Below are 115,343 nucleotides of genomic sequence, written 5' to 3'. Positions count from 1 at the left end.
ATGTGCCATTGCCTCATTTAAAGAACCAACACTTGCAAAATGCACATTGATAGGTTTTAAATCTGACCTTAGATTGACCACACACACTACTTCCCTGTCAAACTGGCACATACAGTCTCCCATGACAGCAGCTATATCCGCCGGATTGTTAAAGGTGTGCTCCGAATAAATCGGAGCATCCTTTACAAGTCTTACCGAAACCACATCAAGCTTGAAGTCATTCTTCTTTGGCATCAGACACCGCCTCCTCTCCAGACTCGACACGGATAACAAAGTCACCTTTCTGGCTGTTTATGAGAGCAATGAGTTCTTCCATTGTAAGTTCCTGCTCCATAACTGCCTCCTATCTGGACTTTTCCTTCGCATCATATACAAGGGGAGGTTCTGCAACGATACCATCAAGTCTCTTGTTTGGTGTATCAGTTGCAAGGGTGAGTTTTCTTAAATCCTTATCATAGTGATATACCTGATTGGAAAGTCTCTCGTCCAAAGACACCTCCTGCATATTTACCTCGACTACCATCTGTGCTAGCATCTCAGGGCTTCCCATATCTGAAGATACTGCAATAACCTCATGCACGCTCGAAGGGAGAATATAAAGGTCACTCTCTAGACTCTCTGCCAGCTCATGAAGCTCATTCTCATAAAGCATGGATGCTGCGCCATTGATACCCTTTTCATTGGAAATCACCCACATCGTCTGCTCCGGTGGAATCTCAGCTATCATCATCTCTGCGATCTCCTGTGGCATCCCATCCCTTGCGAACATTTCTTTCATAATGTCATTCATGCTACGAACGACAGGTGGAAAGAGTCTTCTTGTGTTTTCCGCTGCACACTTAAAGAGCTGTTCCTCGCTCATTCCAAGTCTTTTCGCAAATTCATTTGTAATTTTTGAACTCTGTACCGCATCCTTATCTGCACTGATTATTACCTTATACACAATAGAAAGATCCTGGAACTCTCTGTGCGGCACCTGTTCCAAAAATGTTTTATTCTGCTCTGTATTGATGAGCTGGAATACAATCTTCTCGTTAGCATCCTTCATAATGCTGTCCACATCAACAACCGGAGCCTGCTCATATGCCCTTTCCATGAAGTCACATGCAGCCATAAGTGTTTCCTCAAGATCACCACAGTCCTGATACTTCTTATACATGTCATTGATATAAATCGTAGGCGAAATATTCCTGCCTTCCTCTCTTAAGATGATGCCATCAAGAGTCACATTCACCTTTTCCACGGGTTCTGCCACAAGCTCCATTCCTTTGAACTTCTCAGGCATATAATCCATAAACTTTTCTTTTACTACTTCCTTAAAAATCTCGTAATTCATCATATTACGGTTCCTCCTTAATCTAAAAAAGCGGGGAACATAAGTCACTGGCTTACATTCCCCGCAAGGTTAATTATTACTGTTTATTCTTTTTCTTTCTTCCACGAAGTCCTACTCCAACACCTGTAATAAGTGCAAGTGCACCGATTCCAAGATAAAGAAGCGGATTTGCATTGTCGCCTGTCTGTGGAAGCTTAGGCTCTGTCGGTACATTGACAAGCTTAAGAGTTGTTACAACAACATCCGGTGCATTGTCATCATATCGAAGAGTTACATCGTGAGCTGTCTCATCGAGGATATATCCGTCAGCTGCTTTTGTCTCTACTACTGTATAATGGATATCTTCCTTGAATGTTCCATCCTCGTTGTAAGTACAGATAGGAAGCTCCTTGCTCTCTGCATGACCATTCTTGTCAGTAGTGAGTGTGTCAAGCACCTTTCCGTCCTTATCTCTTACTTCAAATACAACACCCTCGATCGGCTTTCCGGTTACTTTATCAGTTTTCTCAATGACAATCTTTCCGACTGCCTGCTCGTCCTTCATGGATACCTTCTGGATTTCTGCTGTCTCCTTTACTTCAAAGGTTACATCACTTGCCATCTTATATCCATATGGTGCAGATTCCTCTCTGAGTGTGTACTTTCCGACAGGAAGTCTCTCAATCATATGCGTCTTTCCTGCCTCTGATGTCCAGCTCTCAACAAGCTTTCCATCAGCATCAATAACTGAAAGCTTTGCTCCAGGCAATTCTTTCTTGCCTGTGATATCAGTCTTTGAAATTTCTACCTTGATCGGTGCATTTTCAAATGCTGCCTCAAACTCAATAACCTTTACCTTATCTCCCTGATATGAAGCATCCACATCAAATGTCTTATCTGACTTCACATAGCCCTTTGGTGCCTCAAGTTCTTTGACATAATACTGTCCAAGTGGAAGGTCAGAAGTAAATGTTACTTTGCCATCCTTTCCAGTAACACCTCTCTCAATCTGTGTATCTGCTTTGACAATAACCTTTCCATCCTTATTTACGATATCTTCTTTCGCAAACAAACCAAATACAGCACCTTCAAGCTCTTTCTTTGTCTCTGAATCAGTTTTGGTTACAGTAATCTGCACTTTCTGACGCTCATTTGTCACATCCATTCCTGCAAATACAACCTTTGTATTCTGGTCGATATAGGAAAGGTCTGCGTCAATCGGTGTATCATCAAGTACAAATCCATCTAATGTCTTTGTCTCTACAAGATAATACTTGCCAAGAGAAAGGTCATCAATTCTGGCAATGCCCTTATCGTTTGTTACGATAGTTGCTACCTTTTCCCCAGCTTTATGGTAAATGCTTCCAAGTCCGTCTGCACTCACGATATCCTCTTTTGCATATACATCAAAGGTTACTCCTGCAAGACTGTCCTTGAAGTAATTGAAAATGAAATCATACCAGTGTCCCTTCATAAGAGTGGTATCTGTTACAAACTCGCCATCCTTATTGATAACGATGGAACCTGTAGGAACTTCATCCTTCATCTCTACATGCTGCACTTTGCCTGTGTCCTCTACTGTAAACTGGATATCTGTTGCCTTGAGATATCCGTAAGGAGCAAATTTCTCACGAAGAGTGTAAGTCTCTTCTACGACAAGTCTCTTGATCACATGTGCTTCCTTAGCATCAGATGTCCATGTGTCTACCACATTTCCATCCTTATCAAGTACAGTAAGTGTTGCACCTGTAAGCTCTGCACCGCTTGTGATATCTGTCTTTGTAAACTCAAAGGTTGTAGGAGTGTTTTTATACTCGCTGTTATATACAGCAGTCTTAACATCCTGTCCCTGATATATTGTATCAAAGTTTACTGCTTCCTCATTTGTCACATATCCGGCAGGCTTTACAAGCTCCCTTGCAACATATTTTGCAAATGGATAATCCTTAACAAAAGCAATCTTTCCATTCTCATCAGATGTTGCCTTCTCAAGAAGTGTGCCTTTCTCGATAATTACCTTGCCATCAACATTCTTGATATCCTCGTCTGCATAAAGACCAAATACTGCACCTGCAATCGGTGTGTTATCTTCTGCATCAAGCTTAGTCACTGACATATCAAGCTTCTGTCTGTCATCTGAGAAAGTAAGGCTTTCCTTGATAACAGGTGTCTTATCATCCACATATGTGAATGTCACTTTCTGCTCATTCGGATTTAATACATATCCGTATGGAGCTTCCACTTCCACAACTCTGTACTGTCCAAGAGGAAGATTCTTAGCTGTTGCCTTTCCATCCTTTCCAGTTGTAAGAGTTGTCACAAGGTCTCCCCTGCTGTAATACTTAATGCGGTTTCCGTCTGCATCCTTCTGGTTGTCTGCTGTGTAAATATCCTCGGCAGCATAAACTTTGAATTTTGCTCCGCAAAGTGAGCCTTCCTTATAAACAAACTCTTTCTCATATGAGCTTGCAAGAAGTCCACCCTTGAATACGTCAAGTACCTCTCCCTTCTTTTCTACAGTCAGCTCTCCGACTGCAGGGGCATCGGAATATTCCACAGTAATGATTGCATCATTTGTATCACCATCTGTCTCAAATGCTGTGTCAGTATCAACAGAGATGTTGACATACTTATCATTTACAACATATCCGTATGGTGCAGACACTTCCTCAATGCGATAGAAACCGATTTTAAGTACCTCCGGTAAGATTAAATCTCCGTCCTCATCAGTAAAGAATGAAGTATGCTCTACCTTTGACGGATAAGTTGTGTACTGCTTCACATATTCGTTCTTATCAATATTGAAGATCTTAAACTCTGCATTTGGTACAAGTACTGTCTGCTTTGTATCGGAATCCTTCTTGATTACACGAAGCTTTGCAGTAAACTCCCTGTCAAGGAATACTCTCCATGTCTGAGGCTTGTCAGGATGGTTCTCGCTGATTTTCACCTCAAATGGCTTGATTGTCTTCATGTTATGCGGAGTCTTTGACTCTACTACCACATAAGTTCCATAAGGAATTGCAATGGAAACTGCATGTCCCTTGTCATCGGATGTGATTGTTGTTGCTCCGTTTTCCCCGATTACCACCGGAGTAGCCTTATCAAAGTCATAACTTCCATCTGCCTTTACGGATAAAGAAGATTTTAAGTATGCTGTGAACTCTGCACCTGCCAATAAGCCTGCTTCAGTATCATCGCCATTGTCAGATACCTTGATAAGCTGGAATGGCTGCTTGATGACCTGCTCTGCTGAGGTTGTGCTTCTTGATACCTCTGCTACAAGGTCTCCCTCATAGTCGCAAACTACATCGTGCTCCTCTTCGTCTAAAAGATACCCCTCTGATGGAGTGATTTCTTTCACATAATAGTTTCCAAGGTAAAGGTTATTGACCTCTGCCTCGCCATTCTTATCTGTGGTAAGAGTTGCAACTAAGTCCCCTGCTTTAAATACAACACCCGTTGCTCCGTCCGGATGCTGGATATCGTTTCTGGCATAAAGACCATAAACTGCACCTTCAAGGCTTGCATCACCCTGGGCAACTGCCTTGCCTGATTCCTTGTCTACCTTGTAGATATGAATCTTTGCTGTGGTTCTGTCATTTACAAATGTGTGACTGAATGATGCCTTTGCCTGTGTTTCAGGTAATACATTGAAATTGAAGCTGTAAACATCTTTACTGTTTCTGATATACGCATATGGTGCCTGTGTCTCTGAGACATAATATCCGTTAGAGATTGGCAGATCCACGCTGTAGCTTGCCTTTCCGTCCTCACCTGTAGTTACTGTCTCAAGAGCTGTACCCTTTGTCACAATAACCTGTCCGGCATAGTTTTTGATGTCATTTCCGGCATAAAGTGTGTACTTACCGCCATCAAGAGGATTTTCTGTATCAGAATCTTTCTTTACGACAGATACATCCGCTTTCTGTCTGGTGTTCTCAACAGTAGTTGACTCATACTGTACTGTAACAGTCTGGTCCTTGTACTCGATCTTTACAGTCTGTGGTGTTGTATTGATGGTATATCCGTCAATGCTCTTAATCTCGGTTACCACATAGGTTCCAAGATGAAGGTCAGATAATACCACCTGTCCGTCAGTTCCTGTTGTAAGGCTTTCTGCAACTACATCTCCTGCATTGTAGACCTTAGTTCCATCTGCCTTATAGATATCCGCCCCCGCTGTCACCTTAAAGGTTGCTCCCGGAAGCTTCTTTTTCTCATAAATAAAGTTGCTTCCATTCCATGCGCTGAGCACTTCACCTTCCTTGTAGATTGTGATTGCTCCAAGCTGCTCCTTATCTGTGGCAGAAATTCCCGTTGTCTGTCCTGCTCTTACAGTGAGAGTATGAACCTTATCCGAAAGGACATATCCCTTTGGTGCGGTAATCTCTTTTACATAATAAGTGCCTGCGACAAGTGCAGCTGACTTTGCATATCCGTTTCCATCTGTTGTCATGGTCTGTATTCTGTTTGTGCATCCGCTGTCAGAATAGATTCCATAGACTGCACCGGAAAGCTTCACTCCGCTTGACTCATCTGTCTTTGTAAGCTCACCATATCCGATGTTCTCTGTCTTGACCTTAATATATGCTTTGATAGGATCTGCTGTCGGTCTTTCAGAAATAAACTCCTGATAACCGCTTTTACCTGTGAGCCAGAATACACAACTTGATGTTGTCTCTACCTTACCTGCATTGGAAGTGAATGTTCCTGTTGTAGCTGTAGTATTCACGCTCGTTGAAGAGATTGTAATACTGTTGCCATTCTTATCAACAGAATATCCGCTGATGCCAAAATCAAAATCCGATAAAACACCATTGCTGTCAGATAATGTTGTTTCAAATCTCTGACTTCCCTCATTCCACTTTAATTCATAAGTTGGTGCCTCACTGGTTCTACGTGATGCAAAACTTGGAAGCGTTGCATTGTAGGAACTGTTGATATTGTCCCTGAGTCTCTCATAATAGCTGTATGAAGAATCAGGACTTGGTGCTGTGTTACAGAGCTTTCTTGCTGCCGAATCACCACTTCCGGTTCCAAAGATATCTGCTACAATAACCCATACCATTGCCTGAGTTGCGATATACTCATCGCACTGACTGTTGCTTGGTGCCGCCTTTTGTGTACTGTTAAACCCATAATAAAGGCAGTAACTTAAAAGCTTTCTCTGCTGTGCTGACATTGATGTGCTCGCATCATCGTAGCTGTTCATAAGCTGACCGCCATCTGCTCTTAATCCGAAATTCATACAATATGCAGAATTTCCGTCAAGAATTGAATACAGAATCTTACCATGATTATATCCGGGCTTCAGCTCACTTACTTCTCCGGAATTTTTGACTGACGCATTCCAGAACGCAATATTTGCCTGCGGACTGGCTGCAAATGCTGTTGTACCATTCATAAAGAGTGTTCCAACCAGTGTGAGCATAGCCATAAATCCTGCCATAAAACGCTTTAGTTTCTGTTTCATGTGCTCTTTCCTCCTTAATTTACGCATAAAAAAAGAAAGACATAAGTTTATGGCTTACATCTTTCTTCCTTCTGCTTCTATTCGTTTTTATTTATCTGTGACATCGAAACTCGTAATAGTCTGTACCGCCTGTCGTGTAAACTCCATCATAACTAATGTAGAATACCGGATCTGTTTCCAAAAGTAACATACTTGCAATATATCCTGCGATTGCATCCTCAGATGATAACCGCTGTCCATCAATGGTACTTGCTTTGTTGAGGTCTGTCTCTACAAACACACTGTAATAAGAGCCTTCCATACCATCGTAAGGATAATACTCATTGTACTCTTCCTGCGTGATACTGCCGTCATTTAGATGGTTCTGTAAATTCTGCTGTGTGGTAATCATCCCTCCTGCCTGACACTTTGCTGTTGCAAGTGACACAACATTCTGTGGACTGTATGCCACGGATGCAGGCTGTGGATTGCTCACATTGTCTTTCGGACTGTCTGTAGTCTGACCACCATTACCTGCATTACTCTGATTTCCGCCAGCTTCCTCACTATCATTTACAGGAGCTTTCTGTTCCGGCTCGTCATTCTGCTTTGGCTTTTCTTCCTGCTTTGATGCAGTTTCATTATCAGCGGACCGGTTATCTTCCTTATCAGTCTTCTCTTCTGAATCTTTAACCTCGGCAATATCTTTCTCTGTCTCTTCACTTCCAGCTTCGGTTGTGACCTCTGTGACAGCTTCCGTTGCCATTGCTACTTCTTCAGTTGGCTTTACGCTTTCCGTCTGTTTCTCTGTCTGATTATCAGCCTTTTCCTTACCACCATTACAGGCAGCCATTGAAAAGACCAGTACTGCGGATAATAAGATAATACTTATCTTCTTCATAGTAATCACCCATCCCTTCTCCGCAAGAGGGACGGGCTATGTGTTCCGTGCCATCCACCCTTGCGGTGAACTATTTATCTGTAATGCACGGGACACATAGGACTGTCCCGTATTCTGTGCATCTTAAACTCCTTTCATTATACCAGCTCTCTTATTTTAAAGAAATACTGCATAAGTCTTCTGTTTTTCTTATAATTTAAGAATAAACACTTTACCTGCATACGCTCACCTCCTCTCAGAATGTGCCCATTCTTACGAATGAAAGAAATATCCTTGCCACCATAGCGAATAGAAGAAGAATTATTCTGGCAAGTCCTAAGACCAGCTTCAATGCTCCAAGAATTATCCTTAATATCCACTTGAGTATCTCTAAAATTACTGTTCCTACGGCTCCCATAACTCTTCTCATAATAATCAGTCTCCTTTCGACATCCATCCCATTGCAAGTCCTGCAACATCTGCATCGTCCATAACATCTTCTGTAGGTTCTTGTGCTTCACTATTGGCTGCCTGCATTATTACCGGCTGACCAACATTCATCCCGGATATCACTCCGCCTAACAGCCTTATGACCTCTTTCCTAGCCTCATTGGTTGCTGCTTCAATGACTTCTTCCTTAATGTCATCAATATCTTCTGACCGGATATATTCAGCCCTCTCTTTTTCCTTCTTCTTGATAACAAAAGTTTCTTTTCCATAATTATCAATGTAGAACTGAATCGCATCTATAATGAACTGGTTCTTAGATTTGAAAATCTTCGGATCAAGGTTCTGAATCACATCATTGATTTTCACATGCTGAGGATTGCTCATGTTGAGGCGGACAGAAGTTTTTACTTCATATTCAAGTCTTCTTCCCATCATCTGCCTCCTTATGATAATCGCTTAGTGCTTTTAAGTCCCATTGTGGCAAGCTGCTCATATCCTCTTGCATTTGCCTTTACATCAAGGTTATAGGAAATGTTCTTTGCATCGTGACTGCCAAAATTCTTCATCACAACTGCCCCGCCACCGACAAATACAATCGGTGTAGTCTTTAAGTTATACCCAAACTCACGGATTGAGTTATATACCTTATCAACAAAATCCTCTATCTCTGCCTTGATAATGGCAAAGTATTCATCATCAATATCTGACCTGCCATATCGCATGATGTTCTGGATCTCTGACTCGTCTACCTCTCCGTTAAGCTGTCTTACACACTGCTCATTGATAGAACGCATACAGGTAATAAGACCTTTTGGAATCGTCACACACTTTGATTCATCCGGTGACTTGTTGATTACCGGCATAATGTCGATTGTCCAGCTTCCAATATCTACTATCAGTGTTTTCTTTGCCATAGCAGGAATCTTGTCCACTACTGCTGCATAGCACTGAGGAAATACTGCCACATCATCAATTTCGATATGATATGACTCATTCTCATATTTGAAGCTTACACGCTTATTCTTTGTCAGGTACTTGATAAAATCATTCTTCTCTGCTCCAAATCTTGTAAGTGGAAGTCCTACAGCAAGAAATACCTTTGCCTCTGCAAGACCTCTTCTTTTAAGTTCCTTAGCAACTGCTGCAAGAGTGAGAAGATAAAAGCTGTCATCTTCGACCTTTGTATCCTTTACTTCCTGCCTCACAGTTCCAACCTTATAGAACTTTCCTTCATACTCAAGTACATCGCCGAAAAGTGCCGGAGTTGTTGTAATCTCCTTAACACCTGTGACAAATACCTGAGAGATTGTTTTCATCATTGACCATCCATGATCAATGCCGATTACTTCTAACTTGTTATTCATGTGTTTTGCACATCCTTTCTTCTTAAACAGCCACTTGAACATCTTAACCACCTACTTTCCTATCAGCTTTCGCATACAAGGAAAACAATAACCATTCCCTCGATAATATGGACATCCGACACATTCCGTCGGAAGTTTCTGTTCTTTTTTCTTAGATGGTTTACAACATGTTCCATTGGCACATCTGTTGTTATGTCCCCAAAAGAATCTACAATGCATACAATCTTTTAATTCTCTTTCAAGCTTTTCTTCTGGAGATACAAACCTGCGTTTCTTATGCTTATCTCTTTTTTCAACTGTTCCCACCAGAGCTCTCCTCCCTTCCAAGGAGTGATTGCTCTCTTATATTTTCCAATATCCTGTCCGACTCACCTGCTGTCCTTGCTAATGAATACAATACGATAAGAACAATAATTATAAATGCTATGCTAAATCCCATCATCACTTTATCCTCCTTCAAATTAGTTGCCATATAGACAAAATTTGAATTTGGAAGTGATATAGTCTACATGGCTATGCTTAATGCTAAGCATGTAGGTACACGCCAGTCTTCTAGACTCCTATATCGCCCCGTGTACAAAGAGGTGTTCTCACCTCCGGGAGTTACAGACGAGCCACAAAATGTGTTTCACGACGCCCTTCTGAATTATCAGAAGCACTATCTCCTCTTTTAGCCTTTTGAGGATAAGGACAAACTTCTCGCCCTCTGTGGTTGATTATCCTTACGCAACATGCCGAATCCTTTTTCCAGATTTCCATCCAACTTCTCACCCTTCATCTTTCGATCCATCAGGCTACTAATATGATAGCTGTGACTTTCATCTTCCAGGTACATGCCCCGTAAATTTACTACCTACAGATACTCTGCAGTGCAAACTACTTTGCAAATCTGTAACTGATTATTCAATTGTTATGTCCAATCTCTCTTGGACAATTGATATTCTACAATGCACTTTAATTTTACGGAAGTGACACCACTGGTGTATTTTTACGAATTTTCACCAGTTTTTGGTGTATTTGTCATTTTCTTTAATTTGTTCCATGTATGCTTAGGCAATTCTCGTGCCGGCTCTCTGAATAATTCAAGATATTTTTCAAATAATTCCGTATTGATTAATGCTGAATTACCGACTTTATAGACTGCTCCTGCCTCTCTCGCAATTACTATGATTCTAGATTTACTTATCCCATAAATAATCGCTCCTTCCTCTGCATTGACAAATTTTTTCATAAAATCCTTTGTATCTGAATAGCACTTATATGAGTAACTCATTCATCAGTCTCCTTTCACATTTGGCAATGGATGTTTCATTTCTGTTGGTGGTTCTCTGAATTGCTCCATATAATCATCAAAAATTTCCAAATTTATTAATATAGTATTTCCCTTAGCTGTTCCAATCTTATATACAGCACCCGCTGCTCTAGCCATTTCAATAAATCTATGATGACCTATGCTATATGTCATTGAAGCTTCCCCAATTCTTACAAACTTCTTTTCTACGATTTTGTTTGAACTAGGCACTCTTGCAAAATGTTTCATAAATTTCATCAACCTTTCCTTATGTACTAATATAATCTTTGCAAGCTGATATCTTGCTCCAGCAGCCAACGCTATATCCATTGCCTCATCTTGTGTTACATCTAATAAAGCCATTACCTCATCAATACGAATAAATCTTGGTTTTACAGTTTCTTTTCTATAGGCACAAACTGAACCACTCAATGTATTTACCATAACATCACCTACTTATAAAACTCAGAATCTGTAATATGAAAAGTTTCAAGATACTTATCCAATATTTCTGTATTAACAAGTACAAGCTGACCAATTTTATAACAAGCCTTGGCATCCTTAGCCACTTCTTGAAATTTTGTCATTCCCATACTGTACATTTTTGCACCATCTGAATATCTTACAAACTTTTTTGCATCCTCATATCTATCTTTCCTCTTTGATTCATTCATTGCTGTGCTCCTTTCACTTTGACTTCATAACAAATGACGTATTTTCTCCATAACGCAAAAAAGAGGGCATCTTCTAAATTTCTTTAGAAAATGTCCTCTTAGTAGTTCATATTTGATTGAATCTTTTTCTTTTCAGATTGTGTACTCTTTCATACTGATGTAAATGACTATGTCAAAATGCGTCTTTTAATGTGTCCTTTGACGTACTCAAATGCCTCAACCCCGCATAAACACTAGGTTTATTTATCCAAGCTCTTCATTGTCGGGAACAGTAACACATCTCTGATTGCTGCGCTGTCTGTCAACAACATACACATTCTGTCGATTCCGAATCCGATACCTCCTGTTGGCGGCATACCGATTTCAAGTGCGTTCAAGAAATCTTCGTCTGTTGTGTTCGCTTCTTCATCACCTTGTGCAAGCAATTCTTCCTGTGCTTTGAAACGTTCTCTCTGGTCGATTGGGTCATTCAGCTCTGAGTACGCATTTGCCATTTCCCATCCATTCATAAAGAACTCGAAACGTTCTGTGTATTCTGGATTCTCTGGTTTTTTCTTTGTAAGTGGAGAAATCTCGATTGGATGATCCATTACAAATGTTGGCTGAATCAAGTGCTCCTCTGCAAATTCTTCGAAGAATAACGCAAGAATATCACCTTTTTTGTGACGTTCTTCAAATTCTACGTGGTGTTCTTTTGCAGCTGCTCTTGCTTCTTCCAGTGTGTGAATCTCATCAAAATCAACACCTGCATATTTCTTTACAGCGTCTACCATTGTGATTCTCTCAAATGGTTTTCCAAGATCCATCTCTACCCCATTGTAAGTGATTGTTGTTGTTCCAAGCACTTCCTGTGCCACATAGCGGTACAAGTTCTCTGTCAGATCCATCATTCCGTTGTAATCTGTATATGCCTGATATAATTCCATCAATGTAAATTCCGGATTATGTCTTGTATCCAAACCTTCGTTACGGAATACTCGTCCAATTTCATAAACGCGTTCCAATCCGCCGACAATCAATCTCTTCAAATACAATTCCAAAGAAATACGAAGTTTGAGATCTTCATTTAAAGCATTGAAATGTGTCTCAAACGGTCTTGCTGCTGCACCACCAGCATTTGCTACCAGCATCGGTGTCTCAACTTCCATAAATCCCTGTCCGTCTAAATATCTTCTGATAGAAGCCAAAATTTTAGAACGTTTAACAAATGTATCTTTTACATCCGGATTCATGATCAAATCCACATATCTCTGACGGTAACGTAAATCCGTGTTTGTCAATCCGTGGAATTTCTCCGGAAGAATCTGCAAGCTCTTTGCAAGCAATGTTACTTCCTCTGCATGGATCGAAATCTCACCCATTTTTGTGCGGAATATCTCACCTTTGATTCCCACGATATCACCGATATCCATCTTCTTAAAGTCTTTATAAGCTTCCTCACCTACACAGTCTCTTGCAACATAAGACTGAATATTTCCCTGTAAATCCTGCACATTACAGAATGAAGCTTTTCCCATCACACGCTTAGACATAATACGTCCTGCGATAGACACTTTCTTTCCTTCCATTGTCTCAAAGTTATCTTTGATCTCCTGGCTGTGCGCATCTGCATCATATTTTGTAATCTGGAATGGATCTTTTCCATTTGTCTGCAAATCTGCAAATTTCTCACGGCGCACTTTTCTCAATTGATTAATATCTTGTTCTTGTACATTCTTTTGTTCAGCCATGTCTCTTCTCTCCTATTCTTATACGCTTCTGTCGATTTTCAGCACTTCGTACTCGATGATACCAGCCTGAGCTTCTACCTCTACTTTATCTCCCACTTTTTTTCCAATCAGTGCTTTTCCAAGCGGAGACTCATTCGAAATCTTACCTGCAAGGCTGTTTGCCTCCGTAGAACCTACGATTTTGTATTCTACTTCTTCTTCAAATTCTACGTCATATAATGAAACAGTGCAGCCTACGTTGATTTTGTCAAAGTCTACTTCATCTTCTACAACAACCTCTGCATTTTTCAAGATTTTCTCAATCTCTTCAATACGTGCTTCAATATCACGCTGTTCATCTTTTGCTGCATCGTATTCTGCGTTTTCTGATAAGTCGCCCTGCTCTCTTGCTTCTTTGATCTTTACAGCAACTTCTTTACGTCTTACCACCTTTAAATTCTCCAACTCTTCTTCCAGCGCTTTTAATCCTGCATAAGTGAGTAATGTTTTCTTTTCTGCCATTTTTATACTTCCTTTCTTACCCCTTTACGCCCCTTTTCGGAGCATATCTATTTTGAAAATTCTGCCTTAAAAATTCTGATAAATAATTTTATTTTCACAATTTCAATATTATACATGATACGTCCTCTAATGTCAAGAATTCCGCTGGTTTTCCACTCGTTTTCATACATGCGACATGGTTACTGTTCACTCTTTATCGCCGCCCACATGGCTGAACTTATACCTTTCTAATCCCCTACTCCAAAATCGGTATTCTCATAGAGCACTTCTACTGTCGGATCTTCTTCCAAATACGCATATTTTTCCAAAAACCAGCGCACCAGTTCTTCATCCCGAACGACATCCGTCGTATTGTTTGTAAACACATTGACCGTCCCCAGTCTAAAATGCTCTTTCAGCATCCGAATGTCATAATCGATCATTTCCTTTGTTTGTCCTTTGATTCCGACCATCAGACACGGCGAATCGAACAGTTCCGCCACCTCCTCCGGTGTTGTAAATCCTGCGTTTTTATTCAAATACTGCTGGCGAAATTCATTGTCAAACGTTTCCACCCCTATTTTGAACACAATAGGAATCCCCATATAATCTCGCATTTCCTGCAATTTTTTACGATACATCCAGTGGCTTTCAAAAAATAGTTTCTTAATCTTTTTTGTTTGTATTAAGATTCGGATTTCCTCCAATGTCTCTTTTGGCAGTTCAAAGCAGCTCCCCGAATTGATGACTTCCAAGACACCGAATTCTCCTGTTACCTGCGACAAAATCTCGTGGTTTAACCGAATCATCTCATCTTTTTGATTTGAATTATCCTCTATATAATCGCAAAATCTGCATTTCCCCCATATACATGGAAATGCCTTTAAAAGCACGATCTCCCTCTGATTTTTATTTGTAATTTTGCTATACCTGTCCATTCGTTTTTCCCTCTCGAATCTGCTGTTTCATCGAATTTGACAGTACTGCAAGAACCGCCACAACAATTGCAATTGAGATCAAGCGGTCTGCATAGTCTGTCACAATCTGTACGACAAACGCACTCGCAACCATATTCAATCCCAGTTTATGCAAAAGTGTCACAAGAATCGATGAACCGGAAGATGTCACTCCGCCAAACACATACGCTGTGATGCACGCACTGATAATTGTTCCCGCAATTGACACACAAAATGCCCCAAGAAAAATATTCCATTTTTTTAACAACGTTGTCCGAAAAAGAATTCCAGCTGCCACTCCGGTCACTATCTGCACCGGGATAAAATAGAGCGAATAAATATCTGTCGTGATGCCAGAAATCACACCGCTGACCACCCCGGCAAGAACTCCTCCAACTGGACCAAGCAACGCCGATGCCAGAAATGTCCCGATACTGTCCAAATAAATCGGAAGCCGCAGAACAAGCGCAAGATTTCCTCCAATAATATTAATCACCGCACTCAATGCAATAAAACAAACCTGTACCACTGTCAATTTTTTCATTTTCCTTCTCCTCCTAAGCCATAATCTGTCGCAGGATTGTTCTGATCTCCTGCTCTGATTTCCCAAAAACTCTATGTAAAAACATTACCATAAATTCCTTCTCATCCACCTCGGTGAGCACAATGCTGTTTTCCTCTTTCTTCCAGAAATTCATTGCATCCACCACAGATTGCCCGATACTGATTCCCTCTGTCTCCACAGTTGTATAGGCTTCAAAGCCACTGCACAATTCCCGATTAAGAAAATATGCAACCGCAAGCGGATCGTTGATAACACAGCCGATCACCCGCTCATATTCCCAGTGAAAATCATAATAAAACCGAGTAATATTTTTGACAAATTCACCTTTCTCTGTATCCAGAATTTGCATGTATTCCAAAATATTCGGTGTCAATACGATTTTTCTTGTCACATCTAATCCAACCATATGAATCTTCGTTCTCAGATTTTCATACACATATTTTGCAGCGTCCGGATCACACCAGTAATTGTACTCTGCCACCGGCGAACAATTTCCGTGACTTTTATAAGAGCCTCCCATCGAGACAAATTCGTCCAGTTGTTCAAATGCCTCCAGATCTTTCTGCAGTGCTTTCGCAATATTTGTCAGGGGACCAATGGCGATAATTGAAACACCTTGTTTCTCTCTTAAAGTGTCTGTAATGTAACTCACTGCATCTTTTTCTTGCGCGCTCCCCGGCACATTCTCGTATCCACTTTCCCCAAGACCATCCATTCCATGTGTATCCTGAGCGCTGATATATTCCCGCCTTAACGGTTTTTCCTCCCCTCGGTATACCGGGATGTCAAGTCGATTCATGACATTTAATACCTTTCGGATATTTTCCACACCGATATCCACCGGCACATTTCCACAGACTGCTGTGATTCCGATAACTTCCAACTCCGGTGATGCAAGTGCCAGCATCAGTGCCAAGGCATCATCAATGCCCGTGTCACAATCAATGATAATTTTTCTTTTTGCATTCATTCTCCAATCTCCTTTCGCGTAAAAAAGAGCCGCATCTCCAAGGATACGGCTCACTCTAAAAAGTCCGGCTGCCCGGACTCTTTTCCTTTTTGCTTTTCAATCCTTAGTTTTTTATTCTGGGAAGTTTTCGAACCAGTCCAGAGCAGATCACTGCTCTGATTTTATAAACGCAAAATGTATTATAGCAGATATTTGACAGCTTGAAAAGCTATACATTTACTGCCGATATTTTTACTTTTTTCAATGCCTTTGACACTGCCGGAATAGAGATTATAATAACTGTAATCACCGCCTCAGCAAATATGTAGCATCCATTATATACCAAGGAATATGGGAGCGCTCCCCATCCATCCCAGGCATATTCTCCAAAGAAAATCCATCCAGAAATGACTGCAAATACATATCTTCCAAACACACCGAGCAGATAGCCTTTTACCAGTCCATGCTTGGACTCTGCAAATACTCCGGACAATCCAAGTGCCCCGAATGCGAGCGGATAGTCAACCAATACCTGCAGTGGAAAATAAATATACGGCTCAATAATAAATTGTAGTACACCATATGCAGCTCCTGTCAAAATTCCTGTTGCCGGACCATACACATAACCTACAAAGCAGATGAACAACATGCTGAACAATGTAATAGAACCGCCAAATGGGAAAGAATAAACCTTTAACATAGATGTCACCATCGCAAGTGCCACTGCCATCGCACAGAACACAAGCTGCTTTGTCCCCATTTTCTTCTTTTCCTTTTTCTCTTTCTTTGCCAGAACTGTCGCAAGCACAATCAATGCAATTAAAATCACTGCAGCTGCAACATATCCCGCTGTGGTGAGTTGATACCCACCCTCTGTTGTTGATACAAAAAATGACATAAAAAAACCTCCTAAAATAATTTTTTACAGGAGGAACCACTTTGGTACTGCTTCCTTCCGCCGGTACTAACCGGTTCAAGTAATGAGGGTCAACACACATCTGTGTGATTCTCAGCTCATGGCTCCCCTAGCAAATTGCTATATGAAATTTGTCATTTCCAATCTATTGTATCACACTGTCATCTTTTGTCAATTTTTATCTCAACTTCAGCAAAAGGGATGTCGTCTTCGACATCCCTTTCACCTTAAATATGATCTGTTATATTTTATTTTCCAAATCTTCTGCGGATAACTTCAACCGCTGCGCCAAGGCATCCTGCCATTCCTAACATAAATGGAACTGCTGAAGCTGTATCACCTGTTTTTGCCGGCTTACTGTTATCATTGTTGTTGCTGTCATTTTTGTCATTGTTTGGTTTTGTGACATCCGGAACTCGTTTCAAACCATCCACCGCATCTTTGATTTCTACAATCGCATCTTCTACATCCTGCTCTGTAGCATCTTCATCGTCCAATACAGCTTTTGCGTTAGCCATTGCTGCCTGATATCCTTTCCAGCTGTCAGCTGTGTAATCAGCCTCTTTGTAATATGCCAAACATTCATTGTAATATTTCTCTAATGCTGATTTATCTACCTGTTCTGGTGCAACCGGAAGTTTCGGAATTTCTCTTGTCTCCTTCACATCACAGCCTTCTCGCTTACAAGTACGAACTTCCAATCCTGTTTCTGTCTCAGTTGCCTCTTTTTCTACTGTCCACTCGCCAAAATCATGTCCAAGTGCTGCAATTTCTCTTGTAGTTGTGCCATTACATTTACTACATGTTCCTGTCTCCACACCTTTTTCTGTACACGTCGGTGCTGTTGTCTCTTCCCATGTATATGAATGATCGCATTCCTGTGTACCTTTAATTGTAATTTTATAAGTTGTTCCTTCTGTAACTAAAGTTACTTCTCCAGCCGCATTTGCTGTAATCACATTTCCTTCTGATGCTTTGTAGAAATACCATGCATTGTCATCTGCGCTCCATGCAGCCACTTTATTGTTTGATCCTGACCAGTTATTCAAATAGTTAGAACCATTTGACACTGCAAATCCACCATGTTTGCTGTCTCCAATTGTAAGCACCTGCGGCGTATCTGTCAGCTCTACATTCTGTCCTGAAATGTTTACATATTTTCCATTCGCATCCTGCATTGTGTAACCATTTCCGGATTTCTTAAGCGTCCACATAGAATCTTTATATTCACCTGTGTTAAAGTTTGCAGATGACATTCCAAGACCTTTCGGATCTCCTGCCACTGTGCTTGCCGAATTTAGCATAATGTGTGTATTGCTTCCGAACAGATATGTTCCTTCTTCCACTTTTGTAATTGCCTTGTAAGGAGGCATATCACTGCGCTCTTCTTTTGTGATACCACTTACATCTCCGCTTTCTTTTACAATCTTTCCAGGAACATTGTATGTCTCACCTATTTTCAATGTCACTTCTTTTACATCATTCTCCACAAAAATGTAGTAAGTCACATCTCCGATTGTAACAGCTGTCTGGCCTTCTGCTTTTCCGGTAATCGCAATTTCTGTATTCGCAGTTGTTGTCTCACCTTCGTACATCTCGCCTGTCACTTTAGCAACATAGCTATATTTGTCATTTCCCTGTGCCGGATTTAACAGGTAATTACTTCCATTATTAGCCTTTGCCACAATCAGATATTTCCCATTATCTGTGATTTCTGTCAACTCCGTTACTTTTTCGTATCCTGCGATTCCACTGTCAGATGCATTCTCTGATTGTTTGTAAATCTCAAAGTCGCATCTGCCGTTTGCATCTACAGTACTATTTCTGTCAAAGTGTAATTTTGCTTCATTGTCTTTCCAGAAGAACAGGACTCCTCCCCTTGTTCCTCCTTCTGTCTGCGTAAATGTAAATCCTTGGCTTCCTTTCGCCACCTCAATCGCCGCACGAGTTGTTGTAAGCGGTGTTGCAGCAGAAGTTGCCATCTTCGGTGTCAAATATACTGTCTGATTGTCCGCTGTTGTAGATGAAACGATGAATTTTCCATCATCCTGTTTGTCAAATGTAAACAGACATTCGCTGATTCTCTTTTTCTCTCCGTTAAACTGTGCATCGTTTCCGAGTTGCACTGCTGCCTCCGGTTTTACTTCTACCTGCTCTTTGATTACTTTCGCTACATGGTCAAAATTATTAGAGCCAGAAGCCGGATTCACTACATAATAGCTTCCGTCGTTCGCTTTCGCTGCAATCAGATACTGTCCACCGTTTGTAATCTGAGCAATCTCTGTCACTTTCTCATATCCCGGAAGTTCTGATTCTTCACTTGCTTTGCCTGCTTTTTTCCACAGTTCTAATTGACAGTTTGCATCAGCACTGCTATTTCTGTCAAAATGCAATTTAGAATTATCTGCCTTCCAAAAATACAAATATGAACCAGTCGCTCCGGAAGATAGATCTTTCAATGCAACCGTTCCATCTGCCTTTTGTTCTAACAAAATTTCTGTTTCTGTTGTTGTACATACACACTTAGAAGGCGCTGTCTTATGATTTACATATACTTTCGCATCTCCTGCCTGTGCAGAAATTTTATATGTGTTATCTTTATTCTCAACTTTGTCAAATGTAAACAGACAGCTGTCTAATGACTTTTTCTCACCGTCAAAATTAGCCTGAGCTGTTGCAAGCTGCGCTTTCACTTGTGTCTCAACTGTCTGAGAATCTTCCCCTTTCAGTTCCACTTCTGCAATTGTCTTATCCAATCCTTCTAAACTGCTGTCAGCGTAGTTTCCAGTCTTATCTACATAAGTTTTTGTATCTCCGATTCTGAGATCCACTATCTCATAGTTTTCAGAATCTGTCACCGTCACTCTGATTTTTGTAGATGCATTGCCGGATTTCAATGTCACAACTGCTCTCTCCAGACCTTCCACTTCTTTTGAAGTCACTGTAAGTTTTCCGTCTGCATATAAAGCTTCGACAACTCCCTTGTCATCTGAAGATACAGTTACCTCTGCGCCGTCTTCCATACCGTTTACTGTAAATTCTTTGCTCTCACCGGATTTCATCGTGACATCTGCCACTGTTTTTCCCTCTCCATCTGTACACCAGATATTTCCGATTGCCGCACCCTTCGCAATATCATTGATATATAAATTCTTATATGTCAACTGTGTATCTGCATTTTCGTAGAGAAGTCCAACTGTTCCGTCCGGCAATACTGTCAGACAAGAATATGCGTAGTATGCAGATCCGTTAATGCTATAGTCATATTCCCACTTGATAGAACCGTCTTCCTGCACAAGCCCTACAAAAATCTTTCCTGCTGAACGACTTCCTGTATTAGATGGTGCCGCAAATAAAATTGCTGTCTTTCCGTCGATTTTCTCTGGATAAGTAACCGCTGTCAGCTGACAGTTCAGATTATAGGAAATACCCATCTCTTTCTTAGGAGACCACGTCTCTCCAAAATTGTCAGATACATAATATCCGCCATGACGGGTAAACATGTACAACTTATCATCAGCCTCTGTCACAACTGCCTCTGAACTCCAATCGGACACAGATGCACCTCGTTTCCATGTCTTTCCTTTGTCATCAGAATAAATAGCAGCACTATTCTTGTCACCTTTTGTAAACTCATATGCAGTAAATACGATTCTTCCTGTGGATGTAACCATTCCACGTCCCGGACCCACTAAAAGTGACTGTTCAGAGTCTTTTCTCAAATTCAAAATCGAAGGCTCAGACCATGTTTTTCCGCCATCTGCAGAAGATGTCAGATACAGATAATCAGTCGGCCATACCTGAAACGGTGACTCTGCCTCAAAAAGATTGGTATCTACACCATTCCCTTCCACATTAAAATATGCATCTACAGTATATCCATCTACAGTATTTCCGTCTGCATCTTTGATTAAATATGCAGATTCTGCATCTTTCTTTTTATTCTTTTCTAAGTGATATGTATAATTGGAAGCTTGTGTACGCTCTGTTCCCCACACATCGCTCCAGTTCTTTGCATCTGCCAAAAGAATATTTCCTTTCGCATCATGACTCTTTCCCGGAACCGGAGATGCTTTTGCACCATTTAATGCATATCCAGCTGGATAAAGATCCGCAATCATGTAGACATTTTCCCCGTCTGTTGCCATTGCCGGATCGATAAACGCTGTTGATGCATTGTTCCAAACATTGCCGTTATCCCCTAAATAGTTTGCAAATGTGTAATTCCAGTTGTCTCCTTTGTCCTTGGAATAAGATACAATTGTATCCAATCCCCCTCCATCTGCGTAAGTTGTCCATCTGGCATCACATCCTGCTACGACCGTTCCATCATTCAAAGATACCAAACAAGGAATACGGAATTTATCACTTCCCCCTGTTCCACTCCAAAACGGTTGCTCTTTTGTTGTTCCATTCGCAGGTCTTGTCTCTGATTTCGCCATGGCTATTCCCGAAAAACTGCTGAATGTCAAAGTCGCAGCGAGCAACAACGCTAAAACTCTTCTTCTCTTTTTCATATTCTTTCCTCCCAAATTTACTTTAAGCACAATACGAGCAAACAAGTTTGTATAAAATCAACAATTATCTTCTTGTTTCATACTTATTTTCTATTATAATCATCACACTAATATTTGTCTACAAGAAAAGAAACAAAAAAATATCCTGTACAAATGTTTTATTTCACATCTACAGGATATTTTATACAACTCCACTGATCAAATCTCTTCTTTCAGTCTTTCTTCCAATAATTGCTCCAATTCCTCATAACTCTCTACCCGATTAATCTCGTCTCGCAGTTTTGCTGAGTTTGGAAGTCCACTTGTATACCACGATACATGTTTTCTCATCTCGCGGATTCCGAGATATTCTCCCTTATATTGCATCTGAAGTTGTGCATGACGAATCATCATCTTCTTAATCGCTTCCACACTCGGACGTAACGGCATCTTTCCGGTTCGCTCATATTCCAAAAGTTCTGAAAAAATCCACGGATTTCCCTGTGCTCCCCTTCCGATCATCACGCCATCACAGCCTGTCTCTTTTTGAATCGCAATTGCACTTTCTCCTGAGACAACGTCTCCATTTCCGATAACCGGAATGGATACCGCCTCTTTCACCTGACGGATAATATCCCAGTCTGCTTTTCCGGAATAATACTGTTCTCTCGTTCTTCCATGAACCGCCACCGCTTTTCCTCCGGCATCCTCAATAATTTTCGCAATCTCTACCGCGTTGATGCAAGTATCATCAAATCCCTTTCGGATTTTCACTGTGACCGGCTTTTGAATTGCCCTTGCCGTCTTTCTGACAATCTCATACACCAGTTTCGGATTTTTCATCAATGCAGAACCTTCTCCATTCTTTACAATCTTCGGAACCGGACACCCCATATTGATATCCAGTATGGAAAATGGAAGTTCCTCTATTCGTTTTGCAATCTCACTGATCACATCCGGATCAGATCCAAATAACTGGAGAGATACCGGCAATTCTTCCGGATGAATCTCCAACAATGCCTTTGTATTCTTATTGTTATACTGTATCGCCTTCGCGCTTACCATCTCCATGCACAAAAGTCCCGCTCCCTGCTCTTTGCACAGCAAACGAAAAGGCAGGTCTGTCACCCCTGCCATCGGTGCTAAAATATATGGATTTTCTAATTCTACCGTTCCAATTTTTAACGTTTTCATTCTAATTTAACCCTTTGTTTTTTTCGTAAATAATGCGTAACCCTTCCAGCGTTAATTCCGGATCATAGATATCCACAACATCTGTCTCAGATACAATAATATTCCCCAGTCCGCCTGTGGCTACAACCTTTGCGTCTGCAAATCCAGCTTTTTTGATTTTGTTGACAATATATTCTGTCTGTCCGATATAGCCGAACACAAGCCCCCCCTGCATACTGGATACAGTCTCTTTTGCAAGAATAGACTCCGGCTTCTTTATCTCAATCTCCGGCAGCATAGATGCTCCGCCCCACAATGCTCTAGCCGATGTACGGATTCCCGGAGAAATCACACCACCTTCAAAGACTCCCTTTTCACTTACCACGTCATAGGTCGTCGCAGTTCCAAAATCAATGACTATGACCGGACCGCCATATTTTTCATAAGCAGCAACCGCATCTACAATTCGATCAGGTCCCGTATCCTTCGGGTTTTCTGTGTTTATCTGAAGTCCGGTCTCCAAATTTGGCGATACGATGAGTGGCTTTATATGGAAATACTTAATGATCGCGCTCCCAAGGGAGTGCATAATGTCCGGCACAACCGACGACACGATCACCGCATCAATCTCTTCGATATCAAATCCTCTGTGTTCCAGTAATGTACAGAGCTTGATTCCATATTCATCCGAAGTTCTTGGTTGTTTCGCCGTCATGCGAAATGTCGCCTCTAATTTTTCTTTTTCAAATACCCCAAGAGTGATATTTGTATTTCCCACATCAATTACCAGCAGCATTATACTTCCTCCCCTAAAAAGAAGACTCTATAGTACAACTGCAAAGACTCCAGCAGTTCTTTTTTTGTTCTCTGAAGTTCTTTAATCTTCAGATGACTTCCGATTTCATCAAAAAGCAGATCATTGTCCTCTGTCGTAACCTCAAACATAAGCTCTCCATCTTCTTCAAATACCAATGTCAGAATCCCTCCGACGTCCTCCGTGTACAATACACACATGATCTTCAGTTCATCTTTGATGCTGTCTGGAAGTGCCTCAAAATCCGGATTCAGATAAAACTTTCTATCATATGAATTCGCACCACACAGTACAATTTTTTCTTCGTACATACATTCCTCCTAAATATACCCGTAGATTCCGCGCACAGAGACTTCTCCCGCAAAAACCGTCTCCTCTTCGCCATCTTCTTTTCTCACAAGCAGTTCACCTGTCTCGTTGATGCCCAATGCATAGGCGTTATATTCGCCTCCAGGCTCCAGAACTCTCACTTCTTTTTCTTTGCTTACCAGAAGACGATTGTAATCCTCCTGCAAAAATTTTAAATTCTGTTCTTTTACAAACCGCTCATAGTTTTCTTCAAACTTTTTCATGATACATGCAATCAATGCAGAACGTTTTATCGGGCTTTCCTTTTCCACACGCAATGAGGTCGCCTTTTCACAAAGTTCTTCCGGAAAAGACTGCATATTCACATTGATTCCGACTCCGATTACAACGTAGTTGATATAATCAACCTCTGCACTCATCTCCGTTAGAATTCCACATATTTTCTTCGTTCCAATCACAAGATCATTCGGCCATTTAATCCCAACTTCAAGTCCTTCCTGCTCTCGGATCGCCATCGCCGCACTATACGCCATCACCAATGTCAGCATGGGCGCTTTCGATGGCTCCATCGTCGGTCTTAAAAGCAGAGACATATAGATATTTTCACCCAGCGGAGATTCCCAAGCTCTTCCACGCCTTCCTTTTCCGGAATTTTGACGGTCAGCGACCGCTAATGTGCCATGCTCTTTTCCCTGTTCCGCCAGATGTTTGATCCTTGTATTCGTCGAGTCTGTCTCTTCATAATAAATGACATGCCTTCCTATACACTCTGTCTGCATCAGGCTTTCTATCTCCTCTTGTGAAAGCACGTCCGGACATTCCACAATTCGATATCCTCTGTTTCTTACGGCCTCAATCTGATACCCTTCATTCTCCAGCTGCTTGATTACTTTCCACACTGCCGTTCTCGATACCTGAAGCCGTTCACACAACTGCTGACCCGACACATATTCTTTACTTTCCCGAAGCATTTTCAAAATCTCTGCTTTCACAACTCGTCCTCTTTCTCTGCTTATTCTCCAAGTGTTGCGACCATAACCGCCTTGATTGTATGAAGACGGTTCTCCGCTTCATCAAATACTACTGATGCCTTTCCTTCAAATACATCTTCCGTCACCTCTTTGCCTTTCACCGCCGGAAGACAGTGCATGAAGATTGTTCCCTCTTTGCCGGTCTTGTCCATCAGTTCCTGATTGATCTGATAAGGACTTAAAAGCGCAATTCGCTCAGCCGCTTTATCTTCCTCACCCATAGAGCACCATACATCCGTATACAACACATCCGCGCCCTCAACTGCATCGATGGAATCTGTCACACAGACTGAGGAACCGGCTTCTTTTGCGTACCCTTCACACAAAGTAACCAGTTCTTCTCCCGGCCACAGTTTTTTTGGCGCAATGATAACAAAATCAACACCTACTTTCGAACATCCGATCATAAGGCTGTTCGCCATATTGTTTCTCCCATCTCCAAGATATACGAATTTCAGCCCTTTTACATATCCAAAATGTTCTTTCATCGTCAAAAGGTCTGCAAGAATCTGTGTTGGATGATACTCATCTGTCAAACCATTCCACACCGGAACTCCACTGTATTTTGCAAGTGCTTCCACATGCTCATGTTTGAAGCCGCGGAATTCAATCCCGTCAAACATACGCCCGAGAACACGAGCTGTATCCTGAATGCTCTCCTTGTGTCCCAACTGAATATCATGCTCTGATAAATAAGTCGGAATACCGCCCTCATCACACGCACCCACGGTAAATGCACACCGAGTTCTTGTAGACGGTTTTTCAAAAATCAATGCAATGTTCTTCCCTTTCAGAGAATTTCCGGTAATTCCCTGTTTTTTCTTTTCTTTCAGATCTGCTGCCAGATCAACCAGATACATAATCTCATCTGGAGTAAAGTCTTTCAGTGTCAAAAAATTACGTCCTTTTAAATTCATTTTACTATCCTTTCTGATTTCCATGAACACATGTACAAATCTTGGTAAATTAATCTGATCTCTGAGGCGCTCATATCTTCGATATACTGCCTCTTCTAATGCCTGTACCGTATAAATCTGATACTTTGGCACATGAAGTAATTTTGCACTCGCCTCAAGCATTGCCATATAGAGTGTTTCATCGGAGAATCCATGAGACAATTTCAGCACAAACGCAATCTCTGCCTTCTCAATCTCACTCAAACCACTTAATATTTTTTCATAATACCACTCTTTTCGTGTTTGTTCAATATAGTAAATCGTTCCGGCAAGTCCATAAATCATCCGTTTCGCATCGTAATAGCCGATTTTTAGATTCTGTCTGCTGCGTTTTCCGTAAAATTCAATGATGCTTCCAAGTTTCACTCGCGGCGCAATCTCATACATCGTCGTATCCTCTGACAGCTTAACCCGCGGTTCTCTTCCCGGACCATAGATACGAATCTGTATCAGGTTCTTATATCCTCTTTTCACAAGTGAGCCTGTCGGCACATTGTTGATGACTCCGCCATCCACATACGTTCTTCCGTGCAGTTTTTCATTCTTAAATCCAATCAGGTATGCACTTGCAAGCAGAAAATCCTCCAAAAGACCTTCCGGAATATCATGAATACTAAGATCCAGCTCCTTCATATCCGATATGGAAAACGTAAGCAGACAAAATTCCATTCCAGACTCCCTTATCTTCTTCTCATCCACCATCTCATGGATCAGATTCTTAAGCGGAGTGATATCAATCCCACCGTCTGACAGTCTCTTTTTCATCTCTGAAATCACTTCACCGAGTGTATTTTCTTTGTTGAACAACCGTTCCATCCATGCGTCATCTACGTCCATCACACGCGAAAATGTCATCTCACTCCAGATTTTTTCCGCCTGCTTTACATCTCCCATGCAGATCAATGCTCCATTTAATGCGCCAACCGAGGTTCCGGCTACTGCATTCACTTTCACACCTGCCTCCACAAGCGCCTTCCACGCACCAATCTGATAAGCTCCCCTTGCACCTCCGCCATCTAAAATCAGTCCATACTCTTTCGTCAAGTCTATCTTCGCTTTCACGTTTTCTTCCCTCCTGATACCACAAAAGGGGCATGCTCTCGCACACCCCTCAACATCTAACCGTCTTTTTCCGCTCCGACCTCTACCAAGGATTTCACAAGTCCTGCAACTCCCTGAATCTCAGATGGAATAATAATCTTCGTCGCCTTGCCGTCAGCCGCCTTTGCAAATGCTTCCAGACTCTTCATCGTAAGAACCGCCTCATCGGCACCAGCCTCTTTCAGGAAACGGATACCATCGGCATTCGCCTGCTGCACTTTTAAGATTGCCTCAGCTTCACCTTCAGCTTCTCTGATCATCTTTTCTTTTTCAGCTTCCGCACGGAGAATTGCTGCCTGTTTTTCTGCCTCTGCATCAAGGATTGCAGATTCTTTATTACCTTCTGCTACAAGAATTGTAGATTTCTTTTCTCCTTCTGCACGAAGAATCGCTTCACGTCTTTCACGTTCTGCCTTCATCTGTTTCTCCATCGCATCCTGAATCGCTGCAGGCGGAATAATATTTTTCAATTCCACACGATTAACCTTGATTCCCCAAGGATCTGTGGCCACATCAAGAGATGCTCTCATCTTTGTGTTGATTGTCTCTCTGGATGTCAATGTCTGGTCTAATTCCAAATCACCGATAATATTACGCAGTGTAGTCGCTGTCAGATTCTCAATCGCCATGATCGGATTGGCAACTCCGTAACAGAACATCTTTGGATCTGTAATCTGATAAAATACAACCGTGTCAATCCGCATTGTTACGTTATCTTTTGTGATAACCGGCTGTGGTGCAAAATCTACAACCTGTTCTTTGAGATCCACACGTCTTGCCACTCTTTCGATAATCGGGATCTTAAAATGCAAGCCAACTGCCCATGTCGCCTGATATGCTCCCAGTCTCTCCACAACAAGAGCCTGCGCCTGCGGTACAATCTTTACACATGATATCAAAAGACCTACTATAATGACTATGATAGCTACTAACACAACACTTGTAATAATACTTCCTACACTCCCTGCATCCATAATTTTACGCCTCCTTTAGTCTTACAATCAGTTTCACTCCTTGTATCCCTTCGATAGATACAACCGCGTCCTTCTCAATCACTTCGTGCGGTTCATCCGTCTTTGCAGACCACTCCTGTCCGTTTACTTCCACTCTTCCGACATTATGAAGTGTATCTACTGTCTCAATGACAACCGCCTTCTGTCCGATCAGGCTCTCTGCGTTCGTAAGCTTTCGTTCCTGATTAAAATATTTTATTGCGATTGGTCTTGTCAGGACGAGCAGTAAGATAGAAGATACGAGGAATGCCACAATCTGTACCGGTAAGCTAAATCCTACTATCGCCAAAATAAAGGCAACAATGGAACCTCCGGCAAACCATATCGTGGTCAGTCCAAGCGTAGCAATCTCAATCACTACAAGCACTACGAACAAAATAAGCCAGAAAATTGTTTGCATTACGAATCGCCTCTTTCCTTATTATTTCCATTAGTGTTTCTATTTTTTTATCTTACTATACTTTCCCCAATATTACAACTAAATTCAGCGTCCATAAGATTACAATATCATTACAGAGTCATTAACAAAAATCACAGAAAAACTCTCTTAATTGGCTACATACATCTGTCGATACGGATTTTTGCTGTCCGGTGTTACGACAGTAAACGGTGCCTCTAAAACTGTTTCGATATCATATCCGAACAAGTCGCAATATTCTGACACATACGCCCGTAACTCCTCCATATCTTGTGCCTCTGCCCTCTTTGCCGTCACCTGCTCCGGGAACGTTACATCTTTACAGTCCGAGCGCAAAAACATTTTTCCCCCATGCATTCCTGTGCATGGGAAAAATCCGACAATCTTCTCTTGCTCTGTTTCCAGACCAAGGACAACGATCACTCCGCCAGCCTGATATTCTCCGAGAAAACTTCCCGCTGTACCTCCGATAACCATAACCGGAACTTTCTCCTTGTATGCCTTCATATGAATGCCGGCACGATATCCGGCATTGTTCTTTACAAAAATCCTGCCGCCCCGCATTGCATATCCTGCCGCGTCACCGATATTTCCATGTATGACTATTTTCCCTTCATTCATAGTATCTCCGACTGCATCCTGGGCATTTCCGTAAACAGTGATCTCTCCGCCATTTAAATACGCGCCTAAGGCATTCCCCGGAACCCCTTCAATTGTGACGGCATGTCCCGACATTGCAGATGCGATAAAACGCTGTCCACAGCAATTTTCTATCGTCACATCCTCGTCTGCAAAACGCAGCTTCTCATTCAAAGTTTTATAGTCCATTTCCTTTGCATTTATCAACATAATTGCTATCACACCTCCGTTTTCTACTCTCCTGCATGAAAAATACCGAGAATCTCAAGCTCTTTTTCTGTCATACCAATGCCACGCAGCATCAGACGGTTGCCGCGAAGGACTTCAATAGAATTAATGCCCATGCCTCCCATCAACTCCTTAATCTCATGATTCCAAGCATGCATCAAGTTGACAAGACGGGCGCTTCCTTCATTTGGATTGAGGCGCTTCACCAGCTCTGGACGCTGTGTCGCAATTCCCCAATTACATTTCCCAGTCTGGCAAGTACGGCAAAGATGACACCCCATCGCAAGCAGTGCCGCCGTGGCAACATAACAGGCATCTGCACCTAAGCCGACTGCCTTGACAACATCCGATGCACTTCGTATTGAGCCGCCAACTACAAGGGATACGTTATTTCGAATCCCCTCGTCTCGAAGTCTCTGATCGACAGCTGCAAGTGCAAGCTCGATTGGAATTCCCACATTGTCACGGATTCTTGTCGGCGCTGCGCCTGTCCCTCCACGGAATCCATCTATCACAATAATATCTGCCCCGCTCCGTGCAATTCCGCTTGCTATCGCCGCAATATTATGTACTGCTGCCACTTTGACAATAACCGGTTTTTTATATTCTGTCGCCTCTTTCACAGAAAAGACAAGCTGCCGCAGATCTTCGATAGAGTAAATATCATGGTGCGGAGCCGGCGAGATTGCGTCAGAGCCTTCTGGAATCATACGGGTTCGAGAGACGTCTCCAACAATCTTCGTCCCAGGCAAATGCCCTCCGATTCCCGGTTTTGCACCCTGTCCCATCTTAATTTCAATCGCAGCTCCGGCATTTAGATATTCCTCATGTACGCCAAAACGTCCGGAAGCTACCTGCACGATCGTGTTCTCTCCATAGCAATAAAAATCTTCGTGAAGCCCACCCTCACCGGTGTTATAAAAAATCCCCAGTTCAGAAGCCGCGCGTGCAAGTGATTCATGTGCATTGTAGCTAATCGAACCATAACTCATCGCCGAGAACATAATCGGCATAGAAAGCTCTAACTGTGGCGGAAGCTCACAACGGATTTTTCCATTATCGTCTCTTACGATTTTCTGATCCTTTTTTCCCAGAAATACTTTCGTCTCCATCGGCTCGCGTAGTGGATCGATCGGCGGATTGGTCACCTGAGATGCATTAATCAGTATCTTATCCCAATATACCGGCAGTGGATTTGGATTCCCCATAGAAGAAAGCAGCACTCCTCCGCTTTCAGCCTGTTTGAAAATTTCCTTGATCGTATCATTTTTCCAATTAGCATTTTCCCGAAATGTCGCATCACTTTTCACAATTTTCAACGCCCTTGTCGGACATAGCACAACACATCTCTGACAATTGACACATTTTGTCTCATCAGCAACCATAATTCCGTGCTCCGCATCAAAATGATGCACTTCATTTGCACACTGCTTTTCGCACAGACGACAATTTATACAGCGATTATCATTCCGGATTACTTCAAATTCCGGATATACGAATTTATAACTCATTTACATGCACCGTCCTTTACTCGAATGATCACAGGTTCTCCGCCTGCAGGAGCCCAGATATTTTCCGCATGCGGCTCCATCGTCCGTATCGCCGCTTCCTCGCTGGCGATAAACACCTTGTCTTCTTTTTCACCTACCACCATAGACCGGAGTTTCAGTCGGTCATTCAATGCCATAAGACCTCCTTCAAACCCAAGAACAATAGAAAATGGTCCTGTGATCAAAAGACTGGAAAACAAGGTGCGCAGATAAATATGTTTCTCCTTGTCCTCCAAATCTGTCTTCCTTTCAATCGTGCTCCAAAACGGAGCTGCCACAACGCTCGCTGCCTCCTCAAGCGTCAATCCCTGCACACGCACCAGATAATCCATAATATATGTGATAACCTCTGTATCCGTTTGCAGCGTACATTTATAACCAAACATCTCTATAAACCGACGATTCGCATCATAGGAAGAAATCTCTCCGTTATGAACAATGGACCAGTCAAGCAAAGTGAACGGATGTGCACCGCCCCACCAGCCCGGTGTATTGGTTGGATACCTGCCGTGCGCGCTCCATGAATAGCCTTCGTACTTTTCCAATTTGTAAAATTTTCCCACGTCCTCCGGGTATCCGACCGCCTTGAACGTCCCCATATTCTTTCCACTTGAAAAGACATAGGCGCCTTTGAGCTCTGTGTTGATCTTCATAACTATCCGTGCCACAAATTCTTTTTCATCAAGCTGCATAGATGCCAGCACAGATTTGAGCGGTGCGACAAAATATCTCCAAATAATCGGTTCATCCGTAATCTCCGGAATCTTGCGTGTCGGAATAATCTCTGATTGTACGATTTCAAAATACTCTTTCAAAAATACTTCACAATCTTTTCTTGTTGTACGGCTGTCAAAAAACATATGCAGTGCATAAAACTCTTTGTATTCCGGATAGATTCCATAAGCGGCAAAACCTCCTCCAAGTCCATTGGAACGATCGTGCATCGGCTTCATCGCATTTGTGATCATCTCACCGGACATGCGTTTCCCTTCTTTTGAAATAACAGCTGCAATTGCACATCCGGATGGGATACGTACCTGACCTTCTAATTTCATACCATTGTTCTCCTTCCTGTGTGTAATGGTGTAAATATAAGATTTTAAGCAAACGAAAAGACGTCCATTCCGATCACTCCGGAACGAACGCCTTTGCTCATTTATCTGTGTTATACTCTTTTTCCACTTGCTTGTCAAGCTGATTTTTTTCAAAAAAAGATTGACAAATGCTTTTTTCAGGTGTATAGTGCAATTCGTAAAGACAAAGGCGTTTTTGAGTGAAAGAACTCAGAGACGCTTTTTTGTTTTTCAATCTTAATTAAATCCTACTTGTTTGATAAGGGCAAAGGCGTCTTAAATGTGAAAAACATTGAGGACGCCTTTCCTGTTATTTAATGTAAACTCATCAATGATTTAAGAGAACACAAATGGAGGACATGCTATGAAAACGGTAACAGATTATTTTGGAGATTTGGTATTTGATGACAGAGTTATGAAAGCAACCCTTTCCGCAAAAGTTTATTCTTCTCTCAGAAAGACTATAGACGAAGGATGTGAACTGGATATCAGCGTTGCCAATGCAGTCGCAACTGCTATGAAGGATTGGGCGATTTCCAAGGGAGCAACCCATTTTACGCACTGGTTCCAGCCACTGACCGGGATTACAGCAGAAAAGCATGACAGCTTTATCACCCCGTCACCTGACGGCGGTGTCATTATGGAATTTTCCGGCAAGGAACTGATTAAAGGAGAACCAGACGCCTCTTCCTTTCCAAACGGCGGGCTTCGCGCCACCTTCGAGGCAAGAGGTTACACTGCCTGGGATCCTACTTCCTATGCGTTCATCAAAGACAACAGCCTTTGTATCCCTACAGCATTCTGTTCTTATGGCGGATACGCTCTGGATAAGAAGACGCCGCTTTTGCGTTCCATGGAAGCACTCAACAGACAGACTATTCGTATTCTTCGCCTGTTCGGCAACGATTCCGCCAAATGTGTCCGCTCATCCGTCGGTCCGGAGCAGGAATATTTCCTGATTGACAAAGAAATGTACGACCAACGTCCGGATCTTTGTTTTACCGGTCGTACCTTATTCGGAGCGCAGCCTCCGAAAGGGCAGGAGATGGACGATCACTACTTCGGCGTGATCAAACCTCGTGTAGCCGCATATATGGAAGAACTCAACGAAGAACTTTGGAAGCTTGGAATTCTCGCAAAAACAGAACATAATGAAGTTGCACCTGCACAGCATGAGCTGGCACCAATCTACACAACTACTAATATTGCAACCGATCATAACCAGCTCACAATGGAAATCATGCAAAAAATTGCTGCAAAGCATGGTCTTGTATGTCTTCTTCACGAAAAGCCATTTGCCGGTGTGAACGGAAGCGGAAAACACAACAACTGGTCGATTTCAACAGACAAAGGACAAAACCTTCTTTCTCCTGGCGAGACACCTTATGAAAATGCTCAATTTCTTTTGTTCCTTTGTGCCGTTATAAAAGCAGTAGATGACTATCAGGATCTGCTTCGTATCTCCGTTGCGACTGCCGGCAATGACCATAGACTTGGTGCTAACGAAGCTCCTCCGGCTGTTGTTTCTATTTTTCTTGGAGATGAGTTAAATGCCGTATTAGAGGCAATTGAAAATGACACCCCTTATCAGGGCGCCAAAAAAACAAAAATGAAACTCGGCGTCGATGTGCTTCCGAAATTTAACCGGGACAACACCGACCGTAACCGGACTTCTCCGTTTGCTTTCACCGGCAATAAATTCGAGTTTCGTATGCTCGGTTCTTCGAACAGTATCGCATGCGCAAATATTATGCTCAACAGTGCGGTGGCAGAATCACTGAAAATCTATGCAGACAGACTGGAGCAGGCACAGGACTTTGAGACAGCGCTTCATGAAATGATCCGCAAGACCATCAAAGACCACAAACACATTATTTTCAACGGCAACGGGTATGACGACAACTGGATTAAAGAGGCTACTGAAAAGCGCGGTCTTATCAACTACCGCACAACTGTGGACTGTATGCCTCATCTGCTCGATGAAAAGAATGTCAAAATGCTGACCGGACAAGGTGTATTCTCCATCGCAGAGCTTCAGTCACGCTGTGACATCATGCTTGATAACTATTGTAAATCTGTAATTATAGAAGCCAACACAATGGTCACGATGGCAAAAACGCAGATTGCTCCGGCTGTGGAAAGCTACGCCGCGCACGTTGCAGATGCGGCTGTATCCAAAAAGGCATTGGATGCAAATCTTGCTTGCAGTTATGAGACCAATCTTGTCAGAACACTTTCTACCCTGACTGACACGATTGCCGCAAAAGTAGATTTACTAAACGAGGCACTGCGCTCTCTTGAAACGGCAGAAGATATTTTTGCAGAATCTTTCCTTATCCGTGACCATGTACTTGGCTTGATGAATGAACTGAGAGCTGCCTGTGATGAGGCTGAAACACTGACTGCAAAAAGCTACTGGCCTTTCCCTACCTATGCAGATTTACTGTTCGGTGTAAAATAAATCAGACGGAGGTTACTTTATGTGTTCTATTATGGGTTATTGTGGCAGTAATGCCGATTTTAATATTTTTAAAAAAGGTTTTGACCGGACGATTACAAGAGGTCCGGACGAAAGCCGTATCATAGATACCGGAAATGGTTTTCTTGGATTTCACAGACTTGCCATTATGGGGCTTTCCCCTTCCGGCATGCAGCCGTTTGAGCTGGATGGAAGCTTTGTTGTATGCAACGGAGAAATATATGGGTTTGAACAATTCAAAGAACAGCTTTCCGAAAAATATACTTTTCAAAGCGAGTCCGACTGTGAGATATTACTTCCCTTGTACCGCGAGTACAAAACGGATATGTTTGCAATGTTAGATGCCGAATTTGCCTGTATCATATACGACGGCGAAACCGGCGAATATATTGCAGCAAGAGATCCTGTCGGCATCAGACCGCTTTATTATGGTTTTGATGAAGCCGGGACACTCCTGCTCGCAAGTGAACCAAAAAACCTTGTCGGGCTCGCCGAAGCGATCATGCCGTTTCCACCCGGACATTATTATAAGAACGGGGAATTTATCTGCTACTGTGACATTGCCTCATCGGATACCATCTGTCACGATGATCTGGAAACCGTATACGGACAGATTCATGACAAACTCGTTGCCGGTGTTAAAAAGCGGCTTGTCGCAGATGCCAAGGTCGGATTTCTTCTTTCCGGCGGGCTCGATTCGTCACTTGTATGCGCCATCGCAGCAAGGGAAAGCGCTTCGCCAATCAAGACCTTCGCTATCGGCATGAGCGAAGATGCCATCGACTTAAAATATGCGAAACAAGTCGCCGACTATATTGGCAGTGACCACACAGAAATTTATATGACACCGGACGATGTACTTTCTTCTTTAGAGACAGTGATTCGGATACTCGGAACATTTGATATCACGACAATTCGCGCCAGCATGGGCATGTACCTCCTGTGCAAGGCAATTCACGAGCAGACCGATATCCGTGTTCTGCTCACAGGAGAAATATCAGATGAATTATTCGGATACAAATATACGGACTTTGCCCCATCAGCGGAAGCTTTTCAGGCAGAATCCCAAAAACGTATCCGTGAACTTCATATGTATGACGTACTGCGCGCCGATCGCTGCATTTCCGTAAACTCACTGGAAGCGCGAGTTCCTTTCGGAGATCTTGATTTTGTGAAATATGTCATGGCATTGGATCCATCGATCAAACAAAATGTCTACGGAAAAGGAAAATACCTGCTTCGCAAGGCATTTGAAACAGGCGACTATCTCCCAGAAGAAATTCTGTGGCGTGAAAAAGCAGCATTCTCAGATGCTGTAGGTCATTCCATGGTCGACTATCTGAAAGAGTACGCCGAACAGCATTATACAGAAGAAGCATTTGAAGCCGGATGCAAAAAATATACGCACGCTCGCCCTTTCACCAAAGAATCTCTTCTCTATCGTGAAATTTTCGAAAAATACTACCCGGGTCAGGGCGAAATGATCTCCGGCTTTTGGATGCCAAACCGCGACTGGGAAGGCTGTGATGTGAATGACCCTTCTGCCAGAGTTCTTGCAAACTACGGGGACAGCGGAAAATAAGCCAAAATAATTATAAAACCTTTCAAAGACTAGTTGACAATAATCCGAAAAAAGAGTATCATATCGGCTGGAAAGGCAATGGCGTCTTTAATGTTTACACATTAAGGCATCATTGCCTTTTTTATTGCAAACAGTAATGAAAATGGAGGTACATAAGTCATGCAAAAAGCAGAACAACTTTACGAAGGAAAAGCAAAGAAAGTGTTTAAAACAGAGGAGCCAGAGGTTTTGATCGTCTCTTACAAAGATGACGCGACTGCATTTAACGGTCTCAAAAAAGGAACCATTGTCGGCAAAGGAGTTATCAACAACAAAATGAGTAACTTACTCATGCAGCGTCTCGAAAAAGCGGGAATCCCAACTCATTTCATTGAAGAAATCAACGACCGCGAAACTCTTGTCAAAAAAGTCTCTATTGTTCCCCTGGAAGTAATCATAAGAAACATTGCTGCAGGCTCATTTTCTAAACGCTATGGTGTAGAAGAAGGGCTTGTCTTCGAATCACCTACCATCGAATTTTCATATAAAAATGACGATCTCGGCGACCCACTGCTAAATACATATCACGCACTCGCAATGAAACTTGCAACCAAAGAAGAAATCGAAACAATTGAAAAATATGCTTTTGGTGTCAATGAACAGTTAAAAGCTTTCTGGAAAGAATGTGGTGTCACACTCGTCGACTTTAAGCTGGAATTCGGAAGACTTTCCGACGGTACAATTGTGCTTGCCGATGAAATCAGTCCGGATACATGTCGTCTTTGGGATTCTAAAACAGGAGAAAAACTTGATAAAGACAGATTCCGTCGCGACCTTGGCGGTGTGGAAGACGCTTATCAGGAAATTATGAAACGATTAAACGAACATATCTAAGCTATTTAACGGAGGATATTATGACGGAGGATATTATGACGAAATATATATTTGTAACAGGAGGTGTTGTGTCCGGTCTCGGAAAAGGCATCACCGCCGCATCGCTCGGTCGCCTTCTGAAGGCAAGAGGACTTAAAGTTGCGGCTCAGAAACTTGATCCCTACATCAATGTCGATCCGGGCACAATGAGCCCTTATCAGCACGGCGAAGTCTACGTTACAGAAGACGGCGCCGAGACAGATCTTGACCTTGGACATTATGAACGCTTTATCGACGAAGATCTGAATAAATATTCGAACCTTACTACCGGTAAGGTTTACTGGAATGTGCTGAATAAAGAACGCCGTGGCGAATACTTAGGCTCTACAGTACAGGTCATTCCTCATATTACAAACGAAATCAAAGAATTTGTTTACAGTGTTGGGAAGAAAACCAATGCCGATGTGGTGATTACTGAGATTGGCGGCACAATTGGCGATATTGAATCCCAGCCTTTTTTGGAAGCAGTACGTCAGATTTCTTTGGAAGTTGGCAGTAAGAACAGTTTGTTCATTCATGTCACACTCGTACCTTTCCTCCGTGGCTCAGATGAACATAAGTCAAAACCAACTCAGCATTCCGTAAAAGAACTGCGGGGAATGGGAATCAATCCAAACATTGTCGTCCTACGCTGTGACGAACCTTTAGAAGAATCCATTTTCCAGAAAATATCTTTATTCTGCAACGTAAAGCCGGACTGTGTCATCGAAAACATTACACTTCCGAATCTCTACGAAGCTCCACTTATGCTGGAAAAAGCAAATTTCTCATCTGTTGTCTGCCGTGAACTTGGTATCGAGACACAAGAGCCTAATCTCAGCGAATGGACAGAAATGGTAGAACATATCAAAAATCATACCGGCAATGTCACAATCGGTCTTGTCGGAAAATATGTGGGACTGCACGATGCCTACCTTTCTGTAGCAGAAGCGCTTCGACATGCCGGATATTTTCATAATACAGCCATAAAGATTCGCTGGATTGACTCAGAAGATCTGGCAGATTTTAATATAGAAGAAACTCTCTCTGCTCTGGACGGTATTCTCATTCCGGGGGGCTTTGGTAACCGTGGAATTGAGGGCATGATCTTGGCTGCAAAATACGCGAGAGAACACCAGATTCCATACTTTGGAATCTGCCTCGGAATGCAGATCGCCGTAATCGAATATGCAAGAAATGTTGTCGGAATCAAAGATGCAAATTCCGGTGAATTTGACGAGCAGTGTAAGCATAAAGTGATCAACTTCATGCCCGGACAAAATGACAACATCGACAAAGGCGGCACATTAAGGCTTGGCGCTTATCCATGTAACATCCAGGCAGGAACAACTATGCATCGCTGCTACGGTGTTGACACAATCAGCGAACGTCATAGACACCGCTATGAATTTAACAATGACTATCGAGAACAGATCACTCTTTCCGGTCTGACAGTCAGCGGTACTTCGCCTGATGGAAGACTTGTTGAGACCGTTGAAATTACTGACCGACCATTCCATGTCGGTGTTCAATATCACCCGGAATTCAAAAGCCGCCCGAACAGACCACATCCTCTCTTCAAAGGATTTATTCAGGCAGCTCTCTCACATCAAAGCGGAGGTAATTTATGAGTATACACGAAGAATGCGGGGTATTCGGCGTCATCTCACCAAAACCTGTAGACGTCGCTAATATTTCTTATTACGGGCTATACGCCCTGCAACACAGGGGACAAGAAAGCTGTGGAATCGTTGTGAACGATGACGGCGTATTTGTCTCCCACAAAGACCTGGGGCTGGTCGGCGATGTTTTTTCAAATGATATCCTGTCATCGCTCCCATCCGGCACCATGGCGGTCGGTCATGTCCGCTATGGCACAACCGGCGGAACAAACCGAAATAACTGTCAGCCGATTGAAGTCAACCACCAGAAAGGACGGATGGCGCTTGCGCACAACGGTAATCTGTCAAATGCCGCCAAACTCAGAAATGAACTGGAATTATCCGGTGCCATTTTCCACACTACGAGCGATACGGAAACAATCGCCTACATCGTCACCCGCGAACGGCTGAATGCACCTTCCATCGAAGATGCACTCAGCCGCGCGATGAATACGTTGGACGGAGCCTACTCTCTCGTACTGATGTCACCACAAAAATTAATCTGTGCAAGAGATCCTTATGGTTTTCGACCGCTCTGCTATGGGCAGACTCCTGACGGCACATATATCGTCGCTTCTGAATCCTGCGCGATCAAAGCAGTGGGCGGAGAAGTCATTCGGGATGTGGAACCGGGTGAAATCTTAGTCTTTTCCAAACATGGTGTAGTTTCCCGCAAAGAACATTGTAATCAAAAAGAAAAACGGCTCTGTATTTTTGAATACATTTATTTTGCACGCCCGGATTCGGTCATTGACGGTATTTCCGTTCATGCTTCCCGTGTACTTGCCGGAAAAATTTTGGCACAGACACACCCAATCGACGCAGACATCGTCATTGGTGCGCCTGATTCCGGACTGGATGCCGCCCTTGGATTTAGTCAGGAATCTAAAATTCCATACGGTATCGGTCTGATTAAAAACAAATACATCGGCAGAACTTTCATCTCTCCCGGACAGGGAGCAAGGCTTGACAGTGTAAAAATCAAACTCTCTGCCGTGGAGGAAAGTATCCGCGGGAAGCGTGTCGTGCTAATTGACGATTCCATTGTCCGCGGAAACACAATCGGGCGTGTTGTCCAACTGTTGCGCAATGCAGGTGCAAAGGAAGTACACATCCGTATTTCTTCTCCGATGTTTTTACATCCTTGTTATTATGGCACAGATATTGATTCAGAAGATCATCTGATTGCCTGCAAACATACGGTTTCCGAGATTGCTGAGATTATCGGTGCAGACTCTCTTGGATATTTTCCATTAGAAAAACTTAGAGAGCTTACGTCTCACTGCAGCTTTTGCAGCGCCTGCTTTGACGGCTGTTATCCTACCGCCATCCCAGATGACACACGAAAAGACCGTTTTGAAAAACGTTTATCAGATATAAAGGAGTCCTCAAAATGATCATGAAATATAACAGAAAACTAATTTTAGAGGACGGACAGGAATATTATGGATATGCCTTTGGCGACACTGCCGACAGCGTGTGTGAAATTGTCTTCAACACCTCAATGGTCGGCTATCAGGAAATCCTGTCTGATCCGTCCTACACCGGACAGGCTGTCGTAATGACTTATCCACTGATAGGAAATTACGGAATGGCAGAAGATGATTATGAGACCATCACACCGACCATCGGTGCTCTCATTGTAAGAGAATATAACGACGTTCCCTCTAACTTTCGAAGTGAATCAACACTTGGGAAAGTTATGAGCACCTATAAGATCCCCGGTATTTACGGTATCGACACCCGCAGACTGACCCGCTCTATACGCGATCACGGCTCGCAAAAGGTTCTGTTGACAGACGTAAAAACACCTGTTGAGAAAGGGCTGAACATCTTAGCCGCTACAGCGCTTGCACATGATTCAGTCGCTCGCGTAAGCTGTCAGCAAACGCTGGTCTATCCAGCAGATACCGAAAAGTTCCATATTGTTGCAATCGACTGTGGTATCAAAATGAATATCATTCGTTCTCTCAATGCACGTGGCTGCAAAGTGACATGCGTTCCGTGGAACACGCCTGCAGAAGTGATTGAAACGCTCTCTCCTGACGGCATCTTTATCTCTAATGGACCCGGGGATCCAACCGACGTACCACAGACGATTACAGCTATAAAAAAATTAATCGGTAAATATCCGATTTTCGGAATCTGCCTCGGACATCAGATTATTTCACTTGCCTATGGTGCCAAAACTTATAAATTAAAGTTTGGACATCGCGGCGGGAATCATCCGGTAAAAAATTTAAAAACGAATAAAATTGAGATTACATCGCAGAATCACTCCTATGCGGTTGATGCAGACAGTCTCTTAGAGACACCGCTTTCTGTGACACACATCAATCTGCTCGACCAGACAGTAGAAGGTGTAGTATGCGAAAGAGATCGTGTATTCAGCGTTCAATATCATCCGGAAAGTGCTCCTGGTCCACAGGACAGCACCTATTTGTTTGATCAATTTATCACACTTATCAAGGAGGGATGCCAACATGCCGAAAAGAACAGATCTTAAAAAAATACTTGTCATTGGTTCCGGTCCGATTGTCATCGGTCAGGCGGCGGAGTTTGACTACGCAGGAACACAGGCATGCCTCGCTCTCAAAGAAGAAGGATACGAGGTTGTTCTCTGCAATTCCAATCCTGCCACAATTATGACAGATACTTCCATCGCCGATAAGGTTTACATGGAACCTCTCACACTGGAATATGTGGCAAAAATCGTTCGCTACGAACGCCCAGACGCCATCTTGCCTGGTATTGGAGGGCAGACCGGACTCAACCTTGCCATGCAGCTTGAAAAAAAGGGAATTCTGGCGGAATGTCGCACAGAACTTCTTGGAACAAAGATCAGCAGTATCGAACGTGCCGAAGACAGGGAGCTCTTCAAAGAGCTCTGTGAAGAACTCGGAGAGCCCGTACTTCCATCCGACATTGCAAGTTCTATCGAGGAGGGATTGAAGGTAGCAGAAAAAATCGGATACCCCCTTGTTCTTCGCCCTGCCTTCACACTTGGCGGTACCGGCGGCGGTTTTGCAGATAACGAGGAGGAACTCGTGGCACTGATGAAAAATGCCTTATCTCTATCGCCGGTTCATCAAGTTCTTATCGAAAAAAGTATCAAAGGGTATAAAGAGATTGAATATGAAGTGATGCGCGACAGCAATGACACTGCCATCACAATCTGTAACATGGAAAATCTAGACCCGGTTGGTATCCATACCGGTGACTCTATTGTAGTCTGCCCTTCGCAGACACTTACGAACAAAGAATACCAAATGCTGCGCTACAGCGCCTTAAAAATTATTCGGGCGCTTGGCATCGAGGGCGGATGCAACGTACAATTTGCACTGGATCCACATTCTTTCCAATACTATTTGATTGAAGTAAATCCACGTGTATCCCGTTCCTCTGCGCTTGCCTCAAAAGCGAGTGGATACCCAATTGCCCGCGTTTCGGCTAAAATCGGTATTGGCATGACATTAGATGAGATACCGCTTGCAAACACACCGGCTTCTTTTGAGCCTGCTTTAGACTATGTCGTGACAAAAATGCCACGTTTTCCATTTGACAAATTTGCCGATGCAGACAACTCACTCTCTACCCAGATGAAAGCAACCGGCGAAGTCATGAGCATCGGAAGAACTGTAGAAGAAAGCCTTCTGAAAGCTGTTCGTTCGCTTGAGATCGGACTTTTTCACCTGTATGACGCAAAATTCGATGATATGACGGAAACGCAATTGCTCGATTATATTCAGATTGGCACTGATGACCGTATCTATGCCATCGCCCAACTGCTTCGCCTTGGCTGTGATACTGACCGCATTCACTCTGTTTCTGCCATTGATGCGTTCTTTCTTCAAAAGCTTTCTCATATCGTTCAGATGGAGCAGCTTCTTCAGGAACATCCTGGCGACAGCAAGTTTTTGAAAATGGCAAAACAAACCGGATTTTCTGATAAAGAGATTGGTCTGCTTTGGCAAATGGACGAGAAGGATATCTTTCATATCAGAAAGCAGCACGGCATCCTTCCTGTCTATAAAATGATTGACAGCTGTGCCTCTGAATTTGACAGTTATATTCCTTATTTTTACTCTACCTACGAAGAGGAAAACGAGTCCATTGTATCAGACAAGCACAAGATCATCGTACTTGGCTCCGGTCCGGTTCGTATCGGACAAGGTGTAGAATTTGATTATTCCACAGTACATGCTGTTCAGACGATTCAGTCTGCCGGCTATGAGGCAATTATTATTAACAATAACCCTGAAACCGTCTCCACTGACTACACCTGCTCAGATAAGCTTTATTTTGAACCACTCTGCGTGGAAGATGTCATGAATATCATTGAGCTTGAACAGCCAGACGGCGTGATCGCCACCCTCGGCGGACAGACGGCGATCAACCTTGCAGAGCCGCTCCGGGCAAGAGGGGTAAATATTATCGGAACTGACTGCGATGCAATTGAGCGTGCTGAAAACCGTGATTCCTTTGAAAAGCTCCTCGCCTCTTTACATATTCCACAGCCAAAGGGACAGGCAGTCACAAGTATCGAAGACGGCGTAAGAGCCGCAAACGAGATTGGTTATCCGGTACTTGTGCGCCCAAGCTTTGTACTCGGAGGAAGAGCGATGCAGATTGTCGCAAAAGAAGAGGCTCTTCGGAATTATTTAAAAACTGCAGTAGAGATCAACGAGGAAAAACCAGTACTTGTAGATAAATACATCCGCGGAAAAGAAGTGGAAGTAGATGCTGTCTGCGATGGAAAAAATGTGTTTGTACCGGGTATTATGGAGCTGGTGGAACGTACCGGAGTCCATTCCGGAGACTCTATCAGCATTTATCCAACGCACAGTATTTCTGAGAAAGTAAAAGAAACGATTCTTGACTACACACAAAAACTGGGACTTGGCATCGGAATCATCGGACTGTTCAATATCCAGTTTATTGTCGATGAATTCGAAAACGTCTATATTATAGAAGTGAACCCAAGATCCTCCAGAACGGTACCATTTTTATCGAAAGCAACCGGATACAGCCTTGCAGATATCGCGACCCTTGCAATACTTGGCAAAAGTCTTCCGGAACAAGGTATTCATACTCTCTACCCAAAAGAGAAAGAACGTTTTTATGTAAAAGCACCTGCGTTCTCTTTCTCAAAATTACACGGTATGGATGCCTATCTGTCACCGGAGATGAAATCAACCGGAGAGGCAATTGGATACGACAATAAACTGCACCGCGCAATGTATAAGGCAATGATTGCTTCCGGAATCAAAGTACAAAACTACGGTACTGTCGTTGTGACACTCGCCGACGAAGATAAAGAGGAGGCACTGCCACTGGTAAGGCGTTTCTACGATATGGGATTTAATATCGAAGCAACTGTTGGCACCGCACTCTTTTTGAAAGAGCAGGGTATTCGAACCCGTATCCTGCGCAAGCCATCTGAGGGCAGCGAAGAAGTACTTGATTCTATTCGCGCCGGATATGTCAGCTACGTCATCTGTACACGTGCCATCCTTTCCGGTATCCACTATGAAGATGGTGTTGCAATTCGTCGATGTGCCTCCGAAAACAATATTACCATGCTCACCTCACTTGACACCGTGCGCGTACTGCTCGATGTCCTGGAGGAAGTAACTATCGGTATCTCGACAATTTAGAATAAATAAGACAGTGACCGAAAGGTGATAAAAGCCCTTCGGTCACTGTCTTTCTATTTAAAAATACTCCCTCTAGTGGAAATAGTGATCTCCAATCAACTGACCATAATTTCCATTTCCGAAATATAATGCATCTCCAATTGGGTTATATCCTGCAAGTGCATCAGCTGCTGCCTGATAACATTCTGCCGGGATATTGCCACTTGCCAATACTCTGTCAAGCTTTCCTGTGATTGCCGGACCAAACTGTCCTGCCTGATAAATAACCTCTCTGATTGAGTTCGGGAAAGACCCGCTTCTTACACGGTTCAAAATAACCGCCCCAACCCCTACTTTTCCATCGTGTGGCTGGTTCCCTGCCTCACAGTAAATAATTGCTGCCAATAATGTCTGGTCGTCTGCGGACGCTGACATTGCCTCATCATATCTTACACTGCTTCCTGACTGTCTTGCAGCTTCTTCTGCAGCCTTTCTGGCAGCTTCTTCCTCTGCCGCTTTCTTTGCTGCTTCCTCGGCAGCAATCTCTTCCAACGTCTTTGCATCCTGCGGATTTGTCATATCAATCGCTGCTGCTCTTGCTACTGCGTCTGACCCAAATGCAAGCATTTCATTTTTTACATATCCTACAACCGAACCTGAAGAAACCTTTGACCATACATCTCCTCTTTCTTCCACAGTCAAGATTGTATTTGTATACATCTTTCCGACTACTTCACCGCCATCAACTGCCTCCGCAAGCACATCCGCTTCTGACTCTACATTTGCCAGCGCTTTTCCATGCCACACCTGTGTAGCCTCCGCAACTGCTGCTGTCTCTGGAATTTCATTCCATGTCTCCGCTAATGGTGAAATTGTCGTTTCGTGATTTATTGTTTCGATTGGCTGAGCATCAGATTGTGTATCAGCTGCCAAACTGCCGAACTCTGTGGTAAACACCATACAAGCTGTCAGCGCGAAGCTTATAATCACTCTCTTTTTCTCTCGTCTCATAAATTACCTCCTGGTTTGTTGCAATAACCTTACTGACTATTACAATAGTATACGTATTTAATTCATTTTTATTACAAATGTTACGTATTTGTTACATCTTTCAAACACAAGTGATATCCTAACATCTATTTGCCAACCTGTCAACCCCTAAAAAGAAAAAAAGGTTTATCGCCTTTGGCGATAAACCTCAAACATCAATATTGATGCGGCAATTGCCGCATTGAGCGATTCTACTTTTCCCTGCATCGGAATCTGAACCCAGACATCCGCTTTTTCTGCCACTTCATCTCTCAGTCCATTTCCCTCATTTCCAATGAGAATTGCTGTCCCTGACTGATAATTCTCCTTGTCATAAGTATTTTTTCCCTTAAGATGCGCCGCATAAGTTGTGACCTTTTTCTTTTGAAATTTATCCAAAAGCGCCAACAGATCATCCACATACACAAACGGCACACGATAAATCGATCCCATTGTAGAGCGAATTGTCTTCGGATTATAAATATCCACACAGTCATTGCTCATAAAAACGGCCGTCACTCCGGCTCCTTCCGCTGTCCTGACAATCGTCCCTAAATTCCCCGGATCCTGTAGGTTATCCAGCACGATAAAGTGCGGATTTTCCTTGGAAATCAGATCCTCTATCTCGTATTTTCGCTGCTTTACAACACATAATATCCCCTGCGGTGTCTTTGTGTCAGACACATGTTGAAATACCTTGTCCGCTAACACTTCCACTGGGAATCTCTCCAAATGTAATTCTTCTTTCTTCTTATTATAAAGTGATTCAGAAACATATACTTTTTTTACTTGATCTTGCGGCACTTCCATGAACATCCGAAGTCCTTCTACAATAAATACCTGTTCCTCATTTCTCACCTTACTTTTCTTTTGTAACTGCAATAAATTTTTTACTTGTGGATTGCTTGTACTTGTAATCATATTCCCTATTCCTTTTTCAACTTTTGTAACGCTTCATTCGAACCGATCAATATCACGATTAGATTCTTATTAAACGGCCGCTGCGGATTAATTGTAACATCTACAACACCATTTTCAATAGTTCCTACTACATTAATTCCGTATTTTTCACGAATTTGAAGGTCAACAAGCCTTTTCCCAATCCATTCATCCGGAATTTCTATTTCCACCAGACTGTAATCCGGCGACAGCTCTATCCAGTCAGCAAAATTACCTGACACCATCGTTCTTGCAATACGGCGCCCCATCTCCTTTTCCGGATGGACGACAGCATCTGCTCCCACTTTTTTTAATACGGTCGCATGAAGGCTGCTCTGTGCTTTTGCAAGTACATATGGTATTCCAATCTCCTTTGCCATGATCGTAGCCATAATACTTGTTCCAAAGTTTTCAGAGATTGCAATCACTGCGCCATCCAAATTTCTTGCTCCCAGTGATTTTATCACTTCCGGGTCCTCAATATTGGCGCACATTGCATATGATACCTTGTCTGCGATTTCCTGAATTTTTTCCATGGAATTGTCCACCACAATCACTTCACATCCCAGATTTTCCAATCCGAGCGCAAGATGCTTCCCAAAATTTCCCAAACCAAATACTGCATATTGTTTTCTCATATTCTGCTCCTATCCAACCATGATTCTCTTTTCCGGTAATTCTCTTGTGAACTCTTTCGGGTTTTTCTTTCCCCCAAATACCAATGCAATTGTAATCGGACCGATACGTCCCACATACATTAAACTCATCACCACAAGTTTACTCCCAAATCCAAGACTTGGTGTAAGATTTGCCGAAAGCCCCACTGTACCAATTGCTGATACTGCCTCATATAACAGATCCAAGAAATCCTTCCCCGGTTCAAATATCGTAAGCATTGTCACTCCCGCCGTCAGAAACAGAAGTGCAAGCATTACCACTGCAAAGCCCGTCCTAAAATTCTCCACCGGAATTCTTCTGCCAAAACACTCTGTATCACGTCTCCCATAGACAACCGTCATACATGTCAAAATGAGCATTGCCGCAGTCGTAGTCTTGATACCGCCGGCCGTTCCTGCAGGAGATCCTCCAATGAACATTAAAATACACGACAAGAACTTACTTCCTGCCGTCAATCCATCCTGACTTACCGTTGCAAATCCCGCTGTCCTCGTGGATACCGAATGAAATGCCGATGCCATGATCTTTTCTCCGAATGATAGATTCCCTATTGTCTTCGCATTGTCATATTCCAATGCAAACACAAACACGGTTCCTGTTATAATCAGCAAAACTGTCATCGTAATCGCCAGCTTCGAATGAAGAGATAATCTGGTAAAAAATTTACTCCACACAAGTTTTTTCGCTTTTACTTTCTTAAAATTTCCAATCAGGTCATTCCATACTGTAAAACCGATTCCTCCGGCTATAATCAACATCATTGTCGTCAGATTGATAACCGGATTACGAACATACTGCGTAAAGCTTCCATCTCCTAAAATATCAATTCCTGCATTACAAAACGCCGAGACAGAATGAAATATTGCATATGCAATCCCCTTCAGCGCTCCAAATTCAGGTACAAACACAACTGCAAAAAGAAGCGCGCCGATTCCTTCTACTAAAAAAGTACCTTTGATAATCTTTAGTACAAACGCCACAATTCCGGACAGTGTATTCAGATTATAGCTCTCCTGAATAATCACCCGCTCCCGCACTGTGATTTTTCTTTTTAAGATAATAAAAAAACCAGTCACACACGCGATTACACCCAGTCCACCGATTTGAATCAAAATCAAAAGAATGACTTTTCCAAATACCGTAAACTGTACCGCCGGCACAACTGTTACAAGTCCGGTTACACAGACTGCGCTTGTTGCCGTAAAAAGCGCATCTATAAAACGAATCGGCTGTGTATTAGAAATCGGCAATGTTAATAAAATCCCACCAAGGAAAATGGTCGCGATAAATCCCATTGCCAATAACTGCATCGTGCTGAACCTGATTTTTTTAAGCGATGAATATTCCATAGCGTTCCCTTCTTAATTATACTTTAAATCGGTATCCAACGCCCCATATAGTCTCGATATACTGTGGTTTCGACGTATCAAATTCTATCTTCTCACGGATCTTTTTAATGTGAACCGTAACTGTTGCAATGTCTCCAATCGATTCCATATCCCATATCTCGCTGAATAATTCATCTTTTGTATATACATGATTTGGGTGTGAAGCCAAAAATGTAAGCAGATCAAATTCTTTTGTCGTAAAAGGCTTCTCCTCACCATTCACCCACACACGTCTCGCCGTCGTATCAATCTTCAGTCCACGAATCTCGATCACCTTGTTTTCTTCTGCTGCGCTTCCAATCAAACGGTCATAACGTGCCATATGCGCCTTCACACGGGCAACTAACTCACTAGGGCTAAACGGCTTTGTGATATAATCGTCTGCTCCAAGACCAAGTCCTCGGATTTTGTCAATGTCATCCTTTTTTGCCGAAACCATAATAATCGGCGTATTTTTTTCATCTCGAACCTGTCTGCAGATCTCAAATCCATCTACTCCCGGAAGCATCAAATCCAAAATAAACAGATCATAATCATTTTCCAATGCTTTCTTTAAACCTGTCTCTCCATCATTTGCAACCTCAACTTCAAAACCACTCAACTCTAAATAATCTTTTTCTAAGTCAGCAATTGCCTCCTCATCTTCTACAATCAATATTTTACTCATTTACTGGTACCTCCTGATATTTTCTAATAACAAAGTACATTACGGTTCCGGTGCCTTCCTTGCTCGTAGCCCAGATTTTTCCGCCATGCTCTTCCACAATTTTTTTCACAATCGAAAGACCGATTCCACTTCCTCCCTTAGAGGAATTTCTAGATGCATCTGTCCGATAAAACCGGTCAAAAATATGCGGCAGCTCTTTTGCCCCAATTCCTTTTCCGTTATCTTCCAGCTCAATCTGAACGAAATCTCCCACATCTTTCACGCGAAGATTGATCTTTCCATGTTCTTTATCCATATATTTTTCTGAATTGGACACAATATTATTAATGACACGCTTTAACTGCTCCACATCCGCAATGATCTTTACATCACTTTCCACATAATTAAAATAGCCAAACTCAATGCCCCTTGCCTCTAGTTCCATAGCAAGATCTTCTGCACAATCATCAAAATAATCATTTACAAGAACTGTGCTGAAATTGTAAGGTATACGGTTAGAGTCAATCTTCGAGTACAACGTCAGCTCATTGATCAAAAGATCCATCTCATTTGCCTTGTTATAAATCGTCTTAATATAGCGATCCATCTTCTCCGGCGTATCTGCCACACCGTCCATGATTCCTTCTACATAACCTTTAATCGCTGTGATTGGGGTCTTCAAATCATGGGAAATGTTGCTGATAAGTTCCTTACTTTTCCTGTCATACTCTACTTTTTCTTCCGCCGTATCTTTCAGACGTTTTCTCATCTCTTCAAAATCACGGCAAAGTTGTCCAATCTCGTCATCTGCCTCAATCTCCAGCTCAAAATCTAAATTTCCATCCTTGATATTTTGCGTGGCAATCTTCATTCTTCCAAGCGGTATCACAATTCCACGATAAATCCAAAGAATCAAAAACAATGCTGTGAACATCAGGATAAATACAACCGCAATCACCATGTCAGTTATAAGCTGTTTCACTTCAGGCACAGAATCACTCACATCCGTCACAATAAAGGCACTTCCCTGTGCCCCATCCTGATACTCAAAATCAATCTGCTTTACAAGTACCTGAAGGTCACCTCCAAGATAGACGCCGCTCTCCGAAGATGAATCATAGTCTCCATATGCCGGAAGCTCTTGTAAAAGCTCTGTCTCTGCCTCTGCTCCTATATAGACCACTTTGTCATCGCGCCTTACAACCAAATACGAGTTTTTCTTTGTCAGTTCTTCATTGATTTTTTCCAAATATGTGATATCTGTCAGTGTCTCCGGCGCTGTCTTTGCCGTTTTTACTAACTTGTGAAATGTCGCTGACGTGACTTTATTTAACATATTGACCGGATTTGAAAAGCTCTTATATGTCGTTCCTGTAATATTATAATTCTTCTCGATCATCGATATCTGATACTGACTGAAACCAGTAATGACAGCAAGGGACAATCCCATCGGCAATACTATAATGATTAAAAATGCTATCACCAATCTCGTTTTTAACTTCAATAAACACACATCCTTTTCTACAATTAGTAGTATTATACCATGTGACAAAATGTAATACACCAAAGAACCACTAAATATTTATAAATTTTTTGTAAATTTATACAAAAAAATCAGATGCACACTCATTTTAAGTATTTGCATCTGACTTTTTCTTATTTTTTGAAATCTTTCTACAAGTAAGCTTTCAAAGTTTCTACTTTATCTAATTTTTCCCAAGGTAAATCCAGATCATGACGTCCAAAATGTCCGTAAGCTGCTGTCTGCTTGTAAATCGGGCGACGGAGGTCTAACATCTTGATAATGCCAGCCGGTCTTAAATCAAAGTTCTCTCTTACGATATCTACTAATTTTTCCTCTGAAAGTTTTCCTGTTCCAAATGTATCAATCATAATTGATGTCGGCTGAGCCACACCGATTGCGTATGACAGCTGAATTTCACACTTGTCTGCCAAACCTGCTGCAACGATATTCTTTGCTACATAACGTGCCGCATATGCCGCAGAACGGTCAACTTTTGTGCAGTCTTTTCCAGAGAATGCTCCGCCACCGTGACGAGCCATTCCGCCGTATGTGTCAACAATAATCTTACGTCCTGTGACACCGCTGTCTCCGTTTGGTCCACCGATTACAAAACGTCCTGTTGGATTGATAAAGAATTTTGTATTCTCATCTACCATTTCCGCAGGTAAAATCTCGTCAAAAATATATTTTTTCACGTCTGCATGAATCTGCTCCTGTGTCACTTCCGGATCATGCTGTGTCGATAACACAACTGCATCCAGTCTGGCAGGAACACCATTTTCATCATATTCCACTGTTACCTGTGTCTTTCCATCCGGGCGAAGATAAGGAAGTGTTCCATCTTTACGCACTTTTGTAAGTCTCAGTGCAAGCTTGTGTGCCAATGCGATCGGATATGGCATAAATTCTTCTGTCTCATTGGATGCATATCCAAACATCATTCCTTGATCTCCGGCACCGATTGCCTCAATTTCTTCATCTGACATCTTATTTTCTTTTGCTTCCAAAGCCTTGTCTACACCAAGTGCAATATCAGCTGACTGCTCGTCAATTGCAGTTACCACACCACATGTATGCGCATCAAATCCGTATTTTGCTCTGTTGTATCCAATCTCATCGATTGTCTCTCTTACTAATTTTTGAATATCCACATATGCATTTGTTGTGATCTCTCCCATAACCAACACAAGACCTGTTGTAATTGCTGTCTCACAAGCTACACGGCTCATCGGATCCTGCTCTAACAGTGCGTCTAAGACCGCATCTGAAATCTGGTCACAAATCTTATCCGGATGTCCTTCTGTTACTGATTCTGATGTAAATAATAATCTTTCCATTCGTTCTTTCCTTTCTTTATTTCTTTCTTTCTTTCTCTTTAAGGATTGTCCTGCTTCTTCCCTAATTAACTAAAAACAGCCCGACAAAATCGGACTGTTTTATATTCTCATAAACCAATCCTCTTATTGTTCGATTACTCGCTCAGGTTGGCACCTTCCGTTCCCGGGGTTGCCGTGGCTTCATAGATCCTTTTACCTCCACCACTCTGAATAAGAGAAAGTTCGCATTATTTAATTTGTTCCGTTGATGATAATAACACTTCTAAATACTGCCGTCAAGCACTTTTTCTATTTACCTATTTGTTTGATAAAGTTTATTACTAATACCAAAGAAAAAAAGCCTCAGAAATATGAAATTCCTAGACTTTTTGACAGGCGCCAACCAGATTTGAACTGGTGATAGAGGTGTTGCAGACCTTTGCCTTACCACTTGGCTATGGCGCCATATATTTTCTTTCTAATATATTGTATTCTAATAACAAAAAAATTATAACAAAATATTTATTCTCAGTCAATATTTTTTATTTATCAGAAAGTAAATTTCTGTTCATTAGATTACAAAATTAGTACTATACAGCACCAAATACCCTCAAAATAACCATATAAAGAGATTCGAATCTTTCTCTCTACATGGTCATTTCTGGCAGTATTTTGGTTTTATTTTGATGTTACTTGATAAAGCTTACATGCTTACAAATTTCTTTAATTGCTTTCTCTTTTCTTTCATTGAAAACAACTTTATTTTCTTCAAACAAATTTCGTCCATCTGTATCAATGGATACAATCAGAGGACCAAATTCTTTTACACGGCAGTGCCATAACGTTTCCGGCATTCCCAGATCTCTCCATTGTGCATCTATAATTTTTTCCACCTCTGAAGCAGCTACCACTGCATTTCCGGCAGGGAACACACAATGGATTGCCTTATAGTTTTTACATGCATACTCCGTGTTTGTACCCATGCCTCCTTTTCCGATAATCACTTTCACACCGGTCTGTTTCACAAATTCTTTTTCGAATTTCTCCATACGCATGCTGGTTGTCGGACCAACAGATACCATTTCGAACTTGTCCTCCGCAAGAGGACGGATAATCGGTCCTGCATGAAAGATTGCAGCGTCCTTTACATTTACAGGAAGTTCTCTTCCTCCCTCAACAAGCCGTCTGTGTGCCACATCACGACAGGTTGTCATACTTCCGTTCAGATAAATAATATCTCCGATATGGATATCTGCCAGATCCTCAGCCGATATCGGTGTTGTTAAAATTTTCTTTCCATCTTTGATTTCCAACATTATAAAGTCACCCCCGAATGTGTTGTGATCGTGTAATTGAGATCTTTGTCAAAAATAATGTGCCCACGTCTGTGAGACCAGCAGCCAACATTCACGGCGACACCGATTGTAGATGGATGTCTTGCTGTGTTTTCAATATGTACACCCATTACGGAATACTTGCCGCCCATTCCCTGAGGTCCGAGTCCAATTGCATTGATTCCGTCTTCAAGCAACTTTTCCATCTCTGCCGCACGCTCATTCTCATTATGACTTCCCAGCGGTCTCATCAATGCCTTTTTAGAAAGCAGTGCTGCTGTCTCAACAGATGTTGCCACACCGACACCGACCAAAAGCGGAGGACATGCATTCAGACCATAAGAAGTCATGACATCCATTACAAATTTCGTAACTCCTTCGTAGCCCTCTCCCGGCATCAGCACCATGGCTTTCCCCGGAAGTGTGCATCCTCCGCCTGCCATGTACGTATAAATCTCGCACCGATCACTGTTTGGTATAATATCCCAGAATACTGTCGGTGTTCCTTTGCCAACATTTTTGCCTGTATTGTACTCGTCAAATGTTTCCACGCTGTTATGACGAAGAGGTGCTTCCACTGTCGATTTTATAACAGCTTCTTTTAAAAGTGTCTCTAATTCCCCGATCAGCGGGAAATTTGTTCCACATTTTACCCAAAACTGCAATACACCCGTATCCTGACAGCTTGGTCTGTTCAATTCTTTTGCCAGTACCTGATTTTTCTTCATTGTCTCGTAAATGACTTTTGAAAGCGGACTGTCCTCTTTTTCTGCCAGTTCATCCAGCTTTGCAATAATATCATCCGGCAGCACTTTTGCGATATATGACACAAAATTTGCCATATAATCCGTAAGCTGCTCTACTTGTTCTTTCTTACTCATGTTTCTGCCTCCTCTGATTTTTTGCATCTATATCAGATGCTGTTTATTTTCACAATTATAATCATCCTTTTATGGAAAGAATGGAAATGCAATCGTGAGGATAATCATACTCACAACCGTTGCTATGATAATCAATGGAAATCCTGCTTTTACAAAATCCATAAAGCGGTAACCTCCGACTCCCACAACCATAGTATTTGCCGGCATTCCGATCGGAGTTGCATAAGCACAGGAACCTCCGATTACACATGCCATCAATACTGCTCTCGGATCTGCTTCGATTCTCTGTGCAATCGACAGACAGATCGGAACCATCAATGCTGTCGTCGCTGTGTTTGACATAAAATTTGTCATCACACAACACAGAAGAAATACGACCAGCGTCAGAATATATGGAGACGGATCGCTTCCAAGTGCTCCAATTACTTTTTCTGCGATCATCTCTCCCGCTCCGGTCTTTTCAAGTGCCGCTGCCAGAGATAAAGTTCCTCCAAACAAGAAAATTGTTTTCAAGTCAATAGATTTCAATGCATCTTTTTCTGAAATCACACCGGTCAATATCAAAAGCAAAGCACCGATTCCACCTGAAACACAAAGACTGATTCCTATCTTTTCTTCAAAGATCATAGCCAGTAAAGTCAGTATCAGAATGATCAATGACATCCACTGCTTCCATTTAGGTACCTGATCAAAATCTCTTTTTGTATCGAACGCCTCCTCTTCTTTCGGATCACATTCCGGAAGTAATTTATATCCTATGGTTGCATAAAATAAAATTCCTGCAATCAGAATCGGCATCAGTAATTTTGATCTTTTGTATCCTGATTTTGCTGCAATTCCTATAACTACCGGAATTAATACCGCTGCAGTACCTGTATTTGAAAGTACTCCACTCATCAAACCTACAATTACCATAATTGCTACAATCAGCATACGTTCTGTTTTTGCAAATCTGGTTACAATTCCCCCAATTTTATTTGCCATTCCTGTTTCAAATAATGCTCCTCCTACAATGAACATCGCTACGAACAGTATCACATTACTGTCAGTAAATCCTGCAAATGCGGTCTGCACATCCAGTACATCTGTAATGGTCAGTCCGATACAGACGATCATTGATGTTACCCCAAGCGGTATTTTTTCAATAACAAACATAATCACCGCAAACAAGAGAAACAAAAGAGTTATTGTTGACGGACTCCTTTGTTTTCCTCCAATCCTTTTTTTATTCACATCACAGCGCTGTTTGCTATAGCTTTATTATAGAGGTCGTATAGATGCTTGTACATTTACTTAAAATGATACCTCCATTAAAAAAATTATGATATGTTGTATATTTGAGCATTTCTCACAAAAATTATGATATAATCAAAATAATCACGGATTAAAACCAGAAGAATTTTAGACATAATTACTATAATAAAATTTTTAATATTTTAGAAAATTAAGAAGAAATGGGGTCACTACCAATGAAAATCATTCAATTAGAATACTTTTCTGCCGTTTGTCGTTATCACAGTATTACACAAGCTGCACAAAAGCTTTATGTCACACAGCCTGCAATCTCAAACGCAATTCGAGAACTGGAAAAGGAATTTTCTATCAGTTTGTTTAGCCGTACAAAAAATCATATGGTTTTGACAAAAGAAGGGGAAGAATTTTACCAAAAAGCAAGTGTACTTCTTAACAATATTCATGAGACGACCTCAGAGCTTTATGACCTTGGAAAGCAGATTACCCCCATCCGAATCGGCATTCCTCCTCTTTTGAGTACAGTCTTTTTCCCTGATATGCTGACTGCTTTTTATAAAAAATATCCAAATATCCCCGTTGAGCTTTTTGAATACGGCTCTGTACGTGCCGCCAATCTGGTTTTAGATGATGTATTGGATCTGGCGCTCGTCAATCTGAATTTTTATGAGACTAATAAATTAAATTCTTGTCAGCTTCTTTCTGACAAGCTAATGTTCTGTATCTCCAAGAGTCATCCTCTCGCGAAAGAAAAAAGTATATCAATTGAAATGTTAAAAGATGAGCCTCTAATCATGTACAATACCGATTCCGTTCAAAACCATACGTTGCTTTCACTTTTTGATACAATCAAAGTAAAGCCTCATGTAATTTTAAATGCCAGCCAACTCTATACAATTCAGGCATTTGTCCGTGAGAATCTAGGAGGAGCTATTCTCTACTCTTCGCTCTTCAAAAATATGAACGACGTCAAGGGAATACCAATCGCTCCTACAATCTCACAGGAAATCGGTCTCGTATGGCAAAAGGGCAAATATCTAAACAGCCGCACTGAACAATTTATTGCTTTTACAAAAGAATTTATGGAAAGTCAAAAATAAACCTTCTGCTTCTAAAGTCAATTGTTACAATGAAACTGTCCACCTGCAAAACAAATTACAAAACTAATTTTCTGACTGAAGTGCGTCAAATCCAGTCTCTCTCGTTCTGATCTTCAGCGCACTTCGAATTTCATAGCTGAATATTTTTCCATCCCCCACTTCTCCCGTATACGCCGCTTTCTGAATTGCCTCAATAGTCTTTTTCTCCCATTCCTCAGAAGATACTACAATCTCAAATTTGATTTTGGGAAGCATCATAACATCTACCTCCATTCCACGCACAACGCTTTTATATCCTCGCTGAGAACCGCAGCCCATAACCTGCGACACAGTAATTCCGTTTACCTGAATAGCGTTCAATGCTTCTTTTACATCCTCAAGCTTTTCTTCCCGAACGATTGCTTCTATTTTAATCAACATAATCTGCTCTCCTTCCTTAATCCAATCCATTGAAAGACGGATATGCATTTTCACCATGCTGGGAAATATCTAATCCTACTTTTTCCTCTTTTTCGCTTACTCGAAGCGGTGTAAAAATTTTTACAATTGCCGTACAGATTAATGTACCCAAAACTGCAATCACAATTGTAATCAAAATTCCAATTATCTGTGCACGAAACAGACGAAAATCACCGAATGCTAAGCCATCCCACTTGGCCACGCTGTTAATAGAACTTTTTGCAAAAATTCCGGTTGCAAGTCCGCCCCAAATTCCTCCTATTCCATGACACCCAAAGGCATCAAGCGCATCATCTATTTTTACCCGCTCCTTAATAAAGCCAACTCCAAAATAACAGATTGGACTAACGAGTGCTCCAATAATAAATGAAGACCAAATCGGTACAAACCCGGCTCCCGGTGTAATTGCAACAAGCCCAACCACAAGACCGGTAGAAGCTCCAACCAGTGTTGGTTTTCCTTCTTTCAGAACATCAATCAACATCCAGGACAGTAATGCGGTCGCTGCAGATACCGCAGATGTCATAAATGCATGTGCAGCCAGCCCATTTGCTCCGAGTGCACTTCCTGCATTGAATCCAAACCATCCAAACCATAAAATCGATGCCCCAAGGACAACAAACGGAATATTGTGAATCCGGTAAGTCGTATGTTCATATCCTCTTCGTTTTCCAATTAAAACAGCAAGAACCAGTGCACTGATTCCGGAACTTATATGGACCACGTCTCCGCCGGCAAAATCTACTGAACCGATTTCAGCCAGCAAACCGCCCTCACCCCACACCATATGTGCCAGCGGATAGTAAACAATAACCGACCAAAATATTACAAAGAAAAACAACGCCTTAAATTTCATTCTCCCTACAAGTGCACCCGTAATCAATGCCGGCGTAATCATCGCAAACATCATCTGAAATGCCGCAAACACCAAATGCGGAATTTTTTCAGAATATGGGCCCGTTTCCATACCAATATCTGAAAAAGCAAACCATCTAAAATCGCCGATTATACCTGCATGATTTCCACCAAATGCGAGTGAATACCCAAATAAAACCCACATGACAACCGAAATCCCCATAATAGCCACACATGCCATCATCGTGTTCCCTACATTTTTACGTCTGACTAACCCGCCATAAAAAAATGCTAAACCTGGTGTCATAAAGAAAACCAATGCTGTCGAAATCATAACAAATGCTGTGTCTCCTGTATTCATAACCACTCCTCCTTCAAAATCCTTTCCATGCTCCTGGCATCTTCTTTGAAGGAGACATTCTCTCCGACAAAGCAGGTGTGCCTCTTTGCACGGAGTTTCTGTTACATCTATACAATAAAAAAAGTGTCTAGAAATCTTCTAAACACCTTTGTTGGAATAAAGTATAACATACTTTAAATTAACAGACAATAGTCAATATTAACTATCTTTCCTCTGATTCTTCTACGATTTTCAAAAAATCTGCTTCTTCCTGCTTTGGTTTCGGAATAAATTTGTTTGCAATTCTTCCCTTTCCACGCTTTTTCACATAAAAAAATCCAATAATTGAAAATACAACCGCTCCAATAAAATTCACAAATAGATCTTTCATTGTATCCAAAAGCCCAATATCCAAATAACCACCAAGTCCAAGCTCTTTTCCATTTACTATCACGCTGTTAATATCTCCAATATGAATCACTTGATTACCGCCCGTTGGATCAAGCATCACTGTATTGATACTGTTTACAATCGTATCCTTCTGTGTGTCCATCCCGAAAAATAAATCCATACCGCACTCAAAAAATTCCCACATCACACCAATTGTCATTGAAAAACAAAATGCTACCACTGCCATGTAAAGCGGTGACAAATTGAACTTTGCTCTCTCATCCCGATTAAGAATATCTACTAACGAAAAACCAATTGCGGCTGCTAAAAATCCATTCAAAGTATGAAGCATTGTATCCCAATTGGGAACGCGCGTATAATATGCACCGATCTCCCCCAAAATTTCTGCCGAAAATATAAACAGTAAAATAATAATCTCCAATGTCGTCGGAAGTTCAATCTTTAACTCTACTTGGAGAAAGCTCGGAACAATCAACAGCAATAAAGTCAATACACAGTAAAACACATCTTCGTAATTCCTGTTTAAAATCTGTAGAATCATCACCAGGATTACCAATGCTCGAAGTACCATATACACCACAAAAGAACTTTTATGTTCTTTTATTTCCATCTTTAATGCTTTCCAGCGAATTCTCAACTTTTGTCTCATCTTTCGTCCTCTTTCTTTCATTTTACCTACTTATCTTACCTCTTTCTCTACAATTCTTCAACCTTTTAATTGTTAACCATTATTTATATATAGTTGACAATTAACCTTGTATAACGTATACTTAATTAAAAATGTATTTATTTACAATAATCTTATGGAGGAAACTTATATGCAAAAAACCAACTTTAAAACACTGGATCTATGTATGATTGGTGTAGTTACTGCCGTCATCGTTATTATGGCGCAAATATCCATTCCAATGCCTCTTGGTGTTCCAATGACCATGCAAACCTTTGCCATCACACTAGCCGGAATTATACTCGGCTCTAAAAAAGGAGCTGTAGCTTCTCTCATCTATGTGCTGCTTGGAGCAGTTGGTGTTCCCGTATTCGCGAACTTTAGCGGTGGATATCAACTTTTGGTTGGCCCAACCGGTGGTTTTATCATCTCATTTCCAATTATGGCGTTCATTATCGGACTTGGCGTTGAGTACAAAAATCGTTTTAAAGGCTGTTTTACTTTTTGTCTGATTCTCGGAACATGCATTAATTATCTTTTTGGTGTTGTTATGTTCTGTATCATCATGCACAGCACCGTTTGGGTTGCACTCACAGCTTGTGTGCTTCCATTTATTCCTACTGCTATTTTAAAAGCCATCTTGGCAAGTATACTTGGATTAAATCTAAGAAAGAGAGTCCCGGGATTATCCTAGGGCTCTCCTTTATTATGCAAGCATTTTTCATTACATAGAACAAAATTCTCACAATAAAAAATATCGAAAGCTTTAAACTTTCGATATATTTTAAAGGCGCCAACCAGATTTGAACTGGTGATAGAGGTGTTGCAGACCTTTGCCTTACCACTTGGCTATGGCGCCATATCTAATTGTAACCACAAGAACATATCCTGTGGCTTAAGTGACTCCTACGGGAATCGAACCCGTGTTACCGCCGTGAAAGGGCGATGTCTTAACCGCTTGACCAAGGAGCCAAAAACTCCCCCTGTTGGACTCGAACCAACGACAACTCGGTTAACAGCCGAGTGCTCTACCGACTGAGCTAAGGAGGATTATTTTCAGGTACTTTCATGTGCCTTCAAAATCACATACAATCCACTCGATAAGTCTCTCTTCATCCTTCTTGTTCCTATCACCTTTTGGTTATGCCCTCGACCGATTAGTAACAGTCAGCTGCATACATTACTGCACTTCCACCTCTGTCCTATCTACCTTGTCGTCTTCAAGGGGTCTTACTAACTTGACGTTATGGGATATCTCATCTTGAGGGGGGCTTCACGCTTAGATGCCTTCAGCGTTTATCCCTTCCCGGCTTGGCTACTCTGCCATGCTCTTGGTAGAACAACAGATTCACCAGCGGCCAGTCCAACCCGGTCCTCTCGTACTAAGGTCAGCTCCTCTCAAATATCCTACGCCCACGCCGGATAGGGACCGAACTGTCTCACGACGTTCTGAACCCAGCTCGCGTACCGCTTTAATGGGCGAACAGCCCAACCCTTGGGACCTACTCCAGCCCCAGGATGCGATGAGCCGACATCGAGGTGCCAAACCACTCCGTCGATGTGAACTCTTGGGAGTGATAAGCCTGTTATCCCCAGGGTAGCTTTTATCCGTTGAGCGATGGCAATCCCACTTTATACCACCGGATCACTAAGTCCTACTTTCGTACCTGCTCCACCCGTCGGTGTCGCAGTCAAGCTCCCTTCTGCCTTTGCACTCTTCGAATGGTTTCCAACCATTCTGAGGGAACCTTTGAGCGCCTCCGATACCCTTTCGGAGGCGACCGCCCCAGTCAAACTCCCCACCTGACATTGTCCCCCAGCCGGTTCACGGCTGCTGGTTAGAAATCCAATACTGCAAGGGTGGTATCCCAACAGCGACTCTGCGGCAACTGGCGTCACCGCTTCCTAGTCTCCCACCTATCCTGTACATGCAATATCGAATCCCAGTATCAAGCTGGAGTAAAGCTCCATGGGGTCTTTCCGTCCTGGCGCAGGTAACCAGCATCTTCACTGGTATTTCAATTTCACCGGGTGCATTGTCGAGACAGTGCCCAAATCATTACGCCTTTCGTGCGGGTCGGAACTTACCCGACAAGGAATTTCGCTACCTTAGGACCGTTATAGTTACGGCCGCCGTTTACTGGGGCTTAAGTTCAAAGCTTCGCATTACTGCTAACCTCTCCCCTTAACCTTCCAGCACCGGGCAGGCGTCAGCCCATATACTTCACCTTTCGGTTTTGCATAGACCTGTGTTTTTGCTAAACAGTTGCTTGGGCCAATTCTCTGCGGCCAGCTCTCACTGGCACTCCTTCTCCCGAAGTTACGGAGTCATTTTGCCGAGTTCCTTAACAATGCTTCTCCCGTCGGCCTTAGGATTCTCTCCTCATCCACCTGTGTCGGTTTACGGTACGGGTACGATATGAACAATAGCGGCTTTTCTTGACGCATGGCTCACGGACTTCCTTACTTATATTTCAGTACGCATCACATCTTCAGATTGACTGGCGGATTTGCCAACCAGTCTCTTACCTTGCTTGCACCGGTCTTTCCATTCCCGGCTTCCGCTTTCCACACGTGTCCCCACAGTTCTGTCATATCATAGTACAGGAATTTCAACCTGTTATCCATCGACTACGTCTTTCGACCTCGCCTTAGGCCCCGACTTACCCAGAGCAGATCAGCTTTACTCTGGAAACCTTAGATATTCGGCCGGAAGGATTCTCACCTTCCTCTCGCTACTCATTCCGGCATTCTCTCTTCTTAAAAATCCACTGCTCCTTCCGGTACAGCTTCTTCTCTTTAAGAATGCTCCTCTACCAATCATCTTGCGATGATTCCACGGCTTCGGTAGTGTGTTTCAGCCCCGGACATTTTCGGCGCAGGACCTCTCGACCAGTGAGCTATTACGCACTCTTTTAATGTATGGCTGCTTCTAAGCCAACATCCTGGTTGTCTTCGAAATCCCACATCCTTTTCCACTTAACACACATTTTGGGACCTTAGCCGGTGGTCTGGGCTCTTTCCCTTTCGACTATCCAACTTATCTCGTATAGTCTGACTCCCATACATCATCTACGCGGCATTCGGAGTTTGATATTCTTCGGTAAGCTTTGACGCCCCCTAGGAAATTCAGTGCTCTACCTCCGCAAGACTCGTATGAGGCTAGCCCTAAAGCTATTTCGAGGAGAACCAGCTATCTCCGGGTTCGATTGGAATTTCTCCCCTACCCACACCTCATCGCCACCCTTTTCAACGGATGTGCGTTCGGTCCTCCATTGCCTTTTACGGCAACTTCAACCTGGACATGGGTAGATCACCCGGTTTCGGGTCTGCTCCGACTGACTATATTCGCCCTATTCAGACTTGGTTTCCCTTCGGCTCCGGACCTTCAGTCCTTAACCTCGCCAGCCAGCGCAACTCGCCGGACCGTTCTACAAAAAGTACGCGGTTGAGCATGTAAAGCTCTTCCACAGCTTGTAAACATATGGTTTCAGGTTCTCTTTCACTCCCCTCCCGGGGTCCTTTTCACCTTTCCTTCACAGTACTATGCGCTATCGGTCACTAAGGAGTATTTAGCCTTACGGGGTGGTCCCCGCTCATTCCCACAAGGTTTCTCGTGTCTCGTGGTACTCTGGATACTGCCATGCTCACTCGTCTTTCATGTACGGGGCTTTCACCCTCTCTGGCAGGCTTTCCCAAAACCTTTCTATTAGACTCGCTCGTCAATTTTGCAGTCCGAACCCCGACCTGCACGCAGGTCGGTTTGGGCTCTTCCGCTTTCGCTCGCCGCTACTCACAGAATCGATGTTTCTTTCTCTTCCTCCGGCTACTTAGATGTTTCAGTTCACCGGGTTCCCTTCTTAACGTTATGGATTCGCGTTAAGATGACGGAGGGTTGCTCCGCCGGGTTTCCCCATTCAGATATCTCCGGATCGTAGGATATTTGCTCCTCCCCGAAGCTTTTCGCAGCTTATCACGTCTTTCATCGGCTCTTAGTGCCAAGGCATCCACCATACGCTCTTTCTAGCATAACCAACTGCTTCCATCCACGGGAATGGATGTCTGCTACACACACCTAGCGTGATGTGCGTTGGTAATAGGTCATTTTTTTAATTCGTTGTGTTCGAATGAGTTAATTATTAGTTTTAACAATTACCTCGGATGTCTTGATATTTTTCTTATCATTTCGTTTCTTGTATGCGATTTTCAAGGTACATTCTTTTTTGACTGTTTTATCAGTCATCAGAAATCAAAATCTCTTTTCATCTCTGATCACTGGTAAATCCAGTTATGTTAAACAGCACTGCCCTGCTGGTCGGGTTGACATGACGCTATTTTCCACTAATCAATACTACTATTTTTCATTTATCTTTGTGTTCATGTCTGTATCTATATAAAAAAGCTTTCGCTTATTTTCTTATAGATTCGGCAGCCACCTACTCTCCCACACCGTCTCCAGTGCAGTACCATCGGCCTCCCAGGTCTTAACCATCGTGTTCGGGATGGGTACGGGTGTTTCCCCTGGGCGTATCGCCACCGAAAAGTTTTGTACTCTTTGAGCACTCATAACTAAACAACAGATTTCTTTCAATCCCTTACTTCTTCCCTAGAAAGGAGGTGATCCAGCCGCACCTTCCGATACGGCTACCTTGTTACGACTTCACCCCAGTTATCGGTCCCACCTTCGGCAGCTCCCTCCTTACGGTTGGGTCACTGACTTCGGGCGTTACTGACTCCCATGGTGTGACGGGCGGTGTGTACAAGACCCGGGAACGTATTCACCGCGACATGCTGATTCGCGATTACTAGCGATTCCAGCTTCATGTAGTCGAGTTGCAGACTACAATCCGAACTGAGACGTTATTTTTGAGATTTGCTTCCCCTCACAGGTTCGCTTCCCTTTGTTTACGCCATTGTAGCACGTGTGTAGCCCTGGTCATAAGGGGCATGATGATTTGACGTCATCCCCACCTTCCTCCAGGTTATCCCTGGCAGTCTCTCCAGAGTGCCCACCTTAAATGCTGGCTACTGAAGATAGGGGTTGCGCTCGTTGCGGGACTTAACCCAACATCTCACGACACGAGCTGACGACAACCATGCACCACCTGTCACCGGTGTCCCGAAGGAAAGGCAACATTACTTGCCGGTCACCGGGATGTCAAGACCAGGTAAGGTTCTTCGCGTTGCTTCGAATTAAACCACATGCTCCACCGCTTGTGCGGGTCCCCGTCAATTCCTTTGAGTTTCATTCTTGCGAACGTACTCCCCAGGTGGACTACTTATTGCGTTTGCTGCGGCACCGAAGAGCTTTGCTCCCCGACACCTAGTAGTCATCGTTTACGGCGTGGACTACCAGGGTATCTAATCCTGTTTGCTCCCCACGCTTTCGAGCCTCAACGTCAGTGATCGTCCAGTAAGCCGCCTTCGCCACTGGTGTTCCTCCTAATATCTACGCATTTCACCGCTACACTAGGAATTCCGCTTACCTCTCCGACACTCTAGTTACATAGTTTCCAATGCAGTCCCGGGGTTGAGCCCCGGGCTTTCACATCAGACTTACACAACCGTCTACGCTCCCTTTACACCCAGTAAATCCGGATAACGCTTGCACCATACGTATTACCGCGGCTGCTGGCACGTATTTAGCCGGTGCTTCTTAGTCAGGTACCGTCATTTTCTTCCCTGCTGATAGAGCTTTACATACCGAAATACTTCTTCGCTCACGCGGCGTCGCTGCATCAGGGTTTCCCCCATTGTGCAATATTCCCCACTGCTGCCTCCCGTAGGAGTTTGGGCCGTGTCTCAGTCCCAATGTGGCCGTTCACCCTCTCAGGCCGGCTACTGATCGTCGCCTTGGTAGGCCGTTACCCCACCAACTAGCTAATCAGACGCGGGTCCATCTCATACCACCGGAGTTTTTCACACTGTGCCATGCAGCACTGTGCGCTCATGCGGTATTAGCAGTCATTTCTAACTGTTATCCCCCTGTACGAGGCAGGTTACCCACGCGTTACTCACCCGTCCGCCACTCAGTCGCAAAAACTTCAATCCGAAGAAATCCGTTTAAGCGCTTCGTTCGACTTGCATGTGTTAAGCACGCCGCCAGCGTTCATCCTGAGCCAGGATCAAACTCTCGTTAAAAGTGTTTGTTCCGGTTCAGATAACTGCTAGCTATCTTTCCCTTTACTGTTTTAGGTTGACATTTTCATGTCTGTTCTGAATTTTTCTCTTTTAAGAATTTTTCAGGGTTATCTTGTCATCTGTTGTTTAATTATCAATGTTCTTTGTTGTCTTGCGACAGCTATATTAGATTACCACATCTCTTTTCGCTTGTCAACAACTTTTTTAATTTTTTTCAAATTCTTTTTAAGTTGTTTTTGTCTCTCCTTGACAACGAACGTTATTTTATCATGGCTTTACGTAACTGTCAATACATTTTTTAATTTTTTTAAAAATACCGCAAAATAACTTTCCATCGTTATTTTACGGTACCTTTTTCCTCATTATTTCTCTAAAATTTTCTCTAAAACTTCGCTCCTACCTAAATCTAGTAATAGCTTCCAAAAGCGGATTGTGATCATACAAAAATGTAAGTATCTGACTATCTGCAATATTTTCAAAACAAATCTTTCCTATTGAAGTCGTATACAATAATGTCACAACAATTAAAATCACCCAGATAATAATCACCCCTGTTGCCATTCCAAGCACTCCGCCCGCAATTCTGTTGAGTCCGCCTATAACCGGAAGATCGCTGATCAATCCAAGCATATAGACAATTGTGCGGACAACTATTGTAACTATTAGAAGTGTCAGCAGAAATCCCACAAAATCCGCAATCACTTTCGCCATATACGCCCCAACATACTCACCAAACGTACTGACTCCCAGATTTTTATAAATCTCTGCATTATTATTTTCTAAGAGTAAATCACGAAATAATTGTGGAATATTTGCATTTTCAATCGCCGAAATCTGCTGTTCTCTCGTCAGATCAATCTTTCCTATCAGATTTTTTATATCTTCTTCCGTAATCCCAGCCGCTTCCAGATCAATTCCATCTAACTTTTGTCCATTGATTTCAATCCCCGACAAATCCATATCTTCCAAATCCGGAGTTAATAATTCCACACATTTTTCCTGTACCATCCTCTCTAAAGGTGTCACTTTTAAAATTCCTTTACTCACATATGGCGTAAGAAAAACCACCAATACGATAATAATGATTGTTGCAGCTAATGAAGCCACTATTTTTATAAACCCTCGAACCAAACCGGCAATCACACATACCAAAAGTATAATACCGACTAAAATTAATAATCCATTCATATACTCTCCTATTTCACCAGATGAACTTCCTGAAGTCCTTCTGCACTTATCACCATGTATTTATTCAGACCTGTCATTCGGAAAATCTCTATAATATTTGACTCCATCTTTCCTTCAAATTTACAAACTCCAGATCGATCAAATATCATGCATTTATTTCCATCATACAAAACCACCTGGTTACCGGTCATTTTTATATTTCCGTACTCACCCTCAAAATCTTTTGACAGTATCTGTTTCCCCTTTGTATTATAAATGCGCAGTTCATATCCGCTTTTTCCAGAATTTTTCAGAACAAGCGCCACTCCGCTCTTATCATATGACACACTTTTTATCTCTTTTTTAATCTTTATCTTTTTGACCTGCTGAAGATCTTCCAAACCACTATAGAACACCAGCATATCATTCCCTATCAGCACAGAAGTTTTCTCATCCAAAAACGCAACCGTCGGGACCACTTCGTTCTCATATTCTTTTTCAAAAACTTCGTGATCTTTCTTCTCTTCTCCAGCCTCACCAAAATTATAACAAACTACTTTCGTCATCGCTTCGCTGCCTTTTGTAGATAAGTATGAAACAAGAAGTGCTTCTCCATTATTGGAAATGGCAATATCCAACGGATATCCAGTATTTGCAAGTGAAGTGTTCTGCTCCACAAGAATATTCCCTTTTGCATCATAACAAATAATCTGCTGTGTAGATTCTCCTTTGAGCACCACCCCTACGATTCCCTGTTCCGAAACAACCAGCTTTTGGATTGGACTCGTTGTTTTAATCTCTCCTTTTAGTCCATCTTTTTGAAACACCAAAATGCTTGTCCCACTTTGATCCCCAACAGCTGCCGTTCCTTTGCACACTTCCACAATCGGATTCTTCATCTGACACGGCTGATTCCATATTTCCTGACCTTTTTTATCTAAATAAACAATGCCATCTCGACTGTATTTCAAACCCCCTCCGGCATACTCTCTGTAATTACTGTTATCCGCCTCTTCATTCTCATATGTAGCGGTCACAGCGACATTCTCATATGTCTGGTATTTCAAAAACAGCCCCACTCCCGCAGTCACCACAACAACAGATACCGCAACGATCACAACCCGTCGAAAAAATCGATATCTATGCGCCTTTATTTTTAACTCCATCTCCCGCATCGGATTCTGGCTATCCTGCAGTTCATCTATAATATCATCTGCAATCTCCTCCGTCGGGTCTTTTTTTTCTTTTACAATATGAAAACCAAATTTCTTCTTCATATGCTCCCCTTTATTTCTTCTTTGGTTCATGCTACATCAATAGTATAGCACATTTTACTATGGTAACAACAACTTTTGTCCGATAAAGATGAGATTTCCATTCTCCAAACCATTCATCTTACAGATCGCCTCCACATGGGATATATCTCCATATACTTTTCGACTGATTGTTGCAAGGGTATCTCCCTTTTCAACTACATAAATGTCATCTTCCAGAATTTGTGCCTCCGGATTCTCAGGTTCCTCTAAGATTTTGTCTCCTTCTTGTTCTTTTTCTTCTTCGATAACCTCACCGCCTGTCTCCATCACCTTATCCCCTTCTTTATTAGAAACAGATTTGGAGATAGTATCCAGCGATTGTTGAACTCCCTGCATTTTATCATAATTATTGATCATCGTAACCCCTATCACAAACACCACAAGAACAAGAAAAGTACTTGCCGCATATATGAATCTCGCGCCGTGTCTTTCTTCGTTTTTTTCCATCTTTTCTTTTATGACATCACGAAAATTCTTTGTAACTCGATCCTCAATAGTTTCACTGGGTGTTACTCCATTATTTTTACGACTCGCAATCATATAATTCTGCATTTCCAAATTTTTCTCATAATAAATATAGTGTCCGCCGCACTCCATCAAGTCCTGATATTTATGTATATAAAACTGCTCCTCTCGGTCAACTGTATTTTTTAAGACAAAAATGCTTTTCTCTCTGGAGAAAAATTTTTCGTGAATTTTCTTTATGTTATGATTTGCCTCCAGCGGTTGTCCCGGAACAGTCAAAAACCACCCTAAAATCTCTGCATTTTCAAAATATTGTTTACAGACTTCACATGCATTTTTCCAAACCGTATCCTGAACGTGGATATCCTGTCCTTTCATGGTCACTTCGCTCATCCGAATTGCACCGTATATGTAAATCAAATCCTGATCCTCTTCTTGTACTTTTTCTCCGACCAAAAACGCTCCGATTGGCATCTGGTCGGTCTTATCACACAGTTGATTAAAAAATGTGTCTACATAATCTTCTACATAGATTTTTGAACTGTCACTTACATTTCCTATTTGTCGAACATTTTTTGGAAGTTGTTTTTTCATTTTCTTTCACCTCATCTGCATATTTTTCCTCATCATAGCATATGAAAAGTGCTGAATTTATCAGATACTGTCGCCCCTTCCAGAAACTGTTCGACATAAATTCCAAAGAAAGGATAGGGAAAACGCTTTTCTCCTATCCTTTCGTCATCATCTTCTTTTACTTGTCTCGCATGCCCCGCAATATTTGTCGGTAAGAGTCGTAATAAACCCTTCCTTTGTTTTTGGTATTCTAAAAAAAGTAACCGGCCACATATGATTATAGATAATATCTTTTTCAATCTCATTCAGTTCAAAAAATTTGCTCGCATTCTTTAACGCTGTCTTCGGATGTGTGAGTCCATGAAAATGATCTCCCGTTTTTTTCGCATGTGTGTGCCAGTCGTACAAAAACAAGTCATGAAGCATCGCCCCTCTCGCCGCCGATCTTGCATCTAAATGAAAAAAACGGCACCACTGATAATTGTAATATGCCACATGGACACAATGCTGATAGCAATTCGTCGTGCCATGATGTGGATATAATTTCATGCGAAGCACGACAGGATGTTCGGCAATATCTCGAATACAATCATAAAAATCATATTTCCATTCATCCCGCAGACTGTATAGTTTATCTTGAATTTTTCTAAACATTTTGCATCCCTCATAACATTTTGATTTCTCAAACATCATAAAACATAAGAGGCGAAAGTGTCAACACTCTCGCCTCTTATGTTTTTATTAAAACTCTTTTATTTTTTTATAAATGCTTTCCGCATCTAAACCGTATTTTTTAACCAACTCAACTGCCGGTCCTGATTCTCCATAAGTATCATTGATACCAATCTTCAGAACTTTTGTAGGTGCTTTTTCCGATAACACATCACAAACCGCACTTCCAAGTCCGCCAATCACGGAATGTTCTTCAATTGTAACTACTTTTCCAGTCTCTTTTGCAGCTTCCACAATCAATTCTTCGTCCAAAGGTTTGATTGTATGGATGTTAATTACTTTTGCATCGATACCATCTGCCGCTAATTTTTCCGCCGCTTCCAGTGTCTCAGCTACCGGAAGACCTGTGGCGATCAAAGTGATGTCCTTTCCTTCACGAAGAACAACACCTTTTCCAAGTTCAAATTTATAATCTTCACGATCGTTGATTACCGGAACTGCAAGTCTTCCAAAACGAAGATAAACAGGTCCTTCATGCTTATAAGCCGCTTTTACTGCCGCTCTTGCTTCCACATCATCCGATGGGTTTATGACAACCATCCCCGGAATTGTTCTCATCAGCGCAATGTCCTCGTTACACTGATGTGTCGCACCGTCTTCTCCTACTGAGATTCCCGCATGTGTCGCACCGATTTTTACATTCAGCTTCGGATATCCGATAGAGTTACGAATCTGCTCAAATGCACGTCCTGCCGCAAACATTGCAAACGAACTTGCAAACGGAACCTTTCCTGTTGTAGCAAGACCTGCTGCAACACCCATCATATTACATTCTGCAATTCCGCAGTCAATGTGACGTTCCGGAAATACTTTCTTAAATACGCCAGTCTTTGTGGCAGCTGCTAAGTCAGCATCCAAAACAACAAGATTTTCATGTTCTTTTCCTAATTCTACAAGGGCATTTCCATAACTGTCACGAGTAGCAATTTTCTTTACATCTGACATAGTGCTTCACCTACTTTCTCTAAATCTGCCATTGCAACTGCATATTGTTCTGCATTCGGTGCAGAGCCATGCCATGATGCCTGATTCTCCATAAACGACACGTTCTTTCCTTTGATCGTCTTTGCAATGATCGCTGTCGGCTGACCTTTTGTCTCTCTTGCTTCTTTAAAAGCTGCATCCAAAGCATCAAAGTCATGTCCATCCACATTGATCACATGGAAATTGAAAGCTTCAAACTTCTTGTCAATTGGATATGGCGAGCATACTTCATCAATTGCACCATCAATCTGAAGTCCGTTATTGTCTACGATCACAACAAGATTATCCAGTTTTCTGTGACTTGCAAGCATTGCTGCCTCCCATACCTGTCCTTCCTGAATCTCGCCGTCACCTAACAGTGTGTAAACTCTGTAATCTTCATTCGAAAGTTTCGCCGAAAGTGCCATACCTACAGCTGCTGAAATCCCCTGTCCAAGGGAACCACTTGACATATCTACCCCTGGGATATGTTTCATATCAGGGTGACCCTGTAAATAAGATCCTACCTTACGAAGTGTAGTCAGATCTTCCACCGGGAAAAATCCTCTGTGAGCCAATGCAGCATAATATCCAGGCGCTGTATGCCCTTTTGATAATACGAAACGGTCTCTATCTGCTTTTTTCGGTTCTTTCGGATCGATATTCATTTCCTCAAAAAATAAATATGCGTAAATATCTGCCGCTGACAGTGATCCACCCGGATGTCCGGATTTTGCATTGTAAACAGCCGTCACTGCACCTTTTCGAACCTCATTAGCTATTTTCATTAATTCTAATTTGTTCATGAGCTGCCTCCTACTTTTTCATTTTACGTTCAATACACTCTTGATTATATTTGTACCATTTCAAATATGCAAGTACATTTTCATTATTCACCAAAAACAGCTTTGTAATCCGCCTGGAACTTTGCAATTCCCTGATCTGTTAAAGGATGTTTTGTCATCTGTTCAATCACAGCATATGGAACAGTCGCAATATCTGCTCCGGCCAAAGCACAGTCAGTCACATGGATTGGATTTCTTACACTTGCTGCGATGATCTCTGTGTCCAGCCCTGCAACTGCAAAAATCTCTGCAATCTCGGAAATCAGATCCACACCTCTGACAGAGATATCATCCAACCTTCCTAAAAACGGAGAAACATATGTTGCTCCGGCTCTCGCAGCCAGCAATGCCTGATTCGCCGTGAAAATCAAAGTCACATTTGTCTTAATTCCTTCTGAGGACAATACTTTACAAGCTTTGAGTCCCTCCACTGTCATAGGGATTTTCACAACCATATTCGGATGGATTTTCGCAATGGCTCTTCCTTCTGCAATCATTCCTTCTGCGTCAACAGTTGTAGCTTTCACTTCTCCGCTGATTGGTCCATCTACAATTGATGCAATCTCTGCAATAACCTCTTCAAAAACACGTCCTTCTTTTGCAATCAGTGACGGATTGGTTGTAACTCCACAAATCACACCCATATCATTTGCCTTTTTAATATCCTCTACATTTGCTGTGTCAATAAAAAATCTCATATTCATTTCCTCCTTCGACCACTAAATATCCTGAATAATTCTTTATGAACTCATTATATCATCCCTTATTCTCCCGTCAACCGGGCACATTTTTATTAGTAATTATTTTTATTAATATTTTAAACTTATTATTTCTATAATGTGAAATATTTTCCTTTGCTATAAAAATAAGAAGCCATTTTCAGGCTTCTTTACAAATATTTTTCATATTTTTATTATTGATAATTTTCTCTTTTCTATTAATTTCACTTTTGTTTTGTCCGGTCGGTTATCTTGGCATAAGAGGTTGTTCCGCGCGTGATTAATTTAGGTTCATACTCTACATGATATGTGCTTACCGGTTCCATATCAGAAAAGTCTGCATATTTAAACTTAATCTTTTTCATAATAATATCACACGCATCTCTTCCCTTAAAAATCACAAAATGCTCAATCGTAGTCAAAGCCACCTTGTGCATCTTTCCAAACAGAATATTGTCGCATCCCATCACCGAAACATCATGTGGCACCCGGTATTTCAGCTCATACAAAGCATCCAGTATTCCAAGCGCAATCATATCGTTGAGACCGACAATTGCCGTCAGATCTGTCTCTTCTTCCATAAGCTCCTTAGTCAGCTCATATCCCACGCGATATTCTGAATCCACATTTGCCACTCCGATGTCCATCTGCTCACCAGCCTCTTTCACAATTACTTGTGATTTCAGACCTTCCTTTTCAAACTCTTTCAAAAAACCTTCCGTCCTCTTCGACCGCTGTTTTTGCCTTGTCGTAAGAGGCGGGGTAATATAAGCGACTTTTTTGTGTCCCAAATCCAGAAGATGACGCGCCATCAGACGTCCAAGCTTTGAATTATCCAATTCCACCGCATCCAGACTCAGTTTCTCATTCTGATTATTGATGATCACGACCGGAATCCGCTCGGTAAGACGCTCCACCATATCCATAAAACATTCACTCGGATTACACATATAGATAATTCCCATCGGATTCAGGCTCGGCATCATCTTTAAATATCGTTCTTCCATACCAAGGTCCCGCTGAGTATTGCATACAAACAAAGTATACTCCTCGTCTCGCGCACGCATCTCAACCCCTTGCAGAAGCATCACATAATATGGATTGGTAAGGTTCGGACAAAATACCGCCAAATGCTTTTCCTTTTTTCCCGCTTTTCTCACCTTGCGTTTCGGTGCCACGTATCCAAGCTCTTTCGCTGCTTTTTCCACTCTCTCAATTGTCTCTTTCGAAAAAGAAACATTATATTTTTTATTTAAAACCATAGACACGGTCGACTGAGATACCCCTGCTTTCCGCGCAATATCTGTCGATGTCACTTTCTTTTTTTTCATCAAATCTCTGTTCTTCCCTCTAACGCTCGCAAAAGCGTCACTTCATCTATATATTCCAAATCGCCGCCAACCGGAACTCCACTTGCAATTCTACTCACTTTGATACCGGTAGGCTTGATCAATTTGCTGATATACATCGCCGTCGTCTCCCCTTCCAGGCTGGAATTTGTCGCAATGATCACCTCATCCACATCTCCTTGAAGACGTTCCATCAGCTCTTTCAATTTGATATCTCCAGGTCCAATCCCAAGCATTGGCGAGATCGCACCGTGAAGCACATGATAGACTCCTTGATATTTTCCTGTCTTTTCGTAAGCCGCCAAATCCCTCGTCGTCTCCACCACCATGATTGTCTTTGCATCACGATTACTGTTGCTGCAAATCGGGCACAATTCCTGATCGGTAAGCGTGTGGCATTGTTTACAATAGCGTACATTTTCCCTGGCTTCTGTCATCGAGCCCGCAAGACTTTGCACTTGCTCTTTCGGCATGTTGATAATATGAAAAGCCAGCCTCTGAGCTGACTTTGCACCAATACCAGGAAGTCTTGATAATTCTTCGATTAATTTACTTATCTGGCTGCTATAATAATCCATTTCTTTTGCACTCCTTAAAATGGCATTCCCGGAATTCCGCCGCCTAATCCGCCTGTCAGTTTTGACATCGCAGAAGCCGACTCCGCTTCAACTTTACGAAGCGCTTCATTGGTAGCTGCCACAATCAAGTCTTCAAGCATCTCAATATCATCCGGATCCACAACTTCTTCCTGAAGTTTCACTTTTGTCACTTCTCTCGTTCCGGATACCGTCACTTCCACTGCACCGCCTCCTGCTGTTGCAGTAAATTCTTTACTCTCAAGCTCTTTTGCCTGCTCTTCCATCTGTCTTTGCATCTTCTGAGCCTGTTTCATTAAATTTGCCATATTTCCCGGCATTCCTCCACCTGGAAATCCTCCACGTTTTGCCATAATTATAATCCTCCTAATCTTCTACCGTGATATCCATGTGTACCACTTTTTCTATATCTACAAAACTATCCTCAAATCGTCGTCCTTCTTCCACACACCGAACTTCGATCGCGACAGTCTTGCCGATTCTTTGTTCAATAAGATGTTCTATCTCTTCTCTATGTTCCGGCGTCCCAACTACACCTGCGCTCACTTCATCCGGAAGCACAATGAGAAGCTGATCCTGATTGCCTACACTCAGCCTTGCCATCTTCAGACAATTGCGCAGCATGCCCGATAGCTGATTTACAATCGGACGAAAATCTTTCGCAACTGCCTTGACATCTTCATGAAGTGCTTTTGTAAGTTCCACCTTTGGTCCAGGCTCCTCTTCCACAGTTTGTTCCGCATAGGCAGCTGCCTGAGGTCTTACCGCAATCCCTTGCTGCATCTGCTCTTCCAAAGCACGAATACGTTCTAACAGTGTATCCTGCTCCACTTCCATCTCCGGTCTGCACAGCTTGATAAATGCCACTTCCATCATAACCCGCTTCTGTGTTGCATATTTTAATTGATTGGACAATTCTGAAAAAATCCTGATATAGCGTATCAGTGTATCATTTTCTATCATCTGTGCTTCTTCCTTCAGCTGTGCCAGATTCTCTGTCGATACATCTAACACATCCTCCATATTATCAGAACTTTTCGCAAGAAGCAAGTTCCTTAAATACCACGTGAAATCAGCTGCAAGCTGCGAAAGCTCACGCCCTTGCATAACAAGTTCATCCAGACTTTTCATCACTTTCGCAACATTTCTTTCCAAAAGTTCACGAAGCAGCCTGCTGAACACTTCCGTGTCAACCGCTCCGAGCACCTCCAACACATTATCATATGTCAGCTTCTGCCCAAGATAGAACGCGATGCACTGGTCCAAAAGGCTTAACGCATCTCTCATCGAGCCATCCGCCGCCTTTGCAACATAGCGAATTGCTTTCTCCTCAACTTCTATATTCTCCTTTTGCATAAGATCTGTCAGACGCGCCGCAATCGTATCAATTGTAATTCTTTTAAAATCATACCTCTGACATCTGGATAGAATTGTAATCGGTATCTTATGAGCCTCCGTTGTCGCCAAAATAAAAATAACATATTCCGGCGGCTCTTCCAGTGTCTTTAAAAGTGCATTAAACGCCCCAATAGAAAGCATATGCACCTCGTCGATGATATACACTTTATATTTTCCTTCCGTAGGACGATACGCCACCTCTTCCCGAATCTCACGGATATTGTCAACACCATTGTTCGAAGCAGCATCTATCTCGATCACATTCATAGAAGTACCGGAACTGATTGCTTTACAGCTGTCGCACACACCACAGGGGCTTCCATTTACCGGATGCTCACAGTTTACCGCCTTTGCAAATATCTTCGCAACCGATGTCTTACCGGTCCCCCTCGTTCCACAAAAGAGATACGCATGTCCGATTCGGTCTGCTTTTATCTGATTCTGCAATGTCTTGCTGATATGATCCTGCCCTTTTACATCCTCAAATTCCCCCGGGCGAAATTTTCTATACAAAGCAGTATACGACATCTCCAACTTCCTTTCTTTCTCTTCGTCTATTTATCTCCAAAACTGATTCCTGTCAGCTTTGCCTCTTTGATGATCTTAGAATCCGGATCCACCATCTTTAACTTTCCTGCCACTTCAGACAGCGGCACTTTTACAGTCTCTCCTTTTTTCATCCCGACCATGTAACCATATTCTTCTTTCAAGATCAATTCTGCCGCAGCAGCTCCGAGCCTTGTCGCAAGCACTCTATCGTAAGGGCAAGGGGAACCTCCTCTTTGTGTGTGCCCCGGCACCGTAATACGTACTTCCTGATCTGTCTTTTTCTGAATCTCTTCTGCCAATTCATATGCAATAGAAGGATATTTGCGTTCTTTTAATTTTGCTTTATAAGCTTTCTTCGGCATCGCAGCTTCTTCTTTTGACATCGCTCCTTCCGCAACTGCAATAATCGTAAAGTGTTTTCCTGCTTTTGTGCGTTTTTCAATCGCCTCCGAAATCACATTCAGATCATACGGAATCTCCGGAAGCAAGATAATATCAGCGCCTCCTGCAATTCCCGCATGCAATGTCACCCATCCAACTTTGTGTCCCATCACTTCCACGATAAATACACGGCTGTGAGATGTCGCGGTTGTATGGATACAGTCAATTGTATTCGTCGCAATATCCACTGCACTTTGGAAACCAAATGTCATATCTGTTCCCCATAAATCATTGTCAATTGTCTTTGGAAGTGTAATCACATTCAAACCTTCCTCTCGAAGCAGATTCGCTGTCTTATGTGTCCCGTTTCCACCAAGCACCACAAGGCAGTTCAGATTCAATTTATGATATGTATGCTTCATCGCCTTCACCTTGTCAAGTCCATTGGCGTCCGGCACCCGCATCAATTTGAACGGCTGTCTGGATGTTCCGAGAATCGTCCCTCCAACCGTGAGTATCCCTGAAAAATCTTTTGCTGTCAACATCTCAAAGTTGGCATAGATCAGACCTTTATACCCGTCTTTGAATCCATAGATTTCCACATCATTTCTCTTCGATGTGATCCCTTTTACCACGCCGCGCATCGCTGCATTTAACGCCTGGCAGTCTCCGCCGCTTGTCAGTATTCCAATTCTCAACATATATACACATCCTTTCACATTACATAGTCATTTATTTCAGTAACAGTATACCCCATTTTATAGGTGCTAACAACAGAAAAATGCGTTATACTATATAGTATGATGCAATTCAAAGGAGATTTTTATTATGGAACGAAATGAACTCTGCTGGTGTGGCAGCGGGAAAAAATATAAAAAATGCCACATGCAAATTGATGACAAAATATTACTTTTAGCTTCCGAAGGACACATTGTCCCTGACAGAAGTATGCTCAAGACACCTGCACAGATTGAAGAGATCAAAAAAAGTGCAGCGCTCAACACAGCGGTTCTTGATCACGTTGCAAAACATATTCACGCAGGGATGAGCACCGCCGAGATAGACAAACTGGTCTATGACTACACAACCGAACACGGCGGTATTCCTGCGCCACTTGGATATGACGGTTTTCCAAAAAGTGTATGCACTTCCATCAACAACGAAGTTTGCCACGGAATTCCAGACGAAAATATTATTTTAGAGGAAGGTGACATCATCAACGTGGACGTCTCTACCATTCTCAATGGATATTATTCAGATGCATCCCGAATGTTTGCCATCGGCGAATTGTCCGACCGGGCGAAAAAGATTCTAAAAGTAACCGAAGAATGTGTAGAACTTGGTCTTGCAGCAGCAAAACCTTGGGGGCATCTCGGGGATATTGCCGATGCAATCAACTCACACGCTCAGGCAAACGGTTACTCTGTGGTGGAAGACATCGGCGGTCACGGAATCGGTCTTGAATTTCACGAAGAACCTTTTGTGAGCTATGTCACTGAAAAAGGAACCGAGATGGTTCTTGTTCCGGGAATGATGTTCACCATCGAACCGATGATCAACGAAGGAAGTCCCGATTTCTTTGTAGATGAAGACAACGGCTGGACGGTCTACACCGAAGATGACGGATTATCCGCACAGATCGAATACATGGTGCTTGTCACCGAAACAGGTATCGAAGTATTAACTAAATAGACACCAAAAAGGAATCCCACTTGCGAGATTCCTTTTCTTATTTTGACACGACCATCGACACTTGTTTTTTTGCCGCCAGTCTAATGTATTTTTCATCAACCTCTTTATCTGTGATAATCTTGTGTATCTTCTGCAAAGGACAGATAACGGACAAATAACCGCCTCCAAACTTACTACTGTCCGCCAATACAAACACTTGCTCTGCAGAGTTCAAAATAGCCTGCTTTACCTGCATCTGCGGAGTTCCAATCGAAGTAAGTCCCACATCAAAATTAATACCGTGCACACCGATAAACGCTTTGTCCACATGAAACTGCGCCATGTTCGCCACAGCCGCCTCACCCATTGTTGCGGCAAGGTGTCCTCCCACATATCCTCCTATCATGTAAAGCTCCACATGTTTTACCCCTTCTAACTCGTTGCCCACAAGCAGAGAGTTCGTCACGATCGCCACATGTTTCTCCGGATGCTGCTTGATATGCAGCGCCAAATAGAAACTGCTGGACGCATCATCTAATATGATGGTATCGCGATCGTCGATATATTCATATGCACTTGCAGCAATCGCTTTTTTTCTGTCTACATGACGATAGATACTCTCGGCCGAATATTTCCGTTTACGCTCTTGTTCCAACGCAATTGCACCGCCATGCGTCCTCTGCAAAAGCCCCTCTTTTTCCATCGCTTTGATATCGTTTCGTATGGTCACTTCAGAACAATTCAGTTCCTCGCTCAACTGCGCCACCTTGACTTTCCCATATTCTTCTAATTCCTGCAAAATCGCTCTCCGACGTTCCTGCATAATAATCCCCCCCATATTCTGCCACTCTTATCTAACATTTACTTTCGACATATCCACATTTTGCATTACAATCTGCATGATCTGTACAAACCGATTTTCAAAACATTCTTTTGGCACGATCAGCGCCTTGTCCGGTCCATAATAAAACCCTATCGTCTTAGGTGTAGAAACTACTTTTTCAATTTGATTCCATTCAAACACAGTCTCACACTCTCCCTGCACCCGAGTCAAATTCTCTTTTCGGAATAAATAACTGCATCCTTCTTTATATTCCGCATTCGTCTGCATCTGTTTTTTCGCCCGCATCTTTAGCTGGATTGGCGTAAAACTGACAAAAATCGCAGCAGCCACCAGATACAAAACAAGTTGTCCTATCGTTGCCTTATTCATAATCGTAAGGATAATACCAATAAACGCCACTGCCATTCCGAGAACGTTGCTCAAAAATCCCGCAAACTTCGAATACGTGTGAAACAACATAAAATCAAACAGTGCTTTTTCTGTCATCTGTACAAATATTTTTTCTTCCATAAAAGTTTCTCCCTGTTTTCTAAAAACCCCCTTTATTATATCATAAAAAGGGGGTTTTTCCAATCTGTCTTAATTCACTTTTTGCCCCTGGTATGCCCATCCTTCCGGAGAATAGATACCAAGTTGTCTCTTCCTCATCATCTTATCAAAAAATGCTACAATAAACGGACATAGGAACAATGTGATGATAGATGCTGTCGCACATTGTGCTGTTGCCATATCTGTATACTGAGCCATCGAAGGATCTGCCTCCGCAACGGCTGCCGGCGTCATTGCCGAGTTCAGCGCTGTCGTACCAATCGCCGCTCCCATTGCATTTCTCTCTTTCTTCGGCAAAAGCAAATTGAATACAAAGAAAAAGATGACAGATGTTGCTGCTGAGATCAATCCCAATATAATTCCAGCTGCTCCGGCGGTCAATATTGTCTTGACATCCGTTTTTGCGCCTATTGAAATGGTCATGAAAAATGTAACAATCGGCTGTGCAGTAGCACATGCTTTTCGGAATCCTGCATCGAGATTTCCCCAGATAAATCCAATCAGAATAGGAATCAATGTCGCGATCAACGATTTAAACGGAATTGATGCAAGTCCTGTTGCTCCCAATGCAACCAATGTAAAAAACGGTCCATCATTCAATGACAAAATCGAAATCGCTCCTGTATCTGTTGCATTTCCAAACTGCGAAGACAGTGATATGTATAGCGATCCATTGGAGTTTGTGATAGCCGCAATCATTACAAACGGTGTAATCCCAAGAAATCCTGCCGGTCCGCAGATTTTTCCGACAATCAACCCAAACGCAACACCTAACAGGAATTTGATTCCGGTAAGCGCAACACCTTTATACAGCGGCATGCCAACTTGTTTGATATTGATTGTAGATCCACACACGATCAGGAAAAATCCCATCATACATGCGTTTCCTTCGTAGAAAAGTGCTGTTACATACCCACCAATCTGAAAGACCTGAGGCACGAACGTCGCGAGCAGAACAGCAATGACCAACGGAATAATGACAAGTCCGCCCGGTAGTTTTTTCATTTTATTTAGTATATCAAAATCTCTTTGTTCCTTTACTTCTTTTCCGCCCATTTTCATGCCCTCCTTTTAGATTTTGCGTTCTTTGTTCAAATACATCTCTTCATACTCCATAATGCGGTCTACTTTCGGAGCGGATCCTCCGCCTGCAAACTCGCACTCCAGCCAGATATCTACCAGGTATTTTGCAAGTTCCACACCGATTACTCGTTCACCCATACACATAATCTGTGCATTGTTGCTCTTTCTGGAACGCTCTGTCGAAAACGGATCATGACATACCGCAGCACGGATTCCAGGAACTTTATTTGCCGTAATCGCCATCCCGATACCGGTGCCACAGACAAGAATTCCTCTCTCATATTCTCCTCGTGCCACAGCCTCCGCCACTTTTACCGCAACATCCGGATACAGCACAACTTCTCCTTTCTCCGCTCCAAAATCATGATATTCGATTCCTTTACTGTCAAGGTGTTTCATAATCTCCACTTTTAACGCATATGCAGCTTCATCACAACCAATTGCTAGTTTCATAATTCTATTCCTCCTAAACTCTATTTTCTCAATGTCTCCTGGAATAAACGATCTACAATATCACAAGCTGTATGATCATTTCCGGTTAATCCGCCTTTTCCAATTACCGGAAGTCCTTCATAATTTCCGACAAGTCTTCCGATATCTGTTTGTGCAATCACATAGTCAAGCACTTCAATACACTCCACTCCAAGCTGATAGCAGACATTCACCATCGTATCTCCGCCTGTTGTATAGAGTCCTGCAATTCTTTTTTTGCCGACCTGTTCCAACACCTGAGAGATAATTGTTCCAAGTCCTGCGTTAATTCGGTTTGCACTCATACCGCTTGAATATCCTCGTTTTTCATCCTCTTTATCCAAATCCAACAACTCTCCATGCAATGCCGTCTCAAACAAAATCGCCCTCGGCTGTTCATCCGATTCCAAAAGTTCTACCGCTTTATTAACCGCTTTAAACGCCTCATCCAAAGCCGCATCTCCTCCGTCAACCAACGGAATTGGCTCAACACTGATTCTCACATGTCTTTTTTCTTCACAGAGCACTTCCATCTGTCTCTTCGTCACCGGCGTCGCGCTTCCTGCTGCAATCAAAACAGTCTTTCCTGTCTCATCTGCTTTTCCTTCTGGTACATTTGCCTCTTCTGCCTGTATCAAGCCTCTTCCATATGCAAGCTTTGCCGTAAATGGTCCTGGATCTACCGCTACCACATCCCACGCAAGGTCAATACATGCTTTTGCAATATTCTCAACATCTTCAAGAGTGGCCGCATCAACCACAATAACCTGGCATTTCTCTTCACGCTGGTCTTCCAATGCCTCCCGAATCGCACCCACTCCCGCAAGTACTTGATCCAGTTTTACAAGACCGACTTTCCTCTTTGTCTGTCCCGCAAGAAGTCGTGGAATATAATTTTCTTTTACAGGTGTCCGCACATCCTGTGCCACCGGTGTGCGAATCAACGGCACTCCGTCGATAATCGAATATCCACCTGCCACGATACGTTTTGACTGCGGCATTGCCGGAACCACAACTGCAACGGTATCTTCTGCCATCTGATCCAGCATCGCATCAATCTCTATACCAATTCCGCCTCGAAGAGTGGTATCAATTCTTTTCGAAAAATATTTTACCCCCATTCGTTTTAACGCAAGAGTTGCAGATTTCACTTTCTCGTATGCCTCATCAGCCGGAAGCGCCCTGCTGTTACTACTTACCAAAATCGCATCTAACGCTTCTGCATTTTTTGTATTTTCCGCTGCTGTTTCATTAAAAAACACCGCTGTTCTTGCTTTCGATCTTGCCAGTAACACACCTGTCGTTGTCGCCCCTGTCAGATCATCTGCTACTGCTCCGATTAATGGCATTTTAACCGCCTCCTTTTATTTCTTTTGACTTTTTTCATGTTGAAGAGTTGCATACTCTGAGACCACCTTGGTTGATTCTATCAAACTTACCGCTCCCGCAATTCCTTTTCCCGCAATGTCAAATGCAGTTCCATGATCGACAGAACTTCTAATAAACGGAAGTCCAAATGTCAATGTTACCGATTTTTCAAAATCCAATGTCTTACATGCAATATGTCCCTGATCATGATACAACGAAAGAATCGCATCATATTTTCCTGACTTTCCAATGTGGAAAACAGAATCCGCCGGGCAAGGACCTACTGCATTGATTCCCATTTCCTGTGCCGCCTTTACCGCCGGTTCCAGTTCATCAATTTCCTCTCTTCCGAATAAACCATTGTCACCATTATGTGGGTTCAACCCCGCAACTGCAATAAGCGGATTTTCAATTCCTACTTTTCTAAGTTCCTTATCAATATTGATTACATTTTCCAAAACAACTTCTTTTGTTGCATAATGGCAAGCATCCACCAAAGACATATGCCTGCTCACAAAAAATACCCTCAGCTTATGGCACGAGAACATTGTCAATGCATACGGCGAATTTGTCGCATGCTGGTAAATCTCTGTATGTCCAGGTTCTTGAATATCAACCAGCTTAATCGCACCTTTATGAATCGGAGCTGTGGAAACGGCATCTATTTTCTTTGCCATTCCAAGTTCAATGGATTTCATAATCCAGTCAATTGCCATCTGACCTGCAAGCGCCTGTACTTTTCCCCATTCAATAGAATCTGTATCATATTCACCCGTCTCAATGATATCAACCGTACCATATTCAAATTTTGCCTCTTCCGGATCTTGAATCCGGTTATATCTCAATTCTTTTCCCAATATTTTAGCTGCTCTTTCCATAATTGCGACACTTCCGATTACAAACGGTCTGCAGCATTCATGAATTTCTTTTTCCAGCATTGTCTCCACTACTGTCTCCGGTCCTATTCCTGCCGGATCTCCCATTGTTATCGCTGTGATAGGTTTAAATCTTGTTTCGCTCATAGCATTTCATTTCCTTTCGTTTTATTTTATTTATATTTCGTTTTCTTTTATTTTATATTTTTATTTTACGACTATTCTTTTGTTTTTTCAACACTTTTTTACTTTTTCATTCTTTTTAACATTTAAACAAAATAACTTTTGTGCATTTTACACTATATTTTTATTAATTACTTTCGTTTATTTTCGTTTTTATGTTTTCTTTTGTTTTTATTGATTTCACTTCGCACATGAGATATAATAAACCCATAAGCAACGTCACAATTTTATTCAGGAGGAATTCATATGCAGAAAAAACTTTATTTTGGAACAAACTTAAAGATGTACAAGAACATAGCTGATACCGTTAGTTACCTGCAAAAACTGGCAGAAAACACAAAAGATATCAGTCGGGATGAGATCACACTATTCGTCATTCCTTCTTTTACTTCCCTTCCCTCTGCTTCAACTTCAGTTGACCACAACCTAATCAAATTAGGAGCACAAAATATGTGTTGGGAAGAAGAAGGGCAGTTTACAGGAGAGATTTCTCCATTAATGCTAAAAGAATTGAATTTGGAGCTCGTCATGATCGGACATTCGGAACGCCGTCACGTCTTTGGCGAGACAGATTTTGAAGAAAATAAAAAAGTGCACGCTGCACTCTCTCATGGGTTTACCACTCTGCTTTGCATCGGAGAAACCGCTGCCGAAAAAGAATACGGTATCAGCGACGAAGTGCTTCGCACACAATTAAAAGTAGGGTTTCACGGCATCACCAAGGAACAGGTTCCAAACATTTGGGTTGCTTACGAACCTGTCTGGTCTATTGGGGTAAACGGAATCCCTGCTTCTGCAGAGTATGCTGAAGAAAAACACAAGATAATTAAGTCTACACTCTTTGAGCTGTTCGGCGAGGAAGCTTCTGATATTCCTGTGTTATACGGCGGAAGCGTCAACCCACAAAACGCGAATCAATTGATTGTCCAGCCCTCCATCGACGGACTGTTCACCGGACGAAGCGCATGGCAGGCGGATAATTTTAATAGCCTGATTCGGGATGCAAAAGAAACTTACGACAATCAATAACCACATAAAAAGGGCAGAGATTTTTAATAAAATCTCTGCCCAAATTATTTTTAGTATGATTTTCCCCAGTATGCCATGTGTTTTGCAGGTTTTCCGCAGAAAATACATGTGTCTGAAATCATCTCTTCATCTTCGATCAGACAACGCGTGGAAGCTCCACCTGTAGCGTATTTGATCTCGCCTTCACACTCTTCATCTCCACACCAGCAAGCTTTTACAAATCCACGGTTTGCTTTGAATTTTTCAACCATCTCATCCATTGTAACTGCTGTATCAATATGTGAATTTAAGAATGTTTTCGCTTTCTCATACATATCTTTCTGAATTGTCTCTAAAATCTCACCAAGTTTTGTTGTAATCTCATCGATAGAAACAACAATCTTTTCACGTGTATCACGACGTACAACAACAACCTGATTCTTCTCGATATCTTTTGGTCCAATCTCAATACGTGTTGGGATACCAAGAATCTCCTGCTCACTGAATTTCCATCCTGGACTCTTCTCTGAATCGTCGATTTTCGCTCTGTATCCAGCTGCTTTTAATGCTGCCAACAATTCATCTGCTTTTTCAAGAACTCCTTCTTTATGCTGAGCAATCGGAATTACTTTTGTCTGAACCGGTGCAATTCTTGGTGGCAATACAAGTCCGTCATCATCTCCGTGAACCATAATGATCGCACCGATAATTCTTGTGGAAAGTCCCCATGATGTCTCATATACACTGTGAGGCTGGTTATTTTTGTCTATATATTTGATGTTAAACGCATCTGGGAAACCATTTCCGAAGAAATGGCTTGTTGCTGACTGCAACGCTTTTCCGTCATGCATAAGCGCTTCTACTGTGTAAGTATCCTGAGCTCCCGCAAATTTTTCATTCTCTGCTTTTCTTCCTGATACGAACGGAATTGCAAGTGAATCACGGATAAAGTCCTGATATACTTTCAACATAGTAAGTGTTCTCTGTTCAGCCTCTTCGTATGTCGCATGAATTGTATGTCCTTCCTGCCACAAGAATTCTCTTGAACGCAAGAAAGGTCTTGTTGTCTTTTCCCAACGAAGCACGGAATTCCATTGATTCCATACTTTTGGTAAATCTCTATGTGAACGAACCATCTTGCTCCACAAGTCACAGAATAATGTCTCTGATGTAGGTCTGATACAAAGTCTTTCCTGAAGTCTTTCCATTCCTCCATGTGTCACCCACGCTACTTCCGGTGCAAATCCTTCGATATGGTCTCCTTCTTTTTCAAGCAGACTTTCCGGAATCAACATTGGTAAAGATACGTTCTCTACACCTGTCTCTTTAAATCTCGCATCCAAATCTTTCTGAATGTTCTCCCAGATCGCATAACCATTCGGTAAGTAGTTCAAGCATCCTTTTACTGATGAATAGTCACAAAGTTCTGCTTCACGTACAACATCTGTGTACCATTGTGCGAAATCTTCATCTCTCGCCGTAATCGCTTTTACAAGTTTTTTTTTCGTTTGCCATGTTTTTCTCTCCTTTTTATTTGCAGGGCCCCTTGCCCCATCTTATTTTTTGAGGAAATAAAAAGAGCCGAGTCCTTTCATCCCTCCAAAAGGGACCGAAAGACTCGGCTGGTACCACCCTAATTAATCATAGATTCCTCTACAATTCTCTTTAGTCATCATTAACGCTGATGTCACGCTGCATTTTCACACAGTGGCTCCAAGGTAGGTTCCATACACTTCTCGCAAGAATCTTTCACCAATCAATTCTCTCTCTGTGGCTCGTCCTGTATATACTATTCCTCTTCACAGCCAATATTCTCAGTAATTACCACTAATTCTATGAGAAATCTTGTTGTTTGTCAACCCCGTAGAATACTGATTTTTCAGAAAAATATTTTTCGAAAGCCTTCTCCTTCCGGTTCGATTTCAAATATTATCTTTTCCTTTGTCTTTGGATGCAAAAATTCCAAATGGCTTGCACAAAGAGCAATCTGCCGTCTTCCCTTTAATTGCTTTCCATTATATTTTGCATCTCCCCAAATCGGGCAGTCTGTTGCTGCCATCTGCACCCGTATCTGATGGTGCCGCCCCGTTTCCAATCTGATATTTACAAGACTTCTCTCTTCTCCATCTTCCATTCCTTCCTTTTCGACCTTGTAAAAAAGCACTGCGCTTTTTGCATTCTTCGCTGACGGCTCACACACTTTTGAAAGGTTTGACCGTCCGTCTTTTACCATATAATGTTCCAGTTTCCCGCTTTTTTCTTCAAATTTTCCACATACAACTGCTTTGTAATACTTTCCAAACCCTGCTCCCTGCATCTGGGAGCTTAGCTCTTTAGCCGCAAATGGTGTTTTTCCAAATACAAGTATGCCCTCTACCGGTTGATCCAGCCGATGAATCACCGCCACATAGGGTTCTTTCCTTTCTTTTTGATTTTTGTACAAATAATTTTTCAGAATGCTCACCATATCCTGAGAGCCAATTTTGCTTGTCTGTGTCGGCATTCCTGCCGGTTTATAGCAGACGATCACATGTGTATCTTCAAATAGTATCTTTAAGTTCATTCTTTCTCCTTTTCACGACTAAAGACGAGGGTCCGGCACAAACCCTCGTCTCCATATTTTAGAAAACATCCTGTTTCCGGTATAAATCTACACCAACGCCTCCACAGGTTCTTCTTTTAATGCTTCCTCATATTTTTCCAATATGATGCTTTGAATTCTTTCTCTTGTGTCAGAATTGATCGGATGTGCAATATCTCTATATTCACCGTCCAAAGCTTTTTTACTCGGCATTGCAATAAAAAGTCCTTTTTCTCCTTCAATCACCTTAATATCATGCACTACGAATTCATCATCCATCGTAATGGAAACTACCGCCTTTAATTTTCCTTCTTTCGCTACTTTTCTCACACGTACATCTGTAATTTGCATATGTTCTAACCCCTTTCCATCTTGCATTGTTTTTATTTTTCTGAATTCAGATTACAATGCAAATCTCTCATTTTTTTCTACTACGACTTTTACCCCGTTTTCCCCAATATGACGTGTATTGGATCTAATCGTGTCACGACTCTCCACAATACAATTCTCAATATAGGTATTATCTCCAAGATATACATCATTCAAAATAATTGAATTTTTTATCACACAGTTATTACCCACATATACTTTCTTAAACAGAACTGAATTTTCCACTGTTCCATTGATTATACTTCCGCTGGCAACCAAACTGTTCTTTACAACTGCACCCGGATTGTATTTTGCCGGAGGCAAATCACCAACTTTTGAATAAATCGCCGGATATGTTTTGAAGAAATGTTTTCTTACATCTGCTTTCAAAAAGTCCATATTCGTCTGATAATATGCATCAACCGTGGAGATATTACTCCAATAGTCTTTAATCTTATATGCATAAATTTTCTTTAAATTCTTATAACGGATCAAAATATCCGATACAAAATCATATCTGTCGTCTTCCGCACACTGTTCGATCAGATCAATCAGCTGGCGTCTCCGGATGATATAAATACCGGTTGAGACAGTTCTTGACTTTGCCATCATCGGTTTCTCTTCAAACTCTTCCACGCGCATATTCTCATTCAGCTTCAAAGTTCCAAACCTTCTCGCATCCTCGCCATCATTCAGATCTTTGCAAACCACTGTAATATCCGCTTTTTTGGCAATATGATATTCTAACACCTTATTATAATCCATCTTATAGATCGCATCACCGGAGGTGATGATCACATATGGTTCATGGCATTTTTTCAAGAAATCAAGATTCTGATAAATCGCATCTGCCGTTCCTCTGTACCAATTGCCATTATCCGCTGTAATTGTAGGTGGAAATACATATAATCCGCCCTGCTTTCTCCCGAAGTCCCACCATTTCGAAGAATTTAAGTGTTCATTCAACGATCTTGCATTGTACTGTGTCAACACAGCTACCTTTTGAATATGCGAGTTCGACATATTACTAAGCACAAAATCAATCGCCCTGTAACTTCCAGCTATCGGCATAGCTGCCGCCGCACGTTTTTTTGTCAATTCACGCATCTTATTACTGTTACCACCCGCTAAAATAATCCCTACTGCTCTCATGCCTGTTCACCTACCTTTATCAACGTTTCTCCACTTTCAAGTACTCCATCGACATAATCTTCTTTTACTGTCACGCCGCTGATTGCAGTATTTTTTCCTATCTGCACATTCGCAGGGATTACTGAATTCTCCCCAATTGTAACAAGTCCAAATGAATAAATATTTGGTTTTAATTTATTTGGAATATCACTTCCGATTCCCAAAGTGACATTATCTCCAACTTTTACATGTTCTGCAATGATCGACTTATCAATCACACAATTCTCTCCGATAACCACATCCTGCATAATAATGGAATCCCGGACAACCGCACCTTGTCCAATTACTACATTAGATCCAATAACAGAGTTGTGAACTTCTCCATAAATCTCTGTACCATTACATATAATACTCTTTTCAATTACAGAATTCTCTGATATGTACTGCGGTGGAATGCATCCGGTATTCGTATAAATCTTCCAAAATTCTTCATATAAATTAAAGTCTGGAATAATGTCAATCAATTCCATGTTGGCTTCCCAATAAGAACCCAATGTTCCGACATCTTTCCAATATCCGTTGTATTCATACGCAAACAAACGTTGCCCATTTACATGACAATATGGAATCACATGTTTTCCAAAGTCACATCCAGGCTCGTCCTTCTTTTTTAGCAAGGCTTCTCTTAACACTGGCCAGCTGAAAATGTAAATTCCCATAGACGCAAGATTGCTTCTCGGATGTGCTGGTTTTTCCTCAAATTCTGTAATCCGGTTATTCTCGTCCGTAATCACAATACCAAATCTGCTCGCTTCTTCAATTGGAACCGGCATCGCAGCGATGGTAACATCTGCATTGTTCTCCTTGTGAAAATCTAGCATAACCTCATAATCCATCTTATAAATATGGTCTCCTGATAGAATTAACACATAGTCCGGATTATAGCTTTCCATATACTCCAGATTCTGATAGATCGCATTCGCCGTTCCGGTATACCATTCACTGTTCGTACTTTTTTCATATGGGGGAAGTACTGTCACCCCGCCAATATTACGGTCTAAATCCCAGGGAATACCTATCCCAATATGTGCGTTTAGACGTAAGGGTTGATATTGGGTCAACACCCCGACTGTATCAATCCCCGAATTAATACAGTTACTAAGCGGAAAATCAATGATCCTGTATTTTCCTCCAAAAGCTACTGCCGGTTTTGCAACTTTCGCAGTTAAGACGCCAAGTCTGCTGCCTTGTCCTCCTGCTAATAACATTGCTATCATTTCCTTTTTCTTCATGCCTTCACCCCTTCTCAGTATTAGTGTGTCTATTATAACACAATCTTTTCATATAGTGAACATATTTTACAAAAAAACAACATCTTTTTACATGTTTTTATCCATTTCTAACAAAATAAAGACCTTTGCTTTTTTTGAATATATGTATATAATATAAAGGATAGACTTATTATATGACAAAAACATAAGAATGGGATGGTAATATATGTATAAAATAAACTTTAACAAACCTCTTCACGTTCATTTTATCGGAATTGGCGGCATCAGCATGAGTGGACTTGCCGAAATTCTTTTAAAAGAAAATTTTACAATTTCTGGATCTGATTCAAAAGTTTCTGCTCTCACAGAACATTTAGCCTCTATGGGTGCTTCTGTTTTTTATCCGCAAAAAGCATCTAACATCATAGATGGAATCGATGTTGTTGTTTATACAGCGGCAATTCACGAGGATAACGAAGAATTTGCGGAGGCAAAAAGACAAAACCTTCCAATGTTATCACGTGCTGAGTTACTTGGTCAGCTAATGACCAATTACAAGATTCCGATTGCCGTTTCTGGGACTCATGGAAAGACAACGACAACTTCCATGCTCTCTCACGTATTGCTGGCAGGTGAAAAAGACCCGACAATCTCTGTTGGCGGTATTTTAAAGGCAATCGGTGGCAATATCCGTGTAGGAAGCTCTGATGTATTTGTCACAGAAGCTTGCGAATACACTAATAGCTTTTTGCATTTCTTTCCAAAGATTGGAATTATCCTGAACGTAGAAGAAGACCATATGGATTTCTTCAAAGACATTGACGATATCCGTAACTCCTTCCATCAATTTGCCGCACTGCTCCCTGCAGATGGCACTTTGGTCATCAACCAAAACATCGAAGGAATCGATTCGATCACTGACGGACTGGACTGCAAGATCATCACATATTCCGAAAGGCACCCGGCAGACTATTCTGCTTCTGACATTCGATTTGATGAGATTGGAAATGCTTCTTTTGATCTGTTAAGGCATGGTGAATATGTGGATCGCATCACACTTGCGGTTGCCGGTAACCACAATGTCTCCAATGCACTTGCAGTTATTGCAGTTTGCGAGCAGCTTGAGATTCCGCTTGATATTATCAAAAAAGGAATTCTGTCATTTACCGGAACAGACCGCCGTTTCCAATATAAAGGGGAGCTAGATGGCGTTACAATCCTTGATGATTACGCGCATCATCCAACGGAGATCCGTGCGACACTAACATCCGCCCAGAATTATCCTCATAAAGATATCTGGTGCATTTTCCAGCCGCACACTTACACAAGAACAAAAGCATTTTTTGACGAGTTTGCAGAGGCACTTTCTCTCGCTGATCATGTTGTCCTAGCCGACATCTATGCCGCCCGCGAGACAGACACTTTAGGAATGTCTTCCGCTGCACTTGCTGAAAAAATCAAAGAACTTGGCACAGATGCATACTATTTTCCAAGCTTTGAAGAGATTGAGAATTTTGTCTCTGAAAAATGTATCCACGGTGATTTGTTGATAACTATGGGTGCCGGAGATGTTGTAAACATTGGAGAAGCGCTTCTAAAATAAGAGTTATCCACAGTTTCCACAATTTTTTTATCCACAAAAAAACCGAGATATCCACGGAAAAGTGCTTTTTCCTATGCTTATATGGTGTTATAATAGCCATTACTGAAAGAGAAGAGAGAAGAGAACGGAAAGGATACGGCGAAAGAGGAATGAGAACACTGACACTTCGAAATCGTTTTCAAGGTAACAGTACAATTGTGGAAAACGACTTTATAGATTATTATATGACAAAGGCAAATGGCGAATATGTAAAAGTATACCTGCTTTTACTGCGCCACCTGAATACACCGGACAGCTCACTGACTATTTCAAAACTTGCAGACTGTCTGGAATGCACGGAAAAAGATATTATCCGCGCATTTAATTACTGGTCTAAGATGGGACTTCTTGTGATCGATTACGACGATACCGGAATAATCTGCGGACTTTCTATTGGAAAGACTTCGGAGCTTTCCGACGCTGTACCTGCCATCAGAAAAGAGGAAATCGCAAAGCCGACTGCTGCACCAAAAGCAGAGCCACCTCTCAGAAGTGTTGCTGATGAGAATCAGGAACAGCTCAGACAGCTTTACTTTGTCGCTGAGCAGTACATGGGCAAACCATTGTCCAGCAAGGAGATTCAGAAAATTAACTATTTCTTTGATACATTACATTTTTCAACAGATTTGATTGAGTATCTGATTGAATATTGTGTGGAAAACGGGCACAAAAGTATGCATTATATCGAGTCTGTCGCGCTTGCATGGTCTGATGAGAACATCAAAAGCGTAACAGAGGCAAAAGCAAGTTCTGCTGCTTACAACAAGAATTGTTTTGCCGTTCTGAATGCATTCGGAATAAAAGGAAGAAGTCCGGCTGCAGTAGAATTAAGCTACATAAAAAAATGGGCGGAAGAATACGGTCTCACTTTAGATATTATTATAGAAGCTTGTAACCGTACGATTGCGAACACACATCAGCCTGATTTCAAATATACCGACTCCATTTTAAAGAACTGGATTGCAAAAGGGGTACATCATTTATCTGATATCACCAAGATCGATCTTGTCTATCAGCAGGAAAAAGAGATGAAACGACGCGCCGCTGCAACAAGAGCTGCCGCGCCTGCCCCGAACCGTTTTAACAATTTTGAAGGACGTTCTTACGACATTAGCTCGTTGGAACAGCAACTGTTAAACACACCATAATTAAAGGAGATTCATCGTGGCTTTAAATAATTCTCAATACGATACCATTATTCGTGCCTATGAGCAAAAACAGCTGCATAATCGAAATGTATTAGACAAACGCTATAAAACAGTGTATAATCGACTACCGGAGTTAAAAGAAATCAACGATTCTATCTCTCTTTTAAGTGTGAATCACGCGCGGAAGCTTCTAGACGGAGATGAGAGTGCACTTCCCGCTTTAAAAGAAGAGATTCGGAAGTTATCTGAGCAGAAAAAAACGCTGCTTTTATCTGCCGGTTTCCCGGCAGATTATTTGGAGCCGGTCTACGAATGCGAAGACTGCAAAGATACCGGATACATCGGCAATCGAAAATGTCACTGTTTCCACAAAGCAGTCATCGATCTGCTTTATACACAATCCAATTTACAGCATATTTTGGAAAAAGAAAATTTTGATACATTTTCTCTTTCTTACTACTCAGATAATCATATTGACCCAAAAACCGGGCGCTCTTCTCTCACAAATATGAAGAATGCCTATCTTACTTGCCGCGAATTTGCAGATACATTCGCGGACAATTTTCGCAATTTATTTCTTTATGGTGATACCGGCGTCGGAAAAACTTTTTTATCCAACTGTATCGCAAAAGAATTAATTGATCATGCTTATTCGGTAATTTACTTTACTGCATTTGAGCTCTTTGACACCATTGCCAAGAGTAAATTCGAAAAAGATAACACAGCTGAGATCATGTATGAACATATTTTCAACTGTGATCTGTTAATTATTGACGATTTGGGAACGGAACTTTCCAATGCGTTTACCGTTTCACAATTGTTCCTCTGTCTGAACGAGCGATTGCTGCGCAGAAAATCAACAATCATCTCTACGAATCTTTCCTTGGAATCACTTGTAGAGATTTATTCAGAGAGAACATTTTCCCGAATTACCAGTAATTACACCATGTTAAAATTAACCGGCGATGACATTCGCATCAAAAAGAAACTAATGAACAGGGAGGCAAATTAATGTTACACCGCACAGAACGCACTTTAGAAAATATACCAGTAGGATCACTCGGTATGATTCCAATTGACGGTTGTCAGGAATTGGGAGGCAAAGTAAACGATTATCTTGTAAAATGGAGAAAAGAGGCTGTTGCCAAAACAAAAGATGATGTCGTTTTCCACGATTACCAAAAAGAGACTTACATCATCGATGCTAAGGTTCCTCGTTTTGGTTCCGGAGAAGCAAAAGGTATTATCAATGAATCGGTAAGAGGAAAAGATATTTACTTGATGGTAGATGTATGTAACTATAGTTTAACATACTCATTGTCGGGACACACAAACCACATGTCACCAGATGACCATTTCCAGAATCTGAAAAGAGTCATCGCTGCTATCGGTGGAAAAGCTCGTAGAATTAACGTAATTATGCCTTTCCTTTACGAGAGCAGACAGCACAAAAGAAGCTCGAGAGAATCTCTTGACTGTGCGCTTGCACTTCAGGAGTTAGTTCGTATGGGCGTTGACAACATCATCACTTTTGATGCTCACGACCCACGTGTGCAGAATGCGATTCCACTCAGCGGATTCGAGACAGTTCGCCCGACATACCAATTTATTAAAGGGCTTCTTCAGAATGTTCCTGATTTAAAAATTGACAGCGAACACATGATGGCAATCAGCCCGGATGAAGGTGCTACAGGACGTGCTATCTATCTTGCCAACGTGCTTGGACTTGATATGGGTATGTTCTACAAACGCCGCGATTACACAAGAATTGTAGATGGACGCAACCCAATTGTCGCTCACGAATTTTTAGGTTCTTCTGTGGAAGGAAAAGATGTGATCATCATCGACGATATGATTTCTTCCGGAGATAGTATTCTTGATGTTGCAAAACAGTTGAAAGCAAGAAAAGCGAACCGAATCTTTGCAGCAGCTACATTTGGTCTGTTCACAAACGGTATGAAGAAATTCGATGAAGCATATGAACAGGGTATTATCCACGGTATTCTGACAACAAACTTGATTTATCAGACACCGGAATTATTGAGCAAACCTTACTACATCAACTGCGATTTGAGCAAATACATCGCACTGATTATCGATACATTGAACCACGACGGTTCCATCAGCAGTATCTTAAGTCCGAACGAAAGAATTCAGAATGTAGTGAAAAAATACCGCAATGGCGAAAAGATCTAATAGAATAGGATATATTGAGAGGGTGTCCGCGACACCCTCTTGTGTTTTTCAAAAATCATACTCTCATAATAGAAAGCCCCAGCTCCACCAATATCAGCACAATAAGTAAAATCCTAAATTTTACATCCATTCTCTCGGAAGCGGTATCACCTATCCTTCACCATAACTCGTTATCATCCACTCTCCGCTTAATAAATCTTTTTTCAAGATAACTCTCCAATCCGTTAATGTTTCTTGATGTGTTTTTTTATGCACTTCTGTCATAACCACATGATATTCCGCCATTTCATCATCTTCTTTTACACGTTCAATCGTAACGTCAACAAATTGAACATCACTACTTCCCTTATCATTTACTTCTTGTTCTAAAAATCCATTTATATCATTTCCTGCATTCATTGCCTTGATAAATTGTTCTACCGTTTCATATGAAGTCAAACCCTTTGGTCTTTCATAGCGGTTCATCTGCTTATTCCACCAAACAATTATCAAGACTATGAACCCGCACAACAAAACAATCAAAATATTATTTTTCTTTTGTCTCATACACGAAGTCCCCCCCTTCCATCACACATCTCTCTCCACATCGTAGTTGCTATTAGCACAGTCTATACAGCATTTTGTTGGGCAAATTACTGATTTTACTTTTCATCTTCCTCAGCAATACCATGTTTTCTTACTCTCAGTAATAAAATTTATCCTGAAAATTCAAATCCTCTGTTGACTTTTTCAACAAGATTTTCTCTACAAATTCAGTGCAGCTGTATAGCCTTCCGCAATAGCAACAAGTGCATTGCCAACCTTTGCAGCTCCGCTGATAACCTGAACATTATCACAAATTTTCTTTGCCGCATCTTCCAGAGGATTATAAGACCGATAACCAAATGCAGATACAACAGTAACTTCCGGAACCGATATTTTATTTCCATTTGCATCCGTATAGGTTACGCCTTCCTCGTCAATACTCTCTACTTTTGCTTTCGTCTGTATTTTTACATTAGCATCCTTAAGATATCCTATCAGGCGTCATTAAATAACCCCGGAATAAAACGATATCCCTTGCCATGTTCGTTGATTGCATAATCTTCTGTAATAATCAGCCCCCAACCTCCTTTAGCCTTCTCTTCAATATACTTGATAAAACGGTCCGTCACCATCCCATCCTCAGTACAGAAATTTGTTACCATCGCCGGCACCACCAAACGGTTCGGAATGGTACAGTTTCCAATTTTCATAGTAGAAAATAGTGTGTTAAGCATGTGCTTTACCTCCAATTCTTTTCATTCTCCATTTAGTCTCAAAATTCTCTTCTCCCTGAGTATATGCCCTGTAATAATTTGAAAGTCAACACAGATAACAAACAAAAAAACAACCCGATTACATTACAGAAATTGGGCTGTTTTTACAATTTTTTTTATTTTAATGATCGACTTTTACTTTTCTAAAAAAATCATGTCAAATAAAGCCTGAAACCATTACAATGTTTTCTCTCTCACAGGAATATGCAATTCCATCATTCGAATATCTTTCTCTCCCTCAACTCCACGTCCAAGCAGCAACGCTTCAATCGTGCTGCTTTGTTCGTAGCCGATTTCTTTCATGTATTGTAAGGCTTTCTGAGAATAATCACTATCAAATCGACCAACAGCTCCCAGATCTACAATGCTGCAAAGACAAATTTGCGAGGGGCGGTAACGCATATTCTCCAGTGACGATATGTCTAAAATATCAGCATATCTTTTTTCAATATAAAGTCCCCATAATTGGTGTTCTCCTACTTCCTCAAAACAGGGATTCCAAAACGGAGCAACTCTATCTGATAACAAAACTGCACTTATTTCATTGCTCATTTCAATTTCACCATAATAATCACCGTCTCCTTGCACCAGTGGAATAAAATAGTGTTCAGGTATCTTCCTAATCCAGTGATTTTTTAGATTAAGATGCGCTGTCTGGGCTCGCTCTGCTACAAATTCTATCCGCTCTAGCAGAAGTTGCTTATAGGCTACCTTAATCCATTCTAGCACATTTCTGCAATCTTATACAGTAATCTCTCTGTATCTTCCCAACCAATACACGGATCCGTAATAGATTTTCCAAAAATCCTCTGCTCATCAATTTTCTGATTTCCTTCCAGAAGATAACTTTCTACCATCACACCTTTGACAAGATTCTTGATGTCTGTATTATAATTTCTGCTGTGAAGTACTTCGCTGACAATACGCAGCTGTTCTTTATATTTTTTGTTGGAGTTTGAGTGATTTGCGTCCACGATGGCCGCCGGATTTTTCAAATCCCACTTCTCATACATCTCGAGAAGTCGAATCAAGTCTTCATAGTGATAGTTCGGAATGCATGTTCCGTACTTGTCCACACCGCCGCGCAGGATCGCATGTGCATATGGATTTCCGTCTGTTGTCACATCATATCCTCTGTAAATGAAATTGTGCCCTGCCTGTGCTGCCACAATCGAGTTCAGCATCACCGTAAAGTCACCGCTCGTCGGGTTTTTCATACCGACCGGAATATCCATTCCACTCGCTGTCAGTCTGTGCTGCTGGTCTTCCACGGAGCGGGCGCCAATTGCTTCATAAGAGAGAATATCGTCCAGGTAGCTTCTGTTTTCCGGATAGAGCATCTCATCGGCACATGTAAAACCATAGTCCTGAATAACACGGAGATGCATCTTGCGGATTGCGATGATCCCTCCATAAAGATCCGGCGCTTCATCCGGGATCGGCTGATGGAGCATTCCTTTATACCCCTCCCCTGTTGTACGCGGTTTGTTTGTGTAAACACGCGGAATGATCATCAATTTATCTTTCACCTGCTCATTCACTCTCGCAAGGCGACCTACATACTCACACACTGCATCTTCATTGTCCGCCGAACAAGGACCGATCAATACGATGAATTTATCAGATTCTCCTGCAAAAATCGCTTTGATCTCCTCATCCCTTTTTTCTTTTAATGCTTTCAGTGAGTCCGCCATTGGGTACTCTTTTTTCAGTGTTTCCGGGCTGCATAATTGATGGTTAATTTTCATTGACATAATTTTTCTCTCCTATTCCTAACTTTTCTAATATTTGTTGTTCTCTTTTCTGACAGGTGAAAATCAACACCTGTTTTTTATGCTCTGCAAGCCATTTCATCGTATTTTCAAGCCTTTGGTCATCATAAAACACGAATGTATCATCCAATATAACCGGATACTCTTCTTCGTGCAATAGTTCACTTGCCGCCATGCGAAGTGCAAAGTAAATCTGTTCGATCGTTCCGCGGCTCACCTGCTCAATTCCGATTTTCCGTTCTCCGGTATAAAGGCTCATTTTCAGCTTTTCATCAATTAAAAGCATCGTATATTTCCCACCTGTGATCTCAGAGAGAATCGCAGATGCCTTTTCATTTAATTTCACGCTAAGCTCCTTGTGTACATCTTTTGATAACTCCGTCAGACACTCTGAGGCAAGCTCCAGCGCCCGTTTTTTCATATCCTGTTTTTTGTAGTCATCGCCTGCCTCGTCAAGTTCGCTCAGCTGCTCCTGTACATTTCCGTACTGAATCTGCTTTTCTTTTAACTCTCCCTGCAAATGTTCTTTCTGCCACAACAGCTTATCCAATACCTTTTTCTGCTCTTCCTCCATCTCACTTTTCGGCTTCTTTTTACCTTCTTTGATTCGGTTCCACACATACATGCCCTCAGCGAGCAAAAGAACAATCATCACAAGATAATTCCACGGTCTGTGAAAAATAATGAACACTGCCACAAGAATCGCTGCCATCGCTGCAACTTTGATCGGAGATACTCTCCATCTGCCTTCCTCTTCGTATTTTCTGCACTCTTCCCTCACACGCGCTTCCTCTTTGCTGATTTTGCTGTCCGCTTCCTCAATCTCCTGTTCCAGTTTGTGGATATCACGCCAAAGATACGTCGTCTCCTGCTCTATCGCATATCGTCTCTGCTGTTTTTCCTGTAAGGACTTACGAATCTCACCCTCGACTTCTTTCTTTTTTTTGTTCAGTCGGTTCAATGCCCCATCCAGATCAATATCGCTGTTCCCAGTCGAATAATAATTTGTCGCATAGTTTTGAATTTCCACTGCAAGGCTTTGATTCGGCTCCACCTTCATCTGACCAATCGCTACTGTATTTTCATAGTTCGAGCCGTCCAGTCCATTCAATATCATCTCTAAATCCCCGTGCTCCAGCGAAAATTCTTCGCCGTCATCCTCGCAGATCAGCCTTGCACTTTTGGAATATTTATCAAAATTTCGCTCCAGTAAAAAATTCTTTCCTCCGCTTTCAAAACGAAGTGTCCCGGAATAATAATTCGGATTCTCCCACGGTTCATAGATGCTGAACGTATCGTTTACCGATGCCCTTCCTCTTCCGCGCTCCAGCCCGAACAGCATACTTTTTATAAACGTGTGAATCGTTGTCTTCCCAGACTCATTCTCCCCATAAAAAAGATTGATTCCATCTTTCAGCACAATCTTTTTTCCTGAGAACTTTCCAAAATTTCTCAAATAAAGTTCCCTTATCTCCATAGTCAACTCCTCTTCGTATCCAGCAGCGCCTGTACTCCTTCGTACAATGCCATGTGTGCTACACTGCCATCCTCACATTCTCTCAGACTCTCAATATATCTTCCCAAGAGATTTCCTTTGTTCTCCTCCAATAATCTGTCAAAATCATACGATGGTTTTGTCTCATCTACAATCTCAATAACATTCCCATAACCTTTCAGAGTCTCAGGTTCAAACGTGATATCTGCATCTCGAAAGCCTGTTAAAATAAATTTGTAAATATTCTCAATCCCATTTATCTGAATCATTTCCCGAATCTTTTCTCTTGCAAAACCATTTGTCATATTTTTCCCTACTTCAACTGGCAGATGCATGTACTCTCTTTTTGCACTCGGAACAAATTCTGCTTTCACGCCTTTTTCCGTCACCTCTCCACGGATGTATCCATGCTTTCCAGTGTCATTTTTGTCGATTGGCTCTAGCGCCCCCGCATACAAAATCTGATTTTCCACCAATGTCTGCGGTTTATGAATATGCCCCAAAGCAATATAGCTGTATCCGAGATTACTCAACACTTCTTTTTTGAACGGAATGTGCTTCTCGTCTCCGCCATGTGCAAGTAAAATCTCATATTTCTGCTTTCCGGGTGCTTTTGCCCGATCATAAAGCCCCTCTGTAATCTCTTTCCGATAATAACTCAGTCCGTAAACTCTTGTCTTTAAATCTTTAAACTCCACACTGCCCATATGCCCGTTCAATAAAGGATACACATTCTCATCCCACCGAAAAGTGAGATAATAAGAATCCGGTTTTAGAAAATCATGGTTTCCTGCTATAAATACAACTTTCGTCTTCGTCAATTTTGAAAATAAATAATTCAGCTCTTTCAGCTCTTTTTTCAATGGCTGCCGATGAAACAAATCTCCTGCAATCAGCAATAGATCGATTTCTTCCCACTCGCATATATGAATAATCTGTTCCAGACTATCCCATATCTCCTGCCCTCTGCTTTTACTGCCTGATTTTAAACCTTCTGGTTCTGCCCCTAGATGGACGTCCGCTATATGAATGAATTTCATCCTCTTTCTCCCCTTCTTCTTTATTCGGAAGTGTCACAATAAAACGTGTCTCCTTGTCATCGCTTTCTGCCCAAATAGTACCTCCATGTAACTCTACAATCTCTTTTGCAATGGCAAGTCCAAGTCCTGCACCTCCGGTCGTACTATGTCTCGCCTCATCCAAACGATAAAACTTTTCAAAGATTGTCCCCAACTGTTCCTTTGGTATCTGTTTCCCTCTATTGGAAAATACAATACGATTCCCTTCTTCTGTCATCTCTGCCTGAATCCGAATCTTTGTATTCGGATAGCAATAAGACACCGCATTTCGCAAGATATTGTCAAATACTCTTGCCAGCTTATCTGCATCTCCATAAACTACCATATCCTCAGCCGCCTCAACCTCACAAGTCAAATTTTTCTCCCTCAGCACTCCGTATAATTCATCGGCAAGCTGTTCGAGCATCATTGAAAGATTCAGCTCCACCGGCTCTAACACGATATCTTGCAGATTAAATTTTGTAATCTCGAAAAACTCACTGATCAGCTCCCCAAGTCTGATGGATTTCTCCAATGCAATATGTGTATACCGCTGTCGTTCTTCCTCCGGCATGTCCTGATAACTGTCAAGCATCGTCAGATACGCTACAATTGAAGTGAGCGGTGTTTTTAAATCATGTGCCAGAAATACAATCAGGTCATTTTTCTTTTTCTCTCCCTCAATCACTTCCTGCTCTTGCTTTTTCAAAATCTGCTTGATCTCATTAAGCCTTGTCTCAATCGGCTTCAATTCCGTGATCATATGAATAGAATCTGCCGAATCCAAAACGATGTTATCGATCCCGGTCTCCACCTGATTCAGATATTTTACCATTTTTGATAATGCCGCATAAAAAAATAAAGAAAACAGACACAAAAATCCAATCACAAGAAAGAAGTCCTTATTGTTTCCTATTACCCTCCAATACCAGTGTCTCGCACTTTCCTCCTGCACATGAACAGATGTCAGCAGTTTTACGAGATCGTTCGAAGAGTCTTCCAGAAAATATTCGAGAATAAATCCTCCTACCAAAATCGTGAGCGCTGTCACGAAAACAGTCTGCAACAAAATACTTAATTTTAATTTTCGATATTTATTCTTCAACTTTATATCCCACTCCCCAGACGGTCTTGATGAAATCCGACTTTCCTGTCGGTCCACTCATTTTTTCCCGCAAATGCCTGATGTGCACCATCACCGTATTGTTGCTGTTTTTATAATATTCTTCTTTCCAAACCTTTCGAAACAGCTCCTCTGAGCTAATCACTTTGCCACGATTCTCACAGAGAAGCCATAAAATATCGAACTCAATCGGTGTCAATGTCAGCGAACGCTCATTAAAAATGCACTCGTGAGATGTTCTGTTCAGCAGCACTCCTGCAAAATCAATTACATCGCCTTCTATCTTTCCTCCATCGTTGTACTGTGTATAACGCCGAAGCTGCGCTTTCACTCTGGCAACAAGTTCCAGCGGGTTGAATGGTTTTGGAATATAATCATCCGCTCCTAGAGTCAATCCGGTAATCTTGTCCATGTAATCCACTTTCGCAGTCAGCATAATCACCGGAAATGTATATTTTTCACGTATTCTTTTTAAAATCTCAAACCCGTCAATATCCGGCAGCATCACATCCAGCAGCGCCAAATCAATCTTCGTGGTCTCAATGCAGTTTAATGCCTCTTCTCCTGTATAGAACTTATGTACCTGATATTCATCATTTTGCAGATACAATGCAATGACATCCGCAATCTCTTTTTCATCATCTACTACTAATATATTCATGCTTTTCTCCCTTTCTGATTATTAAAAAAGGACGGGAGAATACTTTCCCCCGTCCCCAATCTCAATCCTCTTATAATTCGCAGTTATTCACTGTTCTTGGGAATGGTAAAACGTCTCTGATGTTCGACATTCCTGTTAAGTACATTACACAGCGTTCAAATCCAAGTCCGAATCCGGCATGTCTTGTAGAACCATATTTTCTAAGATCCAGATAGAACTGGTACTCTTCCGGTTTCAAGCCCATCTCATTCATACGCGCCAAGAGTTTTTCGTAGTTATCTTCTCTCTGACTTCCGCCGATGATCTCACCGATTCCAGGAACAAGACAGTCAACAGCAGCCACTGTCTTATTGTCATCGTTCATCTTCATGTAAAATGCCTTGATATCCTTCGGATAATCTGTTACAAACACAGGACGTTTGTAAACCTCTTCTGTAAGGTAACGCTCATGTTCTGTCTGTAAATCTGCTCCCCACGATACTTTATAATCAAATTTGTCATTGTTCTTTTCTAATATTTCAATTGCCTCTGTATAGGTCACACGTGCAAAATCAGAGCTTGCCACATTGTGCAGACGATCCAAAAGGCCCTTATCTACAAATGAGTTGAAGAAATTCATCTCTTCCGGTGCGTTCTCTAATACATAGTTGATGATGTATTTTAACATCGCCTCTGCAAGCATCATATTATCGTCTAAATCTGCAAATGCAATCTCCGGTTCTACCATCCAAAATTCTGCCGCATGACGTGTAGTGTTCGAATTCTCTGCACGGAATGTCGGACCAAATGTATAGATATTGCGGAATGCCTGCGCATATGTCTCACCATTCAACTGTCCGCTCACTGTAAGGCTTGTCTCTTTATTAAAGAAATCCTGACTGTAATCTACAGTTCCATCTTCGTTTTTCGGAATATTCTCCATATCCAATGTTGTCACACGGAACATCTCTCCGGCACCTTCACAGTCGCTTCCTGTAATGATTGGTGTGTGTACATACACAAACCCTCTTTCCTGAAAGAACTGATGAATTGCATATGCGATCAAAGAACGTACTCTAAATACTGCCTGAAACGTGTTTGTTCTCGGACGCAAATGTGAGATTGTTCTTAAATATTCAAAGCTGTGACGCTTTTTCTGAAGCGGATAATCCGGTGCTGACGCTCCTTCTACCACAACTTCTGTTGCCTGAATCTCAAACGGCTGTTTTGCCTGCGGTGTTGCTACAAGTGTTCCTTTTACAATAATTGCCGCACCTACATTTAACTTAGATATATCTGCAAAATTCTCCATTGTATCATGGTAAACAACCTGCAGTGTCTCAAAAAATGTTCCGTCATTTACAACAATAAATCCAAATGTCTTTGAATCTCTGATACTGCGAATCCAGCCGCCCACTGTAATTTCTTTGTCTAAATATTGTTCCCGATGCTTATAAAGCTCTTTGACTGTTACTAATTCCATAACCAAAACTCCTTTATTTTCACTATTCCTTATAGTATAACCTATTTTGCGCCATTTTCCTATAGTATTTCTAACAATTCTCTCACATCTCTGATTTCTTTGTCAAATGTCTCTACATTTCCAAATCCATATGCTGCAAATATAAATGGAATTCCTGCTGCTTTTGCCGCCTCACAGTCCCCCTCCGTATCTCCCACATAGACGCAGTTTTGAAGATGATTCCTTTCTATTACGAGACGGATATTCTCACCCTTACTCTTCTTTGTGTCACCATAGCACTCCGTATCCAACACATACTGTTCCAGTTGATTCTTTTTCAAAAACAGCTCAATATACCCTGATTGGCAATTGCTGACCACACAGACTTTATGTGTCTTTGCTAACTCCTGAATCGTCTCTTTCACACCCGGATACAACAAGTTCTCCTCGCATCGCTCCAACACCTCATGTTCATACATGCAGCACAGTTCCAATGCCCGTTCTTTTTCCGCTGCACTTGCACTCGGAAATAAATGATCGGCAATCACATTCATCGGCTTTCCAAACTCTCGTTTAAGCGTATCCGAGGTAATCTCCTCACATTCAATACCAAGCTCTTTCACCGCAAGATTCCACGCCTTCGCGACCTCACCTGTAGAGTCCCACAGCGTCCCATCAACATCAAATATTATATTCTCTATATTCATACTTTCTCCTGTCTGCCTGGAAATGTAATTTCCAAACGCTCATTTTGATACTTTACAAGATGCTTCCAAATCACTACAAAGGACAAAATCCCTGTTCCAGCTGTGATTCCAAGCGGTCCCCTCTTGATTATCACCATTCCCCAGAAAATTGCGAATGTGACAACAGACCGGAAAAAGTGAGGCCGAATGACAATCACAATAGAAAACATCAAATAACATACCGCCAAAATCAAAACCGGTCTCCAATAAGGGACTAACCCGAGCAATACTCCAAATGATACTGCAATTGACTTTCCTCCCATCTTCGGATTCCAAAACGGAAACGCATGCCCGAGAACCGGTGCAGCCAACACCAAACCAAAAATAAGGTGTCGCGGATTTAACACATGCATTGCCGCATGCACCGGCAGATATCCCTTCAGAAGTTCCAGCATCAATGCACAGAATCCTATCGGTGCTCCAGCGCAGAGAAATGCATTTGCCACCCCCGGATTCTGATCCGGACTTTCTTTTGTGACATCGATCTTCTTTATATATTTGGGAAGTAAATATCCATATAATACACTCCCAGACAAATATCCAAAAAGAATATAAAACAAATATTGTGTTGTCATCTTTTCTTCACTTCCTATTCCTCACCAGATAGCTTCTTCAGATGATGATAAATCTTCTCTGTCGCCATCGGCTTACTGTTAATCTCCTGAGCACGAATCATGTCACGGCGCAATCTTTCTTTCTCCAAAATCTTCTGTCCAGCCCTCAGTTGTCCAAAGAAACTCTTTCGCCCAATTGACATATGCCGTTCCTCGAAGAATTCCAGATTCCGATTCTCACATCCCGGAATTGGATTTGTGTGGATGATCGGAATTCTGCTCACCGCTGCTTCCGTACTGCTTAATCCCCCCGGTTTCGTAAAAATGACGTCACACGCTTCCATGTACTCTGCCACCTGCTCTGTGAAACCAAGGATGCGTACCCTTCTATCCCTTCTAAGTTCTCTTTTTAAAGTCTCTTCCAGTTTCTTATTATTCCCACAGATTACAACAATCTCTTCATTTTCTTTCAGTCTTCTCGCAAGCTCCAGCACAAAAATCTGGATCTTTCCAAATCCCATACTTCCACTCATTACAAGATAAATCAAGCCGTCTTGAGGCAGCTGACAGATTTCTCTGGCTTTTTTCCCGCCCAATCTCCTGCCAAACTTTTCTCTGACCGGAATCCCCCAAGGGAGCAGTTTTTCTCTCGGAATACCCCTTGATACAAATTCATTTATCAAGTCTTCATGCGGAATCACATAATAATCACACTCGGTCTCCTCCCAGAATGGAATACTTGTGTAATCGGTCGCAATCGCAACGGTCTTCTGCCTCAAAATTCCTTTTCGCTTCATCCACGTCAATGTCTCCGCCGGATACAAATGCGGTGTCACAATTATATCAAAGTCTTTATTTTCCAAATATTGTTTCAATTTTTTACCCAATCTTGCACACGCAAAATAAACCGGTGATTTCCGCTTCGCCGAAGAAATCAGCCTCCCAAGCCGATATACCAGCCCAAAAAGGTGCGGACAATGCTTTACCACATTAACATATAAGCCTCCTACAGCATTCGATGTCTTTTTGCCACTCAGCATCATCAGATCAATAAACTCTGCCTGATCCCCATGACTTTCTATATATTCCTTTATGGCTTTCCCGGCAGAATTATGCCCTTCTCCTGTGTTACAAGACAATATCAAAACTTTCATGTACTGTTGTCCTTTCTTTTATGAAGTGAACAGTAACGATTATAGCATTAGTAAAAGAAAAAAGCTAGGTGACACTTGAAGAAGCTCTTGAAATGTGCTATATTGAAAATACAAAAAGGGAAACCACAAGCGGCTACCCAATAATTAAATGCTTAATTTACACTAAGCCGTCATTATTGCAGTAATGGCGGCTATTTTCGTTTATCCTTGAAAATCTCGTAACAAAGACCTACAAGGGCAACAATGAATATTAATAACTGAATCAGATCAGAATATGTAACATACATCAGCATCGCCCTCCTTTCTTTCGTCTGGAGGGTTCGCCCCTCCGTAAAAGAGGGTAAGCCGCCCGACTTTGGTTTCCCATGTCGTGATTATAGAATATAATACACCTATATCACTTTAGTACTATTCGATTATCAATGTACCACATTCCTCATCTAAAGTAAGCGCAAAATAATTCGACGGATTGTGTTGCCCTAAAAATCATTCCATAATAATCAATAGAAAATGCAAGCATTTCACTTCATCTTCTCTTGCTAGAAATGATAGATGCGAGCATTTTACTCTATCCGATTTATGGAGGTGTGCTCATGAGAAGCAAAAGAATACCTACCGAAGAACAATACCGTCTCATCATGGAATGCCGTCAAAGTGGGTTGACAGATCATCAATGGTGTGTGGAACATGACATTAAACCGGGAACTTTTTACAACTGGGTAAAAAGGCTGCGTCAGAAAGGTTGTGTGGATTTGCCAGCGTCAACCGGACGCAGCTATCGTGCACCGGAAAGCCAGGAAGTTGTCAGAGTGGATTTTCATGATACTGACCCGCTCCCATATGAACAGCCATTAAATGTGATTCCGGTAGCTACGGAAAAAAATAACCTTTCCGTAGCAGAGCCAATGAAGCTGTCTGTAGGAAGTTTGCATCTAACAATACCAAATGGAACAGATCCTCAGCTTCTGGCTCAAACGCTTCGCATTGTGAAGGAGTTGGAATGTTAGGGGATATCACAGCCGCCGATGAAATCTATATCGTAACAGGCAGAACGGATATGCGGAAATCCATTGACGGGCTGTGTGCTATTGTAGAGAATCAACTCCATATGGATCCAAGGCGAAGCGCCCTGTATCTTTTCTGTGGAAAACGTTGTGACAGGATCAAAGCTTTGCTTTGGGAATCTGACGGATTTGTGTTGCTGTATAAACGTATGGAAGTCCAGGGCAGATTCCGCTGGCCCAGAAATCAGTTGGAAGTAAAGCAACTGACCTGGCAGCAATTCGACTGGCTCATGTCCGGTCTTGAAATCGAACAACCAAAAGCATTCAAACCTACGGAATGATTGTGTAAAACCTCTATGCCAGCCAACAAAAATGGAGAGCTTTCCACACCCTGTATCATGTCTGCAATCCCTTGTAAATACTGGGTTTTCTGCTTCCTTTTCATTGCTTTTTATGGTATAATAAGAGCAGTAAAAAAGGAGCAGAAGACATATGGCTGGTAATTCAAAAGATTCAAAAATCCTTGCGTACAAGGACATGATCAACCAACTGAATAAAACGATTTCCGCACAGACAGAACTGATCCAGTCTTTACAAAAAACATTGGAAGCAGACCGTCTGGAAAAAGAAAATCTTCGTCAGCAGATTGAATATCTCACGAAGAAGCTCTTTGGTACTTCCAGTGAAAAACGGAAAGATATCGATGGTCAGCTGAATCTTTTTGATGAAGCCGAGCAGGAAGCAGATCCGACATGGAAACAGGAACTTCCTGATGACATCACTGTTCCGGAACATAAGCGAAAAGCACGACGGACACATGCGGATCTCTTTAAAAATGTTCCTTCCTGCGACGAGATCATTTCTCTTCCGGAGGAGGAGCGGAACTGTCCAACCTGCGGAACGCAGATGGAATGTATTGGGAAAGAATTCGTCCGCCATGAATTCCGGTTTACCCCTGCCAAAGGGAAAGTAGTAAATATCTATCGTGAAACCTATAAATGCCCGGAGTGTGCCATATCAGAGGAACACCCGGATGATCAGACATTTGTCAAAGCGCCTGTTCAGGAACCATTGATCCCGGAAAGTTATGCATCGGAATCCGTTGTAGGATGGGCAATGCACCAGAAGTACCAGAATGGTCTGCCATTAAACCGGCAGGAATCGGAATGGAAGCAGCTGGGTGTCCCATTGAGCCGGGCTACGCTTGCTAACTGGATCATTTACTGTACCGAGAATTACCTCTGCCATGTTTATGATTATTTTCACCGTCAGTTACGGATGCGTAAATATCTGATGGCAGATGAAACTCGGGTTCAGGTACTGAATGAGCCGGAGCGCAATCCTGAAACAGATTCCTGGATGTGGCTCTTCCGCAGTGGAGAAGATGGGCTTCCGCCGATCCTGCTCTATCATTACACAGAGACAAGGGCAAAGTTCCATGCAGCATCTTTCCTGCAGGGGTTCCGTGGATATCTGGAGACCGACGGATACCAGGGTTATAACAATCTGCCGGATATCAAACGCTGCTCTTGCTGGGCACATGTGAGACGTTATTTCACAGATGCCATACCGAAAGGGAAAGAGTATGATTACAGCCTTCCGGCGGTGCAGGGAGTACAATTTTGCTCCAAGCTGTTTGATTGTGAGCGGTACTCAAAAGCAAAAAATCATACTGCGGAGCAGAGAAAACAGTTCCGTCTTGAAAAGGAGAAGCCGATACTGGAGGCATTCTGGATTTGGCTGGATCAACAGCGTCCAAACAAGGGAACCCGTTTGGCGAAAGCGGTGAACTATGCCCAAAATCGGAAAGACACCCTGATGACCTATCTGGAAGATGGTCATTGCAGTTTATCCAACAATCTTAGCGAGAATGCAATCAGACCATTCACTGTTGGTCGGAGGAACTGGCTGTTCAGTGCCAGTCCGAAGGGAGCGGCCTCTAGTGCTATTGTGTATACAATGGTTGAGATGGCAAAAGCGAATGACCTGAATACCTACAAATATCTGACATACCTCTTATCACAGCGGCCAGACGATAAAATGTCAGATGAACAGCTGGAACAGCTTGCCCCATGGAGCGAGACTGCGAAAGCAAACTGTCAAAACTAAACATAGAGCAAAACGCTTGCATCTATCATTTTGGTGCAAGCGTGATTCATGGGCAGCGTAGCAATATTTTGCGCTTACCATCTAAAAACTCATTTTACTCCTTTACCCCTTTGCGCTAAATCCAAAATGTTCTGCTGCCTTAATTACACCATACACATTTGTGCCCTGTTTATCTGTGCCTGCTACTTCACGAATTCTAGTAATGCTAATTTTGTATCCATTTTGTTTGCATATCGTTGCTATGCATGCTGCACCACAATCTGTAATATTTACCAACAGTACGTTCGGAGATGATTTCTCCTGATTTACATAATTCCTTGGTGATTTTAGGGGCACCATAATTCTGTTTTGATTCATCGTAAATATCCTGAATTTTAGTTTTTACGGCTTCACGTCTTTTTTCTGTATTAGAAGGAACACGTTTTAGCCATGCATGATAACCAGAACGAGAAACGCCAAGATGTTTCAACATTCCGGAGACAGAAACCTGGCGTTTCGCCTTATGGGCAGTTTCTGCCATCTCCATAACTTCGAGATAAATGGCTTCCGTCATTTTCCCAGAATGTTGATTGCTTTTTTTAATACTTCAAGGGCATCCTGTGCATCTCGTAATTCTCGTTTTAATCGTGCGATTTCTTTGGCTTCATCAGAAGCATAGTTGCCGGAACCACGGCTTTCAATATCACCTGTTTCACGCAGTTCTTTCTGCCAACGTGATAATGTCTGCTGACTGATTCCTAAGTTTGTAGCACAACCCTGCAGTCCTAAGTTTCTATGATCGTGATAGTACTGGACTGCATCCAGCTTAAATTGTTTGTCATAGTGCTTTGCCATAATGAGATCCTCCTTCAGTGCGGTACCTACATTGTACCATGATTTTTCTTATAAGGAATTCTCATTTTGACTTGTACTATTTATATTCTAGCACCACCTGCCATGAATTAAGTGTCGTGTCTATATTTACTTTTTTGAAACCACCCTAAGGATGGTTTGTTTGCTATGCAATTTTATTTTTCTCTAACCACTACCTCTTTGTTTCAAACTTATCCTTTCACAATCTTTATAATTTATTTTAATATAACTTATTCACCCATTGCCCCTATGCTACCAATAACAAAAAACGCTATATATAATGTAAAACCAATGCTTAGAAATTCTTTTTTTGCGCAAAAGCTCTCAACACAATCTTCATCCTTTAAAATAAACATTGTTTTCCCTTTAAAAACAAATATTAACACAGCACTCATTACAAATACGATTTGTAGTACTGTTGTAATTGCCCCAATCGGTATAAAATCTGATATTATTACACCAAATAAATTAAATGCCATATGCAAATAAATTGCATACTTTATTTTTCCTGTAATAATCACGATATTTGCACACAATACCCCCAAAAACATCGTGTATAACAACTGCTCCAAATTTGCATGATATAATCCAAAAAACAGACTACTAATCGCAATCGCTATAACTTTTCCATATGGTAGTAGCTTTTCTAACAATATTTTTCTAAACAAAAGTTCTTCAAAAATAGGTGAAACAATTACCGCACAAACAAAAAGTAAAACTATTGGCACATTCTCCACATAAGATTCGACAACACCTTCATTCATTTCCCCGTTTATCAAATATATTTTAAGACAATTAACTATCTTATCTGTAACGTTAGATAATAATGTTGTCATTCCTAATAATATTAGTAAATACCTACCCCCATCACAAATCGAATTTTTTCGTCCCAAGGATACTTCATTTATATTTCTTTTCTTCATACTCTTAGTAAAAAGTTGAAAGAAATATACATACCAAACACTGGACATGCATCCACCTATCATCTGAATTGATTGTGTACTTAAAGATAATTTTACAGCTTCTGTAATGCCAACAACCAAACCACTAAATATACTAGACAAAAGCATAGCACCTAGCAACGCACAACTAATTTTACTAATTGTTTTCATTTTCTAATTTTCTGCTTTCCAAATATTTTTCTTTGCACTTGTCTGAAAAGTGATAATCTTAACCTTAGGAACTTTTCATAAGTGCTTGTGCTTTTGAGACTCTGATTGATTTGCGCATACAACTAGAGTCACCTTATTATATATAAATCAGTTTGCATGAGCAAACCACTCTATACCGAAATATTTACATTATATTGGGACTAATTCCCACATATATGTCTATCTCTGTATTTTTCGGATTGAACATATTTTTCTTTAATTTCTAACATATTACTCCTTCGATATTGTGCAAAAATTATACCGAAACCTTATATTTCATCACAGTCGAACTGCCTATACATATTGGTCTTCGACCTCTACCTTTGTATCCTCATATTTCTATAAGTTTGTCTTTGCGATTATTATAGCTTTCTCTTAAATTATGCGTCAATTAAATTTCTAACAATCGAAAATTACTATCAATAATCGTTCTCGATTTTTTCAAAAAGTGTAATTTTTTCTACCCACCCTTCCTATAATGTCAAACCCAAAAGTATTGATTTTACGGGCTTTTCTTTAAATATTTTCCTCATAAAACAGGGCCGGAAGTATATGACAGTCATTCTATCTTATACTGATAGCTATAAGAGGATACACTTTATAAAGCATCCCTTGAATTGGCTTTATAAAGGCTATAAATTCTCTGTCAACTATGCTTCTTTTTAGGTAGATTCTTTTTTTAACTGCTGCCACTTGCAGAATCTATTAAGATGTGCTATATTGAAGATACAAAAAGGGAAACCGCAAGCGGCTTACCCGGTAAAATAAAAGCTGTTATTTTAAACTGCCGTCATTATTGCGAGTAATGGCGGCTATTTTCGTTTATCCTTGAAAATCTCGTAACAAAGACCTACAAGGGCAACAATGAACATTAATAACTGAATCAGATCAGAATATGTAACATACATCAGCATCGCCCTCCTTTCTTTCGACTGGAGGGTGAATCCCTCCGTAAAAGAGGGTAAGCCGCCCGGCTCTGGTTTCCCATGCCGAAATTATAGCATATTCTTAATTTGCTTTCAATTACCTGCTGCTACATTGAAGTCTTATATTCATCACATAATTCAAATAATCAATAAAATTGTTAAGCGTCTGATTTAATATTTAAATCTTTTTATCAAGGTTTTCTTCAATCTCCTTATATATTCTTTTGATCTCATCAGTGCATTTAGTAATCACCATTCCTTCGATAGTTGCATACATTCCTTTTATACATTCTAAATATGTCAACATTATTATATTTAACTATTGTGCTGCATGAGATGACGCTTCACCTAACCCCAAAATTGTTGGCCCAATTCCAACATCCCCCTTATAAACTCCACGTCTTCCAAATGTTTCTAATGCAGTAGCATGAACTGCTATATTTGCATAATCATAAAACTTCTTCCAATGTGTGCCTTTTCGCTCCCATCCGGAAATAGAGTTGTTCATAATATCCATTATCCTGTTTATTGTTCTCCTATCCGGATTTTCCACATTTAAGACATCTGATGCGATTTGCATATTGCAAGTATAATCGTCCTGTCTTGAATCGAGCCATCTCTGTATCATCCCGATTAGCGGATCATCTTCCTTAAAGTCTTCCTGCAGTTCTTCTACATATTCCTGTAACTTCTTCGGAAGAACTAATGAAAATTTTCCACTCAGATATATTTTATAGGCTTCCGCCCATGCCTGCCTGAACTCATATAGCAAAAGCTCATCATCAACAAATAAACTTTTTGCTATCGGCTCAACTCCACATTCCAATGGTAAGAATCTTCTGTTCCCTGTCTTATCAACTAAAAATTGGGCATCGTTTGTAGTACCAACAAATACACAGGTACGGTATCGCTTTTCACTTTCTCTGGCATACGCTCCGCGGTATTCATCTGATTTAGCTGTAACGGAAGACTTGACGCCCTCTATCGCACTCTTGACTGCAAGCAGTTCATTAAATTCTACAATCAACTTGCCCTGTATCAATTCCGCTGCATCCTTATTTTTGTCTATCGTTTTCAAATTCTCTAAATACCAGTCTTCATTACAACACACTTTCAAGAAAAATGTAGATTTTCCTATGCCTTGGCGCCCAGAAAGAACTAGAACATAATCAAATTTTGTCCCCGGACTAAATGCCCGGCTTATAACTGCAAGCATAACCAGTTTCATACAATGCGCCGAATACTCACTTTTAGCTACGCCAAGATAATCTGTTAAAAGATTTTCTATTCTTGGAACTCCATCCCATACCGTGCTGTTAAGCATATCTATAAACGGATTGAATTTATTTACATCCGCTGCCATTTCCAACGCTGCTAGTATTTTCTTGTCCGAATTTAAAAGGTAATACGTTTCCATATAGTAAATCAAGTATTCATTATCTATATTGGTCCATTCCCTCAATTTCTCTGATTTATTCCACGGTAACGCACCTTCTACGTTCTTCCTGTTTGATAATGTATTGAATTTAATTTTCCCCGACAAGACTGGATCACATCCAAGAACTGTAACGCAATTCTTTCTTGATTGAATCGGTATGTTTTTATCCTTCTGCATATCCAGCATACTAAATACTCTTCCTACCATTTCAATATCTGGTTTGCTACATATTCCCGGGGCAGCCCTCGTCTCTTCTGCTTCTCCGCTTCTTGCTGTTTCTCTTTCTCCCTGCACTCACTCGCCGCCTTTCTGCTTTTGCTTTCATTTTCACATTGTTTCTTGTACCACTTCGCCACATTCTTCATCTGTTGATCATGCTCTTTTTCATACTCATTAACGAAGCGGTTGTAGTATTCTCTAGCCCTGCTACAGCCTAAAAATTCAAGCCGTGTAAGAGCATCTTCGGCAAATCCCGGCCAAGTCAATTCATAGCCATAGATTTTCATAAAGAATGACTTATCAAGTCTCATATCGCAAGATATGCTGTCAAGTAGTTCTCTTCTGCTTGCCATCTACTCACCTACCGTTTTTGTACCGAAAAACCTTTCTTGAAAATACGCCACCGGAACACGGCCACGCGCTATAAGAAATCCTTTTTCCTCAAGTTCACTGTTCATTTGCCGGATATACTGATAGCTTTTGCTCTCAGACACTCCGAGAATCTCTGAAATATCTTTTGCTGTGTATACCTGCTTACTCATTTAATCAACTCCTTTCGCATCTTCCTGATCTGCTCGTCAATGTTCTGCATCTCAGCTGAATATTCAGCTTTCCAACTGCTGCCACTTTGCAGAATCAATTCCGATTTTCGTCTAACTAAGGCTGTGTAGTCTCTGATCTGATTCACTGTCATGATTTCACTCCTTTCAATCACTTCACACGCTGCCCGGCGTATTTTATTCTGTTTCAATAATTTCAGTTACATCAACGCCAAGCGACCGAGCAATCTTGCCGACTGTTTCTGGTCTTGCATCTCCGCCGCCAATAATCCGGCACAATGTGCCTTTTGGGATTCCATCAGCTTCAAGGTCCTTTTGTCCTTTGCACGCTCTCGCTCTCGCAAGTTCGTATTTTTGTCTGTTAATCTTCATCTTTTTATCACCTCTTTCTATATTCATTTTTGAATATATGCATAGTATAATATTCATTTTAGAATATATTAATGCTTTTTCATAATAAATATTCACTTTTGAATATAAATGTGTTATACTTTAGAATAAGTAGGAGGTACAACATGGGAATAAATGATTTTATACAAATTGGTAGCACTATCAAAGAACTTAGGAAAGCTAAAGGAATTTCGCAAAAAGAAATGTCTAAACTTTTGGATATTCCATATTCTACATACTCAAATTATGAAAATAATAACAGAGAGCCAAGCGCCGACGTAATAAAAAAAGTTTCTGACATCTTGGAAATATCAACAGATAGCTTAATAGAAACAGCGAAAACTAAAAGTAAAACCTTTATAGATGAAATAGATGTGTATGTTGAAAAATTCCAAAAAGATATAGCAGAACGTGGTTACAATAGAGAAATGGGAGATATTGAACTATTAAAATATTTTCGGAAATTGAATTATGAAGGGCAAGATAAGGCTATTGACTACACTAAACTACTTTCAGAAAGTCCCAAATACCAAAAAGATTATACTAAAGATAATGGCACTGTGTACGCAGCACACGAACCAACAGACATTGAAAACACCAATAATTCAGAAGAATAAAAGGTGTCAGTATTTGGTGCCCCCTTTGCAAGTGTAGGAAAATCTACGGCAGTAAATAATTTAACACCCATAACCACCGTACCTAAAAGTACGCTTGTAAAAACCGGTGTGTCCAAAATTGGACACTCCACTGTTTATATGACAGATCTAAATTGAGCCGCCGGTTGAACCGTCATCTGAATTTCCGATACTTCAAAGGGTGTAGCGTAACACGACACCTAAACACAGTCACCCAACGCAAAATTGTGTTCGGTACATTGACAATAATATACTTATTAAGGCAGCCGAGAGGGCGGC

At 41.7% G+C, this 115,343-nt stretch carries 105 protein-coding genes, 4 tRNA genes, 3 rRNA genes, 1 pseudogene, 3 riboswitches and 1 other annotated feature (1 of these 117 only partly in view); of the genes and pseudogenes, 19 read left to right on the top strand and 94 right to left on the bottom strand.

What is annotated here, in order from left to right; translation table 11 throughout:
- From AC6I5B_RS01085 to AC6I5B_RS00945, 29 genes and pseudogenes are all read right to left on the bottom strand, one after another.
- A protein-coding gene (locus AC6I5B_RS01085; RefSeq protein WP_004611525.1) for a JAB domain-containing protein crosses the window boundary here: on the bottom strand, positions 1-234 show its beginning. Its footprint begins 306 nt before the window's first position; 234 of the gene's 540 nt are visible here — the first part of the coding sequence; the start codon lies at positions 232-234; the stop codon falls past the left edge of the window.
- Between the two features lie 109 nt (positions 235-343).
- Positions 344-1,339, bottom strand: a complete 996-nt coding sequence (locus AC6I5B_RS01080) for a DUF5688 family protein (protein WP_268804341.1) — start codon at positions 1,337-1,339, stop codon at positions 344-346.
- Between the two features lie 73 nt (positions 1,340-1,412).
- Entirely contained in the window at positions 1,413-6,791 is a 5,379-nt protein-coding gene (locus AC6I5B_RS01075; RefSeq protein WP_497773533.1) for a SpaA isopeptide-forming pilin-related protein, read from the bottom strand.
- Positions 6,792-6,882: 91 nt separating this feature from the next.
- Positions 6,883-7,671 (bottom strand): hypothetical protein, encoded by a 789-nt coding sequence (locus AC6I5B_RS01070; protein ID WP_497773532.1) that lies wholly within the window; start codon positions 7,669-7,671, stop codon positions 6,883-6,885.
- Positions 7,672-7,906: 235 nt separating this feature from the next.
- Positions 7,907-8,080, bottom strand: coding sequence for a hypothetical protein (locus tag AC6I5B_RS01065; protein WP_015516967.1), 174 nt, complete (start codon positions 8,078-8,080; stop codon positions 7,907-7,909).
- A gap of 5 nt (positions 8,081-8,085) precedes the next feature.
- The gene (locus AC6I5B_RS01060; protein WP_005340579.1) at positions 8,086-8,532 is read right to left on the bottom strand and encodes a hypothetical protein; all 447 of its coding nucleotides are present in this window, start codon (positions 8,530-8,532) and stop codon (positions 8,086-8,088) included.
- An 11-nt stretch (positions 8,533-8,543) separates the two neighbouring features.
- A complete protein-coding gene (locus AC6I5B_RS01055) occupies positions 8,544-9,464 on the bottom strand; it encodes a ParM/StbA family protein (protein WP_155512203.1) in 921 nt (306 codons plus the stop codon).
- 51 nt (positions 9,465-9,515) lie between these two features.
- The gene (locus AC6I5B_RS01050) at positions 9,516-9,770 is read right to left on the bottom strand and encodes a hypothetical protein (RefSeq protein ID WP_077326156.1); all 255 of its coding nucleotides are present in this window, start codon (positions 9,768-9,770) and stop codon (positions 9,516-9,518) included.
- A complete protein-coding gene (locus tag AC6I5B_RS01045; protein ID WP_015567903.1) occupies positions 9,757-9,906 on the bottom strand; it encodes a hypothetical protein in 150 nt (49 codons plus the stop codon). Before AC6I5B_RS01045 ends, AC6I5B_RS01050 begins: the two co-directional genes overlap by 14 nt.
- 546 nt (positions 9,907-10,452) lie before the next feature.
- Complete coding sequence (locus tag AC6I5B_RS01040; protein WP_464918163.1) at positions 10,453-10,737, bottom strand: DUF6462 family protein; 285 nt, start codon at positions 10,735-10,737, stop codon at positions 10,453-10,455.
- 3 nt (positions 10,738-10,740) lie between these two features.
- Entirely contained in the window at positions 10,741-11,199 is a 459-nt protein-coding gene (locus AC6I5B_RS01035) for a DUF6462 family protein (protein WP_117482428.1), read from the bottom strand.
- Positions 11,200-11,207: 8 nt separating this feature from the next.
- On the bottom strand, positions 11,208-11,429 hold the full coding sequence (locus AC6I5B_RS01030; protein ID WP_464918164.1) for a DUF6462 family protein: 222 nt from the start codon (positions 11,427-11,429) through the stop codon (positions 11,208-11,210).
- 251 nt (positions 11,430-11,680) lie between these two features.
- Positions 11,681-13,159, bottom strand: a pseudogene (gene lysS, locus AC6I5B_RS01025) (lysine--tRNA ligase); the annotation flags it as partial.
- An 18-nt stretch (positions 13,160-13,177) separates the two neighbouring features.
- Positions 13,178-13,660, bottom strand: coding sequence for a transcription elongation factor GreA (gene greA, locus AC6I5B_RS01020; protein WP_022250723.1), 483 nt, complete (start codon positions 13,658-13,660; stop codon positions 13,178-13,180).
- Positions 13,661-13,887: 227 nt separating this feature from the next.
- The gene (locus AC6I5B_RS01015; RefSeq protein ID WP_022250724.1) at positions 13,888-14,577 is read right to left on the bottom strand and encodes a radical SAM domain protein; all 690 of its coding nucleotides are present in this window, start codon (positions 14,575-14,577) and stop codon (positions 13,888-13,890) included.
- Positions 14,564-15,139 (bottom strand): ECF transporter S component, encoded by a 576-nt coding sequence (locus AC6I5B_RS01010; RefSeq protein ID WP_022250725.1) that lies wholly within the window; start codon positions 15,137-15,139, stop codon positions 14,564-14,566. The genes AC6I5B_RS01015 and AC6I5B_RS01010 overlap by 14 nt, the downstream gene beginning before the upstream one ends.
- A gap of 13 nt (positions 15,140-15,152) precedes the next feature.
- Positions 15,153-16,130, bottom strand: coding sequence for a nucleoside hydrolase (locus AC6I5B_RS01005; protein WP_044986696.1), 978 nt, complete (start codon positions 16,128-16,130; stop codon positions 15,153-15,155).
- Between the two features lie 97 nt (positions 16,131-16,227).
- A riboswitch (PreQ1 riboswitch) is annotated at positions 16,228-16,272 on the bottom strand.
- Between the two features lie 66 nt (positions 16,273-16,338).
- Complete coding sequence (gene thiT / locus AC6I5B_RS01000) at positions 16,339-17,007, bottom strand: energy-coupled thiamine transporter ThiT (protein ID WP_022250727.1); 669 nt, start codon at positions 17,005-17,007, stop codon at positions 16,339-16,341.
- A gap of 35 nt (positions 17,008-17,042) precedes the next feature.
- A riboswitch (TPP riboswitch) is annotated at positions 17,043-17,146 on the bottom strand.
- A gap of 127 nt (positions 17,147-17,273) precedes the next feature.
- Positions 17,274-21,542 carry an exo-alpha-sialidase gene (locus AC6I5B_RS00995; RefSeq protein ID WP_412364314.1) on the bottom strand — a complete coding sequence of 1,423 codons (4,269 nt, stop codon included), beginning with the start codon at positions 21,540-21,542 and terminating at the stop codon, positions 17,274-17,276.
- A 198-nt stretch (positions 21,543-21,740) separates the two neighbouring features.
- Positions 21,741-22,715 carry a tRNA dihydrouridine synthase DusB gene (gene dusB, locus AC6I5B_RS00990; RefSeq protein ID WP_004611505.1) on the bottom strand — a complete coding sequence of 325 codons (975 nt, stop codon included), beginning with the start codon at positions 22,713-22,715 and terminating at the stop codon, positions 21,741-21,743.
- A 1-nt stretch (position 22,716) separates the two neighbouring features.
- Complete coding sequence (locus AC6I5B_RS00985; protein WP_004611504.1) at positions 22,717-23,490, bottom strand: type III pantothenate kinase; 774 nt, start codon at positions 23,488-23,490, stop codon at positions 22,717-22,719.
- A complete protein-coding gene (locus tag AC6I5B_RS00980; protein ID WP_004611503.1) occupies positions 23,490-23,819 on the bottom strand; it encodes a DUF6145 family protein in 330 nt (109 codons plus the stop codon). Before AC6I5B_RS00980 ends, AC6I5B_RS00985 begins: the two co-directional genes overlap by 1 nt.
- A 9-nt stretch (positions 23,820-23,828) precedes the next feature.
- A complete protein-coding gene (locus AC6I5B_RS00975) occupies positions 23,829-24,809 on the bottom strand; it encodes a biotin--[acetyl-CoA-carboxylase] ligase (RefSeq protein WP_004611502.1) in 981 nt (326 codons plus the stop codon).
- A gap of 20 nt (positions 24,810-24,829) precedes the next feature.
- Complete coding sequence (gene argF, locus AC6I5B_RS00970) at positions 24,830-26,866, bottom strand: ornithine carbamoyltransferase (protein WP_004611501.1); 2,037 nt, start codon at positions 26,864-26,866, stop codon at positions 24,830-24,832.
- Positions 26,867-26,922: 56 nt separating this feature from the next.
- Positions 26,923-27,879, bottom strand: coding sequence for an SPFH domain-containing protein (locus AC6I5B_RS00965; protein WP_004611500.1), 957 nt, complete (start codon positions 27,877-27,879; stop codon positions 26,923-26,925).
- Positions 27,880-27,883: 4 nt separating this feature from the next.
- Complete coding sequence (locus AC6I5B_RS00960; RefSeq protein WP_004611499.1) at positions 27,884-28,318, bottom strand: NfeD family protein; 435 nt, start codon at positions 28,316-28,318, stop codon at positions 27,884-27,886.
- Between the two features lie 147 nt (positions 28,319-28,465).
- Positions 28,466-29,197, bottom strand: coding sequence for a GltB/FmdC/FwdC-like GXGXG domain-containing protein (locus AC6I5B_RS00955; protein WP_330673531.1), 732 nt, complete (start codon positions 29,195-29,197; stop codon positions 28,466-28,468).
- A gap of 11 nt (positions 29,198-29,208) precedes the next feature.
- Positions 29,209-30,714 carry a glutamate synthase-related protein gene (locus AC6I5B_RS00950; protein ID WP_117788163.1) on the bottom strand — a complete coding sequence of 502 codons (1,506 nt, stop codon included), beginning with the start codon at positions 30,712-30,714 and terminating at the stop codon, positions 29,209-29,211.
- Positions 30,711-31,808: a class II glutamine amidotransferase gene (locus AC6I5B_RS00945; RefSeq protein WP_004611496.1), complete on the bottom strand. Its 1,098-nt coding sequence runs from the start codon at positions 31,806-31,808 to the stop codon at positions 30,711-30,713. Before AC6I5B_RS00945 ends, AC6I5B_RS00950 begins: the two co-directional genes overlap by 4 nt.
- A 382-nt stretch (positions 31,809-32,190) precedes the next feature.
- On the opposite strand from AC6I5B_RS00945, the gene AC6I5B_RS00940 reads away from it, so the two are divergent.
- The 7 genes from AC6I5B_RS00940 (at position 32,191) to carB (ending at position 44,096) form a co-directional block, all read left to right on the top strand.
- A complete protein-coding gene (locus tag AC6I5B_RS00940) occupies positions 32,191-34,287 on the top strand; it encodes a glutamine synthetase III family protein (RefSeq protein WP_270607654.1) in 2,097 nt (698 codons plus the stop codon).
- Between the two features lie 19 nt (positions 34,288-34,306).
- Positions 34,307-35,887 carry an asparagine synthase B gene (gene asnB / locus AC6I5B_RS00935; RefSeq protein WP_270607651.1) on the top strand — a complete coding sequence of 527 codons (1,581 nt, stop codon included), beginning with the start codon at positions 34,307-34,309 and terminating at the stop codon, positions 35,885-35,887.
- Positions 35,888-36,046: 159 nt separating this feature from the next.
- The gene (purC, locus tag AC6I5B_RS00930) at positions 36,047-36,760 is read left to right on the top strand and encodes a phosphoribosylaminoimidazolesuccinocarboxamide synthase (protein WP_004611492.1); all 714 of its coding nucleotides are present in this window, start codon (positions 36,047-36,049) and stop codon (positions 36,758-36,760) included.
- 35 nt (positions 36,761-36,795) lie between these two features.
- The gene (pyrG, locus tag AC6I5B_RS00925; RefSeq protein WP_044986861.1) at positions 36,796-38,409 is read left to right on the top strand and encodes a CTP synthase; all 1,614 of its coding nucleotides are present in this window, start codon (positions 36,796-36,798) and stop codon (positions 38,407-38,409) included.
- Entirely contained in the window at positions 38,406-39,836 is a 1,431-nt protein-coding gene (gene purF / locus AC6I5B_RS00920) for an amidophosphoribosyltransferase (RefSeq protein WP_022250732.1), read from the top strand. Before pyrG ends, purF begins: the two co-directional genes overlap by 4 nt.
- On the top strand, positions 39,833-40,945 hold the full coding sequence (gene carA, locus AC6I5B_RS00915; protein ID WP_071144668.1) for a glutamine-hydrolyzing carbamoyl-phosphate synthase small subunit: 1,113 nt from the start codon (positions 39,833-39,835) through the stop codon (positions 40,943-40,945). Before purF ends, carA begins: the two co-directional genes overlap by 4 nt.
- Positions 40,923-44,096 (top strand): carbamoyl-phosphate synthase large subunit, encoded by a 3,174-nt coding sequence (carB, locus tag AC6I5B_RS00910; protein WP_071144669.1) that lies wholly within the window; start codon positions 40,923-40,925, stop codon positions 44,094-44,096. The genes carA and carB overlap by 23 nt, the downstream gene beginning before the upstream one ends.
- Before the next feature lie 72 nt (positions 44,097-44,168).
- On the opposite strand, the gene AC6I5B_RS00905 is transcribed toward carB, so the two are convergent.
- The 11 genes from AC6I5B_RS00905 to AC6I5B_RS00855 form a co-directional block, all read right to left on the bottom strand.
- Complete coding sequence (locus AC6I5B_RS00905; protein WP_004611487.1) at positions 44,169-45,086, bottom strand: cell wall hydrolase; 918 nt, start codon at positions 45,084-45,086, stop codon at positions 44,169-44,171.
- A gap of 165 nt (positions 45,087-45,251) precedes the next feature.
- Entirely contained in the window at positions 45,252-46,025 is a 774-nt protein-coding gene (locus tag AC6I5B_RS00900) for a TrmH family RNA methyltransferase (protein WP_022250735.1), read from the bottom strand.
- Positions 46,026-46,030: 5 nt separating this feature from the next.
- Positions 46,031-46,681 (bottom strand): potassium channel family protein, encoded by a 651-nt coding sequence (locus tag AC6I5B_RS00895; protein WP_004611485.1) that lies wholly within the window; start codon positions 46,679-46,681, stop codon positions 46,031-46,033.
- Between the two features lie 9 nt (positions 46,682-46,690).
- The gene (locus tag AC6I5B_RS00890) at positions 46,691-48,070 is read right to left on the bottom strand and encodes a TrkH family potassium uptake protein (RefSeq protein ID WP_044986690.1); all 1,380 of its coding nucleotides are present in this window, start codon (positions 48,068-48,070) and stop codon (positions 46,691-46,693) included.
- 16 nt (positions 48,071-48,086) lie between these two features.
- Positions 48,087-48,776, bottom strand: a complete 690-nt coding sequence (locus AC6I5B_RS00885; RefSeq protein WP_004611483.1) for a response regulator transcription factor — start codon at positions 48,774-48,776, stop codon at positions 48,087-48,089.
- Positions 48,769-50,259: a sensor histidine kinase gene (locus tag AC6I5B_RS00880; RefSeq protein WP_022250737.1), complete on the bottom strand. Its 1,491-nt coding sequence runs from the start codon at positions 50,257-50,259 to the stop codon at positions 48,769-48,771. The genes AC6I5B_RS00885 and AC6I5B_RS00880 overlap by 8 nt, the downstream gene beginning before the upstream one ends.
- Positions 50,260-50,429: 170 nt before the next feature.
- Positions 50,430-51,617 (bottom strand): methionine adenosyltransferase, encoded by a 1,188-nt coding sequence (metK, locus tag AC6I5B_RS00875; RefSeq protein WP_004611481.1) that lies wholly within the window; start codon positions 51,615-51,617, stop codon positions 50,430-50,432.
- A gap of 120 nt (positions 51,618-51,737) precedes the next feature.
- A riboswitch (SAM riboswitch) is annotated at positions 51,738-51,834 on the bottom strand.
- Positions 51,835-51,990: 156 nt separating this feature from the next.
- Positions 51,991-52,061, bottom strand: a tRNA-Cys gene (locus AC6I5B_RS00870).
- A gap of 224 nt (positions 52,062-52,285) precedes the next feature.
- On the bottom strand, positions 52,286-52,912 hold the full coding sequence (gene ttdB / locus AC6I5B_RS00865; RefSeq protein ID WP_022250738.1) for a L(+)-tartrate dehydratase subunit beta: 627 nt from the start codon (positions 52,910-52,912) through the stop codon (positions 52,286-52,288).
- Positions 52,912-53,811, bottom strand: a complete 900-nt coding sequence (ttdA, locus tag AC6I5B_RS00860; protein ID WP_044986688.1) for a L(+)-tartrate dehydratase subunit alpha — start codon at positions 53,809-53,811, stop codon at positions 52,912-52,914. Before ttdA ends, ttdB begins: the two co-directional genes overlap by 1 nt.
- 69 nt (positions 53,812-53,880) lie before the next feature.
- A complete protein-coding gene (locus AC6I5B_RS00855) occupies positions 53,881-54,966 on the bottom strand; it encodes an SLC13 family permease (RefSeq protein WP_044986859.1) in 1,086 nt (361 codons plus the stop codon).
- 314 nt (positions 54,967-55,280) lie between these two features.
- Between AC6I5B_RS00855 and AC6I5B_RS00850 the strand changes: the two genes are divergently transcribed.
- Positions 55,281-56,162 (top strand): LysR family transcriptional regulator, encoded by an 882-nt coding sequence (locus AC6I5B_RS00850; RefSeq protein WP_044986685.1) that lies wholly within the window; start codon positions 55,281-55,283, stop codon positions 56,160-56,162.
- A gap of 63 nt (positions 56,163-56,225) precedes the next feature.
- Here AC6I5B_RS00850 and AC6I5B_RS00845 read toward each other — a convergent pair whose 3' ends face one another.
- From AC6I5B_RS00845 to AC6I5B_RS00835, 3 genes are all read right to left on the bottom strand, one after another.
- A complete protein-coding gene (locus AC6I5B_RS00845) occupies positions 56,226-56,582 on the bottom strand; it encodes a P-II family nitrogen regulator (protein ID WP_083382982.1) in 357 nt (118 codons plus the stop codon).
- Between the two features lie 16 nt (positions 56,583-56,598).
- A complete protein-coding gene (locus tag AC6I5B_RS00840; RefSeq protein ID WP_173691605.1) occupies positions 56,599-57,837 on the bottom strand; it encodes an ammonium transporter in 1,239 nt (412 codons plus the stop codon).
- A 202-nt stretch (positions 57,838-58,039) separates the two neighbouring features.
- Positions 58,040-58,876 carry a DUF2238 domain-containing protein gene (locus AC6I5B_RS00835; protein WP_022249827.1) on the bottom strand — a complete coding sequence of 279 codons (837 nt, stop codon included), beginning with the start codon at positions 58,874-58,876 and terminating at the stop codon, positions 58,040-58,042.
- A 169-nt stretch (positions 58,877-59,045) separates the two neighbouring features.
- Here AC6I5B_RS00835 and AC6I5B_RS00830 point away from each other — a divergent pair, with 169 nt between their 5' ends.
- On the top strand, positions 59,046-59,588 hold the full coding sequence (locus tag AC6I5B_RS00830; RefSeq protein ID WP_022249828.1) for a biotin transporter BioY: 543 nt from the start codon (positions 59,046-59,048) through the stop codon (positions 59,586-59,588).
- Positions 59,589-59,682: 94 nt separating this feature from the next.
- On the opposite strand, the gene AC6I5B_RS00825 is transcribed toward AC6I5B_RS00830, so the two are convergent.
- The 18 genes from AC6I5B_RS00825 to AC6I5B_RS00740 form a co-directional block, all read right to left on the bottom strand.
- A tRNA-Cys gene (locus AC6I5B_RS00825) sits at positions 59,683-59,753 on the bottom strand.
- A gap of 41 nt (positions 59,754-59,794) precedes the next feature.
- A tRNA-Glu gene (locus AC6I5B_RS00820) sits at positions 59,795-59,866 on the bottom strand.
- Positions 59,867-59,871: 5 nt separating this feature from the next.
- Positions 59,872-59,944 (bottom strand) — tRNA-Asn (locus AC6I5B_RS00815).
- 87 nt (positions 59,945-60,031) lie between these two features.
- Positions 60,032-62,928, bottom strand: a 23S ribosomal RNA gene (locus tag AC6I5B_RS00810).
- A gap of 389 nt (positions 62,929-63,317) precedes the next feature.
- Positions 63,318-63,435, bottom strand: a 5S ribosomal RNA gene (gene rrf, locus AC6I5B_RS00805).
- Between the two features lie 69 nt (positions 63,436-63,504).
- A 16S ribosomal RNA gene (locus AC6I5B_RS00800) occupies positions 63,505-65,035 on the bottom strand.
- The 16S, 23S and 5S rRNA genes sit together here with 3 tRNA genes alongside, the layout of an rRNA operon.
- Positions 65,036-65,431: 396 nt before the next feature.
- On the bottom strand, positions 65,432-66,223 hold the full coding sequence (locus AC6I5B_RS00795; protein WP_004614323.1) for a CvpA family protein: 792 nt from the start codon (positions 66,221-66,223) through the stop codon (positions 65,432-65,434).
- 8 nt (positions 66,224-66,231) lie between these two features.
- Positions 66,232-67,479 (bottom strand): DUF5711 family protein, encoded by a 1,248-nt coding sequence (locus tag AC6I5B_RS00790; RefSeq protein WP_318253620.1) that lies wholly within the window; start codon positions 67,477-67,479, stop codon positions 66,232-66,234.
- A 57-nt stretch (positions 67,480-67,536) separates the two neighbouring features.
- Positions 67,537-68,577, bottom strand: coding sequence for a LysM peptidoglycan-binding domain-containing protein (locus AC6I5B_RS00785; protein WP_004614325.1), 1,041 nt, complete (start codon positions 68,575-68,577; stop codon positions 67,537-67,539).
- Positions 68,578-68,724: 147 nt separating this feature from the next.
- Positions 68,725-69,210, bottom strand: coding sequence for an HD domain-containing protein (locus AC6I5B_RS00780; RefSeq protein WP_117787765.1), 486 nt, complete (start codon positions 69,208-69,210; stop codon positions 68,725-68,727).
- An 87-nt stretch (positions 69,211-69,297) separates the two neighbouring features.
- Positions 69,298-70,233 (bottom strand): transketolase family protein, encoded by a 936-nt coding sequence (locus AC6I5B_RS00775; protein ID WP_004614328.1) that lies wholly within the window; start codon positions 70,231-70,233, stop codon positions 69,298-69,300.
- Entirely contained in the window at positions 70,221-71,057 is an 837-nt protein-coding gene (locus AC6I5B_RS00770) for a transketolase (protein ID WP_004614329.1), read from the bottom strand. The genes AC6I5B_RS00775 and AC6I5B_RS00770 overlap by 13 nt, the downstream gene beginning before the upstream one ends.
- Before the next feature lie 83 nt (positions 71,058-71,140).
- Positions 71,141-71,794, bottom strand: coding sequence for a fructose-6-phosphate aldolase (fsa, locus tag AC6I5B_RS00765; RefSeq protein ID WP_004614330.1), 654 nt, complete (start codon positions 71,792-71,794; stop codon positions 71,141-71,143).
- A 245-nt stretch (positions 71,795-72,039) separates the two neighbouring features.
- A complete protein-coding gene (locus tag AC6I5B_RS00760) occupies positions 72,040-73,146 on the bottom strand; it encodes a LacI family DNA-binding transcriptional regulator (protein ID WP_497773759.1) in 1,107 nt (368 codons plus the stop codon).
- Positions 73,146-73,742 (bottom strand): recombination mediator RecR, encoded by a 597-nt coding sequence (gene recR / locus AC6I5B_RS00755; RefSeq protein WP_004614332.1) that lies wholly within the window; start codon positions 73,740-73,742, stop codon positions 73,146-73,148. Before recR ends, AC6I5B_RS00760 begins: the two co-directional genes overlap by 1 nt.
- A gap of 14 nt (positions 73,743-73,756) precedes the next feature.
- A complete protein-coding gene (locus tag AC6I5B_RS00750) occupies positions 73,757-74,113 on the bottom strand; it encodes a YbaB/EbfC family nucleoid-associated protein (RefSeq protein WP_004614333.1) in 357 nt (118 codons plus the stop codon).
- 13 nt (positions 74,114-74,126) lie between these two features.
- Positions 74,127-75,686 carry a DNA polymerase III subunit gamma/tau gene (gene dnaX, locus AC6I5B_RS00745; RefSeq protein WP_441659578.1) on the bottom strand — a complete coding sequence of 520 codons (1,560 nt, stop codon included), beginning with the start codon at positions 75,684-75,686 and terminating at the stop codon, positions 74,127-74,129.
- A gap of 26 nt (positions 75,687-75,712) precedes the next feature.
- Entirely contained in the window at positions 75,713-76,789 is a 1,077-nt protein-coding gene (locus tag AC6I5B_RS00740) for a 6-phosphofructokinase (RefSeq protein ID WP_004614335.1), read from the bottom strand.
- A gap of 127 nt (positions 76,790-76,916) precedes the next feature.
- Here AC6I5B_RS00740 and AC6I5B_RS00735 point away from each other — a divergent pair, with 127 nt between their 5' ends.
- The gene (locus tag AC6I5B_RS00735) at positions 76,917-77,780 is read left to right on the top strand and encodes a methionyl aminopeptidase (RefSeq protein WP_004614336.1); all 864 of its coding nucleotides are present in this window, start codon (positions 76,917-76,919) and stop codon (positions 77,778-77,780) included.
- Positions 77,781-77,817: 37 nt separating this feature from the next.
- Here AC6I5B_RS00735 and AC6I5B_RS00730 read toward each other — a convergent pair whose 3' ends face one another.
- The 6 genes from AC6I5B_RS00730 to pdxA all read right to left on the bottom strand — a co-directional run bounded on the left by AC6I5B_RS00730 (position 77,818) and on the right by pdxA (position 83,096).
- Positions 77,818-78,582: a DeoR/GlpR family DNA-binding transcription regulator gene (locus AC6I5B_RS00730; RefSeq protein ID WP_270608772.1), complete on the bottom strand. Its 765-nt coding sequence runs from the start codon at positions 78,580-78,582 to the stop codon at positions 77,818-77,820.
- A 27-nt stretch (positions 78,583-78,609) separates the two neighbouring features.
- Positions 78,610-79,113 carry a YcxB family protein gene (locus AC6I5B_RS00725; protein WP_270608771.1) on the bottom strand — a complete coding sequence of 168 codons (504 nt, stop codon included), beginning with the start codon at positions 79,111-79,113 and terminating at the stop codon, positions 78,610-78,612.
- A gap of 69 nt (positions 79,114-79,182) precedes the next feature.
- Complete coding sequence (locus AC6I5B_RS00720; protein ID WP_270608769.1) at positions 79,183-80,208, bottom strand: 2-keto-3-deoxygluconate permease; 1,026 nt, start codon at positions 80,206-80,208, stop codon at positions 79,183-79,185.
- 15 nt (positions 80,209-80,223) lie between these two features.
- Positions 80,224-80,688 carry a ribose 5-phosphate isomerase B gene (rpiB, locus tag AC6I5B_RS00715; protein WP_270608767.1) on the bottom strand — a complete coding sequence of 155 codons (465 nt, stop codon included), beginning with the start codon at positions 80,686-80,688 and terminating at the stop codon, positions 80,224-80,226.
- 20 nt (positions 80,689-80,708) lie between these two features.
- Entirely contained in the window at positions 80,709-82,055 is a 1,347-nt protein-coding gene (locus AC6I5B_RS00710) for a four-carbon acid sugar kinase family protein (protein WP_270608765.1), read from the bottom strand.
- 15 nt (positions 82,056-82,070) lie between these two features.
- A complete protein-coding gene (gene pdxA / locus AC6I5B_RS00705; RefSeq protein WP_270608764.1) occupies positions 82,071-83,096 on the bottom strand; it encodes a 4-hydroxythreonine-4-phosphate dehydrogenase PdxA in 1,026 nt (341 codons plus the stop codon).
- A gap of 282 nt (positions 83,097-83,378) precedes the next feature.
- Here pdxA and AC6I5B_RS00700 point away from each other — a divergent pair, with 282 nt between their 5' ends.
- The gene (locus tag AC6I5B_RS00700) at positions 83,379-84,161 is read left to right on the top strand and encodes a triose-phosphate isomerase (protein ID WP_270608763.1); all 783 of its coding nucleotides are present in this window, start codon (positions 83,379-83,381) and stop codon (positions 84,159-84,161) included.
- Positions 84,162-84,211: 50 nt separating this feature from the next.
- Here the strand turns inward: AC6I5B_RS00700 and proS are convergent, their stop codons facing one another.
- The 5 genes from proS to AC6I5B_RS00675 form a co-directional block, all read right to left on the bottom strand.
- Entirely contained in the window at positions 84,212-85,624 is a 1,413-nt protein-coding gene (gene proS, locus AC6I5B_RS00695; RefSeq protein ID WP_497773758.1) for a proline--tRNA ligase, read from the bottom strand.
- A 117-nt stretch (positions 85,625-85,741) separates the two neighbouring features.
- Positions 85,742-85,952 (bottom strand) — a binding site (T-box leader).
- Positions 85,953-86,019: 67 nt separating this feature from the next.
- Positions 86,020-86,703, bottom strand: a complete 684-nt coding sequence (locus tag AC6I5B_RS00690; protein WP_270608761.1) for an RluA family pseudouridine synthase — start codon at positions 86,701-86,703, stop codon at positions 86,020-86,022.
- An 87-nt stretch (positions 86,704-86,790) separates the two neighbouring features.
- A complete protein-coding gene (spoVG, locus tag AC6I5B_RS00685; protein ID WP_270608760.1) occupies positions 86,791-87,072 on the bottom strand; it encodes a septation regulator SpoVG in 282 nt (93 codons plus the stop codon).
- A gap of 51 nt (positions 87,073-87,123) precedes the next feature.
- Positions 87,124-88,242 (bottom strand): glucose-1-phosphate adenylyltransferase subunit GlgD, encoded by a 1,119-nt coding sequence (gene glgD, locus AC6I5B_RS00680; RefSeq protein ID WP_270608759.1) that lies wholly within the window; start codon positions 88,240-88,242, stop codon positions 87,124-87,126.
- Complete coding sequence (locus AC6I5B_RS00675) at positions 88,239-89,513, bottom strand: glucose-1-phosphate adenylyltransferase (protein ID WP_270608758.1); 1,275 nt, start codon at positions 89,511-89,513, stop codon at positions 88,239-88,241. The genes glgD and AC6I5B_RS00675 overlap by 4 nt, the downstream gene beginning before the upstream one ends.
- Positions 89,514-89,718: 205 nt before the next feature.
- Between AC6I5B_RS00675 and murC the strand changes: the two genes are divergently transcribed.
- The 4 genes from murC (at position 89,719) to AC6I5B_RS00655 (ending at position 94,478) form a co-directional block, all read left to right on the top strand.
- A complete protein-coding gene (gene murC, locus AC6I5B_RS00670) occupies positions 89,719-91,095 on the top strand; it encodes a UDP-N-acetylmuramate--L-alanine ligase (RefSeq protein ID WP_270608757.1) in 1,377 nt (458 codons plus the stop codon).
- Positions 91,096-91,244: 149 nt separating this feature from the next.
- Positions 91,245-92,282, top strand: coding sequence for a DnaD domain protein (locus AC6I5B_RS00665; RefSeq protein WP_270608755.1), 1,038 nt, complete (start codon positions 91,245-91,247; stop codon positions 92,280-92,282).
- 16 nt (positions 92,283-92,298) lie between these two features.
- Positions 92,299-93,294 carry an ATP-binding protein gene (locus AC6I5B_RS00660; protein ID WP_004614344.1) on the top strand — a complete coding sequence of 332 codons (996 nt, stop codon included), beginning with the start codon at positions 92,299-92,301 and terminating at the stop codon, positions 93,292-93,294.
- Positions 93,294-94,478 (top strand): ribose-phosphate pyrophosphokinase, encoded by a 1,185-nt coding sequence (locus AC6I5B_RS00655; protein WP_004614345.1) that lies wholly within the window; start codon positions 93,294-93,296, stop codon positions 94,476-94,478. Before AC6I5B_RS00660 ends, AC6I5B_RS00655 begins: the two co-directional genes overlap by 1 nt.
- Positions 94,479-94,628: 150 nt before the next feature.
- Here the strand turns inward: AC6I5B_RS00655 and AC6I5B_RS00650 are convergent, their stop codons facing one another.
- The 12 genes from AC6I5B_RS00650 to AC6I5B_RS00595 form a co-directional block, all read right to left on the bottom strand.
- Positions 94,629-95,024 carry a hypothetical protein gene (locus tag AC6I5B_RS00650; protein ID WP_022249857.1) on the bottom strand — a complete coding sequence of 132 codons (396 nt, stop codon included), beginning with the start codon at positions 95,022-95,024 and terminating at the stop codon, positions 94,629-94,631.
- Between the two features lie 473 nt (positions 95,025-95,497).
- Entirely contained in the window at positions 95,498-95,737 is a 240-nt protein-coding gene (locus tag AC6I5B_RS00645; protein ID WP_004614348.1) for an oxidoreductase, read from the bottom strand.
- A gap of 216 nt (positions 95,738-95,953) precedes the next feature.
- The gene (locus tag AC6I5B_RS00640) at positions 95,954-96,328 is read right to left on the bottom strand and encodes a hypothetical protein (RefSeq protein WP_147344823.1); all 375 of its coding nucleotides are present in this window, start codon (positions 96,326-96,328) and stop codon (positions 95,954-95,956) included.
- A gap of 170 nt (positions 96,329-96,498) precedes the next feature.
- Positions 96,499-97,530, bottom strand: a complete 1,032-nt coding sequence (locus tag AC6I5B_RS00635; protein ID WP_022249856.1) for a 3-deoxy-7-phosphoheptulonate synthase — start codon at positions 97,528-97,530, stop codon at positions 96,499-96,501.
- On the bottom strand, positions 97,514-99,025 hold the full coding sequence (locus AC6I5B_RS00630) for an ATP-binding protein (protein ID WP_004614351.1): 1,512 nt from the start codon (positions 99,023-99,025) through the stop codon (positions 97,514-97,516). Before AC6I5B_RS00630 ends, AC6I5B_RS00635 begins: the two co-directional genes overlap by 17 nt.
- Positions 99,026-99,027: 2 nt before the next feature.
- Positions 99,028-100,083 (bottom strand): metallophosphoesterase family protein, encoded by a 1,056-nt coding sequence (locus AC6I5B_RS00625; protein WP_004614352.1) that lies wholly within the window; start codon positions 100,081-100,083, stop codon positions 99,028-99,030.
- Positions 100,016-101,206, bottom strand: a complete 1,191-nt coding sequence (locus AC6I5B_RS00620) for a sensor histidine kinase (protein WP_004614353.1) — start codon at positions 101,204-101,206, stop codon at positions 100,016-100,018. The genes AC6I5B_RS00625 and AC6I5B_RS00620 overlap by 68 nt, the downstream gene beginning before the upstream one ends.
- Positions 101,196-101,885, bottom strand: coding sequence for a VanR-ABDEGLN family response regulator transcription factor (gene vanR / locus AC6I5B_RS00615; protein ID WP_004614354.1), 690 nt, complete (start codon positions 101,883-101,885; stop codon positions 101,196-101,198). Before vanR ends, AC6I5B_RS00620 begins: the two co-directional genes overlap by 11 nt.
- A 70-nt stretch (positions 101,886-101,955) precedes the next feature.
- Entirely contained in the window at positions 101,956-103,347 is a 1,392-nt protein-coding gene (gene asnS, locus AC6I5B_RS00610) for an asparagine--tRNA ligase (RefSeq protein WP_004614355.1), read from the bottom strand.
- Positions 103,348-103,406: 59 nt separating this feature from the next.
- Positions 103,407-104,033, bottom strand: a complete 627-nt coding sequence (locus tag AC6I5B_RS00605; RefSeq protein ID WP_004614356.1) for an HAD family hydrolase — start codon at positions 104,031-104,033, stop codon at positions 103,407-103,409.
- Positions 104,030-104,647 (bottom strand): glycerol-3-phosphate acyltransferase, encoded by a 618-nt coding sequence (locus AC6I5B_RS00600; RefSeq protein WP_004614357.1) that lies wholly within the window; start codon positions 104,645-104,647, stop codon positions 104,030-104,032. The genes AC6I5B_RS00605 and AC6I5B_RS00600 overlap by 4 nt, the downstream gene beginning before the upstream one ends.
- A 14-nt stretch (positions 104,648-104,661) precedes the next feature.
- Entirely contained in the window at positions 104,662-105,780 is a 1,119-nt protein-coding gene (locus AC6I5B_RS00595; protein ID WP_004614358.1) for an MGDG synthase family glycosyltransferase, read from the bottom strand.
- A gap of 593 nt (positions 105,781-106,373) precedes the next feature.
- On the opposite strand from AC6I5B_RS00595, the gene tnpA reads away from it, so the two are divergent.
- From tnpA to AC6I5B_RS00580, 3 genes are all read left to right on the top strand, one after another.
- Positions 106,374-106,787 (top strand): IS66 family insertion sequence element accessory protein TnpA, encoded by a 414-nt coding sequence (gene tnpA, locus AC6I5B_RS00590; RefSeq protein ID WP_172590409.1) that lies wholly within the window; start codon positions 106,374-106,376, stop codon positions 106,785-106,787.
- Positions 106,781-107,125: an IS66 family insertion sequence element accessory protein TnpB gene (tnpB, locus tag AC6I5B_RS00585; RefSeq protein ID WP_119636218.1), complete on the top strand. Its 345-nt coding sequence runs from the start codon at positions 106,781-106,783 to the stop codon at positions 107,123-107,125. The genes tnpA and tnpB overlap by 7 nt, the downstream gene beginning before the upstream one ends.
- A gap of 151 nt (positions 107,126-107,276) precedes the next feature.
- A complete protein-coding gene (locus AC6I5B_RS00580; protein WP_119636217.1) occupies positions 107,277-108,893 on the top strand; it encodes an IS66-like element ISRgn2 family transposase in 1,617 nt (538 codons plus the stop codon).
- A 102-nt stretch (positions 108,894-108,995) separates the two neighbouring features.
- Here AC6I5B_RS00580 and AC6I5B_RS00575 read toward each other — a convergent pair whose 3' ends face one another.
- From AC6I5B_RS00575 to AC6I5B_RS00530, 10 genes are all read right to left on the bottom strand, one after another.
- A complete protein-coding gene (locus tag AC6I5B_RS00575; RefSeq protein ID WP_330673623.1) occupies positions 108,996-109,169 on the bottom strand; it encodes a cysteine peptidase family C39 domain-containing protein in 174 nt (57 codons plus the stop codon).
- The gene (locus AC6I5B_RS00570; protein ID WP_243132323.1) at positions 109,099-109,419 is read right to left on the bottom strand and encodes an IS3 family transposase; all 321 of its coding nucleotides are present in this window, start codon (positions 109,417-109,419) and stop codon (positions 109,099-109,101) included. Before AC6I5B_RS00570 ends, AC6I5B_RS00575 begins: the two co-directional genes overlap by 71 nt.
- Positions 109,420-109,442: 23 nt before the next feature.
- Positions 109,443-109,727 (bottom strand): transposase, encoded by a 285-nt coding sequence (locus AC6I5B_RS00565; RefSeq protein WP_004614360.1) that lies wholly within the window; start codon positions 109,725-109,727, stop codon positions 109,443-109,445.
- A 248-nt stretch (positions 109,728-109,975) separates the two neighbouring features.
- Entirely contained in the window at positions 109,976-110,857 is an 882-nt protein-coding gene (locus AC6I5B_RS00560) for a CPBP family intramembrane glutamic endopeptidase (RefSeq protein ID WP_497773531.1), read from the bottom strand.
- 851 nt (positions 110,858-111,708) lie between these two features.
- Positions 111,709-111,804 carry a putative holin-like toxin gene (locus tag AC6I5B_RS00555; RefSeq protein WP_022250471.1) on the bottom strand — a complete coding sequence of 32 codons (96 nt, stop codon included), beginning with the start codon at positions 111,802-111,804 and terminating at the stop codon, positions 111,709-111,711.
- 337 nt (positions 111,805-112,141) lie between these two features.
- Positions 112,142-113,554, bottom strand: coding sequence for a virulence-associated E family protein (locus AC6I5B_RS00550; RefSeq protein WP_147344822.1), 1,413 nt, complete (start codon positions 113,552-113,554; stop codon positions 112,142-112,144).
- Positions 113,461-113,832: a hypothetical protein gene (locus tag AC6I5B_RS00545; protein ID WP_004614364.1), complete on the bottom strand. Its 372-nt coding sequence runs from the start codon at positions 113,830-113,832 to the stop codon at positions 113,461-113,463. Before AC6I5B_RS00545 ends, AC6I5B_RS00550 begins: the two co-directional genes overlap by 94 nt.
- On the bottom strand, positions 113,833-114,021 hold the full coding sequence (locus AC6I5B_RS00540; RefSeq protein WP_004614365.1) for a hypothetical protein: 189 nt from the start codon (positions 114,019-114,021) through the stop codon (positions 113,833-113,835). It lies immediately after the preceding gene.
- Positions 114,018-114,173: a hypothetical protein gene (locus AC6I5B_RS00535; protein ID WP_159431705.1), complete on the bottom strand. Its 156-nt coding sequence runs from the start codon at positions 114,171-114,173 to the stop codon at positions 114,018-114,020. The genes AC6I5B_RS00540 and AC6I5B_RS00535 overlap by 4 nt, the downstream gene beginning before the upstream one ends.
- Positions 114,174-114,216: 43 nt before the next feature.
- Positions 114,217-114,411, bottom strand: coding sequence for a hypothetical protein (locus AC6I5B_RS00530; RefSeq protein ID WP_022249986.1), 195 nt, complete (start codon positions 114,409-114,411; stop codon positions 114,217-114,219).
- A 143-nt stretch (positions 114,412-114,554) separates the two neighbouring features.
- Between AC6I5B_RS00530 and AC6I5B_RS00525 the strand changes: the two genes are divergently transcribed.
- Entirely contained in the window at positions 114,555-115,046 is a 492-nt protein-coding gene (locus AC6I5B_RS00525; protein ID WP_117787749.1) for a helix-turn-helix domain-containing protein, read from the top strand.
- Positions 115,047-115,343 lie beyond the last annotated feature (297 nt).

Source organism: Faecalimonas nexilis (assembly GCF_059731825.1).
The sequence above is the reverse complement of the archived record's forward strand: the minus strand, read 5'-3'. Positions and strand labels throughout refer to the sequence as shown.

Bases quoted from the DNA above. Each gene is read 5' to 3' on its own strand.
- AC6I5B_RS00635 (WP_022249856.1), bottom strand. From the start codon at position 97,530: ATGTCAATGAAAATTAACCATCAATTATGCAGCCCGGAAACACTGAAA.
- AC6I5B_RS00540 (WP_004614365.1), bottom strand. From the start codon at position 114,021: ATGAGTAAGCAGGTATACACAGCAAAAGATATTTCAGAGATTCTCGGA.
- fsa (WP_004614330.1), bottom strand. From the start codon at position 71,794: ATGAGATTTTTTATTGACACAGCAAATGTAGAGGATATTAAAAAGGCA.
- AC6I5B_RS01005 (WP_044986696.1), bottom strand. From the start codon at position 16,130: ATGAATGCAAAAAGAAAAATTATCATTGATTGTGACACGGGCATTGAT.
- AC6I5B_RS00525 (WP_117787749.1), top strand. From the start codon at position 114,555: ATGGGAATAAATGATTTTATACAAATTGGTAGCACTATCAAAGAACTT.
- AC6I5B_RS00890 (WP_044986690.1), bottom strand. From the start codon at position 48,070: ATGGAATATTCATCGCTTAAAAAAATCAGGTTCAGCACGATGCAGTTA.
- AC6I5B_RS01080 (WP_268804341.1), bottom strand. From the start codon at position 1,339: ATGATGAATTACGAGATTTTTAAGGAAGTAGTAAAAGAAAAGTTTATG.
- ttdB (WP_022250738.1), bottom strand. From the start codon at position 52,912: ATGTTGGAAATCAAAGATGGAAAGAAAATTTTAACAACACCGATATCG.
- pdxA (WP_270608764.1), bottom strand. From the start codon at position 83,096: ATGAGCGAAACAAGATTTAAACCTATCACAGCGATAACAATGGGAGAT.
- vanR (WP_004614354.1), bottom strand. From the start codon at position 101,885: ATGAATATATTAGTAGTAGATGATGAAAAAGAGATTGCGGATGTCATT.
- AC6I5B_RS00650 (WP_022249857.1), bottom strand. From the start codon at position 95,024: ATGAGACAAAAGAAAAATAATATTTTGATTGTTTTGTTGTGCGGGTTC.
- AC6I5B_RS00580 (WP_119636217.1), top strand. From the start codon at position 107,277: ATGGCTGGTAATTCAAAAGATTCAAAAATCCTTGCGTACAAGGACATG.
- AC6I5B_RS00760 (WP_497773759.1), bottom strand. From the start codon at position 73,146: ATGAAAAAAAAGAAAGTGACATCGACAGATATTGCGCGGAAAGCAGGG.
- AC6I5B_RS00605 (WP_004614356.1), bottom strand. From the start codon at position 104,033: ATGAATATAGAGAATATAATATTTGATGTTGATGGGACGCTGTGGGAC.
- AC6I5B_RS00945 (WP_004611496.1), bottom strand. From the start codon at position 31,808: ATGAAATTAGAAGGTCAGGTACGTATCCCATCCGGATGTGCAATTGCA.
- AC6I5B_RS00645 (WP_004614348.1), bottom strand. From the start codon at position 95,737: ATGCTTAACACACTATTTTCTACTATGAAAATTGGAAACTGTACCATT.
- pyrG (WP_044986861.1), top strand. From the start codon at position 36,796: ATGACGAAATATATATTTGTAACAGGAGGTGTTGTGTCCGGTCTCGGA.
- AC6I5B_RS01010 (WP_022250725.1), bottom strand. From the start codon at position 15,139: ATGAAAAAATTGACAGTGGTACAGGTTTGTTTTATTGCATTGAGTGCG.
- AC6I5B_RS00730 (WP_270608772.1), bottom strand. From the start codon at position 78,582: ATGCAGGAACGTCGGAGAGCGATTTTGCAGGAATTAGAAGAATATGGG.
- AC6I5B_RS00950 (WP_117788163.1), bottom strand. From the start codon at position 30,714: ATGAGTTATAAATTCGTATATCCGGAATTTGAAGTAATCCGGAATGAT.
- AC6I5B_RS00965 (WP_004611500.1), bottom strand. From the start codon at position 27,879: ATGGATGCAGGGAGTGTAGGAAGTATTATTACAAGTGTTGTGTTAGTA.
- dusB (WP_004611505.1), bottom strand. From the start codon at position 22,715: ATGAAAACGTTAAAAATTGGAACGGTAGAATTAGAAAATCCATATATT.
- AC6I5B_RS00740 (WP_004614335.1), bottom strand. From the start codon at position 76,789: ATGTTGAGAATTGGAATACTGACAAGCGGCGGAGACTGCCAGGCGTTA.
- AC6I5B_RS01060 (WP_005340579.1), bottom strand. From the start codon at position 8,532: ATGGGAAGAAGACTTGAATATGAAGTAAAAACTTCTGTCCGCCTCAAC.
- AC6I5B_RS01030 (WP_464918164.1), bottom strand. From the start codon at position 11,429: ATGAATGAATCAAAGAGGAAAGATAGATATGAGGATGCAAAAAAGTTT.
- AC6I5B_RS00780 (WP_117787765.1), bottom strand. From the start codon at position 69,210: ATGTTTAGAAAAATTCAAGATAAACTATACAGTCTGCGGGATGAATGG.
- AC6I5B_RS01035 (WP_117482428.1), bottom strand. From the start codon at position 11,199: ATGGTAAATACATTGAGTGGTTCAGTTTGTGCCTATAGAAAAGAAACT.
- AC6I5B_RS01040 (WP_464918163.1), bottom strand. From the start codon at position 10,737: ATGAGTTACTCATATAAGTGCTATTCAGATACAAAGGATTTTATGAAA.
- spoVG (WP_270608760.1), bottom strand. From the start codon at position 87,072: ATGCAAATTACAGATGTACGTGTGAGAAAAGTAGCGAAAGAAGGAAAA.
- AC6I5B_RS00795 (WP_004614323.1), bottom strand. From the start codon at position 66,223: ATGAATGGATTATTAATTTTAGTCGGTATTATACTTTTGGTATGTGTG.
- tnpA (WP_172590409.1), top strand. From the start codon at position 106,374: ATGAGAAGCAAAAGAATACCTACCGAAGAACAATACCGTCTCATCATG.
- AC6I5B_RS00735 (WP_004614336.1), top strand. From the start codon at position 76,917: ATGGAACGAAATGAACTCTGCTGGTGTGGCAGCGGGAAAAAATATAAA.
- AC6I5B_RS00565 (WP_004614360.1), bottom strand. From the start codon at position 109,727: ATGGCAAAGCACTATGACAAACAATTTAAGCTGGATGCAGTCCAGTAC.
- AC6I5B_RS00720 (WP_270608769.1), bottom strand. From the start codon at position 80,208: ATGGGCGGAAAAGAAGTAAAGGAACAAAGAGATTTTGATATACTAAAT.
- murC (WP_270608757.1), top strand. From the start codon at position 89,719: ATGTATAAAATAAACTTTAACAAACCTCTTCACGTTCATTTTATCGGA.
- AC6I5B_RS01045 (WP_015567903.1), bottom strand. From the start codon at position 9,906: ATGATGGGATTTAGCATAGCATTTATAATTATTGTTCTTATCGTATTG.
- AC6I5B_RS00710 (WP_270608765.1), bottom strand. From the start codon at position 82,055: ATGCCATTAATCGGAGCAGTAGCAGATGATCTGACAGGGGCGACAACG.
- asnB (WP_270607651.1), top strand. From the start codon at position 34,307: ATGTGTTCTATTATGGGTTATTGTGGCAGTAATGCCGATTTTAATATT.
- glgD (WP_270608759.1), bottom strand. From the start codon at position 88,242: ATGAGAGCAGTAGGGATTATTTTAGCGGGTGGTAACAGTAATAAGATG.
- purC (WP_004611492.1), top strand. From the start codon at position 36,047: ATGCAAAAAGCAGAACAACTTTACGAAGGAAAAGCAAAGAAAGTGTTT.
- AC6I5B_RS00855 (WP_044986859.1), bottom strand. From the start codon at position 54,966: ATGTTTGTTATTGAAAAAATACCGCTTGGGGTAACATCAATGATCGTC.
- AC6I5B_RS01055 (WP_155512203.1), bottom strand. From the start codon at position 9,464: ATGAATAACAAGTTAGAAGTAATCGGCATTGATCATGGATGGTCAATG.
- rpiB (WP_270608767.1), bottom strand. From the start codon at position 80,688: ATGAAACTAGCAATTGGTTGTGATGAAGCTGCATATGCGTTAAAAGTG.
- AC6I5B_RS00630 (WP_004614351.1), bottom strand. From the start codon at position 99,025: ATGGAGATAAGGGAACTTTATTTGAGAAATTTTGGAAAGTTCTCAGGA.
- ttdA (WP_044986688.1), bottom strand. From the start codon at position 53,811: ATGAGTAAGAAAGAACAAGTAGAGCAGCTTACGGATTATATGGCAAAT.
- AC6I5B_RS00905 (WP_004611487.1), bottom strand. From the start codon at position 45,086: ATGAGACGAGAGAAAAAGAGAGTGATTATAAGCTTCGCGCTGACAGCT.
- AC6I5B_RS00770 (WP_004614329.1), bottom strand. From the start codon at position 71,057: ATGAACAAATTAGAATTAATGAAAATAGCTAATGAGGTTCGAAAAGGT.
- AC6I5B_RS01065 (WP_015516967.1), bottom strand. From the start codon at position 8,080: ATGAGAAGAGTTATGGGAGCCGTAGGAACAGTAATTTTAGAGATACTC.
- AC6I5B_RS00595 (WP_004614358.1), bottom strand. From the start codon at position 105,780: ATGAAAGTTTTGATATTGTCTTGTAACACAGGAGAAGGGCATAATTCT.
- AC6I5B_RS00545 (WP_004614364.1), bottom strand. From the start codon at position 113,832: ATGGCAAGCAGAAGAGAACTACTTGACAGCATATCTTGCGATATGAGA.
- dnaX (WP_441659578.1), bottom strand. From the start codon at position 75,686: ATGTCGTATACTGCTTTGTATAGAAAATTTCGCCCGGGGGAATTTGAG.
- AC6I5B_RS00750 (WP_004614333.1), bottom strand. From the start codon at position 74,113: ATGGCAAAACGTGGAGGATTTCCAGGTGGAGGAATGCCGGGAAATATG.
- AC6I5B_RS00840 (WP_173691605.1), bottom strand. From the start codon at position 57,837: ATGAATACAGGAGACACAGCATTTGTTATGATTTCGACAGCATTGGTT.
- AC6I5B_RS00530 (WP_022249986.1), bottom strand. From the start codon at position 114,411: ATGAAGATTAACAGACAAAAATACGAACTTGCGAGAGCGAGAGCGTGC.
- tnpB (WP_119636218.1), top strand. From the start codon at position 106,781: ATGTTAGGGGATATCACAGCCGCCGATGAAATCTATATCGTAACAGGC.
- thiT (WP_022250727.1), bottom strand. From the start codon at position 17,007: ATGTCATTTTTTGTATCAACAACAGAGGGTGGGTATCAACTCACCACA.
- AC6I5B_RS00900 (WP_022250735.1), bottom strand. From the start codon at position 46,025: ATGATTACAAGTACAAGCAATCCACAAGTAAAAAATTTATTGCAGTTA.
- AC6I5B_RS01070 (WP_497773532.1), bottom strand. From the start codon at position 7,671: ATGAAGAAGATAAGTATTATCTTATTATCCGCAGTACTGGTCTTTTCA.
- recR (WP_004614332.1), bottom strand. From the start codon at position 73,742: ATGGATTATTATAGCAGCCAGATAAGTAAATTAATCGAAGAATTATCA.
- AC6I5B_RS00640 (WP_147344823.1), bottom strand. From the start codon at position 96,328: ATGAGCAATGAAATAAGTGCAGTTTTGTTATCAGATAGAGTTGCTCCG.
- AC6I5B_RS00570 (WP_243132323.1), bottom strand. From the start codon at position 109,419: ATGGAGATGGCAGAAACTGCCCATAAGGCGAAACGCCAGGTTTCTGTC.
- AC6I5B_RS00700 (WP_270608763.1), top strand. From the start codon at position 83,379: ATGCAGAAAAAACTTTATTTTGGAACAAACTTAAAGATGTACAAGAAC.
- AC6I5B_RS00960 (WP_004611499.1), bottom strand. From the start codon at position 28,318: ATGCAAACAATTTTCTGGCTTATTTTGTTCGTAGTGCTTGTAGTGATT.
- carA (WP_071144668.1), top strand. From the start codon at position 39,833: ATGATCATGAAATATAACAGAAAACTAATTTTAGAGGACGGACAGGAA.
- AC6I5B_RS00895 (WP_004611485.1), bottom strand. From the start codon at position 46,681: ATGAGAAAACAATATGCAGTATTTGGTTTGGGAAATTTTGGGAAGCAT.
- AC6I5B_RS01075 (WP_497773533.1), bottom strand. From the start codon at position 6,791: ATGAAACAGAAACTAAAGCGTTTTATGGCAGGATTTATGGCTATGCTC.
- AC6I5B_RS01015 (WP_022250724.1), bottom strand. From the start codon at position 14,577: ATGGACAGGTATAGCAAAATTACAAATAAAAATCAGAGGGAGATCGTG.
- AC6I5B_RS00845 (WP_083382982.1), bottom strand. From the start codon at position 56,582: ATGTTGATTAAAATAGAAGCAATCGTTCGGGAAGAAAAGCTTGAGGAT.
- asnS (WP_004614355.1), bottom strand. From the start codon at position 103,347: ATGGAATTAGTAACAGTCAAAGAGCTTTATAAGCATCGGGAACAATAT.
- AC6I5B_RS00535 (WP_159431705.1), bottom strand. From the start codon at position 114,173: ATGACAGTGAATCAGATCAGAGACTACACAGCCTTAGTTAGACGAAAA.
- AC6I5B_RS00555 (WP_022250471.1), bottom strand. From the start codon at position 111,804: ATGTATGTTACATATTCTGATCTGATTCAGTTATTAATGTTCATTGTT.
- AC6I5B_RS00600 (WP_004614357.1), bottom strand. From the start codon at position 104,647: ATGACAACACAATATTTGTTTTATATTCTTTTTGGATATTTGTCTGGG.
- metK (WP_004611481.1), bottom strand. From the start codon at position 51,617: ATGGAAAGATTATTATTTACATCAGAATCAGTAACAGAAGGACATCCG.
- AC6I5B_RS00940 (WP_270607654.1), top strand. From the start codon at position 32,191: ATGAAAACGGTAACAGATTATTTTGGAGATTTGGTATTTGATGACAGA.
- AC6I5B_RS00985 (WP_004611504.1), bottom strand. From the start codon at position 23,490: ATGCTGCTGGTAATTGATGTGGGAAATACAAATATCACTCTTGGGGTA.
- greA (WP_022250723.1), bottom strand. From the start codon at position 13,660: ATGGCAGAAAAGAAAACATTACTCACTTATGCAGGATTAAAAGCGCTG.
- carB (WP_071144669.1), top strand. From the start codon at position 40,923: ATGCCGAAAAGAACAGATCTTAAAAAAATACTTGTCATTGGTTCCGGT.
- AC6I5B_RS00885 (WP_004611483.1), bottom strand. From the start codon at position 48,776: ATGAGTAAAATATTGATTGTAGAAGATGAGGAGGCAATTGCTGACTTA.
- AC6I5B_RS00665 (WP_270608755.1), top strand. From the start codon at position 91,245: ATGAGAACACTGACACTTCGAAATCGTTTTCAAGGTAACAGTACAATT.
- AC6I5B_RS00980 (WP_004611503.1), bottom strand. From the start codon at position 23,819: ATGTACGAAGAAAAAATTGTACTGTGTGGTGCGAATTCATATGATAGA.
- AC6I5B_RS00675 (WP_270608758.1), bottom strand. From the start codon at position 89,513: ATGAAGAAAAAGGAAATGATAGCAATGTTATTAGCAGGAGGACAAGGC.
- AC6I5B_RS00625 (WP_004614352.1), bottom strand. From the start codon at position 100,083: ATGAAATTCATTCATATAGCGGACGTCCATCTAGGGGCAGAACCAGAA.
- AC6I5B_RS00775 (WP_004614328.1), bottom strand. From the start codon at position 70,233: ATGTCAGATGTAAAGAAAATTGCTACTCGTGACAGTTATGGAAATGCC.
- AC6I5B_RS00655 (WP_004614345.1), top strand. From the start codon at position 93,294: ATGTTACACCGCACAGAACGCACTTTAGAAAATATACCAGTAGGATCA.
- AC6I5B_RS00690 (WP_270608761.1), bottom strand. From the start codon at position 86,703: ATGAACTTAAAGATACTATTTGAAGATACACATGTGATCGTCTGCTAT.
- AC6I5B_RS00835 (WP_022249827.1), bottom strand. From the start codon at position 58,876: ATGAGACAAAAGTTGAGAATTCGCTGGAAAGCATTAAAGATGGAAATA.
- AC6I5B_RS00995 (WP_412364314.1), bottom strand. From the start codon at position 21,542: ATGAAAAAGAGAAGAAGAGTTTTAGCGTTGTTGCTCGCTGCGACTTTG.
- AC6I5B_RS00790 (WP_318253620.1), bottom strand. From the start codon at position 67,479: ATGAAGAAGAAATTTGGTTTTCATATTGTAAAAGAAAAAAAAGACCCG.
- purF (WP_022250732.1), top strand. From the start codon at position 38,406: ATGAGTATACACGAAGAATGCGGGGTATTCGGCGTCATCTCACCAAAA.
- AC6I5B_RS00785 (WP_004614325.1), bottom strand. From the start codon at position 68,577: ATGAAAAAACAACTTCCAAAAAATGTTCGACAAATAGGAAATGTAAGT.
- AC6I5B_RS00560 (WP_497773531.1), bottom strand. From the start codon at position 110,857: ATGAAAACAATTAGTAAAATTAGTTGTGCGTTGCTAGGTGCTATGCTT.
- AC6I5B_RS00850 (WP_044986685.1), top strand. From the start codon at position 55,281: ATGAAAATCATTCAATTAGAATACTTTTCTGCCGTTTGTCGTTATCAC.
- AC6I5B_RS00725 (WP_270608771.1), bottom strand. From the start codon at position 79,113: ATGGAAGAAAAAATATTTGTACAGATGACAGAAAAAGCACTGTTTGAT.
- AC6I5B_RS00830 (WP_022249828.1), top strand. From the start codon at position 59,046: ATGCAAAAAACCAACTTTAAAACACTGGATCTATGTATGATTGGTGTA.